Genomic DNA, 109,983 nt, shown 5'->3' on the forward strand with positions numbered 1-109,983 from the left:
GCGCGCCCAGCCCGATCCGGCCCTTGCCACCGGCGCGGAACCCCTTGAGCAGCACCAGGAGGTCCTGGTTTCTGAGGTTGCCGCCCTCGATCGTATAGCTCGCCGTCAGCTGGTCGAACACGGTGCTGCCGCCATTGCCGCCGGACCGCATCAGCTGCTCCAGATCGAACCCGGTGAAGAACCCCTTGCCCGCTTCCAGCCGGCCCTCGCCGCTGAGCGACCGCATGATCGCGTCCACCGAACTGCCGGAGCCGAGGAACTCCAGCTCGCCCAGCGCCGTCCCGTTAAGACGGCGGTAGCCTGCGGTCTCGCCCAGGGCGCGCTCCAGCCGGACGCCGCTGAAGGACAGCTTGCCGTCCACCGAAAACCCGTCGCGGTTGTTGGCCACCAGCCGCCCCTTCACCTGGCCGCCGAACATCGAGGCCGGCAGGAGCTTCACCACCGCCCGCTTGCGCTTGACCGTCACGTTCACCTGACTTGGCCCCAGCTTGACGCTGCCTGTGTCCAGGCTGTCAAACGACAGATCCACCGTGGCATCGGCCAGCCCCAGCGCCGAGGCGTCGATCTCCTGCCGGGACCAGCCCTCTGTCGCAACACTGCGGCTGTCCGGCTTCTCCGCGCCCGTGACGGCCGCGAAATCCAGCGCCCCGCCCTGCAGCCGGGCAGTAATCTGCGGGCGCTTGGCAAATTCCACATCCGCCGCCCCGCTCAGCTTGTTCCGGCCCAGCTCAACCGCCAGGTCGCGCATCGACAGACGCCCGTCGGCGGTATAGGTCACATCGGCGCCGAACACTACCTTCTGCGCCAGCGCGTCCGGCAGGAATACCCCCAGCGCCCCCCCGGTCTGCACGGCATTCTCGGCGCCGAAGGTCAGCCGCCCGCTGGCCTCGCCATTGATATCGGCATGGCCGTCAAACCGCCCCTTGCCGCCGGGCGCCGTCACCGTGGCGCCGACAGAGGAGACCTCGCCGGCCAGAAACGCCGCAAAGGTGCCGATTTCCGCGTCGATCTCCACCGGCTCGCCCGCCGGGCGCAGGGTCGCCTTGGCATTGACGGTGCCGTCAGGCTCCGGCCACAGCAGGCTGAGATCGGCATTCCTCATCTCGACCGGCCTTTCCCCATGCGCCGTATAGCGCAGGGAGGCGCCCGTCAGCTCCACCGCCTCGATCCGCAGCGGCGTCCCGGAACCCTCGCCTGACCCGGTGCTGCCTGCCGCCGCGCCGCTGCCAAAGACCCAGTTGCCGATGCCGTCCGCGTTGGTGGCCAGGTTCAGATGCGGCAGGATGGCAGAGATCTCAGTGACCCGCACGTTGCCCTGCAGCAGATCCGCCGCCGCCACGCCGATGGTCACCCGCTCCGCCCGCAGCATCGGCTCCGGCCCGGCCCAGTCCGCATTGGACAGCGTCACCGCATCCGCCTTGACCCCCAGCACCGGCCAGAAGGTAAAGCTCACCTTGCCGCCAAGCCCCAGCTGCCGCCCGGTCTGCGCCTCCAGCTGATCGGCGGCCAGCCGCGCGACCTTCTCGCCCGGCAGCAGCAGCACCAGCCCCGCCACCACCGCAACCGTCAGCACCAGCGCCATCACAACCCGGATTATCAGCTTCATCGGCCCACTCCTCATGCCTTGTCCCCCTGTTCCCCGAGGGTCTTTCCCCCAGCTTACCCGGTGGGGAGAGGGGTGCAATGCAGGAAGCCGCTTCCCGCATCACGGCTTCGCGCGTTTAAGACGAGGGATTACCGCAACCGGAACCGCTGCCGCAGGCCAAGGCCGAGGAAGAACAACAGCGGCAGGCTGGCGACGGTCTGGAGGCCTGCGAGGGTTTTCAGCACCGCGGGCAGCCTCATCATGAACTCTGCGCCGAAATAGACCCGTCCGAACCCGAACAGCGGAAACAGGTTGGAAAAGCTCAGCGCCATGGCCGATCCCATCGGGCGCTCGATCACGGTATCGGGTGCTGGCACGCAGCAGCCGGAAAGATAGCCCCAGAAGGCGGCAAAGCCCAAGGCCCAGACGCCTAAGAGCCACAGAGTTGGCCGCAGGATGGAGTAGCCGTATTCAGAGAACAGGCCGAACAGCAGATAAGGCAGCCGCTGCCAGAGAGAGCCGATTTTCCCGGCAAAATGCATCTCCCGGCGGAAGAAGAAGTGTTCGTCTTCGGGGAGGCCTTGCTTGGCGAGGATGTGGCGGATGGTTGAACAAGTTTCACGAACGCTTTCCGGGTCTTGTTGCGTATGATCAGGCCAGTATAAGGCTCCCTTCAGACTGCTACTTGACTTCACTTCGGATTCGGTTGGCGTTCGGCGGGCTGTAAATGTAGTCTTGTCGTGAAGGATCGCCCCCGAAAAGTCTGGATAAGCGTTCCAGAATACTGCTTGGTGAAACGAGGTGGGATGTTGGAACTGGCAATCCCTGAAGCTTGGCGAATTCGGCTGACTACTTGAAGGCCTTCCAAAACTGACCCCCGAAAACTTAACGCGCCCGCTGAAGTTTGCAGCATTGAAGTTGGAGCTCCCTTCAAAGACTGCATCAAGGAAATTCACCTCATCTACAAATTTTCCCTTGCGGAAGTCTGCATCGCCACCGAATGTAGATTTAAAAGTCACTTGGCCTTTAAAACGTGAATATTCAAAAGTCACCTCCCTTTTGAAAAAGCATGAAAAATTTGAATCTGATCCGAATTCAGCCCCAAAAAAGGATACCTTCCCTTCAAACTCCACCTTACTCGCAGAGCAAACCTCTTCAAAACTTGAGAACTCAGCAAAAAAATTCTTCCCGAACCGCACGTTAGAGAGATGTAATCCTCTTGGAAATATTCGACCACTAAGGTTCACCTCTTCTTCTACGTATATCTTTGCCAAACGAACTGGATGATTTGGATTGGGTAACTCCGGAATATCGCTCTTTGCAACATTTCTTCTCGCAAATTCACTCTTAAACGTTGCAGTGATTTTTTGTTGCAATGCGTGCAAATTTTCCACATCTAAGGCACTGGCCATCCCTTTTTCTACAAGTGCATTCCGCTCGCCGACGGTTAAAGCTTGACCGGCCCAAGCGTTCCACACTAGACGATTACGCTCATGATCATCCCCATATAGCGTCATCAGCACATACCAGGGGTTCTCATTGGCGGGCTTCAACTTGGGCTGCGGGGCGGCTGGGGCCTCCGGTGCTTCAATCTCGTCACGCATCAATCGCTCTCGTCATGCAAATCACCTTTGCCGCAGGCTACGGGCTTTGGCGCTCTGGCTTCAACACCTAACGGAGGGCAGCCCCCGGCCTCGGGTGGGGGTGAAGCCCCCTCCCGTTTTGCTGGAGGCAAACCTCCCGTTTGACAGGGAGGTCGGGGGCTGCCCGGCCTATCGTCCGGGCAAGGGGAAAATGCAGCCCCTGGTGCACAGGGGGTGCACAGGGGGTGTACAGGGGGTGCACGCCTGGCACCCTCCGTTTTCCTTGCCTCCTGCCGCATTCCTGATATATGCGCGCGGATGACCAGTACCCCGTCCAGCAACCCGCCCAGCCTCCGCCCCGACCTTGCCCCGGAACCGCAGTTCCGCGAGGCGCCCCGTGACGGCCAGCCGACCCTCGGCATGGTGTCGCTCGGCTGCCCCAAGGCGCTGGTGGACAGCGAGCGCATCCTGACCCGGCTGCGCGCCGAGGGCTATGGCATCTCGCCCGATTACGCAGGCGCGGACGCGGTGATCGTCAACACTTGCGGCTTCCTCGACAGCGCCAAAGCCGAAAGCCTGGAGGCGATTGGCGAAGCGCTGAAGGAAAACGGCAAGGTGATCGTGACCGGCTGCCTGGGCGCCGAGCCGGACTATATCCGCGAGCATCACCCGCGCATCCACGCCGTGACCGGCCCGCACCAATATGAGCAGGTGCTGGACGCGGTGCATTCCGCGGTGCCGCCCTCGCCCAATCCTTACGTGGACCTGCTGCCTGCGGCGGGCGTGAAACTGACCCCGCGGCACTTCAGCTATCTGAAGATTTCCGAGGGCTGCAACCACAAGTGCAAGTTCTGCATCATCCCGGACATGCGCGGCAAGCTGGCCTCACGCCCCGTCCACGCCGTGCTGCGCGAGGCGGAGAAGCTGGTGGAGGCCGGGGTGCGCGAGCTCCTGGTGATCAGCCAGGATACCTCCGCCTATGGCCTCGACCGCAAGTATTCCGCCCATCCGTGGAAAGGCGGGGAAGTGCGCAGCCACATCCAGGACCTCTCCCGCGAGCTGGGCAAGCTGGCCCCGGCGGATGAGCTGTGGGTGCGGCTGCACTATGTCTACCCCTACCCGCATGTGCGCGAGCTGATCCCGCTGATGGCGGACCCCGAGAACGCGCTGCTGCCCTATCTGGACATCCCCTTCCAGCACGCCCACCCGGATGTGCTGCGCCGCATGGCCCGCCCCGCCGCGGCGGCCAAGACGCTGGACGAGATCAACGCCTGGCGCGCGACCTGCCCGGACATCACCCTGCGCTCCACCTTCATCGTCGGCTTCCCCGGCGAGACCGAGGCGGAGTTCCAGCACCTGCTCGACTGGATGGACGAGGCGCAGCTGGATAGAGTGGGTTGCTTTAAATACGAAAACGTCGACGGCGCGCGGTCGAACGATCTGCCGGACCATGTGCCGGAAGAGGTCAAGCAGGAGCGTTGGGAGCGGTTCATGGAGAAGGCCCAGGCGATCTCTGAGGCCAAGCTGGCGGCCAAGGTCGGCCAGACGATGCAGGTGATTGTGGACGACATCGACGAGGACGGCATCGCCACCTGCCGCACCAAGGCCGACGCGCCGGAGATCGACGGCAACTTGTTCATTGATGAGGGGGTTGAAGAGTTGAAAGTCGGCGATATGGTCACCGTTGAGGTTGATGAGGCCGGGGAGTACGACTTGTGGGGAAAAACGCATTTTCGTTAGACCGTTTTCATCAGGTCGTCTTAGAAGAAGTCCAAAAACTAGAAGCTAACGGCGCAACAAATTCAGATTTTTTTGACCAAATAGAAGCCACCGCGAGCAAATTGATCGCCGAAGTAAGTGACTCATTCTCCGCAAACGTCTTTTCGAAAACAAAGGACCTTCAAGAGGAAGTTACTGCAAGCAGAAAAGATTTTCAGATAAGGAACGAGCTACGCTGGGAAGCGAGTTTCCGAGAACTTGATGTTTTGATTCATACTTGCAGTGAATTAGGAAGTTTTGCCAAAGACTATATCTGGCAAGAATCAGACAATATCGGAAGTTCGTTGTGCGAAGCAATCACAACCCTCCATGCTAGAAGCCTGCGTGTTTCAAAGGAAATACTAGCTTTAATGCGCGCAGGGTTTCCAGATGGGGCTATGGCACGTTGGCGCACTTTGCATGAACTGGCGACTATTGGGAGATTTCTTACCCTTGCAGGTAATAAGATAGCTGAACGCTATATTGCCGCTCGAATCTGCCAATCGAAGCGTGCAGCAGATCGGTATGAACTTCGCCGAGTGAAGGCAAACCTTCAACCCTTCGAAGAAAAAGAGCGTCGCCATATCAATGAAAGCTACGAGGAAGTGCTGCGCCTATATGGCGATGAAATGAAAGAAGACTTGGGATGGGCAAGGCCGTTCTTTAGCTTCAAATCTCCGAAAGCCAGGGTTACATTTGACAAAATTGAAAAACAAACAGGGTTAGAGCACCTACAACCTTGGACAAAGTTCGCACATCAGGAAGTCCACGCCAGTTTTGTGCCACCATATCGTGGCTTGGGAGTTTCAGAATCCTCCAAAAACGTTCATTTGGTTGGGCAGTCTGACGCCGGTATGGTTGACCCAGGTTAAAATATGGCCATTTCTTTGGTTGCTAGCACGGACAATTTGCTGAACTTGCGCAAATCCGTAGACACAGCCATTTATTCTGCTGCTCTAGGAAAGATGTTAGCTAGAATTCAAAAGACACTTGTTAAGGAAGGTGGCATCTAAGTATTGCTTCCACCCCAGCGCCTGACGCTGGGTGGGTGCGAAGCGCCCTCTCCGTTTTCCCGGAGGCAAACCTACGGTTTGACGGGAGGGTCGGACGCTGCCCGCGCTTTGCGCGGGCTTGCGGCTATCTGCCCCTCCACTCAAACCAAAACCCTGCTACGCTCTCCCCAAACGCCAACCAGCCAGGGAGATCCCCCAGCCATGACAGACACTCCGGAAATCGCCCAGAAAGCCCCCTTCCCCGTCGAGGTGACGGAGGGAAAGACCTATTTCTGGTGCGCCTGCGGCAAGTCCTCGCGGCAGCCGTTCTGCGATGGCTCACACAAGGGCACGGACTTCGAGCCGGTGAAGTATAAGGCGGAAAAGGACGGCAAGGTGTTCTTCTGCGGCTGCAAGCATTCGGGGAAGAAGCCGCTGTGCGACGGCACGCATTCAAAACTCTAACCAGCCAAGCTGCACCGGGCTGAACTGGAGCAGAAAGCCCCGCAAGCCGGGCTTGCGGGGCGGGTCTGTTACGGGGTCAGGGCATCAGCCGCTTGAACAGATCTGCACTGGGGCAGAAGTCCGGCACTGCAGGGCCTTCATCGCGGCGCGACGAGATCCACAGGGCGCAGGACTTGCTGCAGCCCGCGCCGCGGCAGGAGGTCACCATCCGCGCGTAGTCCAGCCCGTTCAGACGCCCGGCCTTCATTTCCCGGTCCAGGTCGATGCCCGCCGCCTCTGCCACCGCGCGCAGCAGCCACAGGTGGCGGAAGATATTGCCAAGGCCTTCGGCCTCCGCTGCCATGTCCTTCATCAGGCGCGGCCCTTCAGCTGAACCAGCGCATCCGCATTGCGGCAGCCGGGCATCGGCGCCTCTGCGCGCTCATGAGCGGCCAGGAAGGCCTCGCACTGATCCGGCACCGCGCAGCCGCGGCAGCGGGTGATCATGGCGGCCCAGTCTTCGTGGCTCAGCTTGCCGGCGGCAAAGGCGCCGCTCAGATCGGCGCCCGTGGCCTGGCCCATCCGGGCCATCAGCCGCAGGTGGTAAAGGGGATCCCCCAATGGCTGCATATCTTGAACTCCTATTGGGTTCCGGGCGGACGCGTTAGGCCTGCTGCTCGTTCAAATACCCGAGCAGATCGCGGTTGCGGCAGAAATCCGGGGCTTCTGCCCCGGGGCGCAGGCCGTCGGCCAGCCACTTGCGGCAGGCGCCGACACCGCCGCAGCGGGTGCAGCGCAGCACCGCCTCGGCAATCTCGTCAAACCGCAGGGTGCCGGCCACGGCCTCTTCTTCCAGGTCCAGGCCGACGGTGGCGGCCATCCGGTCAAACAGCTCGGCGTGCTTTTTCAGGTCGGCTTGGGTGGTCATCGCGCTCTCCCGGAATCATTTATTCCGGGTGCAGCTTAGCGGGGTGCGGACGGGGCGAATTTGACTCAGGTCAAACGGGATAGAATTTACAAGGATTTCGCGCCAAGGTGGTCGAAATACGCACGCACCGCATCCTGCACCCGGCGGAAGCGGTCGCCGCCCAGCTTCTTGCCGCCGTACCAGCGGGTGACGATGATCACATGGGCCCTGAGGCCCTCGCGCTCCATCATCCGCAGGATCACCATGCCCGCGCCGGATTCGCCGTCATCGGCCTTGAGCCCGCCCGTTGGCAGCACCGCCGCCCAGGTGTTGTGGGTCGCCTTGGCATAGGCGCGGTCGGTCTTGAGCTCCGCCAGCACCGCGTCGATGTCCTGGCGCGAGGCGGCCGGCGCGCCGGTCACCGCATAGCGCGAGCCGCGGTCGGTCAGGACCACGCCAAGCCGCGTCAGCGCAGGCGCGGCCTGGTCCCTGCCGTCCGCCATGCTCAGTTCAGCCCGTAGCGGTCGATGGTCGCCTGCACCACCCGCACCCGGTCGGGGTTGGCCGGGTGGGAGCCCAGGAAACGGTCGCCCGGATCCGGCAGGCGGTTGAAGAAGCGCACGCCGATGCTGGGCCGGTAGCCGGCTTTATGGGTGATGATGGTGCCCAGCTCATCCGCCTCCAGCTCAAAATCCTTGGAATAGGTGCGCGCCCCGACGAAGCCGCCGATATCCTGCGCCGTCGACACGCTGGACGATCCGCCCCCTGCCAGCGCGGTGATCAGCCCGGCACCGGCGCTGACCAGCGCGGAGTTCTGCGCCTGCCGCGCCAGGTGGCCGCGGATGTGGTGGGCGGCCTCATGCGACATGACAAACGCCAGCTCGTCATGGTTGGCGATCTGCCCCAGCATCCGCTGGGTGAAGGTGATCACCGGGCGCCCCGAGCGGTCGAGGCTCTGGTAGGCGTTGGGTGCTGCGTTCGGGTTGGGGTCAATGCGGATCAGGAAATCGCAGTTCAGCCCCTGGGTGCGGCTGCGGCACTCGCGCTCGGCCACCGGCTCGACCCGGCGGGACACGGTGGCAAAGGCGCTGCGCGCCTCGCCGGGGGCCATCCCCTGCACCCGCGGCGCCTGGACAACCGGCGCGGACTGCGAGGCGGGCTCAATCGCCACATTACAGGCGCTGACAGCAAGGGCAAACAGACACAGAAAACGGCGCATGGCAGATCCTTTTGCAATTTGGCGCCAACATACCGCGCAAGCCCGGGGGATAGCAATTGCGGCAGCGGCGGAAGATTGCCGTTAGATCTGTATGATACCTCGTGTTTGCAAGGTCTTGCCAGCAGCCGGGCCGCGGTGCAGGCTGGTGGCATGTTTACAATCGAACATGAATTCGACTCGACGGTCATCACCCTGGTGGATGAGGGCGGCGCCCCCCTCACCGAGGATGTGACCATCAATTCCTTTGAAGAATGCGTCACGGTCGAGCAATACGATCCGCGCACCGACAGCGTGCAGAAAATCACCCTGTCGCATCTTCAGGTGCGCGACCTGGCCGCGGCGCTGGACCTGCCCGAAGGGGTTTACCGGCTGGTGCCCGGCGACGACTAGGCGTCAGTCCGCCCCCTGATAGACAAACAGCTTGTCGCGCGCGGCTGCGCCGCGGCGCAGCTCCAGGCGGGAGGCCGCCGTTCCCATGGCCGCGGCCAGCAGCCGGCGGATGGCGTCATTGGCTTTGCCGTTCTCAGGCGCCGCGGTGACAGAGATTTTCAGGACGCCCTCCGCCGCCACAATCGCATTGCGCGCCGCCTTCGGCGTGGCCCGCACGGCAATTTCCGTGCCCGGCACGCACAGATGGCTCAGATCCGGCAGGTCTTTCTTCTTCGGCTTTCCCATGCCGCCACTGTTGCCCTGCCGCGGCGCCAAAGGCCATAGACTTTGCCGGCCCAGCGCGGCTATCACCCCGGCAGCGGAACCCGGCCCTGCTGCCCGCGCACCACAGATCCCGCGCGCAAGGCCCGTTGGCCCTTGAAAAAACTTCCCTGCCTGCCGAGATAGGCAGCACCAGATGTAAAAAGGTTTCACATATGCCTGCACGCAATGACGCTGCTCTTGAATTCCTGCTGTCGCGCCGCTCGCGCCCTGCCAAGACGCTGGTGGCCCCGGCCCCCGCGCGCGAGGAGCTGCGGGAGATCCTGACCGCAGCCGCCCGCACGCCGGATCATGGCAAGCTGGAACCCTGGCGCTTCATCGTGGTGGAACAGCCCGCCATGGCCCGGCTGGCCGCCCTGTGCGAGGAAACCGGCACCCGCCTGGGCAAAAGCCCCGAGGACATCGCCAAGGCCCGCAGCCAGTTCGATCTGGGCCAGCTCGCCGTGGCCGTGGTCGAGGTGCAGACCCCAAGCCCCAAGGTGCCCGCCATCGAGCAGAGCTACTCCGCCGGCGCGGTATGCCTGTCGCTGCTCAATGCCGCGCTGGCGGCCGGCTGGGGCGCCAACTGGCTCAGCGGCTGGGCCAGCCATGACCGCGGCTTTTGCGAGGCCGCCTTTGGCCTGGCGGAGAATGAGCGCATCGCAGGCCTCATCCACATCGCCACCGAAAGCACCGCCCCGCCCGAGCGCCCGCGCCCGGACCTTGACGCAATCACCACCTGGATGAGCGCATGATCTTCACCGCCTTTTTCAAAACCCTCGGCCAGACCGGCGACCCGCGCTTCCGCAAGGTGCTGTTCCTGGGCCTGGGCCTGACCGTTGCCCTGCTGATCGCGGCCTACGCGGGCTTTCTGGTGCTGATCCAATGGCTGGTCGGCCCCGAGGCGACGGTGCCGCTGCTGGGAGAGGTCACCTGGCTTGACGACCTTCTGTCCATCGGCTCGCTGCTCCTCATGCTGCTGCTGTCGGTCTTCCTGATGGTGCCGGTGGCCTCGGCCATCACCTCGATGTTCCTGGACGAGGTGGCACAGGCGGTGGAGGACAGGCACTACCCCGCCCTGCCGCCAGCCCCCAGGGTGCCGTTCTGGGACGCGGTCAGGGACACGGTGAATTTCCTCGGCCTGCTGATCGCGGCCAATATCATGGCGCTGTTCCTTTATGTGCTGTTTCCGCCTGCGGCGCTGTTCATCTTCTGGGGGCTGAACGGCTTCCTGCTGGGGCGTGAATATTTCACCCTTGCCGCGGCGCGCCGTGTCGGCACGGCGGAGGCCAAGAAGCTGCGCCGCCGCCACGCAGGCACCATCTGGGCCGCCGGCACGCTGATGGCGATGCCGCTGTCGGTGCCGCTGCTGAACCTGGTGGTCCCGATCCTTGGCGCCGCCACCTTCACCCACCTCTACCACGCGCTGGCCCGCAAATAGGACAGTCCGCGCGGCTCAGCCGCGACGCTGCGGAGGGCGGAGTACACTGAAGATCGCGCCTTGAGGGGCAGACCTGCCCCGCAAGCACTTCTTCGCAAGCTTCTTCTGATTTCAGGTTTACGATACAGCCTGCTCCAGCCCGACGGGCTGGCCGCACCCGCGCCGCGCGCCAGCGCGGCGCCACGCCCAACCGGTCCTGAGGCATTTCCAATGCCTCCAGACCGGGCGGGAGCGCTTTCCTGCTTGGAAACCGCAGACCTGCGGATTTACCCTTGCTCGGGCAGCATCCCCATCCAGTCGAAATCCCGCACCGTGATCGCGCCGGAAAAGATGATCCCGGCCACTATGGCCCAGATCAGCGCGGCCACCCCGGTGGTAATCCAGGCCTTCTGCTTCAGGAAATGCTTTTCCGGCGCGCCCGCATGGGTGCCCGGCACCACCTCGCCCCTGTCGCCCTGGGTCTGCAGCCGGATCGGAATGATCACCAGGAAGGTCAGAAACCAGATCACTGCGTACAGAACGATCGCTGATGTAACACCCATGGCGCCGGCCTTTCGTAGTTGCCCCGCCCCGCAGCCGGGGCAGGACGCTCATAGCCTCAAACTTCCTCGAGTTCCACCAGGCAGCCGTTGAAATCCTTGGGATGCAGGAACAGCACCGGCTTGCCATGGGCGCCGATCTTCGGCTCACCGGTGCCAAGCACCCGCGCACCCTGCGCCTTCAGGTGGTCGCGCGCCGCCAGGATGTCCTCGACCTCATAGCAGACATGGTGGATGCCGCCCGCCGGATTTTTCTCCAGAAAGCCGTTGATGGGGGAGTTTTCGCCCAGCGGGTACAACAGCTCGATCTTGGTGTTGGGCAGTTCGATGAACACCACGGTCACCCCGTGATCCGGCTCATCCTGCGGCTCTCCCACCTTGGCGCCCAGCGCATTGCGGTACTGGGCCGAGGCTGCCTCCAGGTCGGGGACAGCAATGGCAACATGGTTCAGACGGCCAATCATCCGTTTGTGCTCCTCTCACAAATAATCCTGGTTTCCGGTTATGCGGCGGATGCTGCGCCGCGGCAAGTGCGCCATTGCGCACGGGGGGGGCTGCGGATGCGGCAGCGCACGCGCCGTTAACCGGGTGTTAGCCTAGAGTTCCTAGCGTCGGTCCATATCCCGCAAGGAGGATACGTTATGGACGATTCGGAACTGTTTGCTGCCGCTCAACGCCTGCCCACCACCCGGCGCCCGCTGCTGGGGCTGACCATTCTGGTTGTCGAGGACAGCCGCTTTGCCTGCGAGGCGCTGCGGCTCCTCTGCCTGCGCAGCGGTGCCCGCATCCGCCGGGCCGATTGCTTGAAATCCGCCCGCCGCCACCTGCAGGTCTACCGCCCCTCCGTGCTGATTGCCGATGTCGGGCTGCCGGACGGCTCCGGCCTCGACCTGATCCGCGAACTGGCCGAGGCCAGCCCGCGCCCCGGCGTGATCCTGGCCACCTCCGGCGATCCGGCGCTGGAAGAGGCCGCGCTGGAGGCCGGCGCCGCCGGTTTCCTGGAAAAGCCGATCACCTCGCTGGCCGCCTTCCAGCAAAAGATTCTCGCCAACCTGCCCGCCGACCGCCAGCTGTCCGGCCCCCGCGCCATGGATGACGAAACGGTGGAGCCGGACTTCCTCGCCTACCGCGACGACATGGCCCATGCCGCCGACGTGCTCAGCATGTCGCAGGAGGAGAAAACCCTGGCCTATCTGGCGCAATTCCTGGGCGGCGTCGCGCGCAGCGCCGGCGACGGGCCGCTTGCGGCTGCGGCCGACCGCCTCGACAGCGCCCGCCTCAAGGGGGAGCCGCTCACCCAGGATGCCGCAACTTTGGCCGGCCTGGTGCAAGAGCGGCTCGAACGCCGCGCGGCGATCTGACATGGCAGAAGCGTTCCTTATCGCCCTCGCCACGCTTGTCATTGTGCTTTACGGCCAGACCCGGCTGGACGCCCGCGCGATCCGCCGCAACCGCGGCACCACGGACAGCCGCCCGCTGGTCCTCAGCCCGCGGAACCGCTGAGGCGGGATCCGCCCTGCAGGCGGAACCGCCGCAGCTGCTGCAGCCCGGCATTTGCCGGACCGGGCTGAACCGCCCGCAGCCGCTTTCCCCGCCAAAGGTCCAGGCTTCAGCAGCCTCGCAGCCCGCCCGCCGTTGCCCCAGCGGTGCCTCCACCCGTTTCCCCACCAGGGCTACCCCCCGGTTCCCCAAGCAGGGCGGCCAGCCGGATTTCAACCAGTGGCAGCCGCCGCTGGTGCGGTAAAAGCCGCCGCGCGCTTTCCTTGCCTGGCATCTGCCACCGGCCCCTTCCGGTGCTCTCCCGCGCCCGCAGCTGCGCGCCCAAGGCCGCACCGCTTGGCGGCCTTGGGCCCGGCACCGCCGGCAGGCGGTGCCGGGCCCAACGGCTCAGGTCTTTCCCCGAATGATCTGAGCGGGCGGGAGCCGCCCGGTTTTCCTGCACTCAGTTTTTCCTGCACTCAGACGGTATACTGCTGCGCCGCGCGCAGGCAGCTACAGCAGCAGCCCCGGATCCTGCTCCATCGCAAGCCCGGGGAACACCCCGCCCTCCAGGCCGCTTTTCTGCGCCCCGGCAAGCCCATGCAGCAGCCAGGCGAGGTAGCGGCGCACATCCGCGGTCGGCATCAGGTCGCGCCGGTCGTAGAGGTCGGCCTCCGCCAGCCCCGGCCAGCGCCCCAGCACCCGGCCGCCGCGCACCGCGCCGCCTGCCAGCAGCATCGCGCCGCCGGTGCCGTGGTCGGTGCCGCCAGTGCCGTTCTCCCGCACGGTGCGCCCGAACTCTGTCACCGCCGCAACGGCGGTCCTGCCCCAGATCTCCGGCCCCACGCCGCTTTGCAGCTCCAGGATCGTCTCCGCCAGCCGCCCCAGCGCCGCCTTCAGGCCGCCGGCCTGGCGGTAATGCGTGTCCCAGCCGTTGATCGAGAACGCCGCAATCCGGCTGTCGCCCCGCAGCTGATCCGCGGCATAGGCGGCAATCGCTGTATGCGCCTTGCCCTTCGGCGTCTTCATCATCTCCATCATCCCGCTGTCTTCGCTGCCCTCGCCGCCGTCCTCAAGATCCAGCGACATATCCTGCCGGGTCAGTTCCAGCGCGTCGTTCAGCGCCGCGTGGAACAGCGGGTCGTCTTCCATCAGGAGCGCCGCCAGCCGCTCCGCCTGGGGGCTCATCGCCAGCCCGGCGCCCGGCGCCCATTGCGAGACCGGCGCAGCGCCCTCCAGCAGCAGCATCCGCTCCTGTCCGATGGCAAAGGCAGTGCGCGCGTCCGTCCCCGGCATTTGCTGCAGCAGCCGGTTCAGCCAGCCGTCGCGGGCCTCGCCCAGCCCGGCGGTGCCCGCCTCCAGCAGGTCCTGCCCGTCAAAGTGGCTGCGCCGGTCGCGGTACGGCGTGGACACCGCGTGCACAAAGCCAAGCTCGCCCTTGCGCCACAACGGCAGCAGCGGCGCCAGCCCCGGGTGCAGGGCGTAAAAGCCGTCCAGATCGGCCGCCCCGGAGGTGGGCCCGCCGGACAGGGTCTGCCGCAGCCCGGCAAACTGCGGGTCGCCATAGGGCTGCACCACATCCAGCGCGTCCATGCCGCCGCGCAGGATGATCACCACCAGCCGCGTGTCCCAGGGGGCGGCGGCAAAACTGACAGGGGTGACCAGCGGGCTGGCGGCCAGCGAACAGCCCAGCAAGGCAGAGCGGGTCAGGAGAGAACGGCGGGTCAGCTGCATCGGATGGCCTCCTGTTAGCGGCGCTGAAAGGCGGGAGAGGACAGGATCAGCCCGACCGCCTCCGCTTCGGTTTCGGCGGCGCGGGCGGCGAACATCACCCGCTCATTGGCAAAGCGGCCCAGCGCCGCAGAGGCAAAGCCGCGCGGATCGGGCAGCGGCTGCACCAGCCGCCGCGGGGCCGCCATCGCCCAGCGCAGGCGGGCGGCCAGGGCCTGCGGCGTGACCCAGGCGGCGTCTTCTTCGGGCCAGCCGTCCGGCCCGCCGGAAAACTCCCACCGCTGCCCCATCGGGGTCAGCGGCGCCAGCAGCAGCCGGTTCAGCTGCCCCGGCCTGAAGCCAGCAACCCGCGCCTCAGAAACTGCCAGCGCCCGGCAGGCCGAGGCCACGTAATCAAAGGGCGGCTTCACGTTGCGCAGCTGCGGCTCCCAGGCGGCCGGATACTCCAGCAGCGCCGCGTAGACCTGCATAAGGTCGCCGCCGCTGTCCTGGAACCGGGCCGCCATGTGGGAGATCAGTGCCGGATCGGGCGTGTCGGAGACGAAATGAACCGCCAGCTTGCGGGCGATATGCTGCGCGGTGGCAGGATGGCGGGCCAGATCGCGCAGGGCGCTCAGCACCTGCTCCACCTGCGGCTTGCCGCCGCCGTAAGTCTTGCCAAGAACGGTCTCCGCCCCTGGTTCCGCCATGCCGGGGTGGAAAACGAACTTTGCCCCCTTGGAAACGCTCAGGCCTGTGAACAGCTCCGCCAGCTGCCGCACATCCGTCTGACTGTACGGCCCGCCGACCCCCAGCGTGTGCAGTTCCAGCACCTCCCGGGCCAGGTTTTCATTCAGCCCGCTCAGCCGTTCGCGCCGCGCGGCGGCGCGGCTGCCCGGCCCGGCAGAGCGGTTCTGGTCCAGGTACATCAGCATCAGCGGGCTGGTGGCGGCGGCGATCAGCAAATCCTCGAAGCGGCCGCTGACGTGGGGCCGGATCACGCTTTCGGCATAAGGCGCGGCCAAAACCCGCGTCGGCCCGGATTTGCCCTGCGCCGTGAAATGGTCGGCCCAGAACAGCACCAGCCGTTCGCGGAACCCGTCACGGGTGCTGACATGGCGCAGCAGCCGCTGGCCGTGCCATCCGAAGCGGGCAAGGTTCTGCGACCGGCGGAATTCCTTGAACGCCTTGTCCGCGGCCTCATAGCCGGGCTTTCCGTCCTGCTGCCTGCGCTTGCGCCGCAGCCGCCGGAAGGTGGCGGCGCCTGCGACTGCGTCTTCAAACCGGCTGACCGGGAACCGCTGCGCCATTTCGTCAGGCCCTTGCAGGCGGCTGAGCATCTCTTCGCGCGAGGCCGGCGGCGCAACCGCCGGCGACAGCCCGGCGCCAAAGCGGATCTCAGCCAAGTCTCCGTCAAACTGCATTGCTATGCTCTCTCCTTGCGCTGCCGGCCTGCCCGCAGGTTAGAGCATCGCCGCCCTGCCCCACAGGTGAATTTCAGGTGATACGCACGTTTCCGCGCGTTCCGTCGCCCGCGCCGCAGCTTTCTGCAGCACGCCGGGTCCCGGCACGGGGAACGGCCAGCGGCCAGCCGCAGTTGCGCCGCAAAAGAAAAGGCCCGGGCGATTGACCGGGCCTTTCATCAGAACGTCTGCGCCGTTCACTGATCCTGCGGGATCACGCGCAGGCCCAGCTCCATCAGCTGTTCCGCCATCGGCTCAGAGGGCGCGGCCATCATCAGGTCTTCGGCGCGCTGGTTCATCGGGAACATGATGACCTCGCGGATGTTGGCCTCATCGGCCAGCAGCATCACCATGCGGTCGATACCGGCCGCGCAGCCGCCGTGCGGCGGGGCGCCGTACTGGAACGCATTGACCATGCCGCCAAAGCGCTTCTTGACTTCGTCCTCGCCATACCCGGCGATTTCGAAGGCCTTGAACATGATCTCCGGCTTGTGGTTCCGGATCGCACCGGAGACCAGCTCATAGCCGTTGCAGGCCAGGTCATACTGATAGCCGGTCACGGCCAGCGGATCGCCCTCCAGCGCCTCCATGCCGCCCTTGGGCATCGAGAACGGGTTGTGGTCGAAGTCCAGCTTCCCGCTCTCCTCGTCCTCCTGGTAGATCGGGAAATCCACGATCCAGGCAAAGGCGAAACGGTCCTGCTCGGTCAGCCCCAGTTCCTCGCCGATCACGTTGCGCGCCTTGCCCGCAACGGTCTGGAAGGTCTTGGGCTTGCCGCCCAGGAAGAAGGCGGCATCGCCCACGCCCAGTTCCAGCTGCTGGCGGATCGCCTCGGTGCGCTCGGGGCCGATGTTCTTGGCCAGCGGGCCCGCGGCTTCCATGCCGTCCGCGCCCTCGCGCCAGAAGATGTAGCCCATGCCCGGCAGGCCCTCTTTCTGGGCAAACGCGTTCATCCGGTCGCAGAACTTGCGGGAGCCGCCTTTGGGCGCCGGGATGGCGCGGATTTCGGTGCCGTCCTGCTCCAGCAGCTTGGCGAAAATCGCAAAGCCCGAGCCACGGAAGTGGTCGGAAACCACCTGCATCTTGATCGGGTTCCTGAGGTCCGGCTTGTCGGTGCCATACCACAGTGCTGCGTCCTTATAGGAAATCTGCGGCCAGGTCTGATCCACCTTGCGGCCGCCGCCGAACTCCTCGAACACGCCTTTCATCACCGGCTCGATGGTGTCGAACACGTCCTGCTGGGTGACAAAGGACATCTCCATGTCGAGCTGGTAGAAGTCGGTCGGCGAGCGGTCGGCGCGCGGGTCCTCGTCGCGGAAGCAGGGCGCGATCTGGAAATACTTGTCAAAGCCCGAGACCATCATCAGCTGCTTGAACTGCTGCGGCGCCTGCGGCAGCGCATAGAACTTGCCCGGGTGCAGGCGCGACGGCACCAGGAAGTCGCGCGCGCCCTCGGGGCTGGACGCGGTGATGATCGGGGTCTGGTACTCGTTGAAGCCGATGTCCCACATGCGGCGGCGGATCGAGGCCACCATGTTGGAGCGCAGCAGCATGTTCTTCTGCATCTTCTCGCGGCGCAGGTCCAGGTAGCGGTAGCGCAGGCGGGTTTCCTCCGGGTATTCCTGATCGCCGAACACCATCAGCGGCAGTTCTTCGGATTTGCCCAGCACTTCGATGTCGCGGATGAAGACCTCAACCTCGCCGGTCGGGATCTTGTGGTTCACCAGGCTTTCGTCGCGCGCCTTCACCTCGCCGTCGATGCGGATGCACCATTCGCTGCGGACCTTCTCGATCTCGGCAAACACCGGGCTGTCCGGGTCGGCCATGACCTGGGTCACGCCGTAATGGTCGCGCAGGTCGATGAACAGCAGGCCGCCGTGGTCGCGGACGCGGTGGACCCAGCCCGACAGGCGGACGGTTTCCCCGACGTTGGATTTGTTCAGTTCGGCGCAGGTATGGCTGCGGTAAGCGTGCATCGGTTGACCTTTCGTTATACCGGTCTTGTGCCCGGGCGGGCCGTCGTTCGGGAGATGCGCACAGGAGCGGCGCGGAATTCGTCCGGGGTGGTACACAAGTTTGCGGCTCAGTTGTCAAGCAAACAGGGCCATTTCCGCCCCGGCAGCGGCCCGGTTTTTGCCGGTTCCGTGAAATGGGCAAAGGCTCCCGCCCCTTGCCCGCCCCGCCGCTGCGCGGCCGGACGGCAAGCGTTGGGCCCGGCGCCCCGCCGGCGGCGGGGCGCCGGGGGCGTTCTGCGGCAACCGCAGCGCGCCGCAGGCGCGCTGCCGGGCCCAAGGGCACACGCCGGCTGGCGCCAGCCAGGCGGCGCGCGTCCGCGGGAGCGCTCCGCCGTTACATCAGCCGGGCCCTACACCAGCCGTGCCAGGATCAGCCCGCGCAGGGAGTTGCCCATATGGATGGCCCTCGCATCGCGCAGGTCCTGCACCCTCAGCACCTGCTCCTGGCATTTGCCGGTCTCCAGCATCACCTGCCGCAATATGCCCGGCAGCAGGCCGCAGCTCAGCGGCGGTGTCACCACCTGCCCGTCTGCGCGGGTCAGGAAAAGATTGGTGATGGTGCCCTCGCACAGCTCGCCGCGCTGGTTCAGGAACAGCAGTTCCTCCACGCCCTCCGGCAGCTCTGCCCGGGCCGCGTCATAGAACGCACGGCGGGTGGTCTTGTGCTGCAGCCAGAGATCATCAGCGTTCAGCCGGGTCTGCGCAAGGCCCAGCCGCCACTGTGCGGGGCTGCTGCCCAGCGGGGCCGTCGTCAGATCAAGCTGCCCGTCCGCATCCAGCGTCAGACGGCAGCGCAGCGGAGCGTCGCCGGCAGCTTCTGCCAAAACCGCCTCTGCCTGCTCCGGATCGAACGGGATCCCGAACACCGCAGCGCTGCGCCCCATCCGGGCCAGATGCGCCTTTAGATGCCGGAACCCCGCGCCCGGGTGCCAGCCCAGCGTTTCGATCAGGCGGAAAGCGGGATCGTTCTGGAGGGCGTCACGCGGGCAAACCGGGCTTTCCATAGCGCTTCCTCATATTCCGATTCCGCGGTGCTGTCCCAGACCACGCCGCCGCCCACGTTGAGCGTCGCGCGGCCCTCTTCCAGCATCAGCGTGCGGATCGCCACGTTGAACTCCGACGCGCCGTCCGGCGCCGCCCAGCCGATGGTCCCGCAATAGATGTCGCGCGCCCAGGGCTCCAGCTCCGCCAGGATCTCCATCGACCGGATTTTTGGCGCACCGGTGATCGAGCCGCAGGGGAACAGTGCCGCGAAGATATCCGCCAGCCCCGCATCGGGCCGCAATTTTGCCCGCACCAGCGACACCATCTGATGCACGGTGGCGTAACTCTCCACCGCAAACAGCTCCGGCACATGCACCGAGCCGGTCTGCGCCACGCGGCTGATGTCATTGCGCAGAAGGTCGACGATCATCAGGTTTTCGGCGCGGTTCTTCTCGTCCCGGCGCAGGAAGTCGCGGCGGCGGGCGTCCTCCACCGGATCGTCGCTGCGCGGCTGGGTGCCCTTCATCGGGCGGGTCTCGATCACGCCGTCCGCGCCGGTGCGGAAGAACAGCTCAGGCGAGCGCGACAACAGGTCCGGCAGGCCGTCCTGCTGGACCATTGCGCCGTAGCCGACCGCCTGCTTTGCTTGCAGTGCGGCATAGAGCTCTTCGGCGGTGCCATAGGCGTACGCATCAATCGGGAAGGTCAGGTTCGCCTGATAGATGTCGCCCTTGCCGATATTGCGGTTTACCTCGGCGAAGGCTTCGGCGTAGCGGTCATAGGTCCAGCGGGGCTTCAAGTCGCCCAACCCGCCTTCGCCCGGCCGGCAGGCCGGGCAGCGCCCGACCCTCCCCACGGGAGGGCGCTTCGCACCCGCCCAGGGTCGGGCGCTGCCCTCAGTGGCAAACCGGGACGGTTCCTCATAAACCCCAAAGCAGATCAGCGGCAGCCGCCGCCGCGCGGGCATCCGCCCCGCCAGCTTCGGCTCCAGCGCATAACCCAGCTCATAGGATGCATAACCCGCCAGCCAATGCCCCCCGGCGCGCGCCGCATCCAGCGCCGCCAGCGCGGGGGGCACGTCCTCCGGCCCGTCCGCGCGGATCACCCGCAGCGGCTGGTCGAAACATGTGCCGGCCCCCTTGGGCCCCTGATCAAAGCGAATCCGCACCGGAACTGACTCCCCAAGGTCTTGAGCCCACATATATCTGTTCGCTATGCGAACAAAAGGGGTGTATGCGGCATTTTCAAATCCGTTTCCGATCCCCCTTGAACCTTTCGGCGCGGTCCCTATAACGCAGGACAATTTGGGCGCACGCCAGCGCCCCTGATTCAAAGCTGCCCGCGCGTCAATCAAAGGAATATGGCCATGCCTAAAAGAACCGACATCCAGTCGATCATGATCATCGGAGCTGGTCCGATCGTCATCGGGCAGGCCTGCGAGTTCGACTACTCCGGCGCCCAGGCCTGTAAAGCCTTACGCGAAGAAGGCTACCGGGTCATCCTGGTGAACTCCAACCCGGCCACCATCATGACCGACCCGGGCCTGGCCGACGCCACCTATATCGAGCCGATCACGCCTGAGGTTGTCGCCAAGATCATCGAGAAAGAGCGCCCCGACGCACTGCTGCCCACCATGGGCGGGCAGACAGGCCTCAACACCTCGCTGGCGCTGGAAGAGATGGGCGTGCTGGAGAAATTCGGCGTTGAGATGATCGGCGCCAAGCGCGACGCCATTGAGATGGCAGAAGACCGCAAGCTGTTCCGCGAAGCGATGGACCGCCTGGGCATCGAAAACCCCAAGGCCACCATCGTCACCGCGCCCAAGCGCGAAAACGGCACCGCCGACCTGGAGGAAGGCGTCCGCATCGCACTGGAAGCGCTGGATGAAATCGGCCTGCCTGCGATCATCCGCCCGGCCTTCACCCTCGGCGGCACCGGCGGCGGCGTCGCCTACAACCGCGACGACTACATCCACTTCTGCCGCTCCGGCATGGATGCCTCGCCGGTGAACCAGATCCTGGTGGATGAGTCCCTGCTGGGCTGGAAGGAATACGAGATGGAAGTGGTCCGCGACAAAGCGGACAACGCGATCATCGTCTGCTCCATCGAAAACGTCGACCCGATGGGCGTGCACACCGGCGACTCGATCACCGTGGCGCCGGCGCTGACGCTCACGGACAAAGAATACCAGATCATGCGCACCCACTCGATCAACGTGCTGCGCGAGATCGGGGTCGAGACCGGCGGCTCCAACGTGCAATGGGCGGTGAACCCGGCAGATGGCCGCATGGTGGTGATCGAGATGAACCCGCGGGTGTCGCGCTCCTCCGCGCTGGCCTCCAAGGCGACCGGCTTCCCGATTGCCAAGATCGCGGCCAAGCTGGCAGTGGGCTACACCCTGGACGAGCTGGACAACGACATCACCAAGGTGACGCCTGCGTCGTTTGAGCCTACCATCGACTATGTCGTCACCAAGATCCCGAAATTCGCGTTTGAGAAATTCCCGGGCTCCGAGCCGCACCTGACCACCGCGATGAAGTCTGTGGGTGAGGCGATGGCCATCGGCCGCACCATCCATGAATCGCTGCAAAAGGCGCTGGCCTCGATGGAATCGGGTCTCACCGGCTTTGACGAGGTCGCGATTGATGGCGTCGGCGCCGATGCTTGGGAGCCCGCAGGCGACACCGCCGCGGTGATCAAGGCGATCGGCCAGCAGACCCCCGACCGGATGCGCACCATCGCCCAGGCGATGCGCCACGGCCTGTCTGATGACGAAATCCAGGCCGTCACCAAGTTCGACCCCTGGTTCCTGGCCCGCATCCGCGAGATCGTCGAGGCCGAAGCGGAAATCCGCGAAGGCGGCCTGCCGTCTGATGAGGCGGGCCTGCGCGCGCTCAAGATGCTGGGCTTCACCGACGCCCGCCTGGCCAAGCTGACCGGCCAAAAGGAAGCAGACGTCCGCAAGGCCCGCCGCGCCGCGGGCGTCAACGCCGTGTTCAAGCGGATCGACACCTGCGCCGCCGAGTTCGAGGCGCAGACCCCCTACATGTATTCGACCTATGAGTCGCCCGCCTTTGGCGATGTCGAATGCGAAGCACGCCCCTCGGACAAGAAGAAAGTCGTCATCCTCGGCGGCGGCCCCAACCGGATCGGCCAGGGGATCGAGTTCGACTACTGCTGCTGCCACGCCTGCTTTGCGCTGACCGACGCGGGCTATGAAACCATCATGATCAACTGCAACCCCGAGACTGTGTCGACCGACTATGACACCTCGGACCGGTTGTATTTCGAACCGCTGACGTTCGAGCACGTGATGGAAATCCTGCGGGTGGAGCAGGACAACGGCACCCTGCACGGCGTCATCGTGCAGTTCGGCGGCCAGACCCCGCTGAAGCTGGCGAACGCGCTGGAGGAAGAGGGCATCCCGATCCTGGGCACCTCCCCCGACGCCATCGACCTGGCCGAGGACCGCGAGCGGTTCCAGGCGCTGGTCACCAAGCTGGGCCTGAAGCAGCCCAAGAACGGCATCGCCTCCACCGGGGAACAGGCGCTGGCCATTGCCGAGGACATCGGCTTCCCGCTGGTGATCCGCCCGTCCTACGTGCTGGGCGGCCGGGCGATGGAAATCGTCCGCGACATGGACCAGCTGAAACGCTACATCGCCGAGGCGGTGGTGGTGTCCGGCGACAGCCCGGTGCTGCTCGACAGCTACTTGGCCGGCGCGGTGGAGCTGGACGTGGACGCGCTGTGCGATGGCAAGGACGTGCACGTCACCGGCATCATGCAGCACATCGAGGAGGCCGGCGTGCACTCCGGCGACAGTGCCTGCTCGCTGCCGCCCTACTCGCTTGAGAAGGACGTGATCGACCAGATCAAGGCGCAGACCAACGCGCTGGCGCTGGCGCTGAACGTGGTTGGCCTGATGAACGTGCAGTTCGCGATCAAGGCCAATGAAGACGGCGAAGAGGAGATCTTCCTGATCGAGGTGAACCCGCGTGCGTCGCGCACCGTGCCGTTTGTCGCCAAGGCCACCGACAGCGCCATCGCCTCCATCGCCGCCCGCGTGATGGCCGGGGAGCCGCTGTCGAACTTCCCGCTGCGCCCGCCCTACGGACCGGATGCCGGCTATGACGTCGACACCCCGATCGCCGATCCGATGACCCTGGCGGACCCGGACATGCCCTGGTTCTCGGTCAAAGAAGCGGTGCTGCCGTTCGCCCGCTTCCCGGGCGTCGACACCATCCTCGGCCCGGAAATGCGCTCCACCGGCGAAGTGATGGGCTGGGACCGCTCCTTTGCCCGCGCCTTCCTCAAGGCGCAGATGGGCGCTGGCATGGTGCTGCCGTCCAAGGGCCGCGCCTTCATCTCGATCAAGGACGCCGACAAGGGCAAACTGATGCTGGAAGCGGCGCAGATCCTGGTCGAACAAGGCTTTACCCTGGTCGCCACCCGCGGCACCCAAAGCTGGCTGGAAGGCCAGGGCGTGGCGTGCGAGCTGGTGAACAAGGTCTATGAGGGCCGCCCGCACGTGGTCGACATGCTGAAAGACGGCGACGTCCAGCTGCTGATGAACACCACCGAAGGCGCGCAAGCCGTTGAGGACAGCAAGGAAATGCGCTCTGTCGCGCTCTATGACAAAATCCCCTACTTCACCACTGCCGCCGGCGCCAACGCCGCCGCGCGCGCCATCAAAGCGCAGGCCGAAGGCGACGTCGAGGTGAAGAGCTTGCAGGGCTAAGCCCCGGCGCGCAGCCCGTCTGACCTTTTGGAAAGCCCCGGCACCGTCCGGGGCTTTTTCTTTGCGCGCCCGGCCCTTAGCGCCCGGCCGTCACGCAGCCGTGTAGAGGATTGACCGCTGCATCTCCCGGAAGTGTGCAACCGTGAACAGCACGACACGATCCGCAACTTCCAACCCAGGGAGAAAGGCCATGACATTACGTGTGACATTTTCCGCAGGGCTTCTGGCCCTTGCCCCCATCGGCGCATTTGCCCAGGACTGCACTGTGGAGGGCGACCCGATGGACCTTGAAGCTGACGCCGTCGCCGCACTTTACGACTGCATCGAAGCCAGAATGGCCGAGGGCTATGCCGCAAACGGCGACCCGGTCGCAGCAGAGTTCCGCTCCTGGCAGGTGACCTCCACCCGGCCCGCCCTGGCCGGCCCGCACGGCGAGCGGTTCCTGCAGACCTTCGCCAATGATACCGCCGCCGAACAGTATCTGAAGTTTGCCGAAGAGGGTGTTGAAATGCCGGCCGGATCGGTCCTCGCCAAGGAGAGCTTTGCAGTCAAGGACGGCAAGGCAGTGCCCGGCCCGCTGTTCATCATGACAAAGCTAGAGGAAGGCGGAGCCCCGGACGCCGGCGATTGGCTCTATGCCGCGCTGATGCCCAACGGCAAGGAAATGAAGATCCAGCAAGGCTTCTGCGCAGGCTGCCATCTGAACTGGGAGGCGCAGGACAGCCTCGCCTACCCGATGGAGGACGTGCGCCTGACCAGCCAGTGACCGCGCCGCGGGCGTACAGCTGACAGAAACAGCCCCGGCACCTGGCCGGGGCTGTTTAATGCTGAGGCTCAGCCAGTCAGCAGGAACGGAGTATCTGCGGGCGCGGAGCGGTCAGCCCGCCTGCCGCATGAGCGTTTGCAGCGCGTGGCCCAGGGGGGCTGCCAGCGACACCCGCTTGCCGCCCAGCTGCGCCTTGGAGGAGATCACAGACACCAGCCGCGGCGCGCGGCCCGGGCGGGTCTGCAGCACCGGCGAGCCGGAGGCCCCGAGTTCGACCCGGCAGCTGGTGATCAGCGACATCTGGCGGGCCACCAGCACCTGGCAGGCGGTTTGCAGCCGCGGCGAGGTGGCATTGCTGTGGGAATAGGACATCACATCGACCCGCGCGCCCCGCTCCGGCGCAGCAGCCAGCGCCAGCGGGCGCACCACATCGGCGCTGATCGGGCGCTCCAGCCGCAGCACCGCAATATCGGTGCCGGTCTGGAACTGGCCGGTCCGGCCATGCTGGTAGCCTGCGTGGATCGCCACCTTGGACACCCGGCGCGATGCCTTCGACCGGCGGCCGTTCAGGCCCGCCTCGAACTGGACACTGCGCGGGTCCACCGCGCGGCCGGTGCGGATGTCATACATGCAGTGCGCCGCGGTCAGCACCATGTCCGGCGCGATCAGGCTGGCGGTGCACATGGAACGGCCGCCGATGTTCAGGCGGCCTACCGCCTCCCATCCCGGCACCGACTGCACCGGTGCCCGCCGCCCGTCCGCGGCGGCAGCTCCGGCACTCAGCCCCATCAGAACAGCGGCGGCAATTCCTAGCAATCGTCTCATGACCCACTCCTTTTTCCCACACCGCCATGGTGGGTGAGTCCTGAGGCTGGAATGCGGCTTGCTGCGGTGCCGCGCTGGCAGAAAGATGAGCAGAATGAGACAGGATTAACAAAAGATTAAGACACGCACCGCGTGCATCACCCGCTCCGCCAAAACCCCTTATTTTCTTAACGCTCCCGCTCGGTTTTCCGAAAATTCACCTTAAATCACTGGAAAACCTTACGGTTTTCGTTAGGAGATGCGGCAGCAATTTCCCCGGTTTCCGCGCATTTTCCGCTCCCGGTGGTAACTTCGCGGCCCAAATGCGGCACAAATGAGCCTTAACAAATGGCTAAACGCAGGCTCCCGCGCGCCGCGAGTCTTTAACAGCGGGCCGCGCCCTGTTTTCCTGAGAACCCGCGCATATTCCCGCCGCACAGAATCAGCGGCACTTGCCGCGGTTGCAGCCGCAGGGCAAGGTTGCGGCAACCGTAACATACTTCAAAGGAGCCCCGTATGCGGCTGCCCCTGCTTGCCACCGCCCTTCTGTTTCTGGCCGCCTGCGATGTGCCGCTGATCCCGCTGATCTAAGACAAGAAAAGGCCCCGGCAGCGTTGCCGGGGCCTTAATATTCGTGCCAGGGTCCGGGCCCGCCGGGTTACTTCTGCGACACCCGCTTATGCACTTCTTCGGCGCTTTCCACCCGTTCCGAGTAGCGGTCGACCAGGTAATCCTTGCGCCCCCGCACCAGCCAGGTGAACTTCACCAGCTCCTCCATCACATCCACCAAGCGGCGGTAGAACGGGCCTTCCGGCAGCCGTTCGCCCTCGCTGAATTCCAGCCAGGCCTTGGGGATCGAGCTTTGGTTCGGGATCGTCAGCATCCGCATCCAGCGGCCCAGGATGCGCATCTGATTGACTGCGTTAAAGCTTTGCGAGCCGCCGGAGACCTGCATCACCGCCAGCGTCTTGCCTTGGGTGGTGCGGATACCGCCCTGCAAGGACAGCGGCAGCCAGTCGATCTGCAGCTTCATGATGCCGGTCATCGCGCCGTGGCGCTCCGGGCTGGACCAGACCATGCCCTCGGACCACACCGCCAGATCGCGCAGCTCTGCCACCTTGGGATGCTCCGCCGCGCCTGCATCGTCGGGCAACGGCAGGCCGGACGGGTCGAAAATCCGCGTCTCGCAGCCCAGGGCCTGCAGCACCCGTGCCGCCTCCTCTGCCGCCTTGCGGGAATAGCTCACCTCGCGGAGGGAGCCATACAGCAGCAGGATGCGCGGCGGGTGGCGCGGATCGCCGGGCGCGGCCAGCGCGTCGACGTCAATCGGGTGCAGCTCCCCTGCCGCAACGGCTGGCAGGCCGCTCAGATCAAGGGTCTCAGGCACTTTCTTCTTCCAGATGCAGCTTCATATCCAGCAGAACCTGCTGCAGCAGCACGGTTTCCCGCAGCAGCCGCTTGGCCTCGTTCACCGTGATGATGCCGTCCTCGATCGCCGCCTGGTATTCGCTCATCAGCTGGGCAAACCGCTGGCTCAGCGCAATCACGTCCGAATTCACCCCGCCGCTGCGGCCGGTTTCCCCGGCGCTGCCGTTGCCGTTATAAGACAGGGTGATGTTCTTCAGGTCCGCCAGCGCCGACGTCACATGCGGATATGACGCCGCGCCTTCCAGCTTGGCCACCGCATCCACCGGCATGAACCGGTCCGCGTGTTCTGCATTGTCGGAGTAATACCGCCCCAGCGTCGCCTTTGACTTGCCGGTGATCTGGCAGGCCGCCTCGATGCCGACATCCTTGACCAGCGCTTCGGTGTGCTTCTTCAGATACGTCCCGATTTCAGCCATATACATCCTACCTGGCTTGCCCGCCGCCCCCATGGGGAACGAACTGGTTAATTTCCCATTTCTGAGTTGTAGATCAATTGCGATACCTTATCCATCCCTCAGGTTTTCAGGGATTTAGCGAGTGGCATGGTGCAATTGGCATCTGTTGTCCAGTGCAAGGCAGGACGGGTGAGTGACGTCCTGCAACCAGGGTAATTGGTCTGCCCGGAACTTGCGCCTTCCGGGGCAGTTTGGCGTTGGCTGATCTTACGGGGTTTTGTTCCTCCCCGGCCACGTCAGCCCCGGGAGGCCATCCCCTGCTGATGCACGCCTGCCGCTGCCGCGCGGTCACCTGCACGAATCCGGTTTTCCCGGCGCCGCGGTGCGGGTAAACCGCCGCCATGGCCAAGCTCTATTTCAACTACTCCACCATGAACGCGGGCAAATCGACGGTGCTGCTGCAGGCCTCGCACAATTACCGCGAAAACCGCATGGACACCTACCTGCTGACGGCGCAGCTGGATGACCGGGCCGGCGCGGGCCGGATCGCCTCGCGCATCGGCATCGGCGAAGAGGCCGACATGTTTGCCGCCGGCGACGACCTGTACCAGCGCATCGAGCAGCGCCTGGCGCGCGGTCCGGTGGCGGCCATTTTTGTCGATGAGGCCCAGTTTCTGCAACCGGCGCAAGTCTGGCAGCTGGCCCGCGTTGTCGACGACCTGCGGGTGCCGGTGCTCGCCTACGGACTGCGGGTGGATTTCCAGGGCAACCTGTTTCCCGGCTCTGCCACCCTGCTGGCGCTGGCGGATGAAATGCGCGAGGTGCGCACCATCTGCCATTGCGGCAAGAAGGCGACCATGGTGGTGCGCCAGGACGGCCAGGGCCGCGTGATGACCGAGGGCGACCAGGTCCAGATCGGCGGCAATGAAACCTACGTGTCGCTCTGCCGCCGCCACTGGCGCGAGGCCGTCGGCAGCCGCTAGAGGACCGCAGGTGCGGAACCCGGCCTGCCCCGTTTGCGTTTCACCCCTGTACAAGCCCTTTATACAGGAGATCGTCATGACCGCACGGGATCCGCTCGCCGGCAAGCTGCGCTTTCACATGGCCAGCCTGGCAGGCGCCTGCATCGCAGGCGCCCTGATCATCGCCGCTTTCACCCTTGGCTATTATTCCTGGCAGTCCATCGCTGTCTGCATCGCCATCGCCGCTGTCTCGGCCTGGCCGGCAGGCGCCTGGATGACCCGGAAGATCAAGAAGGAAGACCCAGCCTGGGATCACCGCCGCGACGAGCCCAAGGACGACTGACCGCCCGCATCAGACCCGGTTCGGCAGCGCCTCACCTGCGAGACAGGCCGCGACGTTGTCCAGCGCCATATGGCCCATGTTGCTGCGCACTTCTTCTGTGGCGGTGCCCAGGTGCGGCAGCAGGGTGGCGTTGTCCAGATCAACCAGCGCCTGCGGCACCTTGGGTTCGAACTCATAGACATCCAGTCCCGCCCCGCCGATGCGGCGGTTCTGCAGCGCCTCGATCAGCGCCGCCTCCTCCACCACTTCGCCGCGGGCAATGTTGATCAGATGCGCGTGGGGCTGCATCGCATTCAGCACCTCTGCATTGATCAGATGATGGGTCTCAGGCCCGCCCGGAACCGCCACCACCAGAAAGTCGACCTCAGCCGCCATCGCGGCCAGGCTTTCGGCCCGGTCCGCCGGAAAATCCAGATCCTTCTCCGAACGCGCCACATAGGACACATCCATGCCAAAGCCAAAATGGCAGCGCCGTCCAATCGCCTGGCCGATGCGGCCCATGCCGGCGATGCCGACGCGTTTGCCGGTGGCGTGCAGCCCCAGCATTTGGGTCGGGTGCCAGCCCTCCCACGCGCCTTTGCGCAGCATCCGCTCGCCTTCCGAGGCGCGGCGCGCCGACATCAGGATCAGCGTCATCGCGACATCGGCTGTGGCATCGGTCACAGCACCCGGCGTGTTGGTCACCTCAACGCCCGCCGCGCGCGCAGCCTCGACGTCGATATGGTTGTAGCCAACGCCGAAGTTGGCCAGCAGCTTGCAGCGCGGGGTGCCCGCTTTGGCAAAAATGTCCGCCGTGAACTTGTCGCCCAGCGTCGGCACCACGATGTCAAAGTCGCTGAGCGCCCGCAGCATCTCCGCCTCGCTCATCACCGCGTTGGTCTCACGGATTTCCAGATCAGCAAACACCTCCCGCGCCCGTGCCGTGACCGCTGCCGTCATCGGCCGCGCAATCCAGATTTTCATCTCAGTGCATCCTCCCGCCCAGCGGGACCTTTCCGTCGGGGCCCGCCAGGAATATCTCTCCGTTTTCATCCGGCAGGCCCAGAACCAGGATCTCTGACATAAACGTGCCGATCTGCCGCGGCGGGAAGTTTACGACGGCCAGAACCTGCTTGCCCACCAGCGTTTCCGGCATGTAATGCGCCGTAATCTGCGCTGAGCTCTTTTTTACGCCAATATCCGGCCCGAAATCGACCCACAGCTTGATTGCCGGCTTGCGCGCCTCGGGAAACGGCTCCGCACGGACCACTTCGCCGACGCGGACGTCGACCTTCAGGAAGTCGTCAAAAGTAATCTCAGCCACGCGACAGCTCCTTGGACCGGTCCGTTGCCGCCGTAACCGCACGCTTCAGCAGCGGTGGGAAGCCGTCCTGCTCATCCATCAGCACCTCCAGCGCCGCCTGGGTGGTGCCATTGGGGCTGGTCACGTTGACACGCAGCTGGCCGGGGCTGTCCTCTGCCGCCTCCGCCAGCGCACCGGCGCCCGCGACAGTTGCCTTGGCCAGTTGCATCGCCAGCTCCGCCGGCAGCCCCTGCGCCTCGCCCGCGGCGGCCAATGTCTCGATCAGGTGGAACACATAAGCGGGGCCTGAACCGCTGACGCCGGTGACGGCATCCATCTGGCCCTCATTCTCCAGCCGCACGGTCTGCCCGACGGCCTGCAGCAGCCCCTCGGCCCGCTCCAGATCCTTGGGCGCCGCATGGGCGTTGCCGATGATCGCGGTGATGCCCCGGCCGACCGCGGCCGGCGTGTTCGGCATCGCCCGCACGATCGGGGTTTCGGCCCCCAGAATGTCCTGGAATGTCGCAATCGAGGTGCCCGCCGCCACCGAAATGAACAGCGTCTGGCCGTTGCCGTAGCTTTGCAGCGTGGGCAGCGCCTCGCCCATCATCTGCGGCTTCACCGCGATCAGCACGATGCCCGGCGCCGCGGGCAGCTCCGCATTCAGGTGGACGCCGGTCCCCTTCAGCCAGTCCGAAGGGTGCGGATCAATCACCCAGACCGAGGCAGCGGGCAATCCGCCCTCCAGCCATCCGGCCAGCATCGCCGATCCCATCTTGCCGCAGCCCAGCAGCACCAGCCCGCGCGCAGCGATTTCCTGCATATCCATCGTAAGCCCCTCCCCTAAATCTCAGGTTCAGGGAAAGGTTTACGCCCGCCCGTAAGCCTCTGCAATGGCGACCTGCATCGCCTCCTGCGGGCTGCGCTTGCCCCAGACCGCCAGCTGGATCGCCGGATAGTAGCGCTCCGCATTGGCGACGGCTGCGTTCAGCATCGCGTCGATCTGCTGCGGGCTGGCCATCTGGCCGCCGGACAGCATCAGCCCGTAGCGGAACAGCATCAGCTTGTGGTCCGCCCAATAGGTAAAGGAGCCTTCCCAGCACTGGTCGTTCATCTGGTTGATCAGCTCATACAGCCGCGGCAGCTCCGCCTCCGGCGGCTCCATCTCAAAGCTGCAGACCAGCCGCAGGCATTCCTCATAGCCCGACCAGGCCAGCGTCAGCGAATAGGTGCGCCACTGCCCTTCGACCGACATAGCGATCTGGTCATCGCCAACCCGGTCAAAGTCCCAGTCATGGTGCGACGCCAAGGTCTCGACGATGTCAATGGGATGGATGTCTTCTTCCAGGTGAAGCTCGGATAGTGCCATGATGCCACCTCTCAATATTGCCCGGCTTACCGGGCAAAGAGCGCCCAATAGCTAGGTTTTTCTGCTATGGGCCGGGGATGCATCCCCGCTCCCATACTATATATGGTGGGGCTGAATTTATGATCTGGCAACCCTTTATTTGGGGATATCTGCAATAACTTGTGGATGAACTATCCACAGCCCCCTAAATGCCGGCGGGACAGCTGTGGGCCAGTCAGCCTCTTATGACTGGCAGATATCACCCGGACCACCCATATCTTGCGGTGCTGCGAAAGGCGCCGGGCGGCAGCAGGCCGGGCGGCGTGCCTGTCAAGCTGGCCGAAGGCTCAGCGGAACGCGGGCCCGTGCGCCCAGACCGTCAGCGACTTGCGCGTGCCGCGGGTGACCGGCGTCACCTGGTGCAGCAGAAAGCTGGGAAACACCGTGCAGCTGCCCTGCCCCCGGCTGGCGGTGATCACATGGGCGCCCGGCATGATCTCCAGCGCGCCGCCGTCATAGGACCCGGGCTTGCTCAGCTGCACCACCAGCGTCAGCTTGCGCTTGCCCGCCACCGGCCCGTCGCCGATGTCGGAGTGCCAGGCGAAATGCCCGCCCTCCTCCGCGCCATAGCTGGCGGTCTGCGGGCTTTCGGCAAACTCGCGCAGGTCAAAGCCGAAGCGTTCCCTGTTGGCCCGCCGCACCAACGAAATCAGCCGGTCCATCACCCAGCTGGTGCCGGGCACATCGTCCAGCCACACCACGCTGGCCCGGCGCAGGTTGTGGTCGCGGGTCTGCCCCACCAGCCGCGCCTCGCTGTCCGGCGCCTCCTCTGTCTTGCGGATGATCTCCGCGCATTCCTGGGTGCTGAACGCATTGGGCACCGAATAGACCGCAACCATGCCAGACTCCTTTTCAAGCGGCAGAGGCAGCATGCACCAGACCGTGCCGCCGCCGCTGCGCGGATTTCGACCGGGCGGGCGGAAAGCGACCTGTATATTTGCACGGCAGCCATGCACAGGCTGCAACAGCAAAGCCCGCCGCAGATCACTCCGCAGCGGGCCTCAATTCAGCACGGGGCGCGGGCAGCCTGCCCGCCGGTCCAAGGCTCAGGCCTTGTCTTTCGCCTCCAGCGCGTCCAGCCGCGCCTTCAGCGCCTCGTTCTCCTCGCGCGCCTTCTGGGCCATCGCCCGGACCGCGTCGAATTCCTCGCGGGTGACAAAGTCACGGTCGGCCAGCCAGCGGTCGATCATGCTCTTCATCGCGGTCTCGGCTTCGTCCTTGGCGCCCTGGGCCACGCCCATCGCATTGGTCATCAGCTGCGAAATATCGTCCAGGATCTTGTTGCGGGTCTGCATGTTCTTCTCCGTCTCAAGGTTGTCCCCTATATGGGCAAGCAAAGCCGCGGCGGCAAGCCGTTGACTTCCCTTAACCCGCAAAGGCATTCAGTCGCACATGCAGGCCTTGATCCAATTCCCCGACCTTTCGCCCGAGATTTTCTCAATCGCCATCGGCAGCTTCGAATTTGCCCTGCGCTGGTACGCGCTGGCCTATATCGCCGGCATCGTCATTGCCTGGCGCCTTGCGGTGGCCGCGCTGCGCCGCCCCGCGCTGTGGCCCGCGCACCAGCCGCCGATGCGCCCCGAACAGGTGGAGGATCTGCTGACCTGGATCATCCTCGGGGTGATCCTGGGCGGGCGCCTGGGGTTCGTGCTGTTCTACCAGCCGGCCTATTACCTGGCCAACCCGGCGGAGATCCTGAAGATCTGGCAGGGCGGCATGGCCTTTCACGGCGGGCTGATCGGCGTGGTGCTGGCCACCCTGATTTTTGCCGCGCGCCACAACATCCCGAAACTGCAGATCTCCGACCTGGTCGCCCACACGGTGCCGCCGGGGCTGCTCCTGGGACGGCTCGCGAATTTCATCAATGCAGAGCTGTGGGGCCGCCCGACGGACCTGCCCTGGGGCGTCGCCTTCCCCGGCCAGGCGGCGCAGGATTGCGGCCAGGCACTGGGTGAGCTCTGCGCCCGCCACCCCTCCCAGCTCTATGAAGCCATTCTGGAAGGGCTGATCCTCGGCGCGCTGCTGCTGTACCTCGCCTGGCGGCGGGGCGCCTTCCACAGCCCGGGCCGCCTGCTGGGGGTGTTCCTGGCGGGCTACGGCCTGGCCCGGTTCCTGGTCGAATTTGTCCGCCAGCCGGATGCGCAGTTCGTCACCCCCGGCAACCCGCTGGGGCTGGCCTGGCACATCGGCGGCATCGGCCTGACCCAGGGCCAGGCGCTGTCGCTGCCGATGATAGCGATCGGCCTTTATTTCCTGATCCGCGCCCGCCACACCGCCCGGAGCCCCGCATGAGCCTGATGGATCACCTCACCGCGCGCATCCAGACGGACGGCCCGATGTCCGTCGCGGACTACATGGGCGACTGCCTGCTGCACCCGCAGTACGGCTATTACACCACCCGCGACCCGCTGGGCGCCCAGGGCGATTTCACCACCGCGCCGGAAATCAGCCAGATGTTCGGCGAGCTGCTGGGCCTTGCCCTGGCGCAAAGCTGGCTGGATCAGGGATCGCCCGCCCCCTTCACCCTGGCCGAGCTTGGCCCCGGCCGCGGCACCCTGATGGCGGACCTGCTGCGCGCCACCCGCGGCGTGCCCGGCTTCCACACCGCCATGCAGATCCGCCTGATCGAGGCCTCCCCCGCCCTGCGCGCAGCCCAGGCCAAGGCGCTGCAGGGCTATGCGCCCGAATGGCTGGACAGCGCCGCGGACCTGCCCGATCAGCCGCTGTTCCTGATCGCCAATGAGTTCTTCGACGCCCTGCCCATCCGCCAGTTCCTCCGCGCGGGCGGCGGCTGGAGCGAAAAGCGCATCGGCCTTAAGGACGGCGCGCTCAGCTTCGGCCGCACGCCGCCCGCGCCGCAGCCCGCGCTGGACCACCGGCTGGCGGACACCCGCGACGGCGATCTGGTCGAACTGTGCGAACCCGCAGGCCCCGTCACCGCGGCCATCGCCACCCGAATCGCCTCTCATGGCGGCGCCGCGCTGATCGTGGATTACGGCGACTGGCGGGCGCTGGGGGACACCCTGCAGGCCTTGCGCGCGCATGAACCCGCCGACCCGCTGCAAACGCCGGGAGAGGCCGACCTCACCGCCCATGTGGATTTCGAGGCACTGGCCATGGCCGCAAAAACCAACGGTTGCGCCTTCACCCGCCTTACGCCCCAAGGGGTATTCCTCGAACGGCTCGGCATCACCGACCGCGCCCGCGCCCTCGCCGCGCCGCTGCAGGGCGAAGGTCTGGAAACCCTGATCGCCGCACATCGGCGGTTGACGCATCCGGAGGAAATGGGAAACCTGTTCAAAGTGCTCGGCCTCTATCCTTCGCAGGCCGCTCCTCCGCCGGGATTGAACACATGACGCTTGAAATTCTCACGTCCGATCTGCTTGGCCCGGTGCGGCACGGGTTCTTCACCCGCAGGGGCGGCGCGTCCTCGGGCATCTACAAGGGGCTGAACTGCGGCCTCGGCTCCACCGATCAGCGCGAGGCGGTCAAGATCAACCGGGCCCGCGCGGCGGCAGCGATGGACGTGCCGGCAGACCATCTGAGCGCGGTGCACCAGGTCCACAGCGCCGATGTGGCCGTCATCACCGAACCCTCGCAGGACCGCCCGCACGCCGATGCGATGGTGACCAATGTGCCCGGCCTGGCGCTGTCGATTCTGACCGCCGACTGCCAGCCGGTGCTGTTTTCCGACCCCGAAGCGGGGGTCATCGGCGCCGCCCATGCGGGCTGGCGCGGCACCCTGGACGGGGTGCTGGAAGCCACTCTGGAAGCCATGGAGGGCCTCGGCGCGCGGCGCGAAAACACCGCCGCGGTGATCGGCCCGACGATCTCTCAGCGCGCCTATGAAGTGGGGCCGGAGTTCTTTGAGGACTTCATGATGCAGGACGAGGCCTACGCCCGTTTCTTTGCCAATGGCGACGGCGGCCGCTACCTGTTCGACCTGCCGGGCCTGGGCCTGCACAAGCTGCGCCAGGCTGGCGCCGGTGCTGCGGAATGGACCCGCCACTGCACCTATTCGGATCCGGAGAAGTTCTACTCCTACCGCCGCGCCACCCACGCGAAGGAGGCCGACTACGGCCGCCTGATCTCCTGCATCCGGCTTTAACAGCCCGTTAACCAGGCGGATTGCGGCAGATTTTTTGAAATTTTGCCGCAATTGCCGTCACCCGCCGCGCCGGACGCCCCTGCCACGCGGAATTTTCCGAACAAAACCAGCCCCCTGCCCCGGTTTCCCGGCCCCGCACCCGGTCGCCGGGGCGGCTCCAGCGGCGTCAAAATTGCCCCGCGCAGGTCATAATTGCGGCGCAATGATTACCCATAAAGAGATCACAAAAGCATAACCAGCCGCCGCCCCTCCGAAGGGCGGTGCCGCCGGGCGAAGGACAGACCGACCATGAAGATGAACAAGCGTTTCATTGCCTCCATTATCCGCTCCGCCAGCAGCGAACCCGTGGTTCTGCCATGGGCCGCCGCGCGCCGGCCTGACGGCCAGGCGCCCAAGCGGAAACAGGTTTAACGCCGGGGACGGGTGCCTTGGCGGCGGTTCACACTGGCGCATCCGCGCCAGCCCGTGGCCGCCGCCGGGGCACCCAGCCGGTCTGGCACACACCACGCCAGCTTTGACGCTTCCTCAGCCGAATCATCCAGCCCCGGACCCGGCCAGCCGCCGGGTCCCGTGCGCAGCGGCTTCAGACCGGCCAGACGTTAACCAGTTTGCTTCAGATTTTTTGACAATTCGAATTAATTCCCGCCAAATCAAGACACACATATCGTTCAAGCGCGTCTGTGTTGCCGGTGGGGGCCGATGCAAACGGGCAGTTTGAAAGGAGAGGTCCGCATATGACCATCCCCCAGTCGCTGCAAAGGGCTGCAGCCAACGCCGTCGAAGCCACCGCATTCCTGCAGGACCCGGCCGTCCTGCGCGCGGCCAACAAGCCGCAGCTGCGCCGCTATGAGGTCTGCAGCCTGCTGCCTGGCGGCGGCATCTCGGAAACCCGCCACATCGCCCCGGCGCTGCCGCTGTTCGAGGATGCCTTCTGCGCGTTTTCCCGCGGCTCGCTGGTGGAAACCGCCAGCGGCCCGGTCGCGGTCGAGGATCTGCTGCCCGGCGACGATATCCTGACCAGCGGCGGCGGCAGCCAGCCGCTGGTGTGGATCGGCCGCACCAGCCTGCTGCCGGCCCGGTCCGGCACCCGCGGCCGCAGCCACCGCCTCACCAGCTTCATGGCCGACAGCCTGGGCCTGCAGAAACCGGCCTCCAGCCTGGTGGCCGGCCCCGCCGCCCGGCTGCTGCGCACGCCGCCGCATCTGCAGGGCAGCGGCAAGGGCCCGCTGCTGACGCCCGCTGCCGAGTTTCAGGACGGGATGAGCATCTTTGAAACCGCGCCGCCGACGCCGGTGGACATGTACCACCTGTGCCTGCCGCGCCATGCGGTGATCAATGCCGGCGGGCTGGAGTTTGAATCCTACCACCCCGGCCCGGACGCGCTGAAGCTGGCCAGTTATGCCATCAAAACCTTGTTTTTGAACATGTTCCCCCACGCAGACAGCATCAGGGACTTTGGCCCGCTGGCCTATCCCCGCGCCGACTGCCAGGGCGGCAGCGCGGGCGGTCCCCTTCTGTGACCGCCCTGCCGGCGGCCTGACCGCCGCCGCCGCAGGGGCTGAGGCTCAGTTCATGCCGCGCACATAGCGCACCAGCTGGCTGGCATTGAACTGCTCCTCGTCGATGATGCTTTTCATCAGGTCGCCGATCGAGACGATCCCGGCCAGCTCGCCGTCCTTCAGCACCGGCAGATGGCGGACATGCTTTTCCACCATCACCGCCATGCAGGCCTCGGCGCTCTGCCCCGGCTCGACGCCGTAGAAATCCGTCGCCATCACATCGGCAAGCGGCGTCGTCGGAGAGGTTTTGCCAGCCAGGAACACCTTGCGGGTATAATGCCGCTCGGTGAAGATCCCGGCAAGTTTGCCGCCGGACATCACCAGCACGGAGCCCACGTCCTCCTCCGCCATCAGCTTCAAGGCGTCGACCACCATGGCCTCCGGCGGAAGCGTGTGCAGGGTGCCGCCCTTGGCATCAAGAATTTGCTGAACAGTTGCCATCGTTACACCTCCAGTCGGCGGAACAACGACCGGGTCAAACCGATCAAAAGGCATGCCCCGCCCTACCAGCATCCGGGGTTTCCCCCTCGCGTCAATGACTTGGATCAAGTGGCCCGGGCGCCGCCCCGGAAAAGGCCGCCGCGGGCGGGCGCCGCGGCGCTGGCTCAGGCCTCGCGGGCCAGCCGCTCCTCCAGCACCTCAAACGGCACGCCCGGCTCATCCTTGGCGCCGCGGATCACCAGCGAGGTCTTGACGCTGGCCACGTTCGGCGTGGTCAGCAGCTCGCTGGTCAGGAAGCTTTGAAAGGTGCTGAGATCCGGAGAGACGCATTTCAGGATGAAATCCACTTCGCCGTTCAGCATGTGGCACTCGCGCACCAGGGGCCAGCTGCGGCACTTCTCCTCAAAGGCGCTCAGCTCCACCTCGGCCTGGCTCTCCAGCCCCACCATGGCAAAGACCTGCACCTCGAACCCCAGCTCGCGGGCGTTCACATCCGCATGATAGCCGTGAATCAGCCCGGCCTCCTCCAGCGCCCGCACCCGGCGCAAACACGGCGGCGCCGAGATGCCGACCCGCTTGGCCAGCTCGACATTGGTCATCCGCCCATCGGCCTGAAGCTCCGACAAAATCTTGCGATCAATCGGATCTAGACGGGTTGTGACCATGCCGGAAACTCCTGTGAATTTTGCGTTTCTTATAGCACCGCCGCCGGGCCGCGCAATAATCTTTCATCACCGCGCAATATTCTTTGCACTCCGAAGGTGCAAGCCGCAATCCCGGGCGGCATCCGCAAATCTGCATCCCGCGGCATGCAAAGGCTGGGGGTTTAAGCCAGCGGGTCCTGCCGCTATATGCAATTCCTGACGGCGGCAAGCCCGCCATGCTGCTTACGTAAGGGACGAACATGAGCGAGACGCGCCACACCAAGGTTCTGATCATCGGCTCCGGGCCTGCCGGTTATACCGCGGGGGTCTATGCCTCCCGCGCCATGCTGGAGCCCATCCTGGTCCAGGGCATTGAGCCCGGCGGCCAGCTGACCACCACCACCGAGGTGGAGAACTGGCCCGGCGACACCGAGGTCCAGGGCCCCGACCTGATGGTGCGGATGCAGGAGCATGCCCAGGCGATGGGCTGCGAGATCATCGGCGACTACATCACTTCGCTCGACACCTCCCAGCGTCCCTTCGTGGCCAAGGCCGACAGCGGCACCACCTTCACTGCCGATGCGGTGATCCTGGCCACCGGCGCCCGCGCCAAATGGCTGGGCCTGGAGAGCGAAGAAAAGTTCAAGGGCTTCGGCGTCTCCGCCTGCGCCACCTGCGACGGCTTCTTTTACCGCGGCCAGGAGATCGTGGTGATCGGCGGCGGCAACACCGCGGTCGAGGAGGCGCTGTTCCTCACCAACTTCGCCTCCAAGGTGACCCTGATCCACCGCCGCGACGAGCTGCGCGCCGAAAAGATCCTGCAGGACCGCCTGATGAAGAACGACAAGATCGAAACCCTGTGGTTCCACACCCTCGAAGAGGTCGTGGGCACCGACAACCCGCTGGGGGTCGAGGGCGTCGTGGTCAAGAACGTGCAAACAGGCGAGCTGAAGGAAATCCCGTGCAAGGGCGTCTTCGTCGCCATCGGCCACGCGCCGGCCAACGAGCTGGTCAAGGACGTGCTGGAGCTGCACAACGGCGGCTATGTCAAGGTCAAGCCCGGCTCCACCGAAACCTCGATCCCCGGCATCTATGCCGCCGGCGACCTGACCGACCACAAGTACCGCCAGGCGGTCACTTCGGCCGGCATGGGCTGCATGGCGGCGCTTGACGCCGAACGCTTCCTGGCAGAGCAGGAATAACCGGGATGCCGCATGATTTCACCGCGCAACGGGCTGAAACCGTTGCGGCATTCAACGATTTGCAGGCCGAACACGGCCTGCCGGAGGCGGCGGACGTGGATTATTTCTTCGTCCCCGCCCGCGACGGTGCCGACTGGCGCAAGCTGGCCGAAGAGCTGAGCCGCGAGGGCTACCTCTGCAGCTGGGTCAGCGGAAAAGACGCCGGGGGCGGCAGCCCGTATCTGGCCGCCACCCTGCCGGATCAGATCATCTCTGCCACCGGCATCTGGATCGGCGAGGAAGTCGCCACCCGCGCCGCCCTCTCCCACGGCTTCGCCCCCGACGGCTGGGGCCTGGAGGGCTGAGCGCGCCCCAACCCCGGCATTGACCCCAGGCCCCTGCCCCCGCAGTCTGCCCTCAGCTGACCGCAGGACAGGAGGAGCGGAGTGGCAAGCGCGCTCTGGCAGGGCAACTGGATCACCCGCACCCGGATCATCACCGGGCTGGTGCTGTTCACCTATGCCTTCTTCCACTTCATCAACATCGGCCTCGGCCTGCTGTCGCCAGACTGGATGGAGTCGTTTCAGGACGTCCGCCAGCTGATCACCCGCAGCTTCCTGGGCGGGCTCATCCTCTATACTGCGCTGATCCTGCATGCCGGGCTGGCGCTGTGGAGCCTGGCCCGCCGCCGCACATTGAAAATGCGCCCGGGCGCGGCGCTGCAGTTCCTGCTCGGCTTCCTGATCCCGCTGCAGCTGCTCAGCCATCTGGCCTTCACCCGCTATTCGCATGAAATCTACGGCGTCAACGACGAGATGGCCTATGTGATTGTGCTGATGTGGGCCTCGCCCGAGGCCTGGCAGCAAAGCGCGCTGCTGCTGGCGGTGTGGATCCACGGCTGCATCGGCCTGCACTACTGGCTGCGGCTGACCCGCTGGTGGCGGCAGCTGATCCCCTGGATGGCGGGGCTGGCGGTGCTGATCCCCGGCTTCGCCCTGGCCGGCTTCCTGACCGAAGGCCGCCGCATCCACGGCCTGTTCGTGGAGGGCAGCCAGCGCCCGGCGCTGATGGAGGCGTTCAACTGGCCCAGCCGCGAGGTTTTTGCCGAGCTGTTCCTGACCGACAGCCGCTGGTTCACGGCCTTCCTGATCCTGCTGGGGCTGGCGGCGGCGGCGCATGTGCTGAACCGGCTGCTGCGGCGGCGCCGGGCGGTGCGCATCCGCTATGCCTTCGGGCCTGAAATCCGCGCCGAGCGCGGCCTGACCCTGCTGGAGATGTCCCAGGCCAACGGCATCCACCACACGTCCCTGTGCGGCGGCAAAGGCCGCTGCACCACCTGCCGGGTGGTGGTGGACGAAGGCGCCGACACCCTGCCGCCGCCCGCCCCGCCCGAGGCCCGCAGCCTGGCCCGCGTCAAGGCGCCCGCCAACATGCGGCTGGCCTGCCAGATCCGCCCCCAGGCGCCGCTCACCGTCACCCGCATGTTCCGCCCCGACGGCCGCAAGGGCCGCGCCCATGCCAGCCAGGGCAGCGAACAGCAGCTGGCCATCCTGTTCCTCGACATGCGCGGCTTCACCGCCCGCACCGCCGGCCAGCTGCCCTATGACGTGGTGTTCCTGCTCAACCGCTTCTTCGACGCCATCGTGCCCGCGATCGTGGCGGCCGGCGGCACCGTCGACAAATACCTCGGCGACGGGCTGCTGGCACTGTTCGAAGCGCAGACACCCGCCCGCTCCGCCCGCGCAGCCCTTGATGCCGCCACCGCCATCGGCACCGCGCTGCAGGACTTCAACGCGCAGCTGGCAGCGGACGGCGAGCCGGCAATCCGCATCGGCATCGGCCTGCATCTGGGCGAACTGGTGCTGGGCGAGATCGGCAGCGCCGGCCATGCGCCGCGCACCATCATCGGCGGCAGTGTCAACACCGCCAGCCGCCTGGAGGCCCAGACCAAGGAGCTGGGAATCGAACTGCTGATTTCCGCCCGCGTGCTGCAGGCCGCCGGATACGGTCTGGACGGGTTTGCCCTGCGGGAATTCCGGCTCCGGGGCGTTGCCGAGCCGCTGGCCGCCCTGCCGGTGGAGCATGCCGCCGCCCTGCCGCGGCTGCTGGCCAAAGAACAGGGTTAAGCCCGCGACGGGGCAGCGGGAACGCCCGTTTCCGGCTGGCGCCCGTCTCCGGCACCGCATTCCGGCGGACACGCCTTAGGGGAACTTTCTGCCGCGCACCCGGATGCGTTGCAGCAAAACAACGCAGCAAAAAATCGCCAATCCGAGGCAATTCCCCCTTTGATTCCCGGCCGAACCATGCAATGCGTTCACGCGTGAACACACTTTGACCCCACGCCCTGGACCCGCTGCGCCGTGCCTGAGACCCTGACCACATCCACCCCGGACGAGCAAGACCTGCTCTTCCGCCTCCTGCGCCAGCTTGATGCGGCGCCGGATGCGTCGCAGCGGGCCACCGCCGCGGCGCTGGGGATTTCGCTGGGCCGGCTCAACACCCTGCTGCGGTCCGCGGCAGAGGGCGGCCTGATCACCGTCAGCGCCCGCCCCGGCCCCGACAAGCGGCAGCGGTTCGCCTATTCGCTGACCACCCGGGGCGCGGCGGAAAAAGTGCGTCTCACCGATCAATTCCTCGCCCGCAAGCTCGCAGAATACAACGCGCTGCATGCGGAACTCACCGGCTCCGCAAGCGGCCTCCCCCCTCTCAAACACAGGACTCATCCTATGCAAAGCAACCTGGCTCCCATCCCAGAGCTCTATGTTTCCTATGAAAGCGCGCAGAAACTGAAGGTCGAAGCGGCCGATCTGGTCAGCTGGGACCTGACACCGCGCCAGATCTGTGACCTGGAACTCTTGATGAACGGCGGCTTCAACCCGCTCAAGGGCTTCCTGTCCCAGGCCGATTACGACGGCGTTGTCGAAAACATGCGCCTGACCGACGGCACCCTGTGGCCGATGCCGATCAACCTGGATGTCTCCGAAGACTTCGCGTCCAAGCTGGAAGCGGGCCAGGACATTGCCCTGCGCGACCAGGAAGGCGTGATCCTCGCCACCATGACCGTCACCGACAACTGGGTGCCGAACAAGGCGCGCGAAGCGGAAAAGGTCTTTGGCGCCGATGACGACGCCCACCCGGCGGTGAACTACCTGCACAACCAGGCCGGCAAGGTCTATCTGGGCGGTCCCGTGACCGGCATCCAGCAGCCCGTCCACTATGACTTCCGCGGCCGCCGCGACACCCCGAACGAGCTGCGCGCCTACTTCCGCAAGCTGGGCTGGAACAAGGTTGTTGCCTTCCAGACCCGCAACCCGCTGCACCGCGCCCACCAGGAACTGACCTTCCGCGCCGCGCGCGAAGCCCAGGCCAACCTGCTGATCCACCCGGTTGTCGGCATGACCAAGCCGGGCGACGTCGACCACTTCACCCGCGTGCGCTGCTACGAGGCGGTTCTGGACAAGTATCCGGCGGCCACCACCACCATGTCGCTGCTGAACCTGGCGATGCGCATGGCCGGCCCGCGCGAGGCGGTCTGGCACGGCCTGATCCGCAAGAACCACGGCTGCACCCACTTCATCGTCGGCCGCGACCACGCAGGCCCGGGCAAGAACTCCGCAGGCGAAGACTTCTACGGCCCCTACGACGCGCAGGAGCTGTTCCGCGCCTATGAAGAGGAAATCGGCCTGAAAATGGTGGACTTCAAGCACATGGTCTATGTGCAGGAGCGCGCCCAGTACGAGCCGAACGACGAGATCGAAGACCGCGATAACGTCACCATCCTGAACATCTCCGGCACCGAACTGCGCCGCCGCCTGGCCGAGGGCCTGGAAATCCCCGAGTGGTTCTCCTTCCCCGAGGTGGTCGCCGAGCTGCGCAAAACCAAGCCGCCGCGCGCCGAGCAGGGCTTCACCGTGTTCTTCACCGGCTTCTCCGGCTCCGGCAAATCCACCATTGCGAACGCTCTGATGGTCAAGCTGATGGAAATGGGCGGCCGCCCGGTCACCCTGCTGGATGGCGACATCGTGCGTAAGAACCTGTCGAGCGAGCTGGGCTTCTCGAAAGAGCACCGCGACCTCAACATCCGCCGCATCGGCTATGTCGCGTCCGAGATCACCAAGAACGGCGGCATCGCCATCTGCGCCCCGATCGCGCCCTATGCCACCACCCGCCGCGCCGTGCGCGAGGACGTGGAACAGTTCGGTGCCTTCGTCGAAGTGCACGTTGCCACCTCGATCGAGGAATGCGAGCGCCGCGACCGCAAGGGCCTGTATAAGCTGGCCCGCGAAGGCAAGATCAAGGAGTTCACCGGCATCTCCGACCCCTACGACGTTCCGCAGAACGCCGAGCTGGTGGTCGAGACCGAGAACGTCGACGTCGACAACTGCGCCCACCAGGTGCTGCTCAAGCTGGAAAGCATGGGCCTGATCAAGGCCTGAGCCTGACGGCAGTGTGAGAAACATGAACGGCCCGCCAATCGGCGGGCCGTTTTCTGTTTGGCACCCCAAAGCCCCTGAACCGGCGCACCGCCCCGTCTTCGCCGTGGTCAAAAAGGCAACGGTCCTGCTCGGATGCGCACAGCCCTGCGCCGGAATACTTCCCGCATCGGCGGAAAACCGCTAATCATCCCGCAAAAATACAGAATTGCAGGCGGATTTCAGGTGCGTGTCGTTTCTCTTTGGATCGGTGAAGAGCTGCCGCTGCTGACGCAGCTGGCCGTCATGTCCTGGCAGCGCCACACCTGCGGCGTGGATCTTTATGTCACCGACCCCGCCTGCCCGCCCCGCGGCGTGCCGCCCGGCGTCTGCCTGAAGCCGGCCGGGGAGGTGCTGCCGCTGGACACGCTGGAGCGCCTGAAACCCTTGATCCGCACCCGCTACAGCCCGCGGCAGGAGCGGCTCAGCTACTCCGACATTTTCCGGATCGCGCTTCAGAAACAGGGCCTCGGGTTCTGGCTGGATACCGACGTCATCCTGTTCCAGGACTTCCAGCCGGACCCGGCCCAAGCCTGGTTTGCCTTCGACGGCAAGGCCACCGTGGGCTATTCGGCGCTGTATTTCCCGCCCGACGACCCCTTTGTCGGCGACTTCCTCATGGTGCTTGACCATCCTGAGCTGTGGCCGGACTGGCTCGGCTTCAAACGGCGGGTGGTTAAGCCCGCGCTGCTGCGCGCGCTTGGCCGGAAATTCCGCGCAACCGATCTCGGCATGACCGTCTATGGCAACGAGGCGATGGTGCGCATCCTCAAGCGGCAGAACCGGTTCGGGGAGGCCAAGCCAATGAAATCAATGTACTATCTTCCGGGCGCCAGCTGTGATTTCTACGACCCGGCGCACACCCGGGCGCTGCTGGGGCAGCCCGATATCATCGGCCTTCATGTGCACCAAAAAGGCCCCTCCACGCAGCCGCCACGCTGCGGCAGCGCGTTTGACCTGACCCTGCGCGAATACGGCCTGGCAGCCGCGCAAACCGCCTGAGGCCGCCGCCAGCGGTCACAGCGCTGCGGGCAGGTCCACCGTTCCGCGCATCAGCACAAACCCCTCGCCCGCAACGCGCACGCCTTCAATCGCCTCCGCCGTGCCAACCCGTGCAACCCGCGCCTGGCCGGGGCGGCCCAGCCCGTGGCCCTGCTCCGCAGTGAACTCCGCTTTCTGCATCAGCCCGTGATGCCACAGATAAGACGCCATCGCCCCGGTGGCGGACCCGGTGAACGGATCCTCCGGCGGGCTGGGCGGCGCCATCAGGAGGCGGGAGAAGGTGTCGCCCGCCGCCGTCGCCCCCTCCAGCGTCACCAGAAACGGCTCCATCATGTCAATGCCATCGGCGCCCAGCGATGCGCCCAAGGCAGCCAGCGCCTCCAGGTTCAGCTCCGCCGCCTCCAGCGCCGCCCTGTCGCGCAGCACGGTGACGCAGAACGGCAGCCCGGTGGACACCTTCTGCGGCCGCCCGGCAATGGCCTCCACCGGCAGCGACACCGCCGCCGCCACCAGTTCCGGATCGGCAAAGGGGCCGAACTCCGGCGCCACCTGGGTCATTTCGATCAGATCGCCGTCCAGCCTGACCGGCACGATCCCCGCCCCGGTTTCCAGCGTGATGCTATCGCCCTGAAACAGCCCGCGGTCCCGCATCGCCGCCACCGTGGCAATGGTCGGATGGCCGGCAAAGGGGATTTCGCGGCTGGCCAGAAAATAGCGCACCTTCACATCCGCCACTTCCGACGGGCCGGTGAAGGTGCATTCCACCAGCGAGGTCTCCCGCACATATGCGGTGCAGACCGCCTCCGGCAGATGCGCGCCGCCATGCACCACCGCGCAGCCGTTGCCGCCAAAGGCCCGGTCCGAAAACGCATCCACCCAGTCGAAGTCGCAGCGCACCATGACCGCCCTCCCAGCTTTCAGAAAATCAAAAAGGCGGGCACATGCCCGCCTTTCGCATCATCAAAGCCCGCCGCCGGATGTCAATCCGCTGGCCTTGCACTTGTGCGTGCTCTGGACTTAATGCACCGCGACCGGTGTCATGTCGTTCTGGCGCGCCAGCACAAAGGCCAGCTGCCGGTCGGCCACCAGCGCCAGCTGGCCGCCCTCGGCGTCGTGCACCGCGTAAAGCTGCTCACGCCCGCCGGCGTTCGCCTGCACGTCCTTGGGGAGATCTGCCACCGCAACCGCCTTCACATAGACGGTCCGGTTGCCGGCCTCCTTGAAGTCAAACGGTGTATGCATTGCTCTTACCCCTTCTTGATGTTGATCGTCTGAACCACGGTTTCGGGCCGGGAACGGGTCAGGTCCACATGCAGCAGCCCGTTTTCCATCACCGCCTCGCCCACTTCGACGCCATCGGCCAGCACAAACATGCGCTGGAACTGGCGCGCCGCGATGCCGCGGTGCAGGAACACCCGCCCCTCGCTGTCGTCGTTCTGGCGGCCGCGGATCACCAGCTGGCGGTCCTCGACGGTGATCGCCAGGTCTTCCTCGGCGAAACCGGCAACGGCCAGGGTGATACGGTAGGAAAAATCAGAGGTCTGTTCGATATTATACGGCGGATAGCCTTCGTTGCCCGATTTGGCCGAGCGCTCCAGGAGGCGTTCCAGCTGCTCGAACCCCAGCATATGCGGGTAGGAGCCCAAGGTAAGTTTCGACACTTTAATCGTCCTTTTTGCCAAAGCGACGGATGCTTGCGGCCCCGCTCCCGGCAGCCGCCTGCACAGGAATATGGGAAGTTCCTGCTGGATTCACAAGAGCATGTGCTCATAGGTCTAGCGGAAAAGCAGTTAAGGAAGTATCTTCAGCCTTACTTCATTCATCAGCTTTACTGAGTCGCCCATGAATGCACCCACAGATGTGTCGATGAAGACGGATGAGGTCCTCAGGGTTGAGCTCGAGGTTTTCCGCAGGCAGCACCGCGATCTGGACGAAGCGATTACCGCGCTGGAAGAGCGTGGCACCGCCGACCAGCTGACCATCCGCCGCCTGAAGAAGCAAAAGCTCACCCTCAAGGACAAGATCGCCTTGATCGAAGACCGGCTGACCCCGGATATTATCGCCTGACGCCGCGCCGGCAGGACCGGCCGCGCACAGTGCCTGTTGCCCGGGGCCGAAACCGCCCGGGGTCCCGCTGCAGAAAGCCGCGTTTCTTCACACCTTAAGCGCTCCCGCCCCCTGGCAGTGCAGCCAAGCTGCCCAGCCAGGTGTTGGGCGCAGCAGCGCGCCTGGCGGCGCGCTGCGCTCCCGCCCGCCCGCCTGCCGGGGCGCCCGGCGGCGTGTTCAGCGGCGCGTTCAGCACACGCCGCATCCGCAGGCGGCGGCATCAGGCCTGCGCAAGCCGGGACCCGCGGCCCGGCTGACCCGCAGCAGGCAGCCGGCCGGGTCCGGAGTCTCCGCCTTAACGGATGGTCAAACAGGCAATTACCCGCTAGGAGCAGCCCGATTGTCTCCGGCGGCTTCATTGCGAAGCCTTCGGAAGCAAGCCTCTAAACAAGAAACGAGCGAGACAATGACCGCTGCGAGGGAACAGATCCCGGCGTCTGAGATGCAGGCTGCCGGTTACAAATTCACACTGAAACAGGCGCTGACCGGGGCGCAAATGCTCTTTGTCGCCTTTGGCGCGCTGGTGCTGGTGCCGCTGCTGACGGGCCTCGACCCCAGCGTGGCGCTGTTTACCGCGGGGCTTGGGACGCTGATCTTCCAGATCGTGACCCGCGGCCAGGTGCCGGTGTTCCTGGCGTCCTCCTTCGCCTTCATTGCCCCCATCATCTATGGCGTGCAGACCTGGGGCATGGCGGCCACCACCGGCGGGCTGGCTGCCGCGGGCCTGCTTTATGTCGCCCTCAGCTTTGCCATCCGCGCCTTCGGCTCCGGCTTCCTGCACCGGCTGCTGCCGCCGGTGGTGGTCGGCCCCGTCATCATGGTGATCGGCCTGTCGCTGGCGCCGGTCGCGGTCAACATGGCGACCGGCCTGGCAGGCGACACCCAGGTGATGCCGCGCAACACTGCGCTGCTGCTGGCTGCGGTTTCGCTCGGCACCACCATGCTGACGGCGATCCTGGGCCGCGGCATCATGCGCATCGTGCCGATCCTGGCGGGCGTCGCCGCCGGCTGCACTGCCGCGCTGATCCTGGGCGCCGTGACCGGGCAAAGCCTGATCAGCACCGCCGCCATCGCAGACGCCCCCTGGTTCAAGGTGCCGGGCTTTGTCGCGCCCGAATTCAACCTCGCCGCCATCCTGTTCATCCTGCCGGTCGCCATCGCCCCCGCGATTGAGCATTTCGGCGACATCCTGGCGATCTCCAACGTGACCAAGCGCGACTATATGGAAAAGCCCGGCATCCAGAACACAATGCTGGGCGACGGTCTTGCCACTGCCGCCGCGGGCCTCTTGGGCGGTCCGCCCAACACCACCTATTCCGAGGTCACCGGCGCCGTGACGCTCACCCGCGCCTTCAACCCGGCGATCATGACCTGGGCGGCAATCTTCGCCATCGCGCTGTCCTTTGCGGGCAAGCTCTCCGGCGCGCTGTCGGCAATCCCGATGCCGGTGATGGGCGGCATCATGATCCTTCTGTTCGGCATGGTCACCGTGGTCGGCCTGAGCGTGCTGGCCAAACTGGGCGAAGCGCTGACCGAGGCGCGCAACATGGTGATCATCTCCACCGTGCTGATCATCGGCCTGGGCGGCCTGACGCTGGAATTCGGCGAAGGCTTCACGCTGGCGGGCATCGGCCTCTCCGGCGTTGCGGGCCTGCTCTTGAACCTGATCCTGCCGAAACAGCGGGACTGATCCTGAACCGGGACGGAGCCGCCAAACCGGCGGCTCCCCTCACCGTTCCTCCGGCTCCAAATGCCGGATGCGCGCCACATGCGCGGCAATCTCTTCCCGGCTGAACTTCGAATGCACCCGGCGGGTTGAGGCCGGGTCCTTCTCCAGCCCCAGAGCCAATTCCGGCCGCCAGGCTTGTTTCGGCCGGATGGGGCGCGGTGCAAAGCCGCCGCCGCAGGTTGGGCAGACATTGTGCAGCACCTGCTCCACGCACGCCGCGCAATAGGTGCACTCCGTATGTGCAGATCCGGGCATCCGCAGCCTCCGGCGGCAGGTCCTTGTCGCACAATTCGCAATTGGGGCGCAGTTCCAGCATCAAACCCTCCCTGATCCAGCCGCAACCCTGCCCCGGTTCTCTGTGCCCCGCAAGCCCCGCCACTGGCGCCCGCGCTGCGCGCCCGCGCGGCGCCACGCCCAACCGCGGGGGCGGTGCAGCTCCGCTGCATCCCGCGCGGGCGGGAGCCCTCCCCTGCGGCATAGCGCCAGCCCCCGGAAAACAGGGTAAATCCTGCCCGTTTTCCCGCCCAACCCACATTGCGAAAACCGCCACTTTCCCTATAGTGCGCGCTCCACAAGCCGCGACAGGAGCCACCAGCCATGGGTGACATCAAAGTAGGCATCATCATGGGCAGCCAATCCGACTGGCCCACCATGAAGGAAGCCGCCAATATCCTCGATGAACTGGGCGTAGCCTATGAGGCCAAGATCGTCTCCGCCCACCGCACCCCGGACCGGCTGTGGAGCTATGGCAAGAGCGCGGCGGAGCGCGGCCTGCAGGTGATCATCGCAGGCGCCGGGGGTGCGGCCCACCTGCCCGGCATGGTCGCCTCCAAGACCCGCGTTCCTGTTGTGGGCGTGCCGGTCCAGACCCGCGCCCTGTCGGGTGTCGACTCGCTCTACTCCATCGTGCAGATGCCCAAGGGCTTCCCGGTTGCCACCATGGCGATCGGCGCCGCCGGCGCCGCCAACGCAGGCCTGATGGCCGCGGGTATCCTGGCGCTGCAGGACGCAGACCTGGCCCAGCGCCTGGACGACTGGCGCGATGCACTCTCCGCCTCCATCCCCGAGGAACCCTCCGATGACTGACGTGCTCGCCCCCGGCTCCACCATCGGCATCCTCGGCGGCGGCCAGCTGGGCCGGATGCTCTCGGTCGCGGCTTCCCGCCTCGGTTTCAAGACCCATATCTTTGAACCGGGCGCCAACCCGCCGGCAGGCCATGTCGCCGACAAGGTGACCACCGCGGGCTACGAGGACGCCGAGGCGCTCGCCGCCTTCGCGGCTTCCGTCGACGTGATCACCTATGAGTTCGAAAACATCCCGACCTCCGCGCTGGACCTCCTGGAATCGCAAAAGCCGATCCGCCCGGGCCGCGAGGCGCTGCGGATCAGCCAGGACCGGCTGACGGAAAAGAGCTTCCTGCAGGACCTCGGCCTGCAAACAGCACCCTTTGCCGACATCACTGATCAGGCCAGCCTGGACGCCGCGCTGTCCGAGATCGGCGCGCCCTCGATCCTGAAGACCCGCCGCTTCGGCTATGACGGCAAGGGCCAGGCCCGCATCAAGTCGGCTGACGACGCAGGCGAAGCGCTCGCTTCCATGGCAGGCGCGCCGTCGATCCTCGAAGGCTTTGTCAATTTCAGCCACGAGGTCTCGGTCATCGCCGCCCGCGGCGTGAGCGGCGAGATTGCCTGTTTCGACCCCGGCGAGAACGTCCACCGCGACGGCATCCTGCACACCACCACCGTGCCTGCAAAGCTGAGCACAGGCCAGCGCATGGACGCGGTGCTGATGGCGGGTAAGATCCTGAACGCGCTGGAATATGTCGGCGTCCTCGGCGTCGAACTCTTCGTCACGCCCCAGGGCCTGATCGTCAACGAGATCGCCCCGCGCGTCCACAATTCCGGCCATTGGACCCAGAACGGCTGCACTGTCGACCAGTTCGAACAGCACATCCGCGCGGTGGCCGGCTGGCCCCTGGGCGACGGCCAGCGCCACTCCGACGTGGTGATGGAAAACCTGATCGGCGATGACGTGGACCGCATCCCCGAACTGGCAAAAGAGGCCGGCTGCGCCCTCCACCTCTATGGCAAGGCGGAGGCCAAACCGGGCCGCAAGATGGGCCATGTGAACCGGGTGGTGAAGGCGGAAGGCTGATCCCCGTCCGGGCAGGTGGGGCTCTGCCCCCGGACCCATTCTCAACTTGGGGCTCTGCCCCAAACCCCGGGATATTTGCGGCCAGAAGAAGCAGGCGGATCCGTGAAAGCGGCCCCGCCGGTTTCACGCGCCGCAAAGAGGGCCATCCGGCCTGATGCGCGGCGCCGCTCCGCTAGGCCAGGAAGCGGCCCGCCACTTCCCCGGCCATATAGCTGACCCGCCCGCCGGAAATCGTCGCCGCGACCCGCTGAGTTGCCTTGTCCAGCACCAGGATATCGGCGCGCTTGCCTGCCGTCAGCGTTCCGCGGTCTGTGAGGCCCAGCATTTGCGCAGGCCCATCCGACACCAGCCGCCACGCGCCCGCCAGATCCAGCAGGCCGGAGCGCTCCAGCATCAGCGCTGCACGGCGCGGGCTGGGGTAGTGGTAGTCGGATGCCAGCGCATCGCACAGCCCCATAGCGATCAGCTCGACAGCGGAGGCATTGCCCTTGTGCGAGCCGCCCCGCACCACATTGGGGGAGCCGAGGATCACCGGATCGCCCGCCGTGCGCGCGGCCTCTGCCGCCTCCAGTGTTTCAGGGAACTCGGCAATCCGCGCGCCGCGTTCGCGCCAGACAGCGCGGTTCTCAGCAGTCTGGTCGTCATGGCTGCCCAGCCGCACATCCAACGCAACCAGTTCGCGGCACAGCGCATCCAGCCTGCCCGGCACCTCATCGCGGCGGGCGTGCATGTCCTTCAACATCTGCCAGTGAACCTCCGGGTTGCGCCCCGCCTTCAGCGCCTGCCCGGTCAGCCGCGGCGGCTTCTTGCCCGCCGCCAGCCGCTCATGCGGCAGGTGGTCGTTGAACACCACATACGGCACCTGCCAGCCCGCCACTTTCGCAGCCAGCCCGGCGTAATCCTCCAGCATGTGGATCTCAAACCGGAGCTGCGGCAGCAGATCGGTCACCACGGAGCCGCGCACCGCCTTGATCGCCTCAAACACCTGCGCCGCAAACTCAGGCCCGCGCAAGCCCCCTTCCCAGGAGTAGAACTGCGCCAGCACCGCGGTGGTGATCCCGTTGGCGGCCAGCTCCGCCTCTGCGGCAACCACGCCCTCGGCCATCTGCTTCATTGCGCCGCGGCGCGGTGCCAGGTGGCGCTCAAACCCGTCGCCATGCACGTCCACGATCCCCGGCAGCACCAGATAGCCGGAGAGGTCCACCGCCCGCCCCGCCGGCGCCGCGGCCACCCGCCCCTCTGCAATGGCGATCTCACCGCCGCGCTCCAGCCCGCCGGGGCGCAGCACGTCACCGCCCTGCAGAATCAATTCCAACGTCATTTCTCTGCCTCTTCACAGCCGCCGTTCAGCTGGCAGGCCTCGCCGATGATCTCTTCCACTGCCGCCATCCAGGTGAGAGACGGCTCAAACCGCCCTTCCTCCAGAAAGTGCAGCGCCTGCGCCATCACCTGCGGGTTGTTCATCATGTAGGTGTGGGTGACCGGCAGCGTCAGATGCGCGGCCATGCCGTCCACCTTCGTGCTGTCCACTGAAACCTTGCCGTCATCCGCGCCCGGGATCAGCGAGGAGAACAGCGGGTTCAGCGTCTCATTGCCCGCAATCACCCCCAGCTCAAAATCCACCGGCGGCAGGCGGTTCGGCAGGCTCTCTGCCCCGGTGCCCAGCTGCAGGCCGGCAGGCCCGTTCAGCAGGCCGAACACCTCCCAGTCGCCCAGCTCATCCACCAGCTCGCTGCCCTGGTTCGGCGGCCCCATCATCACCACCCGGCCCAGGTTCTGCGGGCGGTTGTCCTGCAGCCAGTACCGCAGCAGGATGCCGCCCATCGAGTGGCTGACCACATGGGTTGTCTCCCCGCCGCAGGCGGCAAAGGCCTCCGGCAAAGTCTCCTCCGCCAGCACCTGGATGGTCTCCTCGGTGGAGGCATATCCGGGCCGCACCACGCCGTATCCGCGCGACTGCAGCACTTCCTCCATCACCGCGAACGAGGTCTCGGTGCGTGCCAGCCCATGCAGCAGGATCACGCAATCCGCCGCCGCAGGCAGCGGCATCAGCGCCGCAGCGGCGGCCGCAAAATATTTCAGAACATCACCCATGCGCCCCAGATAAGCGCAAGCCGCGGCACAGGGAAGCCCCCTCGCCTATTTGGCCGCCTGCGCCTTGCGGCCGGGCGCCTGAAGCACCACCAGCGCAATGCCGCCCAGCACCGCCGCGCTGCCAAAGACCAGCCGCAGGGTGATCGTCTCGCCCAGCAGCACAGCCCCCGCCAGGATGGCAATCACCGGCACGCTCAGCTGCACCGTCGCCGCCACCGCGGGCAGGATCTGCGGCAGCAAGCGGTACCACAGCGCGTACCCCATGCCGGAGGTCACCGCCCCCGACAGCACCGCCAGCACCGCGCCATAAAGGCTGACCGTGCTGCCGCCCAGCCACAGGGCAACCGGTAGGAACATCGCCGTCGACCACAGGAAATTCACCGCCGTCGCCGCCAGCGGCTGCGCCGCGCCGCGCCCCAGTATGCTGTAGATGCCCCAGCCCAGCCCCGCCGCCGCCATCAGCAGCGACGCGCCCAGGGGCGCCGTGCCGGAGCCGTCGGGCCAGACCACATAGGCCAGCCCCAGAAAGGCCAGCACCGCCCCCGCCATCTGGCCGCCGCTGGCCGGAGCGCCGCGCACCGCACCCCACAGGAACATCGACACTTGCACAACGCCGAACAGCACCAGCGCGCCAAGCCCCGCGTCAAGCTGCTGATAGGCCAGCGAAAACCCCGCGATATAAAGCGTCAGCGCCGCCCCGCCCCCCAGGCTCATCCGCAGGCCCTGGCGCACCGCCAGACCCTGCGCCTGACACAGAAGCACAAGCATCGCCGCGCCGGAGGCCAGCCGCAGCAGGCCAAAGCTGCCCGCATCCATATGCCCGCCCCCGATCGCCAGGCGGCTGAGGATGGAGTTCGCGGCAAAGGCGATCATGGTGAGCGAGACAAGAAGAAACAGGCGCATGGCAAAGGGCTAGCCTGCCCGGCGGCGCAGGGCCAGTGGAATCTCAGCGGCCCGGCTTCAAGCCCCCCCACCCTTTCACCTTTGCGCAAATACTCCCGCCGGAGGCAGGCCCGCGCCGCGGGCCATCCCCCGTCAAAATGAAAAGGGGCCGCCTTGATAGGCAGCCCCGAATCTTGCAGTCATCAGCGGCGGGCTTCCGGCAGATTGGCCTGTACGGCCAATCGCCTTTCGCCCATCCCAAATCCCAAGGGATTTGTGATTACATCATGCCGCCCATGCCGCCCATGCCGCCCATGTCGGGCATGCCGCCGGCTGCGCCTGCGCCTTCTTTGGCGGGCTTGTCGGCCACCATCGCTTCGGTGGTGATCAGCAGACCAGCAACCGAGGATGCGTCTTCCAGCGCGGTGCGGGTCACCTTGGCCGGGTCGATCACGCCGAAGGAGAACATGTCGCCATATTCACCGGTCTGCGCGTTGTAGCCAAAGGCGCTGTCCGCGGATTCGCGGATCTTGCCGGCCACCACGGCGCCGTCGACGCCTGCGTTCTCGGCGATCTGGCGCAGCGGCGCTTCGATGGCCTTGCGGACGATGTTGATGCCTGCGTTCTGGTCAGCATTGGCGCCTTCCAGGCCTTCCAGGCCTTTGCCGGCCTGCACCAGGGCAACACCGCCGCCGACGATCACGCCTTCCTGCACGGCTGCGCGGGTCGCGTTCAGAGCATCGTCCACACGGTCCTTGCGCTCTTTCACTTCGACTTCGGTCATGCCGCCGACACGGATCACGGCCACACCGCCTGCCAGTTTGGCAACGCGTTCCTGCAGCTTCTCGCGGTCGTAGTCAGAGGTGGTTTCCTCGATCTGGGTGCGGATCTGGGCAACGCGTGCTTCGATCTCAGCCTTCTCGCCAGCGCCGTCGACGATGGTGGTTTCGTCTTTGGTGATGGTGACTTTCTTGGCGGTGCCCAGCATGTCCATGGTGACGGACTCGAGCTTCATGCCCAGATCTTCGGAGATCACCTGGCCGCCGGTCAGGATCGCGATGTCCTGCAGCATGGCCTTGCGGCGGTCGCCGAAGCCCGGTGCCTTGACGGCTGCGATTTTCAGGCCGCCGCGCAGCTTGTTGACAACCAGGGTTGCCAGCGCTTCGCCTTCGACGTCCTCAGCGATGATCAGCAGCGGCTTCTGCGACTGGATGACCTGCTCCAGCAGCGGAACCATCGGCTGCAGCGAAGACAGTTTCTTCTCGTGCAGCAGGATCATGCAGTCTTCCAGATCCGCGACCATCTTGTCGGCGTTGGTGACGAAGTAGGGCGACAGGTAGCCGCGGTCGAACTGCATGCCCTCGACCACGTCGGTCTCGGTTTCCATGCCTTTGTTCTCTTCGACAGTGATGACGCCTTCGTTGCCGACTTTCTGCATCGCGTCAGCGATCTGGCGGCCGATTTCAGCTTCGCCGTTGGCGGAGATGGTGCCAACCTGCGCAACCTCGTCGGAGTCTTTCACTTCGCGGGCCATGTCTTTGATGCCCTGAACAACCTTGGAGGTCGCCAGGTCGATGCCGCGCTTCAGGTCCATCGGGTTCAGGCCGGCAGCAACCTGCTTCAGGCCTTCTTTAACGATGGCCTGGGCCAGAACGGTTGCGGTGGTGGTGCCGTCGCCGGCTTCGTCGTTGGTGCGGGAAGCAACTTCCTTCACCATCTGGGCGCCCATGTTCTCGAACTTGTCTTCCAGTTCGATTTCCTTGGCAACCGACACACCGTCCTTGGTGATGCGCGGCGCGCCGAAGGATTTGTCCAGAACCACGTTGCGGCCTTTGGGGCCCAGGGTCACTTTCACGGCGTCGGCCAGAATGTTGACGCCCTTCAGCATGCGGTTGCGGGCATCGGTGTCGAATTTGACGTCCTTAGCAGCCATTTTTCACTCTCCTAGAGTAATCTGTAATTGTCAGCGAGGGATGGGATCAGAGAAGCCGGACGGCTTACTCGATGATGCCCATGATGTCGCTTTCCTTCATCATCAGCAGCTCTTCGCCGTCGACGGAGACCTCGGTGCCCGACCACTTGCCGAACAGGATCTTGTCGCCAGCCGAAACGGCCATCGCGATCAGCTCGCCGCTGTCCTTGCGTGCGCCTTCGCCAGTTGCGACGACGACGCCTTCGCTCGGCTTTTCTTTTGCGGAATCGGGGATGATCAGGCCGCCCGCGGTTTTTTCTTCGCTTTCGGTGCGGCGCACCAGCACGCGGTCATGAAGCGGTTTCAATGCCATCTTTGCAGCTCCTTAAAAAGGCTCAAAGGTTGTTATCTGTTGGACCTCCGCCTCCCCGGCGGGGCCGTTATCACTCACACGGGGCGAGTGCTAACGAGGGGAAGCTAGGCATCGCACCGGACTGAGTCAACAGCTTTGCACAAGAAAATTCAAAGCCCGCTGGCCGCGGCAGGGAACCGGCCCTTAAGGTGCCTGCAAGATGCTGATTTTGAACACTTAACCAGCCTCCCGGCGCAGTCCGCAACCGGCAGGGGCTACGCCTCCCAGCTCTCTGCCCAATGCACCAGGCCGTCGCGGCCCGCGCCGGTCAGCTGGTAGACACCGGTCGCCACCCGCTCGAACCAGCCATAGTGATTGCTGGCCATCAGCCGGGTGGCGCGCGCCACGCCGGTGGCCTTGGCCACCTCCGCCCCCTTGCTGGGGCCTGCCTCGGCCAGATGCGCCGCACAGGCCAGCGCGTCCTGGCGGTAGGCGGTGACAATGCCGTGCCGGGTGGCGCCGCCTGCATTCGGGTCGCCGCGCAACGCCTGAAACTCGCGCAAGAGCCGCGCCTGCTTCTTCTTCGACTTGCGCGGGGCATAGGGGCCGGGATCGCACTGCACCTCTGTGCGGCCGTCCTCCAGCACCGTGATCAGCCCCAGCCCCAGCCGCCGGCACATCGCCAGATTGTCTTTCAGCATCCGCCGCGCCTGCCGCCCCTTGGGCCGCGGCACCGCGATATAAACGTGATCCGTGACTGCCAGCCGGGCCACCGCCTGGTGGAACAGCGACAGCGAAAACTTCAGCTTCAGCTCGACGATCACCGGCGGCTCGGCACCGCGGACAGCCACCACATCGGCAGCCCCCACCTCGCCCTTCACGGCATAGCCCTGCCCCTCCAGCAGCGCCTTGACCGGCGGGTACAGCTGATCTTCGCGTTCCATGCCGCCATGACTGGCATCAAGCGCCGCCGAAGGCAATCCGCCGCGCGGTTTTACGGTCCGGACGGCAGGTTTTGCATTGCCGCCCCCCCTGCCCCGCCCTAGGGTCATACACTCAGTCCACAGTACCGGACCTCCGGGGAAAGGGCGCTTGATGAAACGGATTGCACTTGCCTTGGCCCTGGTCCTGCAGGCCTCTGCCGGACTGGCCGCCTGCCGCGGCATCGACTACCGCGACCACCTGCCGCCCGCCACCGAAGCGCGGCTGGAGCGCGAGATGGCCGCCACCCCGTTTTCCCGCGGCAATCATTGGGTTGCGACCAAGGGCAGCCGCACCATCCATGTGATCGGCACCATGCACGGCGGCGATTCCCGCATGGCCCGGGTGATGCGCAACCTGCGCCCGGCGCTAGCCTCGGCCCAGGCGATCTATCTGGAGACTTTGCAGCCCGGAATGGAGACGCCGGACACCATGCCCGCGTCCCTCGCCAGCAGTTTCCTGCTGCCGCAAGGGCAGGAGCTGCGGCACCTGCTGGGCAAGGAGGCCTGGCAGCATTTCGAGCTGACCGCGCGGGTCTCCGGCGCCAATCTGGACACCATGAACCGGATGCAGCCCTGGGCGGTGTCGATGTTTCTGGTGCAAAGCGGCTGCCGCCCCTATGGCTTTGGCCTGAAACGCGGGCTGGACGACCGGATCGCCGGTTTCGCCAGCCGCAAGCGGATTCCGGTGGGCGCGCTGGAAACCCCGGCGCAGGCGCTGACGGCGATTGCCAGCCTGCCCCTGCGCGACCAGGCCCGGATGCTGGAGCTGGAACTGGAGCTGGTGCGCTCCTCCAAGCCCGAGGATGCCACCCCGGTCGAAGCTTATTTCGACCAAAGCGTCTGGTCCGCCTTCGTGCTCGCGCCGTGGATCAGCGCCCAGTACAGCAGCTTTTCCGGCGCCGAGACCGCGCGGCTGTGGCGCCAGTACAATGACCGCCTGCTGGACCAGCGCAACAAACGCTGGATGAAGGTGATCCTGGCCGCCCGGCAGCAGCGGATCGTGGTTGCCGTCGGCGCGGCGCATCTGCCCGGCAGGAACGGCGTCTTGAACCTGCTGCACCGCCAGGGGTTCAGCCTCACCCGCGCGGCGTGGTAGACCCGGCGTATCGCGCTTTCCTTCTCCCGGTTCAGGACCTGTCTGTCATGCGGCTTTTCTTCACCATCGTCTTTCTGCTGCTGCCCGCCGCGCTGTGGGCGGGCTGCACCGGCACCGACCTGCGCACCACTCTTCCGGCCGACGATACGGCCCGCCTCCAGGCGCGGGCCGCAGCCGCGCCCTTTGCCGAAGGCAATCACTGGATCGCCCGCCGCGGCACCCGCACCGTGCATGTGATCGGCACCATGCATATCAATGACCCGCGGATGGACCCGGTCACCGCCCGGCTGGCCCCGATCGTCCGCGAGGCCGGTCTGCTGCTGATGGAGGCCAGCCCCGCCGACAAGGCCGCGTTCGAACAGAAGCTGGGCCGCACCCCGTCGCTGATGCTGATCACCGAAGGGCCGACGCTGATCGACCGCCTGCCGCCGGAGGAGTGGGACAGCCTGGCCGCCAAGGCCCGCGCGCACGGGGTCGCCCCCTGGATGGCCGCCAAAATGCGGCCCTGGTTCCTGGCCCTGTCGATGGCGGTGCCGCCCTGCGTGCTGCGGCAGCCGGACTTCAAGAACGGCCTCGACCTGCGCTTGGCTGCCGCGGCGGAACAGGCCGGCGTGCCCATCCGCTCGCTCGAAGACCCGATGGCCGTGATCCGGATGCTGGACGGCGACCCGCTGGAAGAGCAGGTCCGCCAGCTGCGCGCCTTTACCGCCCTGCTGGGCGGCGGCCAGGACGATTTCTTCACCATGGCAGAGGCGTATTTCGACCAGCAGGTGCTGCACGCCCTGCACCTGAGCGAGCAGGAGTTTCTGCACAGCGATGCCCTGACCCGGGAAGAGCGCGAAGAGCTGTGGAGCGACGCGATGCAAGAGCTGCTGGACCAGCGCAATCAGTCCTGGATCCCGGTGATCGAGGCGGCAGAAGCAGACACCATCGTGGTGGCCGCAGGCGCGCTGCACCTGCCGGGCGGGAACGGCGTGCTGAACCTGCTGCAGCAGCAGGGCTACAGCCTGGAGCGCGCCCCGTTCTGAACACAACGCCGCATTGCAGCAGCTGCGGGGTGACAAGCCTGTCCGCCGCCCCTATAAGGCGCGCAAATCTCCCCTTTTTGGACTCATGAGTGAACAGGACAGTCACATGACCATTCAAGTTTTCGGCCATAAATCCCCCGACACCGATTCCACCGGCTCCCCCATTGTCTGGGCCTGGTACCTGAACGAGGTGAAGGGCGTCGCCGCCGAGCCCAAGCTGCTGGGCGAGCCGAACACCGAAGCGGCCTTTATGCTGCAGCGCTGGGGCCTGGAGAAGCCTGCGATCATCGAGGATGTGGCCGATGATGCGGCTGTCGTGATCGTCGACACCAACAACCCGGCAGAGCTGCCCGCCAACATCAACGGCGCCGATGTGCAGGCGATCATCGACCACCACAAGCTGGTCGGCGGCCTGGAAACCAAAGGCCCCATCGACATCACCATCCGCCCGCTGGCCTGCACCGCCACCATCATGCATGACCTGATGGGCGACGATGCCGCCAAGATGCCCGAGGCCGTCAAGGGCGCGGCGCTGACCTGCATCCTGTCCGACACCCTGGAATTCCGCTCCCCGACCACCACCGCGCATGACAAGGCCGTGGCCGAGAAGCTGGCCGCCGATCTGGGCATCAGCATCTCCGACTATGCTGCCGAGATGTTTGCCGCCAAATCCGACGTCTCCTCCTTCTCCGATGCGGAGCTGCTGCGCATGGACTCCAAGGAGTATGAGGTCGACGGCACCAAGTTCCGCGTCTCCGTGCTGGAAACCACCGCGCCGGCCGTGGTGCTGGACGGCAAGGCGTCGCTGATGGACACCATGACCACTGTCGCGGCCGAGGACGGCGTCGATCAGGTGCTGCTGTTCGTGGTCGACATCCTGAACGAGGAAGCCACCCTGCTGGTGCCCAACGACCTGGTCAAAACCGTGGCCGCCAAGTCCTTTGGCGCCGAAGCCGCTGGCGACACCGTGGTGCTGCCGGGCATCATGTCCCGCAAAAAGCAGATCATTCCGAACCTGAAAGTCTGATCCGCCTCAGGTTTGTGAAACGCCAAAGGCGCCCCGCGGGGCGCCTTTTCTTTTACGGGTTCTTTTACGGGGCACGAATTGTCCGGCGCAGGGCGCCGGCCTTGCAGCAAGGCGGCGGGGTTACAGCCCCAGATCCTGGCTGATCTTGCGGAACAGGCGCTGCTGGGTGTTGCCGTTGACCTGCTTGCCGCGCTGGTGCCGGTACCAGTCGCCCTTCTCGTTCAGATAACGCTCCCACACCGTGCCGTCCGGAGCCGTGACGAACTGCCAGCAGCTCTTGTGCGGATATGCTTTGACCGCGCCGCCTTCGGCCTTGTGCCAGTTAGCCTCGTGGCACAGTTTGCTCCTGCTGGTCACATACCACTTGCCGATGCCGACCGCGTCCTTGGTTTTATTGATCCCCTGAAAACGGCCGTCCGGCGCCCAATAGGCGTGGCCGCCGCTGTTCCAGTTCGAGGTCTTGCCCGCGTAAAGCTGCTGGATCACCTCAGGGGGTGTCGCCTTGGCCCCCTTGGGCTTGCCGCCGGCCAGAACCGTTGTTGCCGGCAGGGCCGCCAGAACGGATGCAACTGCCGCCAGTTTGAGGCTGCGTTTGATGGCTGTCATTGTGAAATCCCCCTTCCCCGGGACGGGCCGCGCCGGCACGCGAAGAGAGGCCTCTGGCAGGCGCTGCCAGCTTCGGCCGGCACCCCCCCCGGCGTACCTGATGCCCCTGAATGCCAGGGGCCGCCGTTACTCGTTACACACTTGCGCCTGCCAGACACGGCACCTCGGCCGAAAGGCCGGGCCGCCAAAGCAGCGTGCAAGAATCCCGGCCATGCGCCAACCTATCGAAATGGATAGGATTCAGGGGGCGACCGCTGCCGTGCGGCCCGGCCTTCCGGCCACTGTTTCAGGCCGCTGAACGCAGGCAAGGCCGGCTTGGGCGCCGGCCCGCACACGGCCCTGACAGAGCTCAGGCAGATCTGGGCAGCTGGGCGTCATCCTCCGGCCAGGCCTCGCTGCCGTCATTGAAGTCTTCCCAGCGGGTGTCATCGAGCGGCCCGCCATGCGCTGTCGGCACGGGCCGGGGCGGCTCTGCGGGAGCTGCGGCGTGGTCGTCCCAGGCCTCTGCAGCGGGCACCTGCACCGGCGCCGCACCCTGCCCCTCGCGCAGGACAAACTGCCCGACCAGCTGGTTCAGCCCCACGGTCTCGGCATTCATCGACCGGATGGCAGAGCCGGATTGCTCCACCATGGAGGCATTCTGCTGGGTCACCGAGTCCAGCTGGGAAACACCGATGTTGATCTCGTTCAGCCCCTGCGCCTGTTCAGCGGATTCGCTGGAGATGCCTGAGACCAGCTCGGCAATGTTGCTGACCTGGCTGACCACCGTGGACAGCGCCTTGCCCGCACCGTCCACCTTGTGCACCCCGTCCTCCACATGGGCGGAGCTGGCGCTGATCAGGGTCTTGATTTCACTGGCCGCCTGTGAGGAGCGCTGCGCCAGCGCCCGCACTTCGGAGGCGACAACCGCAAAGCCGCGCCCGACCTCGCCCGCGCGGGCCGCTTCCACCCCGGCGTTGAGCGCCAGCAGGTTGGTCTGGAAGGCGATGTCGTCGATCACACCGATGATCTGCGAGATTTGCTGGGAGGAGGACTCGATCGCGTTCATCGCGGTCACTGCGCCTTGCACCACCTCGCCGCTGTGTTCCACATCCCGGCGGGCGGAGTTCACCACTTCCTGCACTTCCTGGGCGTTGCGCGCCGAGGAGTTGACGCTGGCGGTCATCTGTTCCAGTGCCGCGGCGGTCTGCTCCAGGGTGGCTGCCTGGCTTTCGGTGCGCGACGACAGGTCCTCCGACGCGGATTGGATTTCACCCGACTGCCGCTGAATGCGGGCGCCGGCCTGGACCACTTCGGACATCAGCTCATTCAGCTTGTCGACGGTCTCATTGTAGTGCACCCGCAGCGCGTCGTAGTCGCCGGTGAACTGTTCGGCGATCCGGTCGCTCAGGTCGCCGTTGGACAGGCGCTGAAGACCGCTGCGCAGCCGTTCGATCACCTGCTCGCTTTCCTCGCGCAGCGCGTTCTGCTCATCCAGGGCGGAGATCACCCGGGCCGAAACCGCGTCGATGTCCTTGGCGATTTCGCCGAAATCATCGGCGCGCATCCGGTCGGCCACCTTGAGTCCCAGATCGCCTTCGGCCACCTCCCGCAGCGCCGCTCTGAGCCGCCCGATCGGGCGGACGATGTTCAGCGTCACTTTGCGGGCATTGTGCACAATCACCGCCAGCGCAGCCGCTGCAAAGCCAAGCATCAGATACAGCAGCTGGGTGTCATGAGCGCGCGCAGTTTCCGCAGTCTGTTCGACAAACGCCTTGATTTTCTTGCCCAGCGGCTCCAGCAGGCTGTCCATCGCCGCGTATTCCGCCTGCAGACCCGGCAGCGCCGCCTGAGCGGCTGCCGCATCCGTAAAGGCCAGTTTCGCAACCTTCTCTGCCGCCTCAATAAATGCCTCAGAAGCAGGGCCAAGCTCTGCCACCCGCTGGCGGATTTCATCAGTCATATCAACGTTCTGCAAGGCGGCCACGGCATCGCGCAGAGCCTGGCTGTCGCTGGCAATCCTGGCATTCAGCCCCGCCTTCTTGGCCTCCTTCCCGCCAGGCCCGACCACCAGCGCGTAGACCGCAGAGGCCTCAATCGCGTCATGCATCTTGTCGGCCATCAGCTCATGCCGGATGACATTTGTCGCGTTGATCTGCCGCTCCAGCTCCAGCTCGCTCTGCCAGAGGCTGTAGACCGCCGCGGCCGAGAGTATGACAACGGAAACGATCGAAACCGCGCCTGAAAAAATCAGCCGGGTTTTCATGGGAAGAGTTCGGAACATAACTAACACACCTTAGAGCTGTTTTCAGCGCTGACCTTTTCCGCTTAGATTTAAGTAATCCTGAAGCCGGATAAGCGCCGGCAGGATTTTTGCGGTTTTTTTTTGGTACAGCGCACACCGCTGCCGCACTGGCCTTCGCCAAGTGCCTCTGCCATAGGTGAGACAACAAGACATTTGCGTGAGAGATGCCGACATGACCCAGATCATTTCCTCCCTTTCCGAGGTCTCCAGCCGTTACAAGGCGCTGTTTGTCGACCTGTGGGGCTGCGTGCACAACGGGATCACCGCCTTTCCCGATGCAGTGGCCGCGCTGCAGGCGTACCGGGCGCAGGGCGGTGTTGTGGTGCTGGTCACCAATTCGCCGAAACCGCGCGCGGGCGTGGCGGCGCAGCTGGGGCAGTTCAACGTGCCGGAGGACGCCTATGACACCATCGCCACCAGCGGCGATTCCGCGCGGGCGGCGATGTTCACCGGGGCGGTCGGCAACAAGGTCTATTTTATGGGCGAGTGGGAGCGCGACGCGGGCTTTTTCGAGCCGCTGCATGTGATCCACGACCCGGTGGAGATCACCCGTGTGCCGCTGAAGGAGGCCGAGGGCATTGTCTGCTGCGGCCCGTTCGACCCGCATGCGGATCCGGCGGTGAACCGGCCCGATTTCCTCTATGCCAAGCAGATGGGCATGAAGCTGCTGTGCGCCAACCCCGATATCGTCGTGGACCGCGGCGAGACACGGGAGTGGTGCGCGGGCGCGCTGGCGCGGCTCTATACCGAAATGGGCGGCGAGAGCCTGTATTTCGGCAAGCCGCACCCTCCGATCTATGATCTGGCCCGCCGCCGCCTGACAGAGCTGGGGCATGACGTTCAGGATGCAGAGATCCTGGCCATCGGCGACGGCCCGCACACCGATATTGCCGGCGCCATGGGCGAAGGCATCGATTCCCTGTTCATCACCGGCGGCCTTGCAGCCAGAGAGACAAAAACATCGGTCCAGCCGGATCCCGAAGCGCTGGAAGCCTATTTGCAGAAAGAGCAGTCCGGCCCGGCCTATGCCATTGGTTTTCTGCGGTAAAACTGCCTGTCCCGCGGCTGCGCGCGGGCGTGTCATGTGACTGCCCAAACGAACCCTGCCCCCACCGGGCGGGGTTTTCTTTTGTCAGAAACCTCTTGATTTTCTGCAACTGCAAAGTAATAAAGTTGCGCAAGCGGCCATTCCGGCGCGCAAAAGTTACAACGCCAAAACGGTCACGCCATGCGATCAGGACATATGATCAGGGCCGGGCGAACGGAGGATGAGATGTTGGACAACATGCCGCGCGGAACCATCTGCATCGAAGACATCGAGATGGGCATGGTGCGCTATCTGCGCAAAGTGATCACCGATGAGGACATCGAGAAGTTCGCCCAGGTCTCGACCGACCGCAACCCGGTGCATCTGGATGACGATTACGCCCAGGACACCATTTTCGAGGGCCGCATCGCGCATGGGATGCTGACCGCCGGGCTGATCTCGGCCGTCATTGGCGAGCAGCTGCCGGGCCATGGCACCATCTACATGAGCCAGTCGCTGAAGTTCCTGGCGCCGGTGCGCCCGGGCGACCTGGTGCTGGCGGAGGTCGAGGTGACCGACATCGTGATCGACAAGCGCCGGGTCAAGCTGGACTGCCGCTGCATCGTCGACGGCAAGAAGGTGCTGGTGGGCGAGGCCATGGTGATGGCGCCGTCGCGCAAGTTCGACTGAATTTACTGTACGCAGCAGGTTCAGCCGCCGGGGGCCTTTGCCCTTGGCGGTTTTGTTTTGCTGGTCTGTTTCGTTCGTTCCGTTCGGTTCTGCGCTGAAGCCCAATTAAGGGGGCGGCGCCGCCGGGTGGAGGTGGACAGACCCCGCCGGGGGCCTGCTCGGACAGGATTTCCTGAACGACCCCCTTTTTATCAGGGCCGGTCTCCGGGTGTTGCGCAGGCAGCCCATAGATGCCTGGGCCTCGTATCATGGTTCCCGCGCGCGGGAACCATGGCGGGGGATCGCGATCAGGAGGCAGTTTGGCATTTACACGTGAGAATTGCGTGAAGGGGGCGTACGGTGGGGGCGCAACGCCCCGGTGAGGGTGGGCCATCCCGCCCGGAATCAAGGCGCGCAGCGCCGCCGGGCGAGCGCCTGCCCGCCCCACCGGGCTGGCGCTTTGGCAAGTGCAGTAGTCCCATGATGAGTTGTACGGACGTTGCAGGGATAAACTGCCATGCATAGCCGTTGCAGCGCCACCCCGCGGGCATGCGCTCGTCCTGCTCCCGCCCTCCCCCGCCACTGGCCGCTTGAACCGCCGCGCGGCTACGGGTACGGATGCGCCATGCGTATCGTCAGAGATTTTGAATTCGTTGAAGTGCAGGACCGGGGCGCCACCGTTGCCATCGGCAACTTCGACGGCGTGCATCTGGGTCATCAGTCGGTGATCAAGCTGGCCCGCAAGGCGGCGCCGGATGCGCCCTTGGGCGTGATGACGTTTGAGCCGCACCCGCGGGAGTATTTTGCGCCGGATGCGCCGCCGTTCCGGCTGATGCGCGCCGAGACCCGTGCCCACCGGCTGGAAAAGCTGGGGGTGGAGCGGCTGTATGAGCTGAACTTCAACACTGCGCTGTCGAGCCTGACCCCGGAGGAGTTTGCCCGCGACGTGATCTTTGAAGGGCTGGGGCTGGCGCATGTTGTGGTGGGCGCCGATTTCTGTTTCGGCAAGGGGCGTGCGGGCAATGCCGAAGACCTGCAGCGGTTTGGCAAACAGTACGGGTTTGGCGTGACGATTGCGCCCCTGATGGAATATTCCGAACACGCGGTGTCCTCCACCGCGATCCGCAATGCGCTGAGCGAGGGCCGGCCTGCCGATGCCAAGGAGATGCTGGGCCACTGGCACCGGATCGAAGGCGTGGTGATCGGCGGCGAGCAGCGCGGGCGGGAGCTGGGCTTCCCCACGGCAAACATGTCGATTGACGGGCTGCATCAGCCGCGGTTCGGGGTCTATGCGGTGCTGGTCGATGTGCTGGAGGGGCCGCATAAGGGCAGTTACCACGGCGCGGCCTCGATCGGGGTGCGGCCGATGTTCGGCGGCGTGGTGCCGAATATCGAGACCTATCTGTTCGATTTCTCCGGCGACCTTTATGGCGCGACTCTGTCGGTGGGGCTGGTGGAATTCCTGCGGCCTGAGCTGAAGTTCGACGGGCTGGACGCGCTGACCGCCCAGATGGATGCGGATTGCGCCCAAGCGCGCGAAATCCTGGCGGCGCTATGAGACGGCGCAAGGATGTGATCGACCGCTCCGGCCTGGGCACGCGCTTCTGGGAAAAGAAGCCGCTGGCGAAGCTCAGCCAGAAGGAATGGGAAGCGCTGTGCGACGGCTGCGGCAAATGCTGCCTGAACAAGCTGGAGGATGAGGACAGCGGCGAGGTGGCGCTGACCCGGGTGGCCTGCCGCCTGCTGGACGACAGCAGCTGCCGCTGCGCGCAATATCCGATCCGGCATCAGTTCGTGCCGGAATGCATCGTGCTGAAACCGGACAACCTGGACACCCATGCCTATTGGATGCCGGAGACCTGCGCCTACCGGCTGTTGTGGCAGGGCAAGCCGCTGCCGGAGTGGCATCCGCTGCTGACCGGCACGCCGGAAAGCGTGCATGAAGCCGGCGTTTCGGTGCGCGGCTGGACGGTGTCGGAGTTCGAGATCGCCGAAGAAGAGTGGGAAGACCACATCATCGAGGAGCCGCTGGGCTGAGCAGCCGCCGCCGGGCGGTCGGGTCGCATCAAATTTGACGCGCATCCAGCACAACCACTGGTTGCAAATCTCCGTGTTCAAGCCGAAACTGCTGCCAGCCGGTTGCGGCTGCCGCCTGTCTGGGCGGCGGCCGTAAAACCGGGCAATAAGGAGGCAGCAGAAAATGCCGTTTGAGCATGGCACCTATTTCACCGCCGCGGATGAGCGCAAGACCAGGGCCTTTCTGGCCGGTCTGGGGCTGAGCCCGCGGCAGGAAACTCAGATCCGCGCCTGGCACCGGTCCCGGCTGAGCGCGCAGCTGTCGCTGTGGTCCTCGGTCGCGGCGGCGGCCGGGATTGCGCTGGGGTATTTCCTTGCAGGGGTGTTCTGACGTTCCGGCGGCGCGGCCATTGCCGGCTTGGCAGCGGCGCGGGGCTGGAATAGGTCTGGATGCGGACAGCCGCAACAGAGCAAGGACCCCGCCCGATGCATTTCGCCTCCGACAATTCCGGCCCGGTGCCGCAGCAGATCCTTGACGCCCTGTCCGCAGCCAACCGGGGCTATGCCATGGGCTATGGGGCGGATGCGGAAATGGCCGAGGTGACGGCGCGGATCCGGGAGATCTTTGAGGCGCCGGAGGCGGCGGTCTATCTGGTCGCGACCGGCACGGCGGCCAATGTGCTGGCGCTGTCGACCCTGGCGCAGCCGTGGCAGACGGTGTTCTGCACCAAGCCTGCCCATATCAACATGGACGAATGCAACGCCCCGGAATTCTACAGCGGCGGCGCCAAGCTGACGCTGGTGACGGAAGCGGACAAGATGACCTCTGAAGGGCTGCGCGCCGCCATCGAGGGTGAGGAGACCCGCGGCGTGCACGGGCCGCAGCGGGGGCCGGTGTCGCTGACGCAGGTGACGGAGTTCGGCACCGTCTACAGCCTGGCGGAGCTGCAATCGGTCTGCGCCGCGGCCAAGGAATACGGGCTGCCGGTGCATATGGACGGCGCGCGGTTCACTAATGCGCTGGTGTCTCTGGGCTGCACGCCTGCCGAGATGACCTGGAAGGCGGGTGTGGATGCGGTGTCGTTCGGCGGCACCAAGAACGGCTGCCTGGGGGTGGAGGCGGTGATCTTCTTTGACCCGAAACACGCGCAGGAGTTTGAGTACCGCCGCAAGCGCGGCGCGCATCTTTTCTCCAAGCACCGGTATCTGTCGGCGCAGATGCTGGCCTATCTGAACGATGATCTGTGGCTGAAGAACGCCCGCGCGGCCAATGCCAAGGCGGCGCTGCTGGCCGAGGGGCTGGAAGCGGCGGGGGCGCATTTCACCCATCCGGCGCAGGCCAACATGATCTTTGCCGCCCTGCCCCGCGGCAGGCATCAGGCGCTGTTTGCCGCCGGTGCCATCTATCACCTGTGGGACGGGCTGCTGCAGGGGCCGGAGAATGAGCTGGTCACCGCGCGGTTCGTCTGCGACTGGTCGGTGCCGGACGAGGACATCCGGGCGTTCCTGTCGCTGCTTTGATCCCGGGCCCGGCGGCGGCTACTGGCGGTCCTGCGCCCAGAGCAGCGCATCCTCCAGCCGGTCGTCGCCCCAGAATATCTCCTGGCCCACGGCAAAGCTGGGGGCGCCGAAGATGCCCAGGGCCATTGCCTCCTGCGTGGCATCAGCCAGCATTTTGACGGTCGTTTCCGACTGCGCCTCTTCCAGCACACGGGCCGGATCCTGGCCAGCGGCCTCCAGGCTGGCGGAGAGGTTCGGGTCCTCCCCCGCGGGCTGGCCCGCCTCGAACCAGCAGCGGTAGGCGGCCTGGGTATATGCCTCGCCCCAGCCTTCTGCCGCGCCCAGCGCCGCGACCTGATTGGCGAGCACCAGTTCCGGCAGCGGATAGGGTGCGGGCAGCCGCACATGGAAGCCGTAGCGCTGCGCCCGGCGTTCGACGTCGCGCCACATATAGGCGGTCTTTTCCGGCTTGTCCTTGAACGGGATATTGTTTTGCACCGTCATCACGTGGCGCACGTTGAAGGGGCGCCAGCGGACCGGCACACCCGCCTGCGCCGCCGCATCCGCGATCCGCATCACGGTCAAGTAAGTGTAGGTGCTGCCGATCGAATACCAGAAATCCAGTCCGGGCATGGAAGCCTCCTGTCTGTCGTGACCTGCGGTAGAGTTTAGGGTTGGCCGGCAATTCTTCCACCTGCGCGCTCTGCGCTCCCCCTGCTGCTGCGGCCTGTTTTATGATAGGATTACGGTAGCAGCGGGTGGCAAAACCCGCGTCCTGGGGCCCTGTGCGAGCAGCATTTGCCAGCGAGGGAGGGGACATTCAAATGACACGATCCGACATTGACGGCGCGGCGCTGGAGTATGCCGCGGGCGGCGGGTTGCTGAGCCGCCGGATGCTGCTGGCCTCGGCCGCGGCGGGGACCGCTGCGGGGCTGGCGCTGCCAAAGGCGGCGCGGGCGGAGGCGAAGATACCGGAGTGGAGCAAGACCGCAGGCGCGCGGGCGCGCGGGTATGGGATGCCTGCTGCCGCTGAATCCGCGGTGCAGCGCGCCATCATCGAGCCGTGGCAGGATGTGGCGCCGGCCTTCAGCCTGTCGGGCACGCCGCACCACCGCCTGCGCGGCACCATCACCCCCAGCGGGCTGCATTTCGAGGTGCATCACGGCGGCCGTCCGGACATTGACCCGGCCCGCCACCGGCTGATGCTTCACGGGCTGGTGGAGCGCCCCTTGCATTTCAGCCTGGAGGCGCTGGAGCGCTATCCGATGGTCACTGCCACCCATTTCCTGGAATGCGCCGGCAACAGCCTGTTCAACGCAGTGATGCCGGAGCCGATGCAGGCAGGCTGCGACATGCTGCACGGTCTGCTGTCGAACACCGAATGGACCGGCATCCCTATGGCCGTGCTGATGGAGGAAGCCGGGGTCAGGCCCGAGGGCAAATGGGTGGTCGCCGCGGGCGCCGACGGGCCGAGCCTGGCGCGTTCGATCCCGATGGAGAAGCTGATGAGCGACGGGATGCTGGCACTTTACCAGAACGGCGAGCGGCTCCGGCCCGAGCAGGGCTATCCGATGCGGCTGCTGCTGCCCGGGTTCGAGGGCAACATGAACATCAAGTGGCTGACCAGCCTGTGGGTGACGGAGGCGCCGGTGCATACCAAGGATGAATCGGGGGAATACACCGAGATCCTGGCCGATGGCTCCTCAGTCCAGTTCACCTTTGCGATGGGGGTGAAGTCGTTCATCACCCATCCGTCTTCGACCATGACAATGAGCGGGCCAGGGTTTTACGAGATTTCCGGGCTGGCCTGGACCGGCGCGGGCAAGGTGGCCAAGGTCGAGGTTTCTGCCGATGGCGGTCAGAGCTGGGCCGAGGCGGCGCTGGCCGGGCCGGTGCGGCCGCAGGCGCTGACGCGGTTCAGCCTGCCCTGGCACTGGGACGGATCGCCGCTGGTGCTGATGAGCCGCGCAACCGACGAGACCGGCGCGGTGCAGCCTGCGCGCGCCGACTGGAAGGCGCGCTATCATGCGTCGAACTTCCTGCATTACAACGCCATCCAGCCCTGGCAGATCACGGCAGAAGGAGCGGTTCAGAATGTCTATCTTTAAACTCACTGCCGCCGCCCTGCTGCTGACAGCCGCCGCCGCCCGCGCCGAAGGCCCCGGGCTGGGGCAGCCCTTGGATGCGGCAGAAATTCCGTTCTATGCCACCTACGTGAAGCCCGATGGCACCGGCCTGCCCGCGGGCAGCGGCACTGCGGCAGAAGGGGCGGAGATCTATGCCGCGAAATGCGCCAGCTGCCACGGCAAGACCGGCAGCGAAGGGCCGGTGATGCCGCCGGTTGGCCCCAATGATGTCTGGGCCAAGCCCGCGGGCCGCTACTGGCCCTATGCCACCACGCTGTTTGACTACATCCGCCGGGCGATGCCGCTGGAGGCGCCGAAGTCGCTGAGCGATGACGAGGCCTATGCGCTGGCGGCCTATATCCTGGAGCGCAACGGGGTGATTGAGGCGGAGACCGCGATGACGGCAGAAACCCTGCCTGCGGTGAAAATGCCGAATCACGGCAATTTCCTGGATGTCTGGGCCAAGCAGGGGGCGAAACCCTGGTGAGGGCGGGCGGGCGTTAGAACTTGCCGTTGTCGTTCTTCCATGCGCTGCGCGGCGGGATGGCCTCAACAGTGTCCCAATGTTCCGCGATCCTGCCGTCAGCGATACGGTAGAGGTCGTAGAAACTGGTGTGCGTGCCGTTCAGCTGCCCCTCGCTGGCGCAGAGGACAAAGTTGCCCTCTGCCAGCACCCGGTGGAGATGCTGGTAGCGGATGGCGGGCGTGCCGTTCTCCGTGGCCTGCAGCGCAGACCGCAAGGCGGGCAGTCCGTCCGTCAGGTCCGGGCTGTGCTGGATGAGGTCCGCGCGGACATAGTCCGGCAGCAGGTCCAGCTGCCGCCCGATCAGCACCTGCTCCGTGAAGCGCCGCGCGAGGGCGCGGTTATCTTCGGTCTGGTCCAGGTCGGTGATTGCCGTGGCGCCGTCCTGCATCCCCCGCCCTGAGGGGTTGGGCCCGCGCAAGGCTTGGATGTTGTCCCAGTGCTCCACCGCCTGGCCGTCTTCAAACCGGAACACCTCAAACGCCGCGCGCAGGGAGGCGAAGTCGTACTCGATATGGGCAAAGGCGAAATCTCCATCCTCGAACACCCGTTTGAAATGCACCTTGGGGGAGGTTTTGGCGAGGCGGGCAAACAGCTCTGCCAGCCCCTCGCTGCCCTCATGGGTTTGCGGGTTGTGCTGGATGTACTTCGCCTCGTTGACCACGGCGGCGGCGGCGGGATCGCCGGTCTCCAGCCCCTTGAGGAGCGTTTGCAAGAGATCCTTTTTCGATGCCATCGGTGCCTCCTTCGCCATGCGGTGCGTGCTGCCCTATCCTGCCCTGCCTGCCGCGGCGGCGCAAAGGGTCAGGCCGGCTGCCAGAACCCGCGCAAGAGGTCGGCGGTTTCCTTCGGATGCGTTACCGGCAGCATGTGGCCTGCGCCGGGCACCGAGACGGCGCGGGCATCCGACAGCCGGCGGGTGAGGCCCCGGGCAATCTCTGCCATCACCGGCGGGCTGTCCGATCCGGTGACCAGCAATGCAGGCATTGTGACGGGATCCAAGGCCCCCGGCGCCAGGGTGGCGTTTTCATCCAGGTAAAGCGTGCCGTAGCTGGATGGGATCACCGGCATCGCCCGCATCATCGCGTCGCGCAGCTGCTGTGGCAGGTCGGGCCATTTCAGCTCTCCCGGTCCCCACAGGCGGTTGAAGAGCCGGGTCGTCAGCTCCAGATCGCCCGCTTCCCAGGCGGCGTCGATGGGCCGGCTGTCGGCCTCCACCGCGGCCAGCACGTCCGGGGCGTCTGCCCGGGCCACGGCAAACAGCACCGGCTCAATCAGGGTTAGGCTGCGCACCAGATGCGGGCGCGCCATTGCCATGCGCAGGGCAACGGTGGCGCCGAAGGAATGGCCAACGAGGTCCACCGGCTCTGTCAGCAGCGCCAGCCCGGCCTCCGCGTTCAGCAGCTGGTAATTGCCCTGCCCGTCCCAGTCCGGGCTGCGGCCGTGGCTCAGCATGTCGAAGGCGGTGAGGGTGATGTCCTCCGCCATCACCTCTGCCAGGCCGCGCCAGGCGCCGGAATGGGCCAGCGAGCAATGCACCGCCAGCACCTGCCGCGGGCCCTGCCCGAAGCTGCGCGAAAAGATACCGTCCAGCTGATCCGTCACGCCGCTGCCTCCGCCAGATGGGCGTCCAGATCCCCAAGCCGGTCCTGGCCCCAGAACCGGGCGCCGTCCGCCGTCACCCAGAACGGCGCGCCGAACACGCCGGCAGTGACCGCATCCTCGAGGTTTTGCGCATAGGTCTCCGCGCCGGCCAGGAGCCCGCTGTCCGCCAGCGCGGGGTCGAAGCCGGCGCCCGCGAGGCAGGCGCGGATCACCGCGTCATCCGCGATGTCCTTCTCCTCCGCCCAGCAGGCGCGCAGGATGGAATGGACCAGCTGGCCCATATCGCCGCCGCCTGCGTTTTGCGCCGCGATGATGGCATAGGAGGACGGCGCTGCGTTGGCCGGCCAATGCGCAGGTTTCAGATTGATGGGCAGGCCCAGCTTGTCCGCCTGCCGCTGCAGTTCGATCAGCCGGTATTCCTGCCGCGCCGGATGCCGTTCTGCCGGGGGTGTGCCGCCGGTGCGGGCAAACAGCGCCAGGATGTCGAGCGGCTTGCAGGTCACTTCGGCGCCGTGGCGGGCCGCAATCTGCCACGGGCGGGTCCCGGCGAGATAGGAAAATGGCGAAAGAGTGGAAAAGTAGAAATCAATTGATGCCATAGGTTGTATCTCCCGCTTAGAACTTTGCGCGACGGTAAGTGCATGATAAGCGGGGTTCAATATCACGAATCTGACACATTGCCATTGCTGCCTGGGGATAACAGCCAATGCCGACCTTGAACGAACCCAAGCTGATTGCTGGGAACGCCAACCTTCCTCTTGCCCAAGCCATTGCCCGCCGGATGAGCCTGCACCGCGGTGTTGACCAGGGGCTGGTGGACGCCCGCGTCGAGCGGTTCAATGACGGCGAGATCTTCGTCGAAGTCTATGAGAACGTCCGCGGCGAGGACATGTTCATCATCCAGCCGACCTCGAACCCGGCCAATGACAACCTGATGGAGCTGCTGATCATCGCGGACGCGCTGCGCCGGTCTTCGGCCCAGCGGATCACTGCGGTAATCCCCTATTTCGGCTATGCCCGCCAGGACCGCCGCACCAAGGCGCGCACGCCGATCTCGGCCAAGCTGGTCGCCAACATGCTGACCGGCGCAGGCGTTGAGCGGGTGCTGACCATGGACCTGCACGCCGCCCAGATCCAGGGGTTCTTCGACATTCCGGTGGACAACCTTTATGCCAGCCCGATCTTTGCGCTGGACGTCAAAGACCAGTTCAAGGACCGCATGTCCGAGATCATGGTGGTGTCCCCCGACGTCGGCGGCGTGGCCCGGGCCCGCGAGCTGGCCAAGCGCATCAACGCGCCGCTGTCCATCGTCGACAAGCGCCGCGAGAAGCCGGGTGAAGTGGCGGAGATGACCGTGATCGGCGACGTGAAGGACAAGATCTGCCTGATCGTCGACGACATGTGCGACACCGCCGGCACGCTGTGCAAGGCTGCCCAGGTGCTCTTGGACAACGGCGCCAAGGAAGTGCACGCCTATATCACCCACGGCGTGATGAGCGGCCCGGCGGTGGAGCGGGTGTCCAACTCGGTGATGAAATCGCTGGTGCTGACCGACTCGATCCAGCCCACCGAGGAAGTGAAAGCCGCGCCGAATATCCGCATTGTGCCGACCGCGCCGCTGTTCACCCAGGCGATCCTGAACATCTGGCACGGCACCTCTGTGTCGTCGCTTTTCGAGGACAAGACGCTGGTGCCGATCTACGAGAACCTCTACTCGAACGGCGGCTGAGGCGGCTGTTTTCCGGAAGTTGCAAAGCCCCGCCACTGTGCGGGGCTTTTTCGTTTCAGGCGGCGGCGCGGCGGCGGGCGGTGCGCAGGGCCGCGGCCAGCGCGGCGGCCGCCATCAGCGCCAGCAGCGCCGCAGCAGCACCGAATGCCCCGCCGTATCCCCACTGTGTGATGGTGGGCGTGCTGGCAAAGGGCGACAGGAACTGGCCGCAGAACACCGAGGCGGTGAGGATGGCCCCCGCCGTGCCGCGCCGCCTGGCTGGGGCCAGGGCCAGGGCAATCGCCACAAAGCCCGGGGACACCGTGGCGTATCCGATGCCAACGGCCATCGCTCCGGCCAGGGACAGCGCAGGGCTGCCCTCTTGCGCCAGCACCGCAAAGCCAATTGCCAGCGCGCTGTAGCCGGCGGCAAACACGGCAGCATGGGGCAGCGCGCCTTTGAACCGGGCATAGAGCAGCGCGGTGAGGCCGCCGCAGAGCGACAGCAGGCCCAGCCCGGCCCCGGTCATCAGCGCGCTGTTCAGCCCTTGCGCGGCGAAGAAGAAGGGCAGCTGGGTCGGCATCATGAAGAACAGGCCGTTGGTCAGCATTTGCAGGGCCGAGACGGCAATGACCAGCACCAGCCAGGCGGGGTGGCCCGGTGCCTCTGCCTGCCCTGCCCCGCTGCCGCTGCGCCGGGGTTCGGGGGCATGGCGCCAGACGGTGTACAGGCACAGGACGGCGAGCCCGTAGATCAGGAACGGCAGCCGCGGCGACAGGGTGGCGGCCAGACCGGCCAGGCCGATGAACACCAGCCCGCCGAAATTGCGGGCGGAGATCTGCAGGCCGGTCAGCGCCTGGCGCCGGGCGCCGCTGAAGTAGTCGCCGATCAGCGCGGTCTGCGCCGTCATGATCAGCGCCACCGCAATGCCGAGGCCGAAGCGGCTGGCCAGCATCAGCTGCAGGCCCGGCAGGTAATACCCCGCCGTGCCGCACAGGATGAACAGCCAGATCCCCGCCAGCAGCACGCCGCGGCGCCCGGCCCGGTCGGTCAGCCAGCCCGCCAGCGGCGCGGTCAGCATCACCCCCAGCGAGGGCGCGGTGACCAGCAGGCGCACCAGAAAGCCCGCATCGGGCACATCCGCAAATTCCTGCTCCAGCCCGGCCAGCGCCGGGCTGATGGTGGCGTTCGCCATCACCGTGAGGCTGGCTGCCATCAGCAGCGCGATGGCCCTGGGCTGCAGCCAAACCGCAGTGTCGTGCGTATTCATCGTGGATTTTCCTTGTTCAAACTGTTCGAGGCTGGCAGCCTGCCAATTCAAGCCAGCTTGAGGTCAAGGATGAAACTTCTGGATATTGGCGAGGTCGCGGAGCGCTCCGGCGCCGCGGCGTCCGCCTTGCGGTATTATGAGGAGATCGGGCTGATCAGCTCAGCCGGGCGCAAGGGGCTGCGGCGGCAGTTCGGGCCGGAAACGCTGCTGCAGCTGTCGCTGATCACGCTGGGCAAGGCGGCGGGATTTTCGCTGCAGGAGATTGCGGGCATGCTTGGCAAGGACGGCCGGCCGGATCTGCCGCGGGACCAGCTGCATGCCCGCGCGGATGCGCTGGAGGCGCAGATCCGCGAGCTGTCCGCGCTGAAGGACGCGCTGCGCCACATGGCGGAGTGCCCGGCGCCCAGCCACCTGGAGTGCCCGAAGTTTCAGAAGCTTTTGCAGGCCGGGAGCCTTACGGCCAAGGTTTAATCGACGTCCCAGTCATCGGCGTGGGGCAGCTCGCCGATTGCCATCCAGGCGGCGCGCAGCCGGGCGGCGCGGCTGTCGGCCCAGGTGCGGAAGACGACCTCAAACCCCTCGCAGGTGATGTTTTCCGCCACCAGCTCTGCCCGGATGGCTGCGGAGGTGTCCATATCCCACAGCGATACCGACACCTGCACCGCGGGCGGGCGGGCAAAAGCCGCGGAAAACTGCACCGCCCGGCGACGCTCGCGCGGGCCGGAGCCGGTCCACATTTCGCCGCCGTCCTCGAAATCCGAGAACACCCCGACATCGCCCTGATCGACCCCCGTGCGGGGGTTGCGCAGTCTTTTCATTCCGTTTCCCAAGCGCTTAGCCCGACGTTCAGTTTACGCCATACCGCAGGAATTGCCAGCAATCAGCAGGAATGACACTGCGGCGGCTGCGATTGCGCGGGGCTGTTGCGCATCCAGCCGCCCGCTCTCCCAGCAGGTATCAGGGTGTTTTCGGGGAGAATTCCCCTCTCACGCCAAACTCTCCCCCTTAGGGGAATTCCGCCCCTTTTGTCGCAAAACACGACCATTCCGGCGCGCTGGCAGCGAGTCCGGGGCGGCGTTGTCTGGTGTGTATCCGCATCCGCCTCGCACAGGCGATCTGACTCAAGGGAGGAGAAACCCGTGTCATCAAATGATCCGACTATCACCAAACCCGGCCTCGGGATGGCGCTGCTGCCCATCGTGCTGACGCTGGCCGTTCTGGGCGTCCAGCTGTTCTATTTCGGGGACTTCACCCCGCATATCCCGCTGGCCATCGGCATTGCCATTACCGCCTTGGTGGGGCTGAAGCTGGGCCACAAGTGGGACAATATCGAAGAAGGCGTGTTCCACGTCATCAACATCTCGCTGCCGTCGGTCTCGATCCTGATCACCGTCGGCATGATCGTCGGCATCTGGATTGCGAGCGGCACGGTGCCGACGCTGATCTATTATGGCCTCAAGATCCTGTCACCGGAGCTGTTCCTGGCCGCGGGCATGGTGCTGTGCTCGATCGTGTCGGTGTCGCTGGGCACCTCCTGGGGCACTGTGGGCACCGTCGGCCTGGCGCTGATGGGGATCGGCGCGGGGTTTGGCATTCCGATGTACTGGACCGCGGGCGCCGTGGTTTCCGGCGCCTTCTTTGGCGACAAGATCTCGCCCCTGTCGGACACCACCAACCTGGCGCCCGCGGTCACCGGCACCAACCTGTTCGACCACATCCGCAACATGCTGCCGACCACCGTGCCGTCGATGCTGATTGCGCTGGTGATCTACCTGATTGTGGGCTTCACCCTGATCGACACCTCCCAAGTGTCGTTCGAGCGGATCGACGCCATCACGGCGGCGCTGGACGAGGCTTTCTGGATTTCGCCGCTGATGCTGCTGCCGGCGCTGCTGGTCATTTTCCTGGCCGTGAAAAAGCAGCCGCCGATTCCGTCGCTGTTTGCCGGGGCTGTTGTCGGCGGCATCATGGCGATGGCGTTCCAGGGCGCGGGGCTGCATGAGACCTTCACCTTTGCCAACAGCGGCTATTCCATCGACACCGGCGTGGCGGAGATCGACCCGCTGCTGAACCGCGGCGGCATCCAGTCGATGATGTGGACCATTTCGCTGGTGCTTCTGGCGCTGGGGTTCGGCGGCGCGCTGGAGCGCACCGGATGTTTGCAGGCGATCATCGAGGTGATTATCGCGCGGGTAAAAAGCTTTGCCGGCATCCAGACCTCGGCGATCCTGACGTCTGTGGCGACCAACACCGTGGCGGGCGATCCGTACCTGTCCATCGCCCTGCCCGGCCGAATGTATGCGCCGGTTTACCGCGGCATGAAGTACTCGCCGCTGAACCTTTCGCGCGCCATTGAGGAAGGCGGCACGCTGGTGTCGCCGCTGATCCCCTGGAACGCGGGCGGTGCCTTTGTGATCTCGGCGCTGGCGCTGGGGATTGCCGACGGCAACTTTGAGAACCTGCTGTACATCCCGCTGGCCTTTGCCTGCTGGCTGTCGCCGCTCATTGGCATCTTCTATGCGATGACCGGGCTGTTCTCGCCCAAAGCCAGCGAAGAGGAGATCACCGCCTGGGAAGACAGCGGTGAGCCGGTGGCCGAGCTGACCGCCTGACCGCGCCGCGCGCCGGAGCCTCCCCTCCGGCGCGCATTTCAAAGTGAACACCCCATCTGTTAGGTTAATGATATGACGCTCCGCAGCTTTGTCCCGAAGGGTGCGGCCAGTTTCCGGGTTGATTACGACGGGCCGCCCAAAGACATCTACTTTCTGCTTCTGCCGAAGCTGACCATGCTGGCGTTCAGCGCCGCGGTGGAACCCTTGCGGATCGCCAACCAGGTCACTGGCAAGGAGCTGTACCGCTGGTTCCTGATCAGCGAGGACGGCGCGCCGGTGCCCTGCTCCAATGGTATTGAAATCAACACCGGCCTGGCGCTGGAGGACCTGCCCCGCGGCAGCTTTGCCTTTGTCTGCTCCGGCATTGAACCGTCGGACAGCACCAGTCCCAGGACGCTTGCCTGGATCCGGCGGCAGAATGCGCATGGCAGCCGGTTTGGCGGCATCTGCACCGGTGCCTTTGCCCTGGCCCAGGCTGGCATCCTGCAGGATCAGCGCTTTACCCTGCATTGGGAGAACCAGCCCTCGTTCTCTGAGTACTTTCCGGGGCTGGAGCCGACCGCGAACCTGTATGAGATCGACAACGGGCTGATGACCTGCGGCGGCGGCAATGCGGCCACCGACATGATGCTGGAAATGATCGAGACCGACCACGGAAAGGATCTGGCGGTGATCGTGTCGGACATGTGCATCCACTTCCGCTCCAACAACCGGGAGGCGCTGCAGAAGTCGGCCTATTCCGTGGCGCTCAGCAGCCGCAACCAGCATCTGATCAACGCGATGCAGTTCATGCATGACACCATCGAGGAGCCGGTGGAGATCGGCGTGGTGGCGGAGCATGCGCAGATCTCGCGCCGGCAGCTGGAGCGGCTGTTCCAGCGCTATGCCGGCACTTCGCCGGTGCAGTTCTATATCGAGCTGCGGGTGGGCCGGGCGCTGGCGTTGCTGAATGAGACCAATATGACGGTGGCAGAGATTTCTGCCGCCACCGGGTTCAGCAGCGCCACCCAGCTGTCGATCCGCTTCAAAAAGCGCTACGGCCAGTCGCCCGCGTCCTTCCGCAAGAGCTGGGCAGAGAAAGCGGCCAGGGAGTAATCCCGGCGGCGGGCTATTTCTCCTCGCAGGCGAGCGCCGCGCTGAGCTCCGAGATCTTCTCAAGCCGGGCTGAGATCCGGTCCTGGAACTGGCCCAGCTCGTCGATGATCGAGTTCAGCGATTCCCCCACGTGGCCCAGCCGCGCGCATTCGATTTTGCACAGCACCCGGGTGGTGGTCAGCGCCATGAAGTGCCGGTGCAGGGTCAGGCAGGCCTTTTGAATGCGGCCGGCCTCGAACCGGACGTCCTGCAGGCTGGCCCGGGCCTTGGTGAACTGGGTTTGCGTCAGCTCCGACAGGATGGCCTGCTCGCGGGCGATGTCGGTGGCGGCACTGCCGTCTTCCTGATCCAGCTGATGGCCGCATTCGGTAAGAATGCGCGCCAGGCCTTCGACAAAGATCGCTGCCGTCACGGTGCCCCTGATGGCCCGGAAATTGCTGTTCTTGCCCCAGACATGGGCCTCGAACCAGCTCGACATCTCGCGCGACATGGAACTGTAGTTCTGGGACAGAACGGTGACCGGCCCGCCCGCGGGTTCGATCCGCGAGGCGATCACCCGCAGGTTATGGGGGATGGTGCGCATGGATTCGAACTCCTGCACCAGCGCCTCAGTCTCCTGCACCAGCTGTTCGGCGGTGGAGAACATGGCGCGGCGTTCCGCCAGCCGCGCCTCTGCCGGGCGCTGCAGCCCGGCGTCGCGTGCCAGCAGCTCCTCCGCCAGGGCGTGGCCCGCGAAATCGCTGTAAGTGGCAAAGCCAAGCTCCCGCAGGCGGTCCAGCAGCCGCGCGGCGCTGTCCTCGGGGCTCAGCCCTTCGGCCTGTTCCGCCTGGCGCAGCCGGCTGTATTCCTTTTCAACTGTCCGCAGCAGCGGGCTGGTCGGCTTGATCCGCGCCGACAGGTAACCGCCGTCGCAGGGGGTGACGATGGCGAAGACCCAGTAGAAGCTGCCGTCGCTGGCGCGGTTCTTGACATAGGCGCCAACGGTGCCGCCGCCCTTGATCGTGTCCCACAGCAGCTGGAACACCGCGCGGGGCATGTCCGGATGGCGGATGATCTTGTGCGGCGCGCCCAGCAGCTCTTCCAGCGGGTATTTGGCGACCCGGCTGAACACCGCGTTGCCGGCCCGGATGACGCCGCGGTCATCGGTCCGCGAAAAGAACACTTCGTCCAAGGCAAAATGAGCCTCTTTGCCCGTGGTCTGAGCAGTCAGCGTGCGGTCTTCAAAGGACACGTTTCAGTTCCTGTCAGTGATTGTTTTATGCTGGTTTATGTCTACCGGGCAGTGCTTTTCAAATTGCTAATGAGGCACGCGCCGCTCAGATTTTCCGGCAGCGCCGGATCAGGCAGCGGCGCCCTGTGGCTGCGCCCCGCCGGTGCTCCGCAGCGCGGCGCTGCTGTCCTGCAGCGTCACGCCCAGGCTGTCCAGCAGCGGCAGGCGGCGGGCGGCGAAATTGCCGGCCCGGGCGCGCAGCAGGGCAAGGTTCTCTTCCTCGGTTTCCAGCACCCGCCCCTCATGCTGCAGGCGCTGGCCCTGCGGCGCCAGGATACGCCAGGCCAGACCGGCCCAGTCCGCCGGGGTTTCCAGCCCCTCGCCGCGGGCCATCAGGAACAGCTGCTCAAGCCGGTCAAGCTCCACCCCCCCGCCGGTGACAGGCGAGGCAAGAAAGCGCAGCGCCTCGCTGTCCTCAGCCCGCTTGCAAACGGCCAGGTTGAAGGCGCGGCAGGCGGCAGCGCGTTTGTCCAGCCCCTTGGGCGGCAGGCAGGGGGTGATGCTGCCGGTGCCTGCCAGCGCTGTCAGCATCAAGGTGATGCTGCCCCAGTCCATGGTTCCGAACACGCCCTGATCCAGCAGGCTGCGCACCGTTCCGGGGCCTTCGGCCAGCGCCTTCAGCACCGGCCCGTACTGCGCCTGCTCCAGCAGCAGGTCCTTGCCGCGGTGATGAAACTTGAGCGCGCCGCCGCTGTAGGAGCGGGTCAGCGCAAACGGCGTTGCAAACCAGGCGCCGATTTCACCGCGCGGGGTATGGGCCAGCTTGCCCTTCACAAAGATATCGGTGCGGAAATGCTCGTTGATCAGCACGTCCCGCAGGCCCTCGCGGCGGTCCGGGTCCGGCTCAGCCTCCAGCAGCGCCTGCTGCTGCGGCGTGAAGCGGATGCTGTCGATATTGTCGAGCGGATGCGCCGAACCGGCAAAGTTCAGCTTGGCGCCCGCCAGTTCAGCGGCCAGATCCTCGAAGTGGAACGGCGTCCAGTCCTTGTTGAAATATTCATGCGCGAGATAGTTGGCGGGCATCGCCTCCATGTGCTTGAGCCGCTTGGCAGCGGCGGGGTTGCTGGCAAAGAAGCCTGCACCGGCCGCGCTCAGCTGGCGGGCGAAGTCCATGGCATCTTGGATCCGTTTGGTCAGCGGGCCGCTGCCCTGCTCTGCCCGGCCGGCCAGCAGGCGGCGCAGCGGCATCGCGGCGGCCCAGCCCGGCTGCGCGTTGCTGCTGACATAGACCAGTCCGCCCGGCCGCAGCCGCTCAGAGATGAAGCGGAGGATATGCTGGCGGTTTTCGGCGGAGATCCAGCTGTAGACGCCGTGCAGCGCGATGATGTCAAAGCTGTCCGGCAGGTCCGGCGCCTGGCCGAAATCCTCGAAGCTGCGTTCGTGGAAATGGACGTTCTCCAGCCCGGCCTCCTGCGCCAGTTCGCGGGCGCCGGCGATATGAGCCGGGCTGAAGTCCATGGCGTGAAAGGAAATATGCGGGTTCGCGGCCGCCAGCAGGTTGGCCGAGAAGCCCTGGCCGCAGCCCAGCTCGCAATAGCTGAGCCTGTCCTGGCCGAGCCCGTGCCTGTGGCCCTGGCGCATGGCGGCGAATTCCAGCAGGGCTGGCGTCAGCTGGCTGTGGAAATCATAGGTGTAGTCGATGCCGGCGACATATCCGGAAGTCCAATCGGTCACGGGGAATCCTGCTGGTTGGGTAAACGTCATGCAGGGCAATTTCGGAAAATTTGGTGAGAATTGGGTTAAGAGCGGAAGAATTAGCGTGGTGAGCAAGAGAAAGCGTGGAGAAGGGAACAAGCGCCTTTTGACGCTGCCGTTACACCCCGCACTTCAACGCGAGCCAAGGTCTGGTTTGGTGCAGGTTTCTCAGACGCCATGCGAGGCTTTTGAGTGACGCGGGGCGTTGCTTGGCGTCGGAGAAGCGCTCAAGCGGGAAATCGCGGGGTTGGGATTGGGCGGACCATCCCAGGTCTATGGGGATTTGAGCCGGTTGTTTGCCTTGGATTTTGCGGAGCTGGATGAGGCGGCAGCACTCCTGCAGGCGGCCTCAGCATAGGTTTTGCGGGCTTTGCTCAACATGCGTTGTATCCTGCGGTTTTCGTGACCTTCTGAACCACGGGCATCTGGGTTCCGGCCATGCCGGTGGGGTCGCAACCGGTTTTGAGCGCGGTTGAGATTGGACTTCCGGTTTTTGGCGCGCGTGTCATGCAGCAGCCCTCGCTGTTCCTGGCGGCGCTCTGGGGCGCCGTTCTGGCGCCATGGTTTCGACGATGACCAACCGCCCGCCGCAGCAGGGGCATGGCAGCGCGAGGACGCGGGCAAGTGCATCGGATGCATCGATATTGTCATCGCGAGCGTGACCCTGATCTGATGTTTCGGCCCCGAGCAGTTCCTTGATCCTGGCGATATTGGCGGCACGGTTGCCATTCCCGAAGAAGCCGTAGTGGCGGATGCGATGCTGCCCCTTGGGCAGGACATGGATCAGGAACCGGCGGATGAACTCGCCGGTCTTGAGGGTCATGGTGGTATGCCGCCCGGGACCGTTGACGCGGTAATCCTTGACGCGGAAGGTGACGCTCCGGCCGTCCATGCGGATCAGGCGGCTGTTCGAGATCGCGACACGGTGGGTGTAGCGCGACAGGTATGCCAGCACGGCTCTGGGGCCGGCGAAGGGCTCCTTGGCATACACAACCCAATCGATCTTGCGCAGCGGTCGCAGGAAAGCGTCGAAGGCCGCGCGATCCGCAAGCCTGGCATGATCGCCGAAGAAGTGCAGCTTCCCGGCTTTGTGCAGCCGGGCCAGCCCGTCCAGGAAGAGGCGCCGGTAGAGGCGGGACAGCACCCGGACAGAGAGGAAGAAATTCCTGCGGCAGGCGATCCAACCGGTGCCATCGGCAGACAGGCCACCGCCCGGCACGATCATGTGGACATGCGGATGGTGCGTCATCGCCGAGCCCCAAGTGTGCAGGACGGATGTGATGCCGGCCCGGGCGCCAAGGTGCTTGGGGTCGGCGGCGATCCGGATCACCGTGTCCGCACTTGATCGCATCAGCAGATTGTAGATCTCCCGTTTGTTATGGCGGGCGATGTCGGCGACCGGTTTTGGCAGCGTGAAGACCAGGTGGAAATACCGCACGGGCAGCAGTTCGGCCTCCCGCGCCGCCAGCCATGCCTTGGCCGCACCCGCCTGGCATTTGGGACAGTGCCTGTTCCGGCACGAATTGTAGGCGATATGTTCATGCGCGCAGTCTTCACATCGTGCAACATGACCGCCAAGCACGGCCGTGCGGCAGCGCTCGATGGCGCTCATCACCTTCAACTGATCGAGGCTGATATGGTCCGCATTGGCCGCCCGCCAAGCAGCACCATGCATGCGGAAGACATCCGCGACCTCCAAATGTGATGGGGGCAAGGCGCGCTATGACGCGCGTTTCCTGCCCTTCCTGCGCTTCGCCGCGGTCAGGCCGTCCAGCGGGCTCTCCACCGCCGCGATCATGCCCGTAGCGACGCTGGCATAGCGCGCCGTCGTGGTGAGTTTGGCATGACCGAGCAGCGCCTGAATGACCCGGATGTCGACGCCGCGTTCCAGCAGATGTGTCGCAAAGGAATGGCGCAACGTGTGCAGCGTCACCGGCTTGGTAATCCCTGCGGCCCGCGCGGCCTCCTTGAACAGCCGCGAAATCTGGCGGGCCGAGAGGTGTTTGCCGCGATAGCCGGGGAAGAGAACCCGCTCGGGTCCGGGCACGCCCGTGTCCTGGCTCGCGGGGCGTTGGGTCCACCACTCGCGCAACAAACCCAGAATGTCCCCGGGCAACATCACGTTGCGATCCTTGCGGCCTTTGGCCTGCACAATGCGGATGATCTTCTGTTCCCCGTCGATGTCGCCGACCTTCAGCCGGACGACCTCGCCCGCGCGCATGCCGCACCCATAGGCGAGCGACAGCATTACGCGCGCCTTCAGGCCGGGCGCCATGGCCAGAACGCGTTTGACCTCGTTGCGGCTCAGCACGAGGGGAACCTTCACGGGCTTTTTGAGGTGGAACACTTCGGCCGCAAGGTCATGCCGGCGCAGGGTGACCCGGAACAGGAACTTCAGCCCGGTCATGGTCTGGTTGCGGGTGCAGATACTGGTCCCGCTCTCGATCAGATGCAGCTGGAAATGCTTCACGTCATCCGGTGAAGCTGTCTCCGGAGATCGCCCGAGCCAGGAGGCAAACCGCTTGCAGGCCCGCAGGTGGCTGGTCTGCGACGCAGGTCCGAGATTGCGTGCGGACATATCCGCGATCATGCGGCCACGAAGCGGTGTCGTCGGTGTAGGATGCTGAATGGTCATGGCAAAACCCTCTGTCAATCGAGGTAAAATCACCTCGACCAACAGCACACACCCGACATCGAAAACCGCGAAACAAATCCCGGTTCAGCGCGACGCCTGCCACACAGAACCCCTATCGCGGAGCGATTTAGTGCATGAGCCCTTTGCAGACATTAGTCGCAGTGCAAGCGTTCGCCCGTGCGGCATGTGGTGAACCAGCCCAAGCCTGAACTTCATTGCTCCGCGTGTTTTGGAAAAAGCAGCTCTAAGTTGGTCGGAGAGCGATCAAATAACATTGCGTAGCTGTGACCATAGCAAAGCCCGGGAAGCAGATGCTTAGCAGGCTATGGCTATACGAAGGCCAAGAGAGCAGCTATCGTAAATCAATCCACAAGCTGTCACAACTTCCTAAGGTGCAGAAAAAACTTGTATGCAACACCTTGAAGGTCCAGTGGAGAACAGCCAAACTCCTGATATTTGCTCAAAACTTAACCATGGGGACAATAATGGCAAAAGAAAGCTATTCCGCTGTTCTAATCACTCAAGGCGAACATCGCTTTTATCAACTTGCCATGCCCAGCGATGTACTAAGTAGCTGCACATTTGTCTCGACGCGAGATGAAGATCCAGACAAAGGGTTTCAGCGCCTGCTCGACAAAAAAAGAGCAAAAGAAATTGCCACCTACATTGACTCGGGGCATGGTACGATTCCCACATCAATAATATTGTCTGCTCAAGAAATCTGTGGCCTTGAATACGATTCAAGAAATAAGACTATAAGTTTTGAAGTGTTGTCCGGGTCCTTCCTAATTCTTGACGGACAGCACAGGGTGTTTGGCTTCAAATTGGCAGAAACCAAAATTCGCGTTCCGGTTATTATATACGATGGATTGAGTCGTCGTGATGAGTCTCGGCTATTTATTGACATCAACTCCAAGCAAAGAGGAGTTCCGTCGGAACTGTTATTGGATATCAAGAAGCAAGCGGATTACGAGAACTCCGAAGAACAACTCTTCAGAGAAGTTTTTGACAAGATGAATGGAGACCCCAATAGCCCCCTCTTCGGCCGACTATCTCCATCAAAACGTGTGAAGTCAAAGATATCGCGTGTCACCTTTAATGCTGCTCTCAAGAGCATTTATCCAGCCCTAACCTCTCGCACTCCCGGGGAAATTCAGGAAATTTTGTCTGAATATCTAGCAAGTGTACGAGATCAAATCATCCGCAATGGCGGTGACGAAAACATCTTGCTGAACAGTATCACATTTCGAGCCATCGTTTCATTTTTCATACACGCTGCGAGAAGGGTGAAGGATCGGTTTGGACCTGAATATACGATTGATAATTTTGATGTAGTGCTAGGGCCGCTATTTGACAACATCCAAATCGCTAAACTTTCGGGGACATCTCAGTCCAAGATACTGGATTACCTTGAAAAACACTTCAAAGGTGAGTTTCAACTTTGAAAAAGAGTGATATAGATCTCATTAGACCGTTGTGGCTCCACCACAGCTTCGTCATGGATGAAGAGTGTAAGCAAAGCTTGAAACTATGGTTAAGTGAGGGGAATTACTACGTCAATCACTCGCCACCGGATGTGTCTCTCTACAGTCTGAAGCCAGATGAAGTGAAGCAGAGCTTGTCCCTTGACGCGTTTAGATTTGCATCGCATTCGGCGCAAACGGTTTTTGAGTTAGAAAGAACCACAGCATATCCAAAGCTTACATCCTGGAGAGTTATTCAAGCGTATTACGCGGCATACTTTGCCGCTCACGCTACTCTACGCTTTTTTGGCAGGTCGTTTTCTCACCTTGAGAACGGTCATGTTCAGTTTCTTAAGTCTCGCTGCTTTAGCGAGGCTGGGTATTCTCCAAATTTACCCTCTTCTTATTATCTAATAAGATACTCCCCCATGACCCAAAACCTTACCTTTGAGAAGTGCTCCGAAAGCCACAAGGACCTATGGAAATGTTACCAAGCGCTAATGAGAGACATCTCTTCTGAGGTGTTGAAAGCTCGTGCGTCGGAACAGCGTCGACAGGAAGTCGCCCAGATCTTTTCGGAACTTACAGAGGCGATTACCGCCCGGGGGCGGCATCCTGCGGGAAACTGGCTTTCGATAGTGCGGAATGAGGTGAACTACAAATCACTGCATGGAGTGTGGTTTCCATTCTCTAAGTCGGTACCTTCGTTCGGTACGTTAATTGGGAAGGTCAAGGATTGGCGTAACTGCTCAATCAACCTGGAAAATCCAAATACAGTTAAGGGTGAAATTGAAAGATTTTTTGTAACTTCATTCTCAATTATAGACTTCGGTCTTTCAATAGCATTGGACTATAAGGATCTTTTGAAAAAGGAGGGGCGGAGATCCGCCGATTTTTCACGTTTGATTAAGCTCAGTGCAGCTGCCTAAAAAGTTCTTGGTACTGGTTGCGGCCTCTTCTTCCAATCTTTTTCGTTCTATTCCCAAGCTGATGGCAACCGGGAATGTCCGATTTGGAATGGCCTGCGGCACGCGACGCTTTTGGTCCTGCCAGGCAGTAGGGTGCCGCCCTCAATCCCTTAAAACACTCGGCATCTCCGACGCCAGCCAACACCGCACACCGTTCGCCCCGCTTGAGTGGCGTCCGAGAAACATGCAGCAAGGCGGACACGGGCTAACGCACAGGCTGCGCTTGCAGCGAACGGCAGCTCCGTCCCGCGAATACCCTGTCCCGCTCCTACTCAGGAACGGTCCGCTATCGTCCTGCAGCCGTCCGCAACCCGCCTGCCCCAAAATAAAACCGGCCCCCAATGGGAGCCGGTTTCAAAATCGTCCTATCCGCGAAGGATCAGAGGGACATATGGGTGCCCAGGGCTTCCATGTCGGCGAGCAGCTTGGCTGCGTCCTCGACCAGGCCGTGGGGCTGGTCTTTCTCTTTCGCGGTCTTGTACATCTCGCGGGCTTCCTCGATCAGCTCGTTCATCTGATCGCGGGTCATCTCAGCCATCGGGATCGCGCGCTCGGCCAGAACCGACAGGCTGTCGCCTGCGATTTCGGCAAAACCGCCGGTCACCAGATACTCCGAGTTGCCTTCGGGGCTTTCGACCTTCAGCACGCCGGGGCGCAGGGTGGTGATGGTCGGCGCGTGCGAAGGCATCGCCGTCATGTCGCCCTCGGCGCCGGGGATCTGAACCGCGCTGGCCTGCAGCGACGCCAGGGCGCGCTCCGGGCTGACGAGGTCGAATTGCATCGTTTGTGCCATTGGGGCCTCCTTTCAGGGTTCCCCCGCACCGCGAAAGCGCGGGGGAAAATCCGTTCTTAGGCGGCTTCCGCAGCCATCTTCTCGGCTTTGGCGATCACTTCGTCGATGCCGCCAACCATGTAGAAGGCGCCTTCGGGCAGGTGGTCGTATTCGCCGGCCACAACAGCCTTGAACGACGAGATGGTGTCTTCCAGCGGAACCTGGACACCGTCGGAGCCGGTGAAGACCTTCGCAACGTCGAACGGCTGGGACAGGAAACGCTGGATCTTACGCGCACGCGCAACGGTCAGCTTGTCCTCTTCCGACAGTTCGTCCATGCCGAGGATGGCGATGATGTCCTGCAGCGACTTGTAGCGCTGGAGGATCTGCTGAACGTCGGACGCAACCGCATAGTGCTCTTCGCCCACGATCTGCGGGTCCATCAGGCGCGACGAGCTATCGAGCGGGTCCACAGCGGGGTAGATGCCGAGTTCGGAGATCGCACGGTTCAGAACGGTGGTCGCATCCAGGTGGGCAAAGGTGGTTGCCGGTGCCGGGTCGGTAAGGTCGTCCGCGGGAACGTAGACGGCCTGGATCGAGGTGATCGAGCCGTTCTTGGTCGAGGTGATACGCTCCTGCATGGCGCCCATGTCGGTGGCCAGGGTCGGCTGGTAGCCCACAGCGGAGGGGATACGGCCGAGCAGAGCGGACACTTCCGAGCCCGCCTGGGTGAAGCGGAAGATGTTGTCGACGAAGAACAGAACGTCGGTGCCGGACTGGTCGCGGAACTGTTCGGCCAGGGTCAGGCCGGTCAGCGCAACACGGGCACGGGCTCCCGGAGGCTCGTTCATCTGACCGTAAACCAGGGCCACCTGGGAGTCTTCCAGGTTGTCCGGCTTGATCACGTTGGATTCGATCATTTCCCAGTACAGGTCGTTGCCTTCACGGGTCCGTTCGCCAACACCCGCGAACACCGAGTAGCCGGAGTGCACTTTGGCGATGTTGTTGATCAGTTCCATGATCAGAACGGTTTTGCCCACGCCGGCGCCGCCGAACAGGCCGATCTTGCCGCCTTTGGAGTACGGGGCCAGCAGGTCGATCACCTTGATACCGGTCACCAGGATCTCGGACTCGGTGGACTGCTCGTTGAACTCGGGTGCGGGCTGGTGGATGGCGCGGGTCTCAGTCGCGCTGACCGGGCCCTTTTCGTCCACGGGTTCACCCACCACGTTCAGGATGCGGCCCAGGGTGGCGTTGCCGACCGGGATCGAGATCGGCGCGCCGGTGTCGGTCACGTCCTGACCGCGGACCAGGCCCTCGGTTGCGTCCATAGCGATGGTGCGGACGGTGTTTTCGCCGAGGTGCTGGGCCACTTCCAGAACCAGGGTTTTGCCGCCGTTTTCGGTGTGCAGTGCGTTCAGAATTGCGGGCAGGTGGTCGTCAAACTGGACGTCCACAACGGCGCCGATGATCTGGGTCACCTTGCCTTTTGCTTGTGCCATTTGTTGGTCTCCGGTTGTCTCTTAGAGCGCCTCAGCGCCCGAAATGATTTCAATCAGCTCGTTGGTGATCACGGCCTGACGGGAACGGTTGAACTCGATGGTCAGCTTGTCGATCATCTCGCCCGCGTTGCGGGTTGCGTTGTCCATCGCGCTCATCCGGGCACCCTGTTCGGATGCACCGTTTTCCAGCAGCCCCGAGAAGATCTGGGTCGCCACGCCGCGCGGCAGCAGGTCCGCCAGGATCCGCTCTTCGCCGGGTTCGTAGTCGTAGACGGCGCCAGAGCTCTCGCCTTCCTCGGCTTCAAAGGAAGCCGGGATGATCTGCTGCGCGGTCGGAATCTGGGTCACCACGTTGACGAACTCCGAGTAGAAGATCGTGGCAACGTCGAATTCACCAGCATCGAACCGGGTCAGGATGTCCTTGGCGATCGCCTGCGCATTGGCATAGCCGATACGCTTGACTTCGCTGAGGTCCACATGGCCGACGAAATCATCGCCCAGGTCGCGTTTCAGGGCGTCGCGGCCCTTTTTGCCGACGGTCAGGATCTTGACCGTCTTGCCCGCGGCCTTCAGCTCAGCCGCCTTTTGGCGGGCGAGCTTGGCAATGTTCGAGTTGAAGCCGCCGCACAGACCGCGCTCGGCAGTCATCACGATCAGCAGCTGTACCTGGTCCGAGCCGGTGCCGCGAAGCAGCTTGGGCGCGGAGTCGGAACCGCCGACCGAGGCCGCCAGCCCTGCCATCACGGCGTTGAACCGCTTGGTGTAGGGCCGGGAATCCTCGGCAGCTTCCTGGGCGCGGCGAAGTTTCGCCGCGGCCACCATTTGCATGGCTTTAGTGATCTTGCGGGTCGATTTGACCGACTCGATCCTGTTTTTAAGGTCCTTGAGAGAAGGCATGTCCCGACTCTCTCCTTATGCGAAGGTGGCGGCGTATTCGTCGATCGCAGCCTTGAGTTTGTCAGCGGCGTCGCCCTTGATCTTGGGATCTTCGTTGGTGATCCAGTCCAGGGTCTCCTTGCCTTTGCCGCGCATATGCGCCAGCAGACCTGCTTCCCAGCGGCCGACGTCCTTGATGTCGACCTTGTCGAGGTAGCCGTTGGTGCCGGCGAAGATGACGCAGACGATTTCGGCGTTGGTCAGCGGCGAGTACTGCGGCTGCTTCATCAGCTCGGTCAGACGGGCGCCGCGGGCCAGCAGCTGCTGGGTGGCGGCGTCGAGGTCGGAACCGAACTGGGCGAAGGCCGCCATTTCGCGGTACTGGGCCAGCGACAGTTTCACCGGGCCTGCAACGGTCTTCATCGCGTTGGTCTGGGCCGAGGAGCCCACACGCGAAACCGACAGACCGGTGTTCACGGCGGGGCGGATGCCCTGGTAGAACAGCTCGGTTTCCAGGAAGATCTGGCCGTCGGTGATCGAGATCACGTTGGTCGGAATAAACGCGGACACGTCGCCGCCCTGGGTTTCGATAACCGGCAGAGCGGTCAGCGAGCCGGCGCCGAAGTCTTCGTTCAGCTTGGCCGAACGCTCCAGCAGGCGGGAGTGCAGGTAGAAAACGTCGCCCGGGTAAGCTTCACGTCCCGGCGGACGGCGCAGCAGCAGGGACATCTGGCGGTAGGCCACGGCCTGCTTGGACAGGTCATCATAGATGATCAGCGCGTGCTTGCCGTTGTCGCGGAAGTATTCGGCCATCGCGGTCGCGGCGTAGGGCGCCAGGAACTGCAGCGGCGCCGGGTCGGACGCGGTTGCGGCCACGACGATGGAGTATTCCATCGCGCCGGCTTCTTCCAGCTTCTTCACCAGCTGGGCAACGGTCGAACGCTTCTGGCCGACAGCAACGTAGACGCAGTACAGTTTCTTGGACTCGTCGTCGCCTGCGGCGTCGTTGTAGGTTTTCTGGTTCAGGATGGTGTCCAGAGCCACGGCGGTCTTACCGGTCTGACGGTCGCCGATGATCAGCTCGCGCTGGCCGCGGCCGATCGGGATCATCGCGTCAACCGACTTGAGGCCGGTTGCCATCGGCTCGTGCACCGATTTACGCGGGATGATGCCCGGCGCCTTGACGTCTGCGACCAGACGCTGGGAAGCGTTGATCGGGCCCTTGCCGTCCAGCGGGTTGCCCAGACCGTCGACAACGCGGCCCAGCAGCTCGGGGCCGGCCGGAACGTCCACGATCGAGTTGGTGCGCTTGACGGTGTCGCCTTCTTTAATGTCGCGATCGGAGCCGAAGATCACGATACCGACGTTGTCGGCTTCCAGGTTCAGCGCCATGCCCATGATGCCGCCCGGGAATTCGACCATTTCACCGGCCTGAACGTTGTCGAGGCCGTAGACGCGGGCAATACCGTCACCAACGGACAGCACGCGGCCGATTTCTGCCACTTCGGCTTCTTGACCAAAATTCTTGATCTGGTCTTTCAGGATCGCAGAAATCTCTGCTGCTTGGATACCCATTTATCCGACCTCTTTCATTGCATTCTGTAGGGAGTTGAGCTTGGAGCGGATCGAGCTGTCGATCATCTTCGAGCCCACTTTAACGACAAGACCGCCGATGATGGAGGCATCGACGGAAGCATTGATGGTAACTTTCTTGCCCACGCGCTCGGCCAGGGTCTTGGCCAGCTTTTCGCTCTGGGTCTTGGTCAGCGCCTTGGCGGACACCACCTCGGCGGTGACTTCGCCGCGGGCGTCAGCCAGGCGGGCGCGCAGCGCCTCGATCAGCGCGGGCAGCACAAACAGGCGGCGCTTGTCAGCCATCAGAGCCAGGGTATTGCGCAGGACGGGCTCCAGGCCCATCTTGTCTGCCACCGCGGTGATTGCGGCGCCCTGCTCTTCGCGCGACACGAGCGGCGAGTGGATCAGGCTGTTGAGGTCGTCGCTGTCAGCCAGCGCGGCTGCCAGGTCATTGATGCTGGTTTCAAGGCTGTCGAGCGCCTTGTTTTCTTCAGCGATGTCGAACACCGCCGTGGCATAGCGCGCAGCAATGCCTGCAGAAATCGAAGCTGGTTCGGACACGTCCACCCTTCCGATATGTTTTTGGCCCCGGTTGGCGTACCTGGCGTCAGGAGGCGTCCGGGGGCGTGAGTCATCCCCCATTGGCAGCGGGGCGTTGAAATCAGCGTGGGTCTAGCAGAGCGGATGCGACCTATCAACTGTCTATAACGGTAACGGATGAAAGCATGTTTTCCGTGTTTTCAAAGGCTTGCGGGAAGTGCGGCCCTTTGACCACAGTCGGCAAATAAAAAAGTGCGGCTGAACTGCAGAATTTGGCGATTCCGGACAGCGGCATTTGCCCCGAAATCCGTCACATATCGCTGCCGGGGCCGGTTTTGCTGCGCTGCGGCGGCGGCGCCGGCAGTTTCAGGGAATCGAAATCGGCGGCCACGGGGTCAGGCCGGCTCCGGCATCGGGTTGGACAGCCCTTCCAGCACCCGGATGCGGCTGGGGGTCTTGGTGCGGATCATGTGGCCCTTCTGCGGATAGGTCTGCTTGCTGACCTCGACCATGAACACCCCGCCGGCCAGCATTGCCGGCAGTTTGCGGCCCATCTTCTCCAGCATGGCGCCGGATTTGAGCCAGAACCGCTTGTGGCTGGGCAGCCGGTACAGCGCCGCGGTGTGCTGCTCGATGGCGAACTGATGCTCGCGCAGCTGGCCTTCGAGCTGGCGCAGCGTGTAGGGGCGGCCATAGCCGAAAGGGGTGAGATCCGAGCGGGCCCAGAACCCGGCCCGGTTCGGGACGATGAAAATCGCCCGGCCGCCCGGCCCCAGCACCCGCCAGCATTCCTCCAGCAGCCGGGCGGGCCGTTCCGAGGTCTCCAGCCCGTGCAGCACCACCAGCCGGTCGATCCGGCCGGTATCGACAGGCCAGCTGGTCTCCTCGCACAGCACCGAGACATTGGGCATCCCCGCAGGCCATTGCATCACCCCCTGCGGCCCCGGCATCAGCGCCATCACCCGGCGCGCCTCCGGCAGGTAGGGGCGCAACAGCGGCGCGGCAAAGCCGAAGCCCGCGACCGTCAGGCCTTCGGCCTCCGGCCACAGCTCCAGCAGGCGGCCGCGGATCGACGCCTGCGCCGCACGGCCCAGCGTGCTGCGGTAGTAGAAGTTCCTCAGATCCTGCACATCAAGATGCATTGCGGGCGCCTGCTGCTTCGGCCAATCTGGGCGCAGTTTAGCAATGTAAAGGCGAATGACCATGCCTCTTGAGATCATCACCCTGCCCTGCCTGTCCGATAACTATGCCTTTTTGATCCATAATCCGGACTCGGGCGAGACCGCGCTGGTGGACGCGCCCGAAGCCGGCGCCATCAAGGCAGCGCTTGAGGAACGCGGCTGGGGGCTGGACTGGATCCTGCTGACGCATCACCACTGGGACCATGTGGACGGCGTGGCAGAGCTGCGGGAGGCTTATGGCGCCAAGGTGACCGGTGCCGAGGCGGACGCGCACCGGCTGCCTGATCTGGACTTGGCTGTGAAGGACGGCGGCACATTCACCCTGCTGGGCGAGGAGGTGCAGGTGATGGATGTTTCCGGCCACACGGTGGGGCATATCGCCTATTACATCCCCGGCGCGGACGCGGTGTTCACCGCCGACAGCCTGATGGCACTGGGCTGCGGGCGGCTGTTTGAGGGCACGCCGCAGCAGATGTGGGCCAGCCTGTCGCGTCTTGCCGCGCTGCCGCCGCAAACTATGGTTTACTCAGGCCATGAATACACCCAGTCTAACGGTGCCTTTGCGGCCACTGTGGATCCGGGCAACCCGGCGTTGCAGGACCGCATCCGCGATATCGCAAGCGCGCGGGAAAAGGGTGACCCGACAGTGCCTTCGTCCTTGCAGCTGGAACTTGGCACCAATCCGTTCCTGCGCGCCGGTGATAGCGCCATCAAAGCGCATCTGGGCATGGAAGATGCTGATGACGCAGAAGTTTTTGCCGAAATCCGCAAGCGCAAAGACAATTTCTGAGCAAATCAAGGGCGTCCGGGTGCAACAGGGAGAAAATAATTGTGACCGTAAAATGAAGAAAAGCCCTTGAAGCCGGCGCTCTATCAACCAAACTCTAACCATATAAGCACATGGTTGAACTGAGGGGTTGGTTAATACCGCCCCGCCGGCCAACCCAAGATCAGAGGAGCACGCCCGTGCCTTCATTCTCGAGCACCCTGGAACAGGCCATTCACGCAGCGCTTGCGCTGGCGAATGAACGCCGTCACGAATTCGCAACCCTGGAACATCTGCTTCTGGCCCTGATCGACGAGCCCGACGCGGCCCGCGTGATGCGCGCCTGCAGTGTCGACCTGACCGAATTGCGATCCTCCCTGGTGGAATTCGTGGATGAGGATCTTGCCAATCTGGTCACCGATATCGACGGCTCCGAGGCGGTGCCGACCGCCGCCTTCCAGCGCGTCATCCAGCGCGCAGCGATCCACGTCCAAAGCTCCGGCCGGACTGAGGTAACGGGGGCGAATGTGCTGGTCGCCATCTTTGCCGAGCGCGAAAGCGATGCCGCCTATTTCCTGCAGGACCAGGAGATGACCCGCTATGACGCGGTGAACTTCATCGCCCATGGCGTCGCCAAGGACCCGGCCTATGGGGAATCCCGCCCGGTCACAGGCGCGACGGAGCAGGAAGAGGACAACCTGACCACCGCCCCCGAGGGCGAAAAGAAAGAGTCGGCGCTGGCGAAATACTGCGTCGATCTGAACGCGAAATCCCGCGACGGCGACATCGACCCGCTGATCGGCCGCGACCACGAGGTGGAGCGCTGCATCCAGGTGCTGTGCCGCCGCCGCAAGAACAACCCGCTCTTGGTGGGCGATCCTGGCGTTGGCAAAACCGCCATCGCCGAGGGCCTGGCGCGCCGCATCGTCTCGGGCGAGACGCCGGAGATCCTGTCGGAAACCACCATCTATTCGCTCGACATGGGCGCGCTGCTGGCGGGCACCCGCTACCGCGGCGATTTCGAGGAGCGGCTGAAGGCCGTGGTCTCCGAGCTGGAGGACCACCCGGACGCGGTGCTGTTCATCGACGAGATCCACACCGTGATCGGCGCAGGCGCCACGTCGGGCGGCGCGATGGATGCGTCCAACCTGCTGAAACCTGCGCTGCAGGGCGGCAAGCTGCGCACCATGGGCTCCACCACCTATAAGGAGTTCCGCCAGCATTTCGAGAAGGACCGCGCGCTGTCCCGCCGGTTCCAGAAGATCGACGTGAATGAGCCGTCGGTGGAAGATTCCATCGAGATCCTGAAGGGTCTGAAGCCCTATTTCGAGGAGCATCACGGCATCAAGTTCACCGGCGACGCGATCAAGACCGCGGTGGAGCTGTCGGCGCGCTACATCAACGACCGCAAGCTGCCCGACAAGGCGATTGACGTGATTGATGAGGCCGGCGCCGCGCAGCACCTGATCATCGAAAGCAAGCGCCGCAAGACCATCGGCGTCAAGGATATCGAAGCGGTCGTGGCGAAGATCGCCCGTATTCCGCCCAAGAACGTCTCCAAGGACGATGCCGAGGTGCTGAAAGATCTGGAGAAGTCGCTCAAGCGCGTGGTCTTCGGCCAGGACGATGCGATCACCGCCCTGTCGAGTGCCATCAAGCTGGCCCGTGCCGGCCTGCGCGAGCCGGAGAAGCCGATTGGCAACTATCTGTTTGCGGGCCCCACCGGCGTCGGCAAGACCGAGGTTGCGAAACAGCTGGCAGATCAGCTGGGTGTGGAGCTGCTGCGCTTTGACATGTCCGAGTACATGGAGAAGCACGCGGTCTCCCGCCTGATCGGTGCGCCTCCGGGCTATGTCGGCTTTGACCAGGGCGGCCTCTTGACCGATGGCGTCGATCAGCACCCGCACTGCGTGCTGCTGCTGGATGAGATCGAAAAGGCGCACCCGGATGTCTACAACATCCTCTTGCAGGTGATGGACAACGGCCAGCTGACGGACCACAACGGCCGGACGGTCAATTTCCGCAACGTGATCCTGATCATGACCTCCAACGCGGGCGCCTCCGACATGGCAAAGGCTGCCATCGGCTTTGGCCGCGACCGCCGCGAGGGCGAGGACACCGCCGCCATCGAGCGCACCTTCACGCCGGAGTTCCGCAACCGCCTGGATGCGGTGATCTCCTTCGCGCCGCTGGGCAAAGAGGTGATCCTGCAGGTGGTCGAGAAGTTCGTCCTCCAGCTGGAAGCGCAGCTGATGGACCGCAACGTCTCCATCGAGCTGACCCGCAAGGCGGCCGAATGGCTGGCCGACAAGGGCTACGACGACCGCATGGGCGCGCGGCCTTTGGGCCGGGTCATTCAGGAGCACATCAAGAAGCCGCTGGCAGAGGAGCTCTTGTTCGGCAAGCTGACCAAAGGCGGCGTCGTCAAGGTCGGGATCAAGGACGGCAAGCTGGATCTGCGCCTGGAGGGTCCGGGCAAGCCGCGGATTTCCGGCGACCGGCCGCCGCTCCTGACCGCGGACTGATGCGCCCCGCAGGACTGCTGATCGCTTTATCGCTCGCCGCGCCCGCCGCGGCGGGCGATTTTCGTTTGCAATTCCCGCTGGATTGCACCCTTGGCCAGGACTGCCACATCCAGCAGTTTGTGGACCATGACCCGGGCCCCGGGGCCGAGGATTTCACCTGCGGCACTCTCAGCTATGAGGGCCATAAGGGCACGGACATCGCCCTGCCCTACCTGTCGGACATGCGGGCCGGCGCCACGGTCCGCGCCGCCGCGGATGGCGTCGTCCTGGGCAGCCGCAACACCATGCCGGACCAGTACGCGACCGCAGAGAATGCCGCGGCCATTGAAGGCAAGGAGTGCGGCAACGGCGTTGTGCTGCGGCATGGCGGCGGCTGGGAAACCCAGTATTGCCACATGAAGCGCGGCTCGATCCGGGTCCAAAGCGGCATGAAGGTCAAGGCCGGAGATGCCCTGGGCGAAGTCGGCCTGTCCGGCAAGACCCAGTTCCCGCATCTGCATCTGTCTGTCCGCAAGGACGGCGCGGTGGTGGATCCCTTTGCGCCGGACAGTTCCGGCACCTGCGCCAGTCCGTCCGGGCAGACGCTCTGGGCCGACCCGCTGCCCTACCGGCCCGGCGGCGTGCTGGGCGCAGGCTTCAGCACTGCCATTCCCGAATACCAGGCGATCAAGGATGGCACCGCCGACCAGGCGCCGCTGGCCGCGGATGCCCCGGCCTTCGTGTTCTGGGCCTACGCCTTTGGCGGCCAGGCCGGCGACACGCTGGAGCTGACGGTGACCGGGCCCGGCGGTGAGTTTGTGAGCCGCCGAGAAGCGCTGGAAAAGGATCAGGCGCAGTTCTTCCGCGCCACCGGCCGCCGTCTGCGCGGCGGGTCCTGGCCTGCGGGCAGCTATACCGGAACGGCGCGCCTGCTGCGCGGCGGCAGCGAGGTGGACAGCTTCAGCAGCAGCATGAGGCTGGCGGACACCCCGGACTAAAGCTTTGCTGTATCACGGTGCCGCATCTGCCGGGGCAGCAGCCCCGGCAGATGCGCGGCCCAACCGGCGCGGACGCCCCAGCGGGGCGGCCAGGCGCCGGGCGGGAGCGCGCCGGAATACGCCGCTGGGGCTGCAACGCGCGGGACGTTTTCCTTCAAAAGTTGATAACTCCCGCATTCGCAATAGTTTTAATAGTGCCCTACTGCCCGGTGGGGCAGCAACCCGTGCGTAACTAGTAGCTTGTCTCCATTAGTGAAGCGGGTTGCACCTTCCGCCGGCCGCGCTGGCGCAGCCCCTTTGGCCGGCCGCGGGCGCCAGCCGCAGCACGGGGCGGATCCGCAAGGCGCCGGCCCGGATTACTTCTCGGTGAACTTCAGCTCAATGCGCCGGTTCTGGGCGCGCGCTTCGGGCGTGTCCGCCGGGTTCACCGGCTGGTACTCCCCGAACCCGTTGGCCGCAAGCCGCGACGGCGGCACCCCCAGCGCCTCCACCATATAGCGCACCACCGACAGCGCCCGTCCCTGGCTGAGCTCCCAGTTGTCGGAGAATTTCGGATGTGCGCCCAAAGGCGTGTCATCGGTATGGCCGTCTACCCGGATGATCCAGCTGATTTCCGGCGGGATCGCTGCTACCACGCTTTGCAGGATCGACACCACCTTGGCGATCTCCACCTTGCCCTCAGCCGACAGGGTGGCGCTGCCAGGCGCAAACAGCACTTCGGAGGCAAAGACAAAACGGTCGCCCTGGATGCGCACGCCCTCCTGGGTGCCCAAAAGGTCGCGCAGACGGCCAAAGAACTCCGACCGGTAGCGCTCCAGGTCCTGTGCCTTGCTGGCCAGCGCCTCGGCTTCGGCTTCCAGGCGCTTGCGCTCCTGTTCCTCCAGCAGCCGCCGCCTGCGCTCCTCTGATGCGGCGCGGGCGAGGGCTGCGTTCAGGTCCTGGCCCAGGTTCTGCAGCTGCACCTGCTGCGCGGCGTCGCGGGCCTGGTAGTCGTCCAGAATGGCCTGCAAGCCCCCCAGCTGTTCGCGCAGGGCCGCCACCTGCTGGTTGAGCAGCGCGGTTTCTCGGCGGGCCTCCTCTGACACCGCTTTCTCCTGCGAGAGCGCCTCGCGGGCTTGCGCCAGAAGGGCGGCGCGTTCTTCCGCCTGGGTCAGCCGGTCCGACGCGGTGGCCTCCGCCGCCTCCTGCGCGGCGGCTGCCGCCAGCAGCCGCTGGCGCAGCACGTCCAGCTCGCTGGCCTGAGTTTCCGCCGCGGCCAGCGCCGCCTTGGCCTCTGCCAGCTCTGCCGCCAGCCGCCCGGCTTCGGCGTCCGAGCCTGCGCGGGCCGTCTCCAGTTCGGACAATTGCGCGTCGAGCTGCTTCTTTGCGGCCTCGGCAGCGGCCAGCAATGTCAGCGTATCCTCAGCCTCCTGCCGCTGCGCCTCCAGCGCCAGGGTCATGGCGGTCAGCTCAGCATCCGCCGATTGCAGCTTTTCGCGCAGGGCTTCGGCGGCGGCGGCTTCCACCATCCGGGCCGCTTCCTCGGCGCTCAGCTGTTCCTGAAGACCGGCGATTTCTTCAGTGTTTGCTGTTTGCTCCGCCTCCAGGCTGGCGATCAGCGCTTCCATCGCCTCGCGCTGTGCCGCGGCCAAACGGGCCGCTTCGGCCTGGGCGTCGATCTCGCCGCGGGCCTGGGCCAGCGCCAGGTTCAATGCCTCCTGCTCGCTGAGCAGTTTGGCGCGGGCCGTTTCCAGGCTTTCACGCTCTGCGCTCAGGTCAGCGACCCGCGCCTGGGCCGCGTCGCGGCTGGCGATCAGCGCCGCCACCTGCGCTTCGAAACTGGTGATGCGGCTGGCGGCCTCGGACAGTTCGCCCGCCTGCCGGTCGCGCTCTGCGGTCAGCGAGGTGATCAGGTTGCGCGCCCGCTCGAGGTCCTGTTCCGCGGTGTTGAGCGTTGAGGTCAGCGCCCCCAGCCGGGCGTTCAGGCGGCTGTTTTCCCGCTCCTCCAGCCCCAGCGCGGAGGCCAGCGCGCTGACTTCGGCGGAGAGCTCATCCAGCTCGCTTTCCTGGCCCGTGATTGTCTCGCGCAGCACAAACTGAACCACCATGAAGATGGTCAGCACAAACATCAGCACCAGCAGCAGCCCGGTCATCGCATCGACAAACCCGGGCCAGATCGAGGCCTGGAACCGCTGTCCTGTGCGCCGGGAAAGGGCCATAGGTTATTCCCCCGCGTCCCGGCCCGGCAAGCCGCCGCGCGAGAGGCCGCGCGGGCGGGCGAAGGCCTTGATCATCAGGTCGATGTCCTTGCGCAGCTCTGCCAGGCTTTCCTGGCGGCCCGCGGAAATTTCTTCGAGGATGCGCAGCATCTGCACGTCGATCGAGCGCAGCCGCATCCGGCTTTCGGCGTCGATCGCCCCCTGCTCTCCTTGCGCGCGCAGGATCTCGGTCAGCGCTTCCTGCCCGACTGCCACCCGGTCCAGTGCCGCGGTAATGGTGCCGGTCTGCTCCTGGCGCTGGTTCATCTCCTGGATGGTCTCCACCAGCGCGCCCAGTTTCTGATCCACCGCCGCGCGGCCTTCGGAGGTTTCTGCAAACATCGCCTGCAGCGCGTCCATCTGCTCGGCCATGTTGTCGAGCACTTGCGAAACCACGCCGCTGTCCCCGGCGCCGTCCTCGCCGGAGGAGAAGCTGACCCGGGTGATCGAGGAGAGCCATTCCTCCAACTCGCGGTAAAAGCGGTTCTGGCCGTGGCCCGCAAACAGTTCCAGCAGGCCCACGATCAGCGATCCGGCAAGGCCCAGCAGCGAGGAGGCGAAGGCCACGCCCATGCCGCCCAGTTGCGCCTCAAGACCTGTCATCAGGCGATTGAAAACCGACAGGCCTTCTTCGCCCTCCTGCGGCGCCAGGCTGCGGATGGTGTCGACGACGGCGGGAACCGTGGTGGCCAGGCCGTAGAAGGTACCCAGAAGGCCGAGGAAAATCAGCAGGTTGACGATGTAGCGGGTGATCTCGCGGTCTTCGTCGATGCGGCTGGCGACCGAGTCCAGGATGGAGCGGGTCGAGGCGGAGCCCAGCTGCATCCGGGCGCTGCGCGTCGCCAGCAGCGACGCCAGCGGTGCCAGCATCGACGGCGGGCGGCGGTGGTCCTGGTTGTCGCCGGCGGCAAAGCGTTCGATCCAGCGCACCGAGCCGATGAGCTGCACCACCTGCCAGAAGCAGGCCAGCACCCCGATCACAAACACGAAGACGATAAAGCCGTTGAGCCAGGGGTTGGCCTGGAACACCGGCAGCACCCGCGGCAGCGCCACAAAGGCCCCGAATCCGGAAAGCCCCAGCGCGATCAGCATCATGATGATCTGCCGCACCGGCTGGGAGAACTGCGGCCGGGTCTTGCGGTCTGGCTGCGCCATACGTCTTGGCTCCTGACACTTATGTCTGCTCTTATTTGGTTCGCAGCCTATAAGCAAAGTGCCAGGAGCGCCAAGGCTTTATGGCTGTCCGGCGCTGTGGTTTCCCGAACGGCCGCGTTTCCCGGACCTGCAACCGCCTGTCCGCCCCTCAAACCGCGGGGTTGCCTCCGGCGAAACGGGCGGGCGCCGCCCTTTGTGGATGCCTTATCTGCTGCCCTGACCGGCACGTCCGGAGGGGACTCAGGCAGTGATTTCCCGCACCCGGCCCGCCAGCCAGTCCAAGTCGCTGTCATGCAGGCCGATCTCGGCCAGATGTTCAGCAGTGTTGTAGAGGTATTCGGTATTGGGACCGCGCCCGCCGACCGCATGGGCAATCATCTGCGCCTGCTCTTCAAGGCTGAGGCCGCCGCAATACTGCACGTGGTGCGGGTCGATCACGTAGGTCACGGCGGTCACCATGGAGCCACCCGCCAGCTCCACCTCCAGGTCACGCTCCAGGTAGGCCGAGGAGATCAGCTCGCGCTCGCGCAGCTCCGCCAGGGTCTGCTCTTCGTGGCCGGCCTCCACCGACAGCGCGATGCCCTTGCAATGGGCGCCCTCGGCCGCGTCCAGCGCCAGCACCAGGCCGGGGTGGTCTTCGGTGCCGCGGTGGTGAATGGAGGTCATGCAGAAGGAGCGGGCATAGCCGTGCAGCACCGCAACCTCGCGCCGGGCCACCGGGAAACCGGGGTTCCAAAGAAGTGATCCGTATCCGAATACCCACATGGTCATGTCGTCTGGCCCTTTCTGCTGCCCCCCTATAAACAGCAATCCTGTTGCGGACAAAAGAGGCTATCCGATGCGCCTGGCAAAACTGCTGATAGCCATTGCGGCAATGTGGAGCCTGTACTGGGCGGCGGCGGCCTGGGGGCTGAAGAACGGCATCGAGGCCTGGTTCGATGCGCAGGACAGCCGGGGCTGGCAGGCGGAATACTCCGGGCTGGAGACACAGGGCTATCCGTTCCGGCACCAGACCCGGATCAGCCGCCCTGCCCTGGCGGATCCCCGCACCGGCACGGCTTGGCGGGCGGACTGGCTGGAACTGGACAGCCCCGCCGCCTGGCCCGGGCGGCTGGAGCTGCATTTCCCGGCGACGGCGCAGCGGCTGTCGTATTTCGACCGGACTGCGGTGATCACCGCAGACGGGTTGCAGGCCAGCCTGCACCTGAAGCCCGGCACGGCGCTGGAGCTGGAGCGGCTGGCGGCGGTGGCGGACAGCTGGCAGATCGAGCGCGGCGGCGAGACGGTGCTGAGCGGCGCGGCGCTGGACCTGCGCATGGTGCAAGCGGACAGCCCCGAGACCTACCGGATCACCGCCGGCGCCCAGGAGTTTGCGCCGCGCGCGGCCTGGCGGCGGCTGCTGGCGGCCAGCTCTGCCCTGCCGGAGCGGTTCGATACGCTGGCGCTGGAGATGACGGTTGCCTTTGACGCCGCCTGGGACCGGTCAGCGCTGGAGCAGCAGCGGCCGCAGCCGCGCCGGATTGATCTGAAACTGGCCGATGCCCGCTGGGGTGATTTGTGGCTGAAGGCGACCGGCGCGCTGACGGTGGACGCGCAGGGGCTGCCCGAGGGGGAAATCGCGCTGCAGGCGGAAAACTGGCGCGGGCTGGTGCTGATGGCCGAGCGCACCGGCGCGCTGCCGCCTGCGTTGCGCGGCACAGTGGAGCGGGTTCTGGGCCTGCTGGCAGAGGCCAGCGGTAATTCCCGCGACCTCGACATCGCCCTGGGGTTCAGGGACGGTTATGTCACCCTCGGCCCGCTGCCCCTGGGCCATGCGCCGCGGCTGATCATCCGCTGACCGCGCGCCCGCACGCAGCCTGCTCACCGCTGGCAAGGGCAGGACTGTGCGAGGCTCTGCCTCGCGCTCCGGGATATTTTCAGCCAGATGAACAGGGGAGCGCCGCCTGGCGGCGGCCGCCGTCAGCGGCAGTAGGAGCCGCCGCGGTGGCGGGCGATATCCAGGTGGAAGTGGTCCTTGTGGTAACGGTCGGCCTCCGGCCCCAGCACGGTGCCGAAGGGGCCGCAGGCGGCGCGCCAGATCTTTTTCAGCTTTTTGCGGGTCTTGCGTTTTTTCCAGCCGTGCAGAACGGTGACGGTCTCGCCGCTGGCCAGGGTGAAGCCGGAAATGTCGATCGCCCGGCCCTTGCCATGTTCGGAGATCTTGGCGCCGGGACGGTTGTTGCGGGTGCGGCAGGCGTAATGGGCCGCGACCCGCAGGCCGACCACCTTGTTGCGGCGCCCGAAGGCGGTTTCCACTTCGCGGTGGATCCAGGTCTTCAGCGCCCGGGCGGTGTTGCAGGTCATCAGCGACGTCTGGCTGAGCCGCACCCCGGCGATTTCACGCACCCTGACCGCATCCTTGACGCCACAGCCGGGCAAGGCGCCTGCCACAGTGCCGGCCTCATCGCCCTTGATGTCCGCGTCGCCGCAAACCGCGCCCTTGAGGCGTTTCTTGCGGCCGAACAGCACCTCGGTCGCCTGGGTGCCTGCACGGGCCTGCGGCAGAGGCATGGGCGGCAGGGCTGCTGCCGGGGCGCTGAGGGCGGCGAGCTCCCGCAGCTCGGGGGCGCGTTCCGGCTGGTTTTCCGCCAAGGCCGGCGCCGCCGCCAAGGCCAGAGCCGCAAGGACAGCACCGGCCCGGATCATTTCTTTTGCACCCGGCCGAAGTCCGGCGCGTCGGTGTCCTGGCCGGCCTCGATGATGCCCCGGCGGATGGCGCGGGTGCGGGTGAAGTAATCGTGCAGATGCGCGCCGTCGCCGGTGCGGATGGCGCGCTGGAGGGCAAAGAGTTCCTCGGTGAAGCGGCCGAGAATTTCCAGCGTGGCGTCCTTGTTGGTCAGGAACACGTCGCGCCACATGGTCGGATCAGAGGCGGCGATACGGGTGAAGTCGCGGAAACCCGCGGCGGAGTATTTGATCACCTCGCTGTCGGTCACCCGGCGCAGGTCGTCGGCCACACCCACCATCGTGTAGGCGATCAGGTGCGGGGTGTGGGAGGTGACGGCCAGCACCAGGTCATGGTGGTCGGCGTCCATCTCATCGACATTGGCGCCCATGCCTTCCCACAGCGCGCGCAGACGGGCCGTGGCGGCGGGATCTGTGCCCTCGACCGGGACCAGCAGCGACCAGCGGTTGTCGAACAGCTCGGCAAAGCCGGATTCGGGGCCGGAATGCTCCGTCCCGGCCAGCGGATGGGCAGGCACGAAATGAACGCCCTCAGGGATATGCGGCTGCACCGCCTCGATCACGTGGCGTTTGACGGAGCCCACGTCAGAGACCGTGGCGCCGGGTTTCAGCACCGGGGCGATCTCTTCCATCACCGGGCCCATGGCGCCGACGGGGACGCAGAGCACCACCAGGTCGGCGTCTTTCACAGCGTCGCGCGCGCTGTCGCAGACGCGGTCGCAGAGGCCGATTTTGCGAGCCGTCGCACGGGTTTCCTCACTGCGGGCATAGCCGGTGACCTCGCCCGCAAGGCCTGCGCGTTTCATCGCCCAGAACATCGAGGACGCGATCAGGCCCAGCCCGATCAGCGCGACGCGGCCGTAGACCTGGCCGTTTTCCTGGCTGCTCATGCCTGCCCCTCTTTGAATGCTTTGACGCCTTGCGCGATGCGGCGGCAGGAGTCTTCGTCGCCGATGGTGATGCGCAGTGCTGTGGGCAGGTTGTAGCCCGCCACCCGGCGCACGATCAGCCCCTGTGCTTGCAGGTACAGGTCGCAGGCCTCGGCCTCGGCCTGGCTGCTGAAACGCGCCAGAATGAAATTGGTGCTGGAGACGTCCGACGGCACGCCGATTTCGGCCAGCGCATTGGCCAGCCAGGCGCGCCACTTGGCGTTTTCGGACCGGCAGTGATCGACATAATCCGTATCGCGCACGGATGCCTCAGCGCCCGCCAGCGCGGTGCTGGAGACGTTGAACGGCCCGCGCACACGGTTCAGGACGTTGATGATCTCCTTGGGGCCGTAGCCCCAGCCGATCCGGGCGCCGCCCAGGCCGTATATCTTGGAGAAGGTGCGGGTCATGAAAACGTTGCTGCGGGATGCGATCAGCGCGGCGCCGGCATCAAAGCCCTCGACATATTCGGCGTAGGCGCCGTCCAGCACCAGAAGCGCGCCATCGGGCAGGCCATCGGCCAGCCGCGCGACCTCGGCCTCGCTGATCATGGTGCCGGTGGGGTTGTTGGGGTTGGCGATGAAGACCAGCTTGGTGCGGTTGGTGCAGCCTTCCAGCAGCGCGTCCACATCAGTGACGCGCTCGCGCTCCTTCACCTCCACCGGGGTGGCGCCGGCCGCCAGTGCGCTGATGCGGTACATGGCAAAGCCGTGTTCCGTATAGAGAACTTCATCCCCCGGACCGGCATAGGCCTGGCACAGGAAGGCGATGATCTCGTCGCTGCCGGCGCCGCAGATGATCTGCTCCGGCTCCAGCCCGTGCACCTCGCCGATGGCCTGCCGCAGCGCTGCATGATCCGAACTGGGATAGCGGTGCATACTGGCCGCCGCCGCCTGCATCGCCTCAATGGCGCGGGGGCTGGGGCCAAGCGGGTTCTCATTCGAGGAGAGCTTCACAACATTGCTCACCCCTTTCACATGGGCTGCCCCGCCCTGATACAGAGCGATGTCCATGATACCGGGCTGCGGTGTGAGTTGGGTCATAATACGGGCTCCTTAATTCCAACCCGTCATAACGGCCCAAACGCGGACGGGGAAGCACCAAGATGACGCTTCCCCCAGGCTGCCGCCCCCCTGCGGCAGCTCCCGCCGACAGAACCGCTGGCGTTAATGCGCCGCGGCCGTCTTGGGCATCTTGCGCTTGGCCTCGGCCATGATGATCTTCTGGATCTGCTTGCGCAGCTCCATGTCCTTGCGCATCGCCTCGTTGGCCTGCTTTTGCATGGTCGCCGCCGATTGCGAGCCGTCGGCGCTGTTCAGGGCCTCGCCTGCATATTTGCTGAGCGTCTTGCCGGAAATCTGCTTGGAGATCTCGCCATAGACAGCGTCACCGTGCAGCTTGATGAAATCCTCGGTGGCCTTGGCGCCGTATTTGGCGATCAAATCCTTCTTGACCGCACCCTCCAGCGCGGCGGGCGCCAGCTTGGTCTTGAGGAACTTCTCCGCGCCGGAGGTGAAGCCGGAGGAGAATTTCTCCAGCGCCTTGCCGGCCCCTGCGGACATGATGCCTGCGGTCAGGATCTTGGCGATGCTTTCCTTGATCTCCTTGGTGTTCGGCGGACGGCCTTTTTCGATCAGCGGCTTGGCCAGGCCGATGGTTTCCTTCAGGGCTTCCGTCACCATCGCCTCCCCGGCCTTGGATTTCAGGAACTTCTCAAAGAAGACCTTCACCGCTTTCCTGGGCATCTCGCGGGAGAGTTTCGAGGCTGCGGCCTTGGCCAGATCATCGGCGAGGCCTGCCGACAGCTTGGCGGTCAGCTTGCCGCCTGCAGCGCCCGCCAGCCCGGCAATGAAGCTGTCGATGAACACTTTCTTGGCGGCGCCGTCCCATGTCACCTTGTTGCCCGCCAGATGCTCACCCAGCTGGCCCGCGCTGGATTTCAGCGCCTCGGTGCTGGCGGCAGCGACAGCGTGAGCCTTGGCAGGCGACATACCCTTAGTCGCCACCAGGCGCGCGGTCATGTAGGTTTCCACCACGGCAAAGGAAACTTCGCGCACCACTTCCAGCTTCCAGACGATGCCGCCTGCGGTGGCGATCCGCTGGTCGATGAATTTCTTGAACGCCTTGCCGCCGGTGTTATAGGCCTTGGAGGCCTTCACATCCTGCTTGTAGACCTTTTTCCAGTCCGGTTTTTTCTTGCTGGTCAATGTCTTGAGGAAACTCGCCTCGGAGCGGGCATTCAGGATCGGGGTCCAGGGCGGATCGGTCTTGTCGTTCACCACGCTGACGGCAAATTCCGTGAGCGCATTGAGGAAGGTCTCGTTGCCCTGGCGGGTGTTTTCCACCTCGTTGCAGAAATCGACCCAGGATTCCGCCTGGCCGTACATCATGTTGGCCTTGGCCAGAAGCTTGCGGCGCAATTCTTCCTGCCCCGCCTCGAACTCGGCAACGGTGATCAGCTTGGTCTTGCCGTTCTCGACAACCTCAACCCGTTCAATCTTGGTGTCGGCGGCATGCATCGCGGCCAGCTTGGGCAGGCCAGCGTTCCAGGTGCGCATGCCGGGATCGACGATGCCGTCGGGCTTTTTGAAGCCCAGCTTCTTTTTCTGGAAATCCTTGATGGTCTTGATCAGCCCGGCATCGCATTTGGTGCTGATTTCGACGGAATGGCCGTTCGCCTTGAGCATCAGGCGGACAAGTTCGACATCCGCGGGGGCGTTCTTGACCGGTTTGAATTTGCTTTCGCCGGTCTTGGGGTCCGGCTTGGTAATCCGTTTCTTGTCGCCGACAGGGGCGGAAAGCTTGAGAGCCATGATTTTGCTCCAACCAATTAACTACTGGTTCAAGCGTGCCATGGCGCCGACCGCCCGTCGCGGGGGATTTGGGATAGACATTCCCCCTTTAAATGCAGGGGCCGGCTGCCTACATATCACAAGCATGTGAGGTGCTTCCCTGGCGCGGGAAAGCACCCGTTCCGGTTGGGCCTAGGCGGCCCGGGATTTGAACCGTGCAGTTGCCGGATCAGCGTTGTAGCGGGCGGCAATTTCCCCTGCTTTCAGCGTCAGATCGTTCACGCAATCGATGATGTACTGCGCGGTCTTCTCCTCCATCAGGTAGGAGAAGTTGAGCCGCACCCAGCCGGGTTTCTTCATCTCTTCTCCCGCTTGCAGGTCGGCGAACAGGGTTTCCGACTCCGGCTCGCTGATGCCCAGCAGCCGGTGCGCATAAGGGCCTGCGCAGGCGCAGCCGCCGCGGGCCTGTATGCCGTAGACGTCGCTCAGCATGCGGGTGAACAGCTGCTGATGCACCGGGCTGCCCGCCCCGTCCGTGACCAGGAAAGAGAAGATTGGCAGCCGGTGGGCCTCGCGGTGGCCAAGGATGCGCAGGCGCGGGTTGGCGGACCAGCCGTCCCAGGCCATCTGCGCGAATTTGGCTTCGCGGGCCTCGATCTGCTGCTGGCCCACGGCCTCCTTGACCAGGAACGCCAGGGCGGCGCGGATGTCGCCGATCACGTTTGGGGTGCCGGCCTCCTCGCGGGCGGCCAGATTCTGGCTGTATTCATGCCGCCAGGGGGAGACAAAGCTGACGGTGCCGCCGCCCGGCCACGAGGGGCAGCGGCGGCGCACCGCGCCGGTGTTGACGACCAGCACGCCGGAGGCGCCGGGGCCGCCGGGAAACTTGTGCGGTGACACGACCACGGCATCCTTGCGGGCGGCGCCGCCCTGCCCCATGTCGACCGGCAGGTAAGGGCCGCCGCCGGCATAGTCCCAGACCGCCAGCGCGCCATGAGCGTGCAGCAGGCGGCTGATGGGATCAGGATCGGTCACGATGCCGGTCACGTTGGAGGCGGCGGAGAAGCTGCCGATCTTCAGGTCACTGTCCGCATGCTGCTTCAGCGCCAGTTCCAGTACCGCCAGGTCGGGCCCGCCCTCCTCTGCCTCGGGGATTTCGACCACCTGCGCCTTGCTTTCGCGCCAGGGCAGGATGTTGGAGTGGTGCTCATACGGGCCGATGAAGACCACCGGCCGCGCGGCCTCATTGACACCGAACAGGCTCACCAGCCGGTTGAGGCCCGCGGTGGCGCCCGACCCGGTGAAGATCACCGCATCCTGTGCCGTGGCGCCGGTGAGGCGGGCGATTTCGCTGCGCGCCTCGCGGCGCAGGCGGGTCATTTGCGTGCCGCAGTAGGACGCCTCAGTGTGGGAGTTGGCGTAGAACGGCAGCACCTGCGCCGCCACAAAATCCTCAACCTGGCGCAGCGCCCGGCCGGAGGCAACGTAGTCCGCATAGACCAGAGGCACCTCACCATCGAGGCCGGGGATCATCACACCGTCGCCGATTACGCTGCCGCCAAGGGTGCCGTCCTGTGCGGCCTGCCGGATGGTCTGTTTGAATGCTGCCAGGGTCATGTCGCGCCTCCGAAATCTGTTGATTCATCTTGAACGGAGCTCGGCGAGTTATCTTTATCAATTACTGAGTGGATAGCACAATTATTGTGTCATATGATCCACCAATGAGCAAATCAGCAGATCAAATTGACCGCGCCATCTTGCGAGCGCTGCAACACGACGCCAGCCTGTCCCAGCGGGAGCTGGCGGATCAGGTTGGCCTGTCGCAGAACGCCTGCTGGCGGCGGCTGAAAGCGCTGAATGAAAGCGGCTTGCTGAAGGGCTCCACCGCGCGGCTGGACCGCAAGCAGCTGGGACTGGATCTGGTGGTGTTTGTGCTGCTGCGCACCCGGCACCATTCGGCGGAGTGGCTGCAAAAGTTCCGCCGCCATGTGCTGACCATCCCCGAGGTGGTGGATTTCCACCGGATCGGCGGCGATTACGATTATCAGCTGAAAGTGGTGACCGAGGACATGGCCAGCTACGACAAGGTCTATCAGCGGCTGATCTCAGGCGTGGAGCTGGACAGCGTGACCTCCTATTTCGCGATGGAAGCCATCGCAGAAGGCCGCCCGCTGCCGCTTTAGAAAAGGATGGAGCGGGGGCTCTGCCCCCAGCCCTCCGGGCTTCCCCCGGGATATTTCCGGCCAGAAGAAGGCCTTTCTGGTCAGTGACCGAAGGCGCTGTCCTTCATCCATTTCGGGCGTTTGCCGTCCGGGCCCATGCGCATGTGCAGGCAGGCTGTCCCAAGGCGCTGGAAGTACAGAATATCAACCGGATACCAGCCGGCGGAGGGTACCTCGACCTGGGTCATGATGGTGCTGTCGCAGGACTGGCGGCCGTCGAACTCCCCCACGATCTGGCCGCCGATGCTGGCCCGCAGCCCGTCGTTGGTCAGGAAGTCGATATTGTGGATGCCGGGCTGGTCGAACTTCACGTATCCGGTGATTCTGGCCGCCACGTGCATCGGCCGCTTGGAGGTCAGGGTGTTCTGCCCCTCTTCGGTGTCCCGGTTGTCCAGCCCGGAAATGGGGCGGCCGCGCTCGCTGCCGATCTTG

Annotated in this window: 111 protein-coding genes and 1 pseudogene (2 of these 112 only partly in view); 48 read left to right on the forward strand and 64 right to left on the reverse strand. The window is 65.0% G+C overall.

Annotated elements, in window-relative coordinates; translation table 11 throughout:
* Window positions 1-1,606: the 5' portion of an AsmA family protein gene (locus tag CAER_RS0107705; protein WP_027234805.1), read on the reverse strand. 299 nt of this gene lie to the left of the window's left edge; only the first 1,606 of its 1,905 coding nucleotides appear in the window; it begins with the start codon at window positions 1,604-1,606; its stop codon lies off the left edge, out of view.
* Window positions 1,607-1,734: 128 nt separating this feature from the next.
* The gene (locus tag CAER_RS30490; RefSeq protein ID WP_245597334.1) at window positions 1,735-3,189 is read right to left on the reverse strand and encodes a pentapeptide repeat-containing protein; all 1,455 of its coding nucleotides are present in this window, start codon (window positions 3,187-3,189) and stop codon (window positions 1,735-1,737) included.
* A gap of 297 nt (window positions 3,190-3,486) precedes the next feature.
* Between CAER_RS30490 and rimO the strand changes: the two genes are divergently transcribed.
* From rimO to CAER_RS0107720, 3 genes are all read left to right on the forward strand, one after another.
* Window positions 3,487-4,908, forward strand: coding sequence for a 30S ribosomal protein S12 methylthiotransferase RimO (gene rimO, locus CAER_RS0107715; protein WP_027234807.1), 1,422 nt, complete (start codon window positions 3,487-3,489; stop codon window positions 4,906-4,908).
* Window positions 4,884-5,798, forward strand: a complete 915-nt coding sequence (locus CAER_RS29695; protein ID WP_154667755.1) for a DUF5677 domain-containing protein — start codon at window positions 4,884-4,886, stop codon at window positions 5,796-5,798. Before rimO ends, CAER_RS29695 begins: the two co-directional genes overlap by 25 nt.
* 342 nt (window positions 5,799-6,140) lie before the next feature.
* On the forward strand, window positions 6,141-6,383 hold the full coding sequence (locus CAER_RS0107720; RefSeq protein WP_027234808.1) for a CDGSH iron-sulfur domain-containing protein: 243 nt from the start codon (window positions 6,141-6,143) through the stop codon (window positions 6,381-6,383).
* 76 nt (window positions 6,384-6,459) lie between these two features.
* Here CAER_RS0107720 and CAER_RS0107725 read toward each other — a convergent pair whose 3' ends face one another.
* The 5 genes from CAER_RS0107725 to CAER_RS0107745 all read right to left on the reverse strand — a co-directional run bounded on the left by CAER_RS0107725 (window position 6,460) and on the right by CAER_RS0107745 (window position 8,488).
* Window positions 6,460-6,735, reverse strand: a complete 276-nt coding sequence (locus CAER_RS0107725) for a DUF6455 family protein (RefSeq protein WP_027234809.1) — start codon at window positions 6,733-6,735, stop codon at window positions 6,460-6,462.
* The gene (locus CAER_RS0107730) at window positions 6,735-6,992 is read right to left on the reverse strand and encodes a DUF6455 family protein (protein ID WP_027234810.1); all 258 of its coding nucleotides are present in this window, start codon (window positions 6,990-6,992) and stop codon (window positions 6,735-6,737) included. Before CAER_RS0107730 ends, CAER_RS0107725 begins: the two co-directional genes overlap by 1 nt.
* Window positions 6,993-7,026: 34 nt before the next feature.
* Complete coding sequence (locus tag CAER_RS0107735; RefSeq protein ID WP_027234811.1) at window positions 7,027-7,290, reverse strand: DUF6455 family protein; 264 nt, start codon at window positions 7,288-7,290, stop codon at window positions 7,027-7,029.
* 86 nt (window positions 7,291-7,376) lie between these two features.
* Window positions 7,377-7,772, reverse strand: coding sequence for a YigZ family protein (locus CAER_RS0107740; RefSeq protein WP_027234812.1), 396 nt, complete (start codon window positions 7,770-7,772; stop codon window positions 7,377-7,379).
* Between the two features lie 2 nt (window positions 7,773-7,774).
* Window positions 7,775-8,488, reverse strand: a complete 714-nt coding sequence (locus CAER_RS0107745) for a M48 family metalloprotease (RefSeq protein WP_027234813.1) — start codon at window positions 8,486-8,488, stop codon at window positions 7,775-7,777.
* A gap of 150 nt (window positions 8,489-8,638) precedes the next feature.
* On the opposite strand from CAER_RS0107745, the gene CAER_RS0107750 reads away from it, so the two are divergent.
* Window positions 8,639-8,878, forward strand: coding sequence for a hypothetical protein (locus CAER_RS0107750; RefSeq protein WP_027234814.1), 240 nt, complete (start codon window positions 8,639-8,641; stop codon window positions 8,876-8,878).
* A gap of 3 nt (window positions 8,879-8,881) precedes the next feature.
* Here CAER_RS0107750 and CAER_RS0107755 read toward each other — a convergent pair whose 3' ends face one another.
* On the reverse strand, window positions 8,882-9,163 hold the full coding sequence (locus CAER_RS0107755; protein ID WP_027234815.1) for a DUF167 domain-containing protein: 282 nt from the start codon (window positions 9,161-9,163) through the stop codon (window positions 8,882-8,884).
* Between the two features lie 191 nt (window positions 9,164-9,354).
* Here CAER_RS0107755 and CAER_RS0107760 point away from each other — a divergent pair, with 191 nt between their 5' ends.
* Together CAER_RS0107760 and CAER_RS0107765 are read left to right on the forward strand one after the other, a co-directional pair.
* Window positions 9,355-9,933, forward strand: coding sequence for a nitroreductase family protein (locus CAER_RS0107760; RefSeq protein ID WP_027234816.1), 579 nt, complete (start codon window positions 9,355-9,357; stop codon window positions 9,931-9,933).
* A complete protein-coding gene (locus tag CAER_RS0107765; protein WP_027234817.1) occupies window positions 9,930-10,619 on the forward strand; it encodes an EI24 domain-containing protein in 690 nt (229 codons plus the stop codon). Before CAER_RS0107760 ends, CAER_RS0107765 begins: the two co-directional genes overlap by 4 nt.
* Before the next feature lie 266 nt (window positions 10,620-10,885).
* On the opposite strand, the gene CAER_RS0107770 is transcribed toward CAER_RS0107765, so the two are convergent.
* Window positions 10,886-11,161: a DUF1467 family protein gene (locus CAER_RS0107770; protein WP_027234818.1), complete on the reverse strand. Its 276-nt coding sequence runs from the start codon at window positions 11,159-11,161 to the stop codon at window positions 10,886-10,888.
* Between the two features lie 56 nt (window positions 11,162-11,217).
* On the reverse strand, window positions 11,218-11,622 hold the full coding sequence (gene mce, locus CAER_RS0107775) for a methylmalonyl-CoA epimerase (protein ID WP_008557322.1): 405 nt from the start codon (window positions 11,620-11,622) through the stop codon (window positions 11,218-11,220).
* 177 nt (window positions 11,623-11,799) lie between these two features.
* On the opposite strand from mce, the gene CAER_RS0107780 reads away from it, so the two are divergent.
* Both CAER_RS0107780 and CAER_RS30130 read left to right on the forward strand, forming a co-directional pair.
* Entirely contained in the window at window positions 11,800-12,519 is a 720-nt protein-coding gene (locus CAER_RS0107780) for a response regulator (protein WP_027234819.1), read from the forward strand.
* A gap of 1 nt (window position 12,520) precedes the next feature.
* Window positions 12,521-12,661, forward strand: coding sequence for a hypothetical protein (locus CAER_RS30130; protein ID WP_167332319.1), 141 nt, complete (start codon window positions 12,521-12,523; stop codon window positions 12,659-12,661).
* 489 nt (window positions 12,662-13,150) lie between these two features.
* Here CAER_RS30130 and CAER_RS0107790 read toward each other — a convergent pair whose 3' ends face one another.
* The 5 genes from CAER_RS0107790 to CAER_RS0107810 form a co-directional block, all read right to left on the reverse strand.
* The gene (locus CAER_RS0107790) at window positions 13,151-14,371 is read right to left on the reverse strand and encodes a DUF1501 domain-containing protein (RefSeq protein ID WP_027234820.1); all 1,221 of its coding nucleotides are present in this window, start codon (window positions 14,369-14,371) and stop codon (window positions 13,151-13,153) included.
* Between the two features lie 14 nt (window positions 14,372-14,385).
* The gene (locus CAER_RS0107795; protein ID WP_027234821.1) at window positions 14,386-15,771 is read right to left on the reverse strand and encodes a DUF1800 domain-containing protein; all 1,386 of its coding nucleotides are present in this window, start codon (window positions 15,769-15,771) and stop codon (window positions 14,386-14,388) included.
* 236 nt (window positions 15,772-16,007) lie between these two features.
* Window positions 16,008-17,786 (reverse strand): aspartate--tRNA ligase, encoded by a 1,779-nt coding sequence (gene aspS / locus CAER_RS0107800; RefSeq protein WP_027234822.1) that lies wholly within the window; start codon window positions 17,784-17,786, stop codon window positions 16,008-16,010.
* A gap of 389 nt (window positions 17,787-18,175) precedes the next feature.
* Window positions 18,176-18,829: an aminotransferase class IV family protein gene (locus CAER_RS0107805; RefSeq protein ID WP_027234823.1), complete on the reverse strand. Its 654-nt coding sequence runs from the start codon at window positions 18,827-18,829 to the stop codon at window positions 18,176-18,178.
* The gene (locus CAER_RS0107810) at window positions 18,772-19,977 is read right to left on the reverse strand and encodes an aminodeoxychorismate synthase component I (protein ID WP_027234824.1); all 1,206 of its coding nucleotides are present in this window, start codon (window positions 19,975-19,977) and stop codon (window positions 18,772-18,774) included. The genes CAER_RS0107805 and CAER_RS0107810 overlap by 58 nt, the downstream gene beginning before the upstream one ends.
* 198 nt (window positions 19,978-20,175) lie before the next feature.
* Here CAER_RS0107810 and carB point away from each other — a divergent pair, with 198 nt between their 5' ends.
* Window positions 20,176-23,547 (forward strand): carbamoyl-phosphate synthase large subunit, encoded by a 3,372-nt coding sequence (gene carB, locus CAER_RS0107815; protein ID WP_027234825.1) that lies wholly within the window; start codon window positions 20,176-20,178, stop codon window positions 23,545-23,547.
* A 190-nt stretch (window positions 23,548-23,737) separates the two neighbouring features.
* Window positions 23,738-24,313 (forward strand): cytochrome P460 family protein, encoded by a 576-nt coding sequence (locus tag CAER_RS0107825; protein ID WP_027234826.1) that lies wholly within the window; start codon window positions 23,738-23,740, stop codon window positions 24,311-24,313.
* 111 nt (window positions 24,314-24,424) lie between these two features.
* On the opposite strand, the gene CAER_RS0107830 is transcribed toward CAER_RS0107825, so the two are convergent.
* The 3 genes from CAER_RS0107830 to CAER_RS0107840 all read right to left on the reverse strand — a co-directional run bounded on the left by CAER_RS0107830 (window position 24,425) and on the right by CAER_RS0107840 (window position 26,961).
* On the reverse strand, window positions 24,425-25,138 hold the full coding sequence (locus CAER_RS0107830; protein ID WP_027234827.1) for a trypsin-like serine peptidase: 714 nt from the start codon (window positions 25,136-25,138) through the stop codon (window positions 24,425-24,427).
* Window positions 25,139-25,775: 637 nt separating this feature from the next.
* Window positions 25,776-26,504: an arsenical resistance protein ArsH gene (arsH, locus tag CAER_RS0107835; RefSeq protein WP_027234828.1), complete on the reverse strand. Its 729-nt coding sequence runs from the start codon at window positions 26,502-26,504 to the stop codon at window positions 25,776-25,778.
* A complete protein-coding gene (locus CAER_RS0107840) occupies window positions 26,497-26,961 on the reverse strand; it encodes a hypothetical protein (protein ID WP_027234829.1) in 465 nt (154 codons plus the stop codon). Before CAER_RS0107840 ends, arsH begins: the two co-directional genes overlap by 8 nt.
* 380 nt (window positions 26,962-27,341) lie before the next feature.
* On the opposite strand from CAER_RS0107840, the gene CAER_RS0107845 reads away from it, so the two are divergent.
* Together CAER_RS0107845 and CAER_RS0107850 are read left to right on the forward strand one after the other, a co-directional pair.
* Window positions 27,342-27,923: a thymidine kinase gene (locus tag CAER_RS0107845; RefSeq protein WP_027234830.1), complete on the forward strand. Its 582-nt coding sequence runs from the start codon at window positions 27,342-27,344 to the stop codon at window positions 27,921-27,923.
* 76 nt (window positions 27,924-27,999) lie between these two features.
* The gene (locus CAER_RS0107850) at window positions 28,000-28,245 is read left to right on the forward strand and encodes a hypothetical protein (protein ID WP_051357755.1); all 246 of its coding nucleotides are present in this window, start codon (window positions 28,000-28,002) and stop codon (window positions 28,243-28,245) included.
* Window positions 28,246-28,254: 9 nt separating this feature from the next.
* Here CAER_RS0107850 and CAER_RS0107855 read toward each other — a convergent pair whose 3' ends face one another.
* The 6 genes from CAER_RS0107855 to CAER_RS27800 form a co-directional block, all read right to left on the reverse strand.
* Entirely contained in the window at window positions 28,255-29,208 is a 954-nt protein-coding gene (locus tag CAER_RS0107855; protein ID WP_027234832.1) for a 2-hydroxyacid dehydrogenase, read from the reverse strand.
* Window position 29,209: 1 nt separating this feature from the next.
* Window positions 29,210-29,548, reverse strand: a complete 339-nt coding sequence (locus CAER_RS0107860) for a tRNA-binding protein (protein WP_027234833.1) — start codon at window positions 29,546-29,548, stop codon at window positions 29,210-29,212.
* Window positions 29,541-30,356 carry a pyrroline-5-carboxylate reductase gene (gene proC, locus CAER_RS0107865; protein WP_027234834.1) on the reverse strand — a complete coding sequence of 272 codons (816 nt, stop codon included), beginning with the start codon at window positions 30,354-30,356 and terminating at the stop codon, window positions 29,541-29,543. Before proC ends, CAER_RS0107860 begins: the two co-directional genes overlap by 8 nt.
* Before the next feature lie 39 nt (window positions 30,357-30,395).
* Window positions 30,396-30,896, reverse strand: a complete 501-nt coding sequence (locus tag CAER_RS0107870) for a type III secretion system chaperone family protein (RefSeq protein WP_027234835.1) — start codon at window positions 30,894-30,896, stop codon at window positions 30,396-30,398.
* A gap of 326 nt (window positions 30,897-31,222) precedes the next feature.
* Window positions 31,223-31,774 carry a 2OG-Fe(II) oxygenase gene (locus tag CAER_RS0107875; protein WP_027234836.1) on the reverse strand — a complete coding sequence of 184 codons (552 nt, stop codon included), beginning with the start codon at window positions 31,772-31,774 and terminating at the stop codon, window positions 31,223-31,225.
* A 207-nt stretch (window positions 31,775-31,981) separates the two neighbouring features.
* Window positions 31,982-32,230 (reverse strand): accessory factor UbiK family protein, encoded by a 249-nt coding sequence (locus tag CAER_RS27800; protein WP_036797158.1) that lies wholly within the window; start codon window positions 32,228-32,230, stop codon window positions 31,982-31,984.
* A gap of 97 nt (window positions 32,231-32,327) precedes the next feature.
* Between CAER_RS27800 and lgt the strand changes: the two genes are divergently transcribed.
* The 5 genes from lgt (at window position 32,328) to CAER_RS27805 (ending at window position 36,563) form a co-directional block, all read left to right on the forward strand.
* Window positions 32,328-33,227, forward strand: a complete 900-nt coding sequence (gene lgt / locus CAER_RS0107885; RefSeq protein ID WP_027234837.1) for a prolipoprotein diacylglyceryl transferase — start codon at window positions 32,328-32,330, stop codon at window positions 33,225-33,227.
* Window positions 33,224-34,291 carry a class I SAM-dependent methyltransferase gene (locus CAER_RS0107890; protein WP_027234838.1) on the forward strand — a complete coding sequence of 356 codons (1,068 nt, stop codon included), beginning with the start codon at window positions 33,224-33,226 and terminating at the stop codon, window positions 34,289-34,291. Before lgt ends, CAER_RS0107890 begins: the two co-directional genes overlap by 4 nt.
* Window positions 34,288-35,043 carry a peptidoglycan editing factor PgeF gene (gene pgeF / locus CAER_RS0107895; RefSeq protein ID WP_027234839.1) on the forward strand — a complete coding sequence of 252 codons (756 nt, stop codon included), beginning with the start codon at window positions 34,288-34,290 and terminating at the stop codon, window positions 35,041-35,043. Before CAER_RS0107890 ends, pgeF begins: the two co-directional genes overlap by 4 nt.
* Window positions 35,044-35,331: 288 nt before the next feature.
* Entirely contained in the window at window positions 35,332-35,454 is a 123-nt protein-coding gene (locus CAER_RS30620; protein WP_259972033.1) for a hypothetical protein, read from the forward strand.
* 323 nt (window positions 35,455-35,777) lie between these two features.
* Window positions 35,778-36,563, forward strand: coding sequence for a Hint domain-containing protein (locus CAER_RS27805; protein WP_036797160.1), 786 nt, complete (start codon window positions 35,778-35,780; stop codon window positions 36,561-36,563).
* Between the two features lie 45 nt (window positions 36,564-36,608).
* Here the strand turns inward: CAER_RS27805 and CAER_RS0107910 are convergent, their stop codons facing one another.
* Together CAER_RS0107910 and CAER_RS0107915 are read right to left on the reverse strand one after the other, a co-directional pair.
* Complete coding sequence (locus CAER_RS0107910) at window positions 36,609-37,043, reverse strand: CBS domain-containing protein (protein WP_008557657.1); 435 nt, start codon at window positions 37,041-37,043, stop codon at window positions 36,609-36,611.
* Between the two features lie 164 nt (window positions 37,044-37,207).
* Window positions 37,208-37,708, reverse strand: coding sequence for an Lrp/AsnC family transcriptional regulator (locus CAER_RS0107915; protein ID WP_027234840.1), 501 nt, complete (start codon window positions 37,706-37,708; stop codon window positions 37,208-37,210).
* A gap of 239 nt (window positions 37,709-37,947) precedes the next feature.
* On the opposite strand from CAER_RS0107915, the gene trxB reads away from it, so the two are divergent.
* From trxB to CAER_RS27810, 5 genes are all read left to right on the forward strand, one after another.
* Window positions 37,948-38,889: a thioredoxin-disulfide reductase gene (gene trxB, locus CAER_RS0107920; protein ID WP_027234841.1), complete on the forward strand. Its 942-nt coding sequence runs from the start codon at window positions 37,948-37,950 to the stop codon at window positions 38,887-38,889.
* 5 nt (window positions 38,890-38,894) lie between these two features.
* On the forward strand, window positions 38,895-39,233 hold the full coding sequence (locus CAER_RS0107925) for a ribonuclease E inhibitor RraB (protein WP_027234842.1): 339 nt from the start codon (window positions 38,895-38,897) through the stop codon (window positions 39,231-39,233).
* Window positions 39,234-39,314: 81 nt separating this feature from the next.
* The gene (locus CAER_RS0107930; protein ID WP_027234843.1) at window positions 39,315-40,994 is read left to right on the forward strand and encodes an adenylate/guanylate cyclase domain-containing protein; all 1,680 of its coding nucleotides are present in this window, start codon (window positions 39,315-39,317) and stop codon (window positions 40,992-40,994) included.
* Between the two features lie 234 nt (window positions 40,995-41,228).
* Window positions 41,229-43,304, forward strand: a complete 2,076-nt coding sequence (locus CAER_RS0107935) for a bifunctional sulfate adenylyltransferase/adenylylsulfate kinase (RefSeq protein WP_027234844.1) — start codon at window positions 41,229-41,231, stop codon at window positions 43,302-43,304.
* A gap of 222 nt (window positions 43,305-43,526) precedes the next feature.
* Window positions 43,527-44,342, forward strand: a complete 816-nt coding sequence (locus CAER_RS27810; RefSeq protein WP_154667756.1) for a hypothetical protein — start codon at window positions 43,527-43,529, stop codon at window positions 44,340-44,342.
* Window positions 44,343-44,357: 15 nt separating this feature from the next.
* On the opposite strand, the gene CAER_RS0107945 is transcribed toward CAER_RS27810, so the two are convergent.
* From CAER_RS0107945 to CAER_RS0107955, 3 genes are all read right to left on the reverse strand, one after another.
* Window positions 44,358-45,242: a PhzF family phenazine biosynthesis protein gene (locus tag CAER_RS0107945; protein ID WP_027234845.1), complete on the reverse strand. Its 885-nt coding sequence runs from the start codon at window positions 45,240-45,242 to the stop codon at window positions 44,358-44,360.
* Between the two features lie 117 nt (window positions 45,243-45,359).
* Window positions 45,360-45,584: a DUF1150 family protein gene (locus CAER_RS0107950; protein WP_027234846.1), complete on the reverse strand. Its 225-nt coding sequence runs from the start codon at window positions 45,582-45,584 to the stop codon at window positions 45,360-45,362.
* Window positions 45,585-45,589: 5 nt separating this feature from the next.
* Window positions 45,590-46,003 (reverse strand): Hsp20 family protein, encoded by a 414-nt coding sequence (locus tag CAER_RS0107955; RefSeq protein WP_027234847.1) that lies wholly within the window; start codon window positions 46,001-46,003, stop codon window positions 45,590-45,592.
* 181 nt (window positions 46,004-46,184) lie between these two features.
* On the opposite strand from CAER_RS0107955, the gene CAER_RS0107960 reads away from it, so the two are divergent.
* Both CAER_RS0107960 and CAER_RS0107965 read left to right on the forward strand, forming a co-directional pair.
* Window positions 46,185-46,409, forward strand: coding sequence for a YdcH family protein (locus CAER_RS0107960; RefSeq protein WP_027234848.1), 225 nt, complete (start codon window positions 46,185-46,187; stop codon window positions 46,407-46,409).
* Window positions 46,410-46,854: 445 nt separating this feature from the next.
* On the forward strand, window positions 46,855-48,138 hold the full coding sequence (locus CAER_RS0107965; protein WP_036797162.1) for a uracil-xanthine permease family protein: 1,284 nt from the start codon (window positions 46,855-46,857) through the stop codon (window positions 48,136-48,138).
* A gap of 39 nt (window positions 48,139-48,177) precedes the next feature.
* On the opposite strand, the gene CAER_RS27815 is transcribed toward CAER_RS0107965, so the two are convergent.
* Window positions 48,178-48,432, reverse strand: a complete 255-nt coding sequence (locus CAER_RS27815; protein ID WP_245597335.1) for a DUF1272 domain-containing protein — start codon at window positions 48,430-48,432, stop codon at window positions 48,178-48,180.
* Between the two features lie 16 nt (window positions 48,433-48,448).
* Window positions 48,449-48,712: pseudogene (locus tag CAER_RS30765) on the reverse strand (hypothetical protein); the annotation flags it as partial.
* A gap of 62 nt (window positions 48,713-48,774) precedes the next feature.
* Between CAER_RS30765 and purE the strand changes: the two are divergent.
* Together purE and CAER_RS0107980 are read left to right on the forward strand one after the other, a co-directional pair.
* Window positions 48,775-49,263: a 5-(carboxyamino)imidazole ribonucleotide mutase gene (gene purE, locus CAER_RS0107975; RefSeq protein WP_027234850.1), complete on the forward strand. Its 489-nt coding sequence runs from the start codon at window positions 48,775-48,777 to the stop codon at window positions 49,261-49,263.
* Complete coding sequence (locus tag CAER_RS0107980; protein WP_027234851.1) at window positions 49,256-50,332, forward strand: 5-(carboxyamino)imidazole ribonucleotide synthase; 1,077 nt, start codon at window positions 49,256-49,258, stop codon at window positions 50,330-50,332. The genes purE and CAER_RS0107980 overlap by 8 nt, the downstream gene beginning before the upstream one ends.
* A 172-nt stretch (window positions 50,333-50,504) precedes the next feature.
* On the opposite strand, the gene CAER_RS0107985 is transcribed toward CAER_RS0107980, so the two are convergent.
* The 6 genes from CAER_RS0107985 to CAER_RS0108010 form a co-directional block, all read right to left on the reverse strand.
* The gene (locus tag CAER_RS0107985; RefSeq protein ID WP_027234852.1) at window positions 50,505-51,653 is read right to left on the reverse strand and encodes an alpha-D-ribose 1-methylphosphonate 5-triphosphate diphosphatase; all 1,149 of its coding nucleotides are present in this window, start codon (window positions 51,651-51,653) and stop codon (window positions 50,505-50,507) included.
* Window positions 51,650-52,426 (reverse strand): alpha/beta fold hydrolase, encoded by a 777-nt coding sequence (locus tag CAER_RS0107990; protein WP_027234853.1) that lies wholly within the window; start codon window positions 52,424-52,426, stop codon window positions 51,650-51,652. The genes CAER_RS0107985 and CAER_RS0107990 overlap by 4 nt, the downstream gene beginning before the upstream one ends.
* 45 nt (window positions 52,427-52,471) lie before the next feature.
* Window positions 52,472-53,329 carry a DMT family transporter gene (locus tag CAER_RS0107995; protein WP_027234854.1) on the reverse strand — a complete coding sequence of 286 codons (858 nt, stop codon included), beginning with the start codon at window positions 53,327-53,329 and terminating at the stop codon, window positions 52,472-52,474.
* Between the two features lie 259 nt (window positions 53,330-53,588).
* Entirely contained in the window at window positions 53,589-55,241 is a 1,653-nt protein-coding gene (groL, locus tag CAER_RS0108000) for a chaperonin GroEL (RefSeq protein ID WP_027234855.1), read from the reverse strand.
* A gap of 64 nt (window positions 55,242-55,305) precedes the next feature.
* Window positions 55,306-55,593: a co-chaperone GroES gene (locus CAER_RS0108005; RefSeq protein WP_027234856.1), complete on the reverse strand. Its 288-nt coding sequence runs from the start codon at window positions 55,591-55,593 to the stop codon at window positions 55,306-55,308.
* A gap of 254 nt (window positions 55,594-55,847) precedes the next feature.
* Window positions 55,848-56,516: a DUF2161 domain-containing phosphodiesterase gene (locus CAER_RS0108010; protein WP_027234857.1), complete on the reverse strand. Its 669-nt coding sequence runs from the start codon at window positions 56,514-56,516 to the stop codon at window positions 55,848-55,850.
* A gap of 151 nt (window positions 56,517-56,667) precedes the next feature.
* On the opposite strand from CAER_RS0108010, the gene CAER_RS0108015 reads away from it, so the two are divergent.
* The 3 genes from CAER_RS0108015 (at window position 56,668) to CAER_RS0108025 (ending at window position 59,706) form a co-directional block, all read left to right on the forward strand.
* The gene (locus CAER_RS0108015) at window positions 56,668-57,651 is read left to right on the forward strand and encodes a TraB/GumN family protein (RefSeq protein ID WP_027234858.1); all 984 of its coding nucleotides are present in this window, start codon (window positions 56,668-56,670) and stop codon (window positions 57,649-57,651) included.
* Between the two features lie 47 nt (window positions 57,652-57,698).
* Complete coding sequence (locus tag CAER_RS0108020; RefSeq protein WP_027234859.1) at window positions 57,699-58,679, forward strand: TraB/GumN family protein; 981 nt, start codon at window positions 57,699-57,701, stop codon at window positions 58,677-58,679.
* Between the two features lie 106 nt (window positions 58,680-58,785).
* Entirely contained in the window at window positions 58,786-59,706 is a 921-nt protein-coding gene (locus CAER_RS0108025) for a manganese-dependent inorganic pyrophosphatase (RefSeq protein WP_027234860.1), read from the forward strand.
* A 120-nt stretch (window positions 59,707-59,826) separates the two neighbouring features.
* Here the strand turns inward: CAER_RS0108025 and CAER_RS0108030 are convergent, their stop codons facing one another.
* Both CAER_RS0108030 and CAER_RS0108035 read right to left on the reverse strand, forming a co-directional pair.
* Window positions 59,827-60,312 (reverse strand): DUF995 domain-containing protein, encoded by a 486-nt coding sequence (locus CAER_RS0108030; RefSeq protein ID WP_036797165.1) that lies wholly within the window; start codon window positions 60,310-60,312, stop codon window positions 59,827-59,829.
* 349 nt (window positions 60,313-60,661) lie between these two features.
* A complete protein-coding gene (locus tag CAER_RS0108035; RefSeq protein WP_027234862.1) occupies window positions 60,662-62,575 on the reverse strand; it encodes a methyl-accepting chemotaxis protein in 1,914 nt (637 codons plus the stop codon).
* 193 nt (window positions 62,576-62,768) lie between these two features.
* Here CAER_RS0108035 and CAER_RS0108040 point away from each other — a divergent pair, with 193 nt between their 5' ends.
* The 6 genes from CAER_RS0108040 to CAER_RS0108065 all read left to right on the forward strand — a co-directional run bounded on the left by CAER_RS0108040 (window position 62,769) and on the right by CAER_RS0108065 (window position 67,829).
* Complete coding sequence (locus CAER_RS0108040) at window positions 62,769-63,644, forward strand: TIGR01459 family HAD-type hydrolase (RefSeq protein ID WP_027234863.1); 876 nt, start codon at window positions 62,769-62,771, stop codon at window positions 63,642-63,644.
* A gap of 225 nt (window positions 63,645-63,869) precedes the next feature.
* Window positions 63,870-64,313 carry a MaoC family dehydratase gene (locus CAER_RS0108045; RefSeq protein WP_019298602.1) on the forward strand — a complete coding sequence of 148 codons (444 nt, stop codon included), beginning with the start codon at window positions 63,870-63,872 and terminating at the stop codon, window positions 64,311-64,313.
* A gap of 604 nt (window positions 64,314-64,917) precedes the next feature.
* Window positions 64,918-65,850: a bifunctional riboflavin kinase/FAD synthetase gene (locus tag CAER_RS0108050; RefSeq protein ID WP_027234864.1), complete on the forward strand. Its 933-nt coding sequence runs from the start codon at window positions 64,918-64,920 to the stop codon at window positions 65,848-65,850.
* On the forward strand, window positions 65,847-66,329 hold the full coding sequence (locus CAER_RS0108055) for a YcgN family cysteine cluster protein (RefSeq protein WP_036797167.1): 483 nt from the start codon (window positions 65,847-65,849) through the stop codon (window positions 66,327-66,329). The genes CAER_RS0108050 and CAER_RS0108055 overlap by 4 nt, the downstream gene beginning before the upstream one ends.
* A gap of 163 nt (window positions 66,330-66,492) precedes the next feature.
* Complete coding sequence (locus CAER_RS0108060; RefSeq protein ID WP_027234866.1) at window positions 66,493-66,699, forward strand: hypothetical protein; 207 nt, start codon at window positions 66,493-66,495, stop codon at window positions 66,697-66,699.
* A gap of 95 nt (window positions 66,700-66,794) precedes the next feature.
* Window positions 66,795-67,829: a threonine aldolase family protein gene (locus CAER_RS0108065; protein ID WP_027234867.1), complete on the forward strand. Its 1,035-nt coding sequence runs from the start codon at window positions 66,795-66,797 to the stop codon at window positions 67,827-67,829.
* A gap of 18 nt (window positions 67,830-67,847) precedes the next feature.
* Here the strand turns inward: CAER_RS0108065 and CAER_RS0108070 are convergent, their stop codons facing one another.
* Window positions 67,848-68,441 (reverse strand): 2-hydroxychromene-2-carboxylate isomerase, encoded by a 594-nt coding sequence (locus CAER_RS0108070; protein WP_027234868.1) that lies wholly within the window; start codon window positions 68,439-68,441, stop codon window positions 67,848-67,850.
* Between the two features lie 191 nt (window positions 68,442-68,632).
* Here CAER_RS0108070 and soxC point away from each other — a divergent pair, with 191 nt between their 5' ends.
* Together soxC and CAER_RS0108080 are read left to right on the forward strand one after the other, a co-directional pair.
* Window positions 68,633-69,916, forward strand: coding sequence for a sulfite dehydrogenase (soxC, locus tag CAER_RS0108075; protein WP_027234869.1), 1,284 nt, complete (start codon window positions 68,633-68,635; stop codon window positions 69,914-69,916).
* A complete protein-coding gene (locus CAER_RS0108080; RefSeq protein ID WP_027234870.1) occupies window positions 69,903-70,421 on the forward strand; it encodes a c-type cytochrome in 519 nt (172 codons plus the stop codon). Before soxC ends, CAER_RS0108080 begins: the two co-directional genes overlap by 14 nt.
* Before the next feature lie 13 nt (window positions 70,422-70,434).
* Here the strand turns inward: CAER_RS0108080 and CAER_RS0108085 are convergent, their stop codons facing one another.
* The 3 genes from CAER_RS0108085 to CAER_RS0108095 form a co-directional block, all read right to left on the reverse strand.
* On the reverse strand, window positions 70,435-71,193 hold the full coding sequence (locus tag CAER_RS0108085; protein ID WP_027234871.1) for a nuclear transport factor 2 family protein: 759 nt from the start codon (window positions 71,191-71,193) through the stop codon (window positions 70,435-70,437).
* A gap of 68 nt (window positions 71,194-71,261) precedes the next feature.
* Window positions 71,262-72,062, reverse strand: coding sequence for an alpha/beta fold hydrolase (locus tag CAER_RS0108090; RefSeq protein ID WP_027234872.1), 801 nt, complete (start codon window positions 72,060-72,062; stop codon window positions 71,262-71,264).
* Window positions 72,059-72,661: a 2-hydroxychromene-2-carboxylate isomerase gene (locus tag CAER_RS0108095; RefSeq protein ID WP_027234873.1), complete on the reverse strand. Its 603-nt coding sequence runs from the start codon at window positions 72,659-72,661 to the stop codon at window positions 72,059-72,061. Before CAER_RS0108095 ends, CAER_RS0108090 begins: the two co-directional genes overlap by 4 nt.
* Window positions 72,662-72,768: 107 nt before the next feature.
* Here CAER_RS0108095 and CAER_RS0108100 point away from each other — a divergent pair, with 107 nt between their 5' ends.
* Window positions 72,769-73,791, forward strand: coding sequence for a ribose-phosphate pyrophosphokinase (locus tag CAER_RS0108100; protein ID WP_027234874.1), 1,023 nt, complete (start codon window positions 72,769-72,771; stop codon window positions 73,789-73,791).
* A gap of 55 nt (window positions 73,792-73,846) precedes the next feature.
* Here CAER_RS0108100 and CAER_RS0108105 read toward each other — a convergent pair whose 3' ends face one another.
* Entirely contained in the window at window positions 73,847-75,040 is a 1,194-nt protein-coding gene (locus tag CAER_RS0108105) for an MFS transporter (RefSeq protein WP_027234875.1), read from the reverse strand.
* Between the two features lie 69 nt (window positions 75,041-75,109).
* Here CAER_RS0108105 and CAER_RS0108110 point away from each other — a divergent pair, with 69 nt between their 5' ends.
* The gene (locus CAER_RS0108110; RefSeq protein ID WP_027234876.1) at window positions 75,110-75,511 is read left to right on the forward strand and encodes a helix-turn-helix domain-containing protein; all 402 of its coding nucleotides are present in this window, start codon (window positions 75,110-75,112) and stop codon (window positions 75,509-75,511) included.
* On the opposite strand, the gene CAER_RS0108115 is transcribed toward CAER_RS0108110, so the two are convergent.
* Complete coding sequence (locus CAER_RS0108115) at window positions 75,508-75,858, reverse strand: H-type lectin domain-containing protein (protein WP_027234877.1); 351 nt, start codon at window positions 75,856-75,858, stop codon at window positions 75,508-75,510. The two genes, CAER_RS0108110 and CAER_RS0108115, sit on opposite strands and share 4 nt — an antisense overlap.
* Before the next feature lie 321 nt (window positions 75,859-76,179).
* Between CAER_RS0108115 and nhaC the strand changes: the two genes are divergently transcribed.
* Together nhaC and CAER_RS0108125 are read left to right on the forward strand one after the other, a co-directional pair.
* The gene (nhaC, locus tag CAER_RS0108120; protein WP_027234878.1) at window positions 76,180-77,652 is read left to right on the forward strand and encodes a Na+/H+ antiporter NhaC; all 1,473 of its coding nucleotides are present in this window, start codon (window positions 76,180-76,182) and stop codon (window positions 77,650-77,652) included.
* Window positions 77,653-77,724: 72 nt separating this feature from the next.
* Window positions 77,725-78,747: a GlxA family transcriptional regulator gene (locus tag CAER_RS0108125; RefSeq protein ID WP_027234879.1), complete on the forward strand. Its 1,023-nt coding sequence runs from the start codon at window positions 77,725-77,727 to the stop codon at window positions 78,745-78,747.
* Between the two features lie 13 nt (window positions 78,748-78,760).
* On the opposite strand, the gene CAER_RS0108130 is transcribed toward CAER_RS0108125, so the two are convergent.
* The 4 genes from CAER_RS0108130 to CAER_RS0108150 form a co-directional block, all read right to left on the reverse strand.
* A complete protein-coding gene (locus tag CAER_RS0108130; RefSeq protein WP_027234880.1) occupies window positions 78,761-79,978 on the reverse strand; it encodes a PAS domain-containing protein in 1,218 nt (405 codons plus the stop codon).
* A 108-nt stretch (window positions 79,979-80,086) separates the two neighbouring features.
* The gene (locus CAER_RS0108135) at window positions 80,087-81,691 is read right to left on the reverse strand and encodes a class I SAM-dependent methyltransferase (RefSeq protein ID WP_027234881.1); all 1,605 of its coding nucleotides are present in this window, start codon (window positions 81,689-81,691) and stop codon (window positions 80,087-80,089) included.
* 526 nt (window positions 81,692-82,217) lie between these two features.
* Window positions 82,218-83,426 (reverse strand): IS91 family transposase, encoded by a 1,209-nt coding sequence (locus CAER_RS0108145; RefSeq protein ID WP_027234882.1) that lies wholly within the window; start codon window positions 83,424-83,426, stop codon window positions 82,218-82,220.
* Window positions 83,427-83,432: 6 nt separating this feature from the next.
* Complete coding sequence (locus tag CAER_RS0108150) at window positions 83,433-84,347, reverse strand: tyrosine-type recombinase/integrase (protein WP_027234883.1); 915 nt, start codon at window positions 84,345-84,347, stop codon at window positions 83,433-83,435.
* 392 nt (window positions 84,348-84,739) lie between these two features.
* On the opposite strand from CAER_RS0108150, the gene CAER_RS0108155 reads away from it, so the two are divergent.
* Entirely contained in the window at window positions 84,740-85,792 is a 1,053-nt protein-coding gene (locus CAER_RS0108155; protein WP_209320197.1) for a DGQHR domain-containing protein, read from the forward strand.
* A gap of 446 nt (window positions 85,793-86,238) precedes the next feature.
* On the forward strand, window positions 86,239-86,739 hold the full coding sequence (locus CAER_RS30340) for a hypothetical protein (RefSeq protein WP_209320198.1): 501 nt from the start codon (window positions 86,239-86,241) through the stop codon (window positions 86,737-86,739).
* A 418-nt stretch (window positions 86,740-87,157) separates the two neighbouring features.
* Here CAER_RS30340 and CAER_RS0108160 read toward each other — a convergent pair whose 3' ends face one another.
* The 6 genes from CAER_RS0108160 to CAER_RS0108190 form a co-directional block, all read right to left on the reverse strand.
* On the reverse strand, window positions 87,158-87,571 hold the full coding sequence (locus tag CAER_RS0108160; protein WP_027234885.1) for a F0F1 ATP synthase subunit epsilon: 414 nt from the start codon (window positions 87,569-87,571) through the stop codon (window positions 87,158-87,160).
* A gap of 56 nt (window positions 87,572-87,627) precedes the next feature.
* Complete coding sequence (gene atpD / locus CAER_RS0108165) at window positions 87,628-89,052, reverse strand: F0F1 ATP synthase subunit beta (protein WP_027234886.1); 1,425 nt, start codon at window positions 89,050-89,052, stop codon at window positions 87,628-87,630.
* Between the two features lie 21 nt (window positions 89,053-89,073).
* Entirely contained in the window at window positions 89,074-89,949 is an 876-nt protein-coding gene (locus tag CAER_RS0108170; RefSeq protein WP_027234887.1) for a F0F1 ATP synthase subunit gamma, read from the reverse strand.
* A gap of 15 nt (window positions 89,950-89,964) precedes the next feature.
* A complete protein-coding gene (atpA, locus tag CAER_RS0108175) occupies window positions 89,965-91,503 on the reverse strand; it encodes a F0F1 ATP synthase subunit alpha (RefSeq protein WP_027234888.1) in 1,539 nt (512 codons plus the stop codon).
* Window positions 91,504-92,064: a F0F1 ATP synthase subunit delta gene (locus CAER_RS0108180; protein WP_027234889.1), complete on the reverse strand. Its 561-nt coding sequence runs from the start codon at window positions 92,062-92,064 to the stop codon at window positions 91,504-91,506. It abuts the gene before it with no gap.
* A 374-nt stretch (window positions 92,065-92,438) separates the two neighbouring features.
* The gene (locus CAER_RS0108190) at window positions 92,439-93,185 is read right to left on the reverse strand and encodes a class I SAM-dependent methyltransferase (protein ID WP_027234890.1); all 747 of its coding nucleotides are present in this window, start codon (window positions 93,183-93,185) and stop codon (window positions 92,439-92,441) included.
* A gap of 55 nt (window positions 93,186-93,240) precedes the next feature.
* Between CAER_RS0108190 and gloB the strand changes: the two genes are divergently transcribed.
* From gloB to CAER_RS0108205, 3 genes are all read left to right on the forward strand, one after another.
* Complete coding sequence (gene gloB / locus CAER_RS0108195; protein ID WP_036797170.1) at window positions 93,241-94,014, forward strand: hydroxyacylglutathione hydrolase; 774 nt, start codon at window positions 93,241-93,243, stop codon at window positions 94,012-94,014.
* A 176-nt stretch (window positions 94,015-94,190) separates the two neighbouring features.
* Entirely contained in the window at window positions 94,191-96,515 is a 2,325-nt protein-coding gene (clpA, locus tag CAER_RS0108200; protein WP_027234892.1) for an ATP-dependent Clp protease ATP-binding subunit ClpA, read from the forward strand.
* On the forward strand, window positions 96,515-97,492 hold the full coding sequence (locus CAER_RS0108205) for a M23 family metallopeptidase (RefSeq protein WP_027234893.1): 978 nt from the start codon (window positions 96,515-96,517) through the stop codon (window positions 97,490-97,492). Before clpA ends, CAER_RS0108205 begins: the two co-directional genes overlap by 1 nt.
* 356 nt (window positions 97,493-97,848) lie before the next feature.
* Here CAER_RS0108205 and CAER_RS0108215 read toward each other — a convergent pair whose 3' ends face one another.
* From CAER_RS0108215 to CAER_RS0108225, 3 genes are all read right to left on the reverse strand, one after another.
* A complete protein-coding gene (locus tag CAER_RS0108215; RefSeq protein WP_027234894.1) occupies window positions 97,849-99,690 on the reverse strand; it encodes a peptidoglycan -binding protein in 1,842 nt (613 codons plus the stop codon).
* Between the two features lie 3 nt (window positions 99,691-99,693).
* Window positions 99,694-100,884: a biopolymer transporter ExbB gene (locus CAER_RS0108220; protein WP_027234895.1), complete on the reverse strand. Its 1,191-nt coding sequence runs from the start codon at window positions 100,882-100,884 to the stop codon at window positions 99,694-99,696.
* Window positions 100,885-101,124: 240 nt separating this feature from the next.
* Entirely contained in the window at window positions 101,125-101,655 is a 531-nt protein-coding gene (locus tag CAER_RS0108225) for a gamma-glutamylcyclotransferase (RefSeq protein ID WP_027234896.1), read from the reverse strand.
* 67 nt (window positions 101,656-101,722) lie between these two features.
* Here CAER_RS0108225 and CAER_RS0108230 point away from each other — a divergent pair, with 67 nt between their 5' ends.
* Window positions 101,723-102,721 (forward strand): DUF2125 domain-containing protein, encoded by a 999-nt coding sequence (locus CAER_RS0108230; protein WP_027234897.1) that lies wholly within the window; start codon window positions 101,723-101,725, stop codon window positions 102,719-102,721.
* 122 nt (window positions 102,722-102,843) lie between these two features.
* Here CAER_RS0108230 and CAER_RS0108235 read toward each other — a convergent pair whose 3' ends face one another.
* From CAER_RS0108235 to CAER_RS0108255, 5 genes are all read right to left on the reverse strand, one after another.
* The gene (locus tag CAER_RS0108235; RefSeq protein ID WP_027234898.1) at window positions 102,844-103,569 is read right to left on the reverse strand and encodes an extensin-like domain-containing protein; all 726 of its coding nucleotides are present in this window, start codon (window positions 103,567-103,569) and stop codon (window positions 102,844-102,846) included.
* Window positions 103,566-104,498, reverse strand: coding sequence for a prephenate/arogenate dehydrogenase family protein (locus CAER_RS0108240; RefSeq protein ID WP_027234899.1), 933 nt, complete (start codon window positions 104,496-104,498; stop codon window positions 103,566-103,568). Before CAER_RS0108240 ends, CAER_RS0108235 begins: the two co-directional genes overlap by 4 nt.
* Window positions 104,495-105,580, reverse strand: a complete 1,086-nt coding sequence (gene hisC / locus CAER_RS0108245) for a histidinol-phosphate transaminase (RefSeq protein WP_027234900.1) — start codon at window positions 105,578-105,580, stop codon at window positions 104,495-104,497. The genes CAER_RS0108240 and hisC overlap by 4 nt, the downstream gene beginning before the upstream one ends.
* Window positions 105,581-105,703: 123 nt before the next feature.
* Window positions 105,704-107,350, reverse strand: coding sequence for a hypothetical protein (locus tag CAER_RS0108250; RefSeq protein ID WP_027234901.1), 1,647 nt, complete (start codon window positions 107,348-107,350; stop codon window positions 105,704-105,706).
* A gap of 171 nt (window positions 107,351-107,521) precedes the next feature.
* On the reverse strand, window positions 107,522-108,946 hold the full coding sequence (locus CAER_RS0108255; protein ID WP_027234902.1) for an aminotransferase class V-fold PLP-dependent enzyme: 1,425 nt from the start codon (window positions 108,944-108,946) through the stop codon (window positions 107,522-107,524).
* A 104-nt stretch (window positions 108,947-109,050) separates the two neighbouring features.
* Here CAER_RS0108255 and CAER_RS0108260 point away from each other — a divergent pair, with 104 nt between their 5' ends.
* Entirely contained in the window at window positions 109,051-109,512 is a 462-nt protein-coding gene (locus CAER_RS0108260) for an Lrp/AsnC family transcriptional regulator (RefSeq protein WP_027234903.1), read from the forward strand.
* A gap of 80 nt (window positions 109,513-109,592) precedes the next feature.
* On the opposite strand, the gene CAER_RS0108265 is transcribed toward CAER_RS0108260, so the two are convergent.
* Window positions 109,593-109,983: the 3' portion of a PA14 domain-containing protein gene (locus CAER_RS0108265; RefSeq protein ID WP_027234904.1), read on the reverse strand. 182 nt of this gene lie beyond the right edge of the window; only the last 391 of its 573 coding nucleotides appear in the window; the start codon falls outside the window, past its right edge; it ends in the stop codon at window positions 109,593-109,595.

It is taken from the genome of Leisingera caerulea DSM 24564, from assembly GCF_000473325.1.
Taxonomy (GTDB): domain Bacteria; phylum Pseudomonadota; class Alphaproteobacteria; order Rhodobacterales; family Rhodobacteraceae; genus Leisingera; species Leisingera caerulea.

Excerpts from the sequence above, each read along its gene's own strand:
- CAER_RS0108020 (WP_027234859.1), top strand. The coding sequence starts at position 57,699 with ATGCGGCTTTTCTTCACCATCGTCTTTCTGCTGCTGCCCGCCGCGCTG.
- CAER_RS0107805 (WP_027234823.1), bottom strand. The coding sequence starts at position 18,829 with ATGGAAAGCCCGGTTTGCCCGCGTGACGCCCTCCAGAACGATCCCGCT.
- CAER_RS0107995 (WP_027234854.1), bottom strand. The coding sequence starts at position 53,329 with ATGCGCCTGTTTCTTCTTGTCTCGCTCACCATGATCGCCTTTGCCGCG.
- CAER_RS0107730 (WP_027234810.1), bottom strand. The coding sequence starts at position 6,992 with ATGCAGCCATTGGGGGATCCCCTTTACCACCTGCGGCTGATGGCCCGG.
- CAER_RS0107925 (WP_027234842.1), top strand. The coding sequence starts at position 38,895 with ATGCCGCATGATTTCACCGCGCAACGGGCTGAAACCGTTGCGGCATTC.
- CAER_RS0108100 (WP_027234874.1), top strand. The coding sequence starts at position 72,769 with ATGCCGACCTTGAACGAACCCAAGCTGATTGCTGGGAACGCCAACCTT.
- CAER_RS0107770 (WP_027234818.1), bottom strand. The coding sequence starts at position 11,161 with ATGGGTGTTACATCAGCGATCGTTCTGTACGCAGTGATCTGGTTTCTG.
- CAER_RS0107740 (WP_027234812.1), bottom strand. The coding sequence starts at position 7,772 with ATGGCGGACGGCAGGGACCAGGCCGCGCCTGCGCTGACGCGGCTTGGC.
- CAER_RS30340 (WP_209320198.1), top strand. The coding sequence starts at position 86,239 with ATGACCCAAAACCTTACCTTTGAGAAGTGCTCCGAAAGCCACAAGGAC.
- CAER_RS0107945 (WP_027234845.1), bottom strand. The coding sequence starts at position 45,242 with ATGGTGCGCTGCGACTTCGACTGGGTGGATGCGTTTTCGGACCGGGCC.
- CAER_RS0108045 (WP_019298602.1), top strand. The coding sequence starts at position 63,870 with ATGTTGGACAACATGCCGCGCGGAACCATCTGCATCGAAGACATCGAG.
- CAER_RS0108070 (WP_027234868.1), bottom strand. The coding sequence starts at position 68,441 with ATGCCCGGACTGGATTTCTGGTATTCGATCGGCAGCACCTACACTTAC.
- CAER_RS0108235 (WP_027234898.1), bottom strand. The coding sequence starts at position 103,569 with ATGATCCGGGCCGGTGCTGTCCTTGCGGCTCTGGCCTTGGCGGCGGCG.
- CAER_RS0107910 (WP_008557657.1), bottom strand. The coding sequence starts at position 37,043 with ATGGCAACTGTTCAGCAAATTCTTGATGCCAAGGGCGGCACCCTGCAC.
- CAER_RS0108230 (WP_027234897.1), top strand. The coding sequence starts at position 101,723 with ATGCGCCTGGCAAAACTGCTGATAGCCATTGCGGCAATGTGGAGCCTG.
- CAER_RS0107965 (WP_036797162.1), top strand. The coding sequence starts at position 46,855 with ATGACCGCTGCGAGGGAACAGATCCCGGCGTCTGAGATGCAGGCTGCC.
- CAER_RS0108115 (WP_027234877.1), bottom strand. The coding sequence starts at position 75,858 with ATGAAAAGACTGCGCAACCCCCGCACGGGGGTCGATCAGGGCGATGTC.
- aspS (WP_027234822.1), bottom strand. The coding sequence starts at position 17,786 with ATGCACGCTTACCGCAGCCATACCTGCGCCGAACTGAACAAATCCAAC.
- CAER_RS0107875 (WP_027234836.1), bottom strand. The coding sequence starts at position 31,774 with ATGGTTGCGGTCTATTCGGTGCCCAATGCGTTCAGCACCCAGGAATGC.
- CAER_RS0108105 (WP_027234875.1), bottom strand. The coding sequence starts at position 75,040 with ATGAATACGCACGACACTGCGGTTTGGCTGCAGCCCAGGGCCATCGCG.
- CAER_RS0108190 (WP_027234890.1), bottom strand. The coding sequence starts at position 93,185 with ATGCATCTTGATGTGCAGGATCTGAGGAACTTCTACTACCGCAGCACG.
- CAER_RS0108225 (WP_027234896.1), bottom strand. The coding sequence starts at position 101,655 with ATGACCATGTGGGTATTCGGATACGGATCACTTCTTTGGAACCCCGGT.
- CAER_RS0108110 (WP_027234876.1), top strand. The coding sequence starts at position 75,110 with ATGAAACTTCTGGATATTGGCGAGGTCGCGGAGCGCTCCGGCGCCGCG.
- groL (WP_027234855.1), bottom strand. The coding sequence starts at position 55,241 with ATGGCTGCTAAGGACGTCAAATTCGACACCGATGCCCGCAACCGCATG.
- CAER_RS0108005 (WP_027234856.1), bottom strand. The coding sequence starts at position 55,593 with ATGGCATTGAAACCGCTTCATGACCGCGTGCTGGTGCGCCGCACCGAA.
- atpA (WP_027234888.1), bottom strand. The coding sequence starts at position 91,503 with ATGGGTATCCAAGCAGCAGAGATTTCTGCGATCCTGAAAGACCAGATC.
- rimO (WP_027234807.1), top strand. The coding sequence starts at position 3,487 with ATGACCAGTACCCCGTCCAGCAACCCGCCCAGCCTCCGCCCCGACCTT.
- CAER_RS0107780 (WP_027234819.1), top strand. The coding sequence starts at position 11,800 with ATGGACGATTCGGAACTGTTTGCTGCCGCTCAACGCCTGCCCACCACC.
- proC (WP_027234834.1), bottom strand. The coding sequence starts at position 30,356 with ATGGATATGCAGGAAATCGCTGCGCGCGGGCTGGTGCTGCTGGGCTGC.
- CAER_RS27805 (WP_036797160.1), top strand. The coding sequence starts at position 35,778 with ATGACCATCCCCCAGTCGCTGCAAAGGGCTGCAGCCAACGCCGTCGAA.
- CAER_RS0108125 (WP_027234879.1), top strand. The coding sequence starts at position 77,725 with ATGACGCTCCGCAGCTTTGTCCCGAAGGGTGCGGCCAGTTTCCGGGTT.
- carB (WP_027234825.1), top strand. The coding sequence starts at position 20,176 with ATGCCTAAAAGAACCGACATCCAGTCGATCATGATCATCGGAGCTGGT.
- CAER_RS0108215 (WP_027234894.1), bottom strand. The coding sequence starts at position 99,690 with ATGGCCCTTTCCCGGCGCACAGGACAGCGGTTCCAGGCCTCGATCTGG.
- CAER_RS0108065 (WP_027234867.1), top strand. The coding sequence starts at position 66,795 with ATGCATTTCGCCTCCGACAATTCCGGCCCGGTGCCGCAGCAGATCCTT.
- CAER_RS0108220 (WP_027234895.1), bottom strand. The coding sequence starts at position 100,884 with ATGGCGCAGCCAGACCGCAAGACCCGGCCGCAGTTCTCCCAGCCGGTG.
- CAER_RS0108250 (WP_027234901.1), bottom strand. The coding sequence starts at position 107,350 with ATGGCTCTCAAGCTTTCCGCCCCTGTCGGCGACAAGAAACGGATTACC.
- CAER_RS30490 (WP_245597334.1), bottom strand. The coding sequence starts at position 3,189 with ATGCGTGACGAGATTGAAGCACCGGAGGCCCCAGCCGCCCCGCAGCCC.
- purE (WP_027234850.1), top strand. The coding sequence starts at position 48,775 with ATGGGTGACATCAAAGTAGGCATCATCATGGGCAGCCAATCCGACTGG.
- CAER_RS0108085 (WP_027234871.1), bottom strand. The coding sequence starts at position 71,193 with ATGGCATCGAAAAAGGATCTCTTGCAAACGCTCCTCAAGGGGCTGGAG.
- CAER_RS0108015 (WP_027234858.1), top strand. The coding sequence starts at position 56,668 with ATGAAACGGATTGCACTTGCCTTGGCCCTGGTCCTGCAGGCCTCTGCC.
- CAER_RS0107950 (WP_027234846.1), bottom strand. The coding sequence starts at position 45,584 with ATGCATACACCGTTTGACTTCAAGGAGGCCGGCAACCGGACCGTCTAT.
- CAER_RS0108010 (WP_027234857.1), bottom strand. The coding sequence starts at position 56,516 with ATGGAACGCGAAGATCAGCTGTACCCGCCGGTCAAGGCGCTGCTGGAG.
- CAER_RS0107845 (WP_027234830.1), top strand. The coding sequence starts at position 27,342 with ATGGCCAAGCTCTATTTCAACTACTCCACCATGAACGCGGGCAAATCG.
- CAER_RS0107825 (WP_027234826.1), top strand. The coding sequence starts at position 23,738 with ATGACATTACGTGTGACATTTTCCGCAGGGCTTCTGGCCCTTGCCCCC.
- mce (WP_008557322.1), bottom strand. The coding sequence starts at position 11,622 with ATGATTGGCCGTCTGAACCATGTTGCCATTGCTGTCCCCGACCTGGAG.
- CAER_RS0108055 (WP_036797167.1), top strand. The coding sequence starts at position 65,847 with ATGAGACGGCGCAAGGATGTGATCGACCGCTCCGGCCTGGGCACGCGC.
- CAER_RS0107915 (WP_027234840.1), bottom strand. The coding sequence starts at position 37,708 with ATGGTCACAACCCGTCTAGATCCGATTGATCGCAAGATTTTGTCGGAG.
- CAER_RS0108255 (WP_027234902.1), bottom strand. The coding sequence starts at position 108,946 with ATGACCCTGGCAGCATTCAAACAGACCATCCGGCAGGCCGCACAGGAC.
- CAER_RS0107985 (WP_027234852.1), bottom strand. The coding sequence starts at position 51,653 with ATGACGTTGGAATTGATTCTGCAGGGCGGTGACGTGCTGCGCCCCGGC.
- CAER_RS0108040 (WP_027234863.1), top strand. The coding sequence starts at position 62,769 with ATGACCCAGATCATTTCCTCCCTTTCCGAGGTCTCCAGCCGTTACAAG.
- CAER_RS30130 (WP_167332319.1), top strand. The coding sequence starts at position 12,521 with ATGGCAGAAGCGTTCCTTATCGCCCTCGCCACGCTTGTCATTGTGCTT.
- CAER_RS0108050 (WP_027234864.1), top strand. The coding sequence starts at position 64,918 with ATGCGTATCGTCAGAGATTTTGAATTCGTTGAAGTGCAGGACCGGGGC.
- CAER_RS0108025 (WP_027234860.1), top strand. The coding sequence starts at position 58,786 with ATGACCATTCAAGTTTTCGGCCATAAATCCCCCGACACCGATTCCACC.
- CAER_RS0108160 (WP_027234885.1), bottom strand. The coding sequence starts at position 87,571 with ATGGCACAAACGATGCAATTCGACCTCGTCAGCCCGGAGCGCGCCCTG.
- CAER_RS0107980 (WP_027234851.1), top strand. The coding sequence starts at position 49,256 with ATGACTGACGTGCTCGCCCCCGGCTCCACCATCGGCATCCTCGGCGGC.
- CAER_RS0107850 (WP_051357755.1), top strand. The coding sequence starts at position 28,000 with ATGACCGCACGGGATCCGCTCGCCGGCAAGCTGCGCTTTCACATGGCC.
- CAER_RS0107760 (WP_027234816.1), top strand. The coding sequence starts at position 9,355 with ATGCCTGCACGCAATGACGCTGCTCTTGAATTCCTGCTGTCGCGCCGC.
- gloB (WP_036797170.1), top strand. The coding sequence starts at position 93,241 with ATGACCATGCCTCTTGAGATCATCACCCTGCCCTGCCTGTCCGATAAC.
- CAER_RS0108150 (WP_027234883.1), bottom strand. The coding sequence starts at position 84,347 with ATGACCATTCAGCATCCTACACCGACGACACCGCTTCGTGGCCGCATG.
- CAER_RS27800 (WP_036797158.1), bottom strand. The coding sequence starts at position 32,230 with ATGCAGACCCGCAACAAGATCCTGGACGATATTTCGCAGCTGATGACC.
- CAER_RS0107990 (WP_027234853.1), bottom strand. The coding sequence starts at position 52,426 with ATGGGTGATGTTCTGAAATATTTTGCGGCCGCCGCTGCGGCGCTGATG.
- CAER_RS0108205 (WP_027234893.1), top strand. The coding sequence starts at position 96,515 with ATGCGCCCCGCAGGACTGCTGATCGCTTTATCGCTCGCCGCGCCCGCC.
- pgeF (WP_027234839.1), top strand. The coding sequence starts at position 34,288 with ATGACGCTTGAAATTCTCACGTCCGATCTGCTTGGCCCGGTGCGGCAC.
- CAER_RS0107795 (WP_027234821.1), bottom strand. The coding sequence starts at position 15,771 with ATGCAGTTTGACGGAGACTTGGCTGAGATCCGCTTTGGCGCCGGGCTG.
- hisC (WP_027234900.1), bottom strand. The coding sequence starts at position 105,580 with ATGACCCAACTCACACCGCAGCCCGGTATCATGGACATCGCTCTGTAT.
- CAER_RS0107765 (WP_027234817.1), top strand. The coding sequence starts at position 9,930 with ATGATCTTCACCGCCTTTTTCAAAACCCTCGGCCAGACCGGCGACCCG.
- CAER_RS0108240 (WP_027234899.1), bottom strand. The coding sequence starts at position 104,498 with ATGAGCAGCCAGGAAAACGGCCAGGTCTACGGCCGCGTCGCGCTGATC.
- CAER_RS0108170 (WP_027234887.1), bottom strand. The coding sequence starts at position 89,949 with ATGCCTTCTCTCAAGGACCTTAAAAACAGGATCGAGTCGGTCAAATCG.
- CAER_RS0108080 (WP_027234870.1), top strand. The coding sequence starts at position 69,903 with ATGTCTATCTTTAAACTCACTGCCGCCGCCCTGCTGCTGACAGCCGCC.
- CAER_RS30620 (WP_259972033.1), top strand. The coding sequence starts at position 35,332 with ATGAAGATGAACAAGCGTTTCATTGCCTCCATTATCCGCTCCGCCAGC.
- CAER_RS0107725 (WP_027234809.1), bottom strand. The coding sequence starts at position 6,735 with ATGAAGGACATGGCAGCGGAGGCCGAAGGCCTTGGCAATATCTTCCGC.
- CAER_RS0107745 (WP_027234813.1), bottom strand. The coding sequence starts at position 8,488 with ATGCGCCGTTTTCTGTGTCTGTTTGCCCTTGCTGTCAGCGCCTGTAAT.
- soxC (WP_027234869.1), top strand. The coding sequence starts at position 68,633 with ATGACACGATCCGACATTGACGGCGCGGCGCTGGAGTATGCCGCGGGC.
- CAER_RS0107830 (WP_027234827.1), bottom strand. The coding sequence starts at position 25,138 with ATGAGACGATTGCTAGGAATTGCCGCCGCTGTTCTGATGGGGCTGAGT.
- CAER_RS0107790 (WP_027234820.1), bottom strand. The coding sequence starts at position 14,371 with ATGCAGCTGACCCGCCGTTCTCTCCTGACCCGCTCTGCCTTGCTGGGC.
- CAER_RS0107840 (WP_027234829.1), bottom strand. The coding sequence starts at position 26,961 with ATGGCTGAAATCGGGACGTATCTGAAGAAGCACACCGAAGCGCTGGTC.
- trxB (WP_027234841.1), top strand. The coding sequence starts at position 37,948 with ATGAGCGAGACGCGCCACACCAAGGTTCTGATCATCGGCTCCGGGCCT.
- CAER_RS0108035 (WP_027234862.1), bottom strand. The coding sequence starts at position 62,575 with ATGTTCCGAACTCTTCCCATGAAAACCCGGCTGATTTTTTCAGGCGCG.
- CAER_RS0107735 (WP_027234811.1), bottom strand. The coding sequence starts at position 7,290 with ATGACCACCCAAGCCGACCTGAAAAAGCACGCCGAGCTGTTTGACCGG.
- CAER_RS0108095 (WP_027234873.1), bottom strand. The coding sequence starts at position 72,661 with ATGGCATCAATTGATTTCTACTTTTCCACTCTTTCGCCATTTTCCTAT.
- CAER_RS27815 (WP_245597335.1), bottom strand. The coding sequence starts at position 48,432 with ATGCCCGGATCTGCACATACGGAGTGCACCTATTGCGCGGCGTGCGTG.
- CAER_RS0107960 (WP_027234848.1), top strand. The coding sequence starts at position 46,185 with ATGAATGCACCCACAGATGTGTCGATGAAGACGGATGAGGTCCTCAGG.
- CAER_RS0107755 (WP_027234815.1), bottom strand. The coding sequence starts at position 9,163 with ATGGGAAAGCCGAAGAAGAAAGACCTGCCGGATCTGAGCCATCTGTGC.
- CAER_RS0107855 (WP_027234832.1), bottom strand. The coding sequence starts at position 29,208 with ATGAAAATCTGGATTGCGCGGCCGATGACGGCAGCGGTCACGGCACGG.
- CAER_RS0107750 (WP_027234814.1), top strand. The coding sequence starts at position 8,639 with ATGTTTACAATCGAACATGAATTCGACTCGACGGTCATCACCCTGGTG.
- CAER_RS0108060 (WP_027234866.1), top strand. The coding sequence starts at position 66,493 with ATGCCGTTTGAGCATGGCACCTATTTCACCGCCGCGGATGAGCGCAAG.
- atpD (WP_027234886.1), bottom strand. The coding sequence starts at position 89,052 with ATGGCACAAGCAAAAGGCAAGGTGACCCAGATCATCGGCGCCGTTGTG.
- CAER_RS0107720 (WP_027234808.1), top strand. The coding sequence starts at position 6,141 with ATGACAGACACTCCGGAAATCGCCCAGAAAGCCCCCTTCCCCGTCGAG.
- CAER_RS0108030 (WP_036797165.1), bottom strand. The coding sequence starts at position 60,312 with ATGACAGCCATCAAACGCAGCCTCAAACTGGCGGCAGTTGCATCCGTT.
- CAER_RS0107890 (WP_027234838.1), top strand. The coding sequence starts at position 33,224 with ATGAGCCTGATGGATCACCTCACCGCGCGCATCCAGACGGACGGCCCG.
- CAER_RS0108260 (WP_027234903.1), top strand. The coding sequence starts at position 109,051 with ATGAGCAAATCAGCAGATCAAATTGACCGCGCCATCTTGCGAGCGCTG.
- CAER_RS0107870 (WP_027234835.1), bottom strand. The coding sequence starts at position 30,896 with ATGGCACTATCCGAGCTTCACCTGGAAGAAGACATCCATCCCATTGAC.
- lgt (WP_027234837.1), top strand. The coding sequence starts at position 32,328 with ATGCAGGCCTTGATCCAATTCCCCGACCTTTCGCCCGAGATTTTCTCA.